General features: G+C 60.2%; 103 protein-coding genes (2 of these 103 running past the window's edge). 53 read left to right on the top strand and 50 right to left on the bottom strand.

The window, feature by feature from the left end; genetic code table 11:
* From tssI to GQX66_RS16665, 6 genes are all read left to right on the top strand, one after another.
* On the top strand, positions 1-800 hold the end of the coding sequence (tssI, locus tag GQX66_RS16690) for a type VI secretion system tip protein TssI/VgrG (RefSeq protein ID WP_346769679.1). Its footprint begins 1279 nt before the window's first position; only the last 800 of its 2079 coding nucleotides appear in the window; its start codon lies off the left edge, out of view; the stop codon is at positions 798-800.
* Complete coding sequence (locus GQX66_RS16685) at positions 785-1618, top strand: DUF4123 domain-containing protein (protein WP_240870082.1); 834 nt, start codon at positions 785-787, stop codon at positions 1616-1618. Before tssI ends, GQX66_RS16685 begins: the two co-directional genes overlap by 16 nt.
* A 1-nt stretch (position 1619) precedes the next feature.
* Positions 1620-4628, top strand: coding sequence for a hypothetical protein (locus GQX66_RS16680; protein WP_240870080.1), 3009 nt, complete (start codon positions 1620-1622; stop codon positions 4626-4628).
* Positions 4621-5592 carry a sel1 repeat family protein gene (locus GQX66_RS16675; protein WP_240870078.1) on the top strand — a complete coding sequence of 324 codons (972 nt, stop codon included), beginning with the start codon at positions 4621-4623 and terminating at the stop codon, positions 5590-5592. The genes GQX66_RS16680 and GQX66_RS16675 overlap by 8 nt, the downstream gene beginning before the upstream one ends.
* Positions 5593-5802: 210 nt before the next feature.
* Positions 5803-6885: a hypothetical protein gene (locus GQX66_RS16670; RefSeq protein WP_240870076.1), complete on the top strand. Its 1083-nt coding sequence runs from the start codon at positions 5803-5805 to the stop codon at positions 6883-6885.
* A 213-nt stretch (positions 6886-7098) separates the two neighbouring features.
* Positions 7099-8151, top strand: coding sequence for a DUF6708 domain-containing protein (locus GQX66_RS16665; protein WP_240870074.1), 1053 nt, complete (start codon positions 7099-7101; stop codon positions 8149-8151).
* Between the two features lie 91 nt (positions 8152-8242).
* Here the strand turns inward: GQX66_RS16665 and GQX66_RS16660 are convergent, their stop codons facing one another.
* Positions 8243-8965, bottom strand: a complete 723-nt coding sequence (locus GQX66_RS16660; RefSeq protein ID WP_240870071.1) for a tellurite resistance TerB family protein — start codon at positions 8963-8965, stop codon at positions 8243-8245.
* Between the two features lie 176 nt (positions 8966-9141).
* Here GQX66_RS16660 and GQX66_RS16655 point away from each other — a divergent pair, with 176 nt between their 5' ends.
* The 8 genes from GQX66_RS16655 (at position 9142) to GQX66_RS16620 (ending at position 19117) form a co-directional block, all read left to right on the top strand.
* Positions 9142-10056 (top strand): LysR family transcriptional regulator, encoded by a 915-nt coding sequence (locus tag GQX66_RS16655; RefSeq protein WP_007954670.1) that lies wholly within the window; start codon positions 9142-9144, stop codon positions 10054-10056.
* A 99-nt stretch (positions 10057-10155) separates the two neighbouring features.
* Entirely contained in the window at positions 10156-11643 is a 1488-nt protein-coding gene (locus GQX66_RS16650; RefSeq protein WP_240870069.1) for a gamma-aminobutyraldehyde dehydrogenase, read from the top strand.
* Positions 11644-11725: 82 nt separating this feature from the next.
* Positions 11726-12877 carry a putative ABC transporter substrate-binding protein YdcS gene (ydcS, locus tag GQX66_RS16645; protein ID WP_129973730.1) on the top strand — a complete coding sequence of 384 codons (1152 nt, stop codon included), beginning with the start codon at positions 11726-11728 and terminating at the stop codon, positions 12875-12877.
* A 275-nt stretch (positions 12878-13152) separates the two neighbouring features.
* Positions 13153-14190 (top strand): ABC transporter ATP-binding protein, encoded by a 1038-nt coding sequence (locus GQX66_RS16640; protein ID WP_240870067.1) that lies wholly within the window; start codon positions 13153-13155, stop codon positions 14188-14190.
* 1 nt (position 14191) lies between these two features.
* Complete coding sequence (locus tag GQX66_RS16635; RefSeq protein WP_134023664.1) at positions 14192-15127, top strand: ABC transporter permease; 936 nt, start codon at positions 14192-14194, stop codon at positions 15125-15127.
* Positions 15117-15944, top strand: a complete 828-nt coding sequence (locus GQX66_RS16630; RefSeq protein WP_240870065.1) for an ABC transporter permease — start codon at positions 15117-15119, stop codon at positions 15942-15944. The genes GQX66_RS16635 and GQX66_RS16630 overlap by 11 nt, the downstream gene beginning before the upstream one ends.
* Before the next feature lie 50 nt (positions 15945-15994).
* Positions 15995-17419: a gamma-aminobutyraldehyde dehydrogenase gene (locus GQX66_RS16625; protein WP_240870063.1), complete on the top strand. Its 1425-nt coding sequence runs from the start codon at positions 15995-15997 to the stop codon at positions 17417-17419.
* 213 nt (positions 17420-17632) lie between these two features.
* Complete coding sequence (locus tag GQX66_RS16620; RefSeq protein ID WP_085747030.1) at positions 17633-19117, top strand: amino acid permease; 1485 nt, start codon at positions 17633-17635, stop codon at positions 19115-19117.
* 446 nt (positions 19118-19563) lie between these two features.
* Here the strand turns inward: GQX66_RS16620 and GQX66_RS16615 are convergent, their stop codons facing one another.
* Positions 19564-19749 (bottom strand): hypothetical protein, encoded by a 186-nt coding sequence (locus tag GQX66_RS16615; RefSeq protein WP_007954656.1) that lies wholly within the window; start codon positions 19747-19749, stop codon positions 19564-19566.
* Between the two features lie 403 nt (positions 19750-20152).
* Here GQX66_RS16615 and GQX66_RS16610 point away from each other — a divergent pair, with 403 nt between their 5' ends.
* A complete protein-coding gene (locus GQX66_RS16610; protein WP_007954654.1) occupies positions 20153-21781 on the top strand; it encodes a glucan biosynthesis protein D in 1629 nt (542 codons plus the stop codon).
* A 121-nt stretch (positions 21782-21902) separates the two neighbouring features.
* Here GQX66_RS16610 and GQX66_RS16605 read toward each other — a convergent pair whose 3' ends face one another.
* The 4 genes from GQX66_RS16605 to GQX66_RS16590 all read right to left on the bottom strand — a co-directional run bounded on the left by GQX66_RS16605 (position 21903) and on the right by GQX66_RS16590 (position 26172).
* Positions 21903-22436 carry a GNAT family N-acetyltransferase gene (locus tag GQX66_RS16605; RefSeq protein WP_134023670.1) on the bottom strand — a complete coding sequence of 178 codons (534 nt, stop codon included), beginning with the start codon at positions 22434-22436 and terminating at the stop codon, positions 21903-21905.
* Positions 22437-22527: 91 nt separating this feature from the next.
* Positions 22528-23634 carry an NADH:flavin oxidoreductase/NADH oxidase gene (locus GQX66_RS16600; protein WP_007954650.1) on the bottom strand — a complete coding sequence of 369 codons (1107 nt, stop codon included), beginning with the start codon at positions 23632-23634 and terminating at the stop codon, positions 22528-22530.
* Between the two features lie 231 nt (positions 23635-23865).
* Positions 23866-25575 carry a single-stranded-DNA-specific exonuclease RecJ gene (gene recJ, locus GQX66_RS16595; protein ID WP_240870061.1) on the bottom strand — a complete coding sequence of 570 codons (1710 nt, stop codon included), beginning with the start codon at positions 25573-25575 and terminating at the stop codon, positions 23866-23868.
* A 54-nt stretch (positions 25576-25629) separates the two neighbouring features.
* A complete protein-coding gene (locus GQX66_RS16590) occupies positions 25630-26172 on the bottom strand; it encodes a YaeQ family protein (protein WP_007954646.1) in 543 nt (180 codons plus the stop codon).
* 146 nt (positions 26173-26318) lie between these two features.
* On the opposite strand from GQX66_RS16590, the gene GQX66_RS16585 reads away from it, so the two are divergent.
* The gene (locus tag GQX66_RS16585) at positions 26319-27518 is read left to right on the top strand and encodes a CaiB/BaiF CoA-transferase family protein (RefSeq protein ID WP_129973723.1); all 1200 of its coding nucleotides are present in this window, start codon (positions 26319-26321) and stop codon (positions 27516-27518) included.
* A 13-nt stretch (positions 27519-27531) separates the two neighbouring features.
* On the top strand, positions 27532-28425 hold the full coding sequence (locus GQX66_RS16580; RefSeq protein ID WP_240870059.1) for a TIGR02285 family protein: 894 nt from the start codon (positions 27532-27534) through the stop codon (positions 28423-28425).
* 174 nt (positions 28426-28599) lie between these two features.
* On the opposite strand, the gene GQX66_RS16575 is transcribed toward GQX66_RS16580, so the two are convergent.
* The 7 genes from GQX66_RS16575 to xerD all read right to left on the bottom strand — a co-directional run bounded on the left by GQX66_RS16575 (position 28600) and on the right by xerD (position 35787).
* Positions 28600-28881 (bottom strand): DUF3509 domain-containing protein, encoded by a 282-nt coding sequence (locus GQX66_RS16575; protein WP_127797022.1) that lies wholly within the window; start codon positions 28879-28881, stop codon positions 28600-28602.
* A 163-nt stretch (positions 28882-29044) separates the two neighbouring features.
* Entirely contained in the window at positions 29045-29452 is a 408-nt protein-coding gene (locus GQX66_RS16570) for a response regulator (RefSeq protein WP_085747025.1), read from the bottom strand.
* 118 nt (positions 29453-29570) lie between these two features.
* Entirely contained in the window at positions 29571-30941 is a 1371-nt protein-coding gene (locus GQX66_RS16565; RefSeq protein ID WP_240870089.1) for a transporter substrate-binding domain-containing protein, read from the bottom strand.
* 119 nt (positions 30942-31060) lie between these two features.
* Entirely contained in the window at positions 31061-32470 is a 1410-nt protein-coding gene (thrC, locus tag GQX66_RS16560) for a threonine synthase (protein ID WP_085747023.1), read from the bottom strand.
* A 109-nt stretch (positions 32471-32579) separates the two neighbouring features.
* Positions 32580-33884 carry a homoserine dehydrogenase gene (locus tag GQX66_RS16555; protein ID WP_018926703.1) on the bottom strand — a complete coding sequence of 435 codons (1305 nt, stop codon included), beginning with the start codon at positions 33882-33884 and terminating at the stop codon, positions 32580-32582.
* 131 nt (positions 33885-34015) lie between these two features.
* On the bottom strand, positions 34016-34747 hold the full coding sequence (gene dsbC, locus GQX66_RS16550; RefSeq protein WP_007954633.1) for a bifunctional protein-disulfide isomerase/oxidoreductase DsbC: 732 nt from the start codon (positions 34745-34747) through the stop codon (positions 34016-34018).
* Positions 34748-34890: 143 nt separating this feature from the next.
* Positions 34891-35787 carry a site-specific tyrosine recombinase XerD gene (xerD, locus tag GQX66_RS16545; RefSeq protein ID WP_102718370.1) on the bottom strand — a complete coding sequence of 299 codons (897 nt, stop codon included), beginning with the start codon at positions 35785-35787 and terminating at the stop codon, positions 34891-34893.
* 107 nt (positions 35788-35894) lie between these two features.
* On the opposite strand from xerD, the gene GQX66_RS16540 reads away from it, so the two are divergent.
* Entirely contained in the window at positions 35895-37703 is a 1809-nt protein-coding gene (locus GQX66_RS16540; protein WP_085747022.1) for a sodium:proton antiporter, read from the top strand.
* Positions 37704-37820: 117 nt separating this feature from the next.
* Here the strand turns inward: GQX66_RS16540 and GQX66_RS16535 are convergent, their stop codons facing one another.
* From GQX66_RS16535 to ffh, 6 genes are all read right to left on the bottom strand, one after another.
* Positions 37821-38234, bottom strand: a complete 414-nt coding sequence (locus GQX66_RS16535; RefSeq protein WP_011332614.1) for an acyl-CoA thioesterase — start codon at positions 38232-38234, stop codon at positions 37821-37823.
* Between the two features lie 90 nt (positions 38235-38324).
* Positions 38325-38675, bottom strand: coding sequence for a 50S ribosomal protein L19 (gene rplS, locus GQX66_RS16530; protein ID WP_003175895.1), 351 nt, complete (start codon positions 38673-38675; stop codon positions 38325-38327).
* Between the two features lie 45 nt (positions 38676-38720).
* A complete protein-coding gene (trmD, locus tag GQX66_RS16525; RefSeq protein WP_085747021.1) occupies positions 38721-39473 on the bottom strand; it encodes a tRNA (guanosine(37)-N1)-methyltransferase TrmD in 753 nt (250 codons plus the stop codon).
* Between the two features lie 3 nt (positions 39474-39476).
* Positions 39477-40013: a ribosome maturation factor RimM gene (gene rimM, locus GQX66_RS16520; RefSeq protein ID WP_007954628.1), complete on the bottom strand. Its 537-nt coding sequence runs from the start codon at positions 40011-40013 to the stop codon at positions 39477-39479.
* A 5-nt stretch (positions 40014-40018) separates the two neighbouring features.
* Positions 40019-40270, bottom strand: a complete 252-nt coding sequence (rpsP, locus tag GQX66_RS16515; RefSeq protein WP_003198088.1) for a 30S ribosomal protein S16 — start codon at positions 40268-40270, stop codon at positions 40019-40021.
* 249 nt (positions 40271-40519) lie between these two features.
* Entirely contained in the window at positions 40520-41896 is a 1377-nt protein-coding gene (gene ffh, locus GQX66_RS16510; RefSeq protein ID WP_007954627.1) for a signal recognition particle protein, read from the bottom strand.
* Between the two features lie 209 nt (positions 41897-42105).
* Here ffh and ccsA point away from each other — a divergent pair, with 209 nt between their 5' ends.
* The 3 genes from ccsA (at position 42106) to GQX66_RS16495 (ending at position 45724) form a co-directional block, all read left to right on the top strand.
* The gene (gene ccsA, locus GQX66_RS16505) at positions 42106-42918 is read left to right on the top strand and encodes a cytochrome c biogenesis protein CcsA (RefSeq protein WP_007954625.1); all 813 of its coding nucleotides are present in this window, start codon (positions 42106-42108) and stop codon (positions 42916-42918) included.
* Positions 42919-42930: 12 nt separating this feature from the next.
* Positions 42931-44172: a transporter associated domain-containing protein gene (locus GQX66_RS16500; RefSeq protein ID WP_085747020.1), complete on the top strand. Its 1242-nt coding sequence runs from the start codon at positions 42931-42933 to the stop codon at positions 44170-44172.
* Positions 44173-44407: 235 nt separating this feature from the next.
* Entirely contained in the window at positions 44408-45724 is a 1317-nt protein-coding gene (locus GQX66_RS16495; protein WP_240870057.1) for an MFS transporter, read from the top strand.
* A 47-nt stretch (positions 45725-45771) separates the two neighbouring features.
* On the opposite strand, the gene purT is transcribed toward GQX66_RS16495, so the two are convergent.
* The 5 genes from purT to GQX66_RS16470 all read right to left on the bottom strand — a co-directional run bounded on the left by purT (position 45772) and on the right by GQX66_RS16470 (position 49126).
* On the bottom strand, positions 45772-46953 hold the full coding sequence (gene purT / locus GQX66_RS16490) for a formate-dependent phosphoribosylglycinamide formyltransferase (RefSeq protein ID WP_039769540.1): 1182 nt from the start codon (positions 46951-46953) through the stop codon (positions 45772-45774).
* A 100-nt stretch (positions 46954-47053) separates the two neighbouring features.
* A complete protein-coding gene (locus GQX66_RS16485; protein WP_007954619.1) occupies positions 47054-47521 on the bottom strand; it encodes a preQ0 transporter in 468 nt (155 codons plus the stop codon).
* A 227-nt stretch (positions 47522-47748) separates the two neighbouring features.
* Positions 47749-47958: a DUF1289 domain-containing protein gene (locus GQX66_RS16480; RefSeq protein WP_085747018.1), complete on the bottom strand. Its 210-nt coding sequence runs from the start codon at positions 47956-47958 to the stop codon at positions 47749-47751.
* Entirely contained in the window at positions 47955-48479 is a 525-nt protein-coding gene (locus GQX66_RS16475; RefSeq protein ID WP_007954617.1) for a gamma carbonic anhydrase family protein, read from the bottom strand. The genes GQX66_RS16480 and GQX66_RS16475 overlap by 4 nt, the downstream gene beginning before the upstream one ends.
* 47 nt (positions 48480-48526) lie before the next feature.
* Positions 48527-49126 carry a CoA pyrophosphatase gene (locus GQX66_RS16470; protein ID WP_064382420.1) on the bottom strand — a complete coding sequence of 200 codons (600 nt, stop codon included), beginning with the start codon at positions 49124-49126 and terminating at the stop codon, positions 48527-48529.
* A gap of 147 nt (positions 49127-49273) precedes the next feature.
* Here GQX66_RS16470 and GQX66_RS16465 point away from each other — a divergent pair, with 147 nt between their 5' ends.
* The 7 genes from GQX66_RS16465 (at position 49274) to nagE (ending at position 57930) form a co-directional block, all read left to right on the top strand.
* Positions 49274-49825, top strand: coding sequence for an NUDIX hydrolase (locus tag GQX66_RS16465; RefSeq protein ID WP_085747017.1), 552 nt, complete (start codon positions 49274-49276; stop codon positions 49823-49825).
* Between the two features lie 102 nt (positions 49826-49927).
* Entirely contained in the window at positions 49928-50443 is a 516-nt protein-coding gene (locus GQX66_RS16460; protein WP_007954614.1) for a L,D-transpeptidase family protein, read from the top strand.
* Between the two features lie 327 nt (positions 50444-50770).
* Complete coding sequence (locus tag GQX66_RS16455) at positions 50771-51502, top strand: GntR family transcriptional regulator (RefSeq protein WP_007954613.1); 732 nt, start codon at positions 50771-50773, stop codon at positions 51500-51502.
* A 30-nt stretch (positions 51503-51532) separates the two neighbouring features.
* Positions 51533-52639: an N-acetylglucosamine-6-phosphate deacetylase gene (gene nagA, locus GQX66_RS16450; protein ID WP_115076654.1), complete on the top strand. Its 1107-nt coding sequence runs from the start codon at positions 51533-51535 to the stop codon at positions 52637-52639.
* Positions 52632-53642 carry an SIS domain-containing protein gene (locus tag GQX66_RS16445; RefSeq protein ID WP_240870086.1) on the top strand — a complete coding sequence of 337 codons (1011 nt, stop codon included), beginning with the start codon at positions 52632-52634 and terminating at the stop codon, positions 53640-53642. The genes nagA and GQX66_RS16445 overlap by 8 nt, the downstream gene beginning before the upstream one ends.
* A 35-nt stretch (positions 53643-53677) precedes the next feature.
* Positions 53678-56191: a phosphoenolpyruvate--protein phosphotransferase gene (gene ptsP, locus GQX66_RS16440; protein ID WP_240870055.1), complete on the top strand. Its 2514-nt coding sequence runs from the start codon at positions 53678-53680 to the stop codon at positions 56189-56191.
* A gap of 23 nt (positions 56192-56214) precedes the next feature.
* Positions 56215-57930, top strand: a complete 1716-nt coding sequence (nagE, locus tag GQX66_RS16435; protein ID WP_240870053.1) for an N-acetylglucosamine-specific PTS transporter subunit IIBC — start codon at positions 56215-56217, stop codon at positions 57928-57930.
* 671 nt (positions 57931-58601) lie between these two features.
* Here nagE and GQX66_RS16430 read toward each other — a convergent pair.
* Entirely contained in the window at positions 58602-58913 is a 312-nt protein-coding gene (locus GQX66_RS16430; RefSeq protein ID WP_240870051.1) for a YqfO family protein, read from the bottom strand.
* 5 nt (positions 58914-58918) lie between these two features.
* A complete protein-coding gene (purL, locus tag GQX66_RS16425) occupies positions 58919-62815 on the bottom strand; it encodes a phosphoribosylformylglycinamidine synthase (protein WP_064382426.1) in 3897 nt (1298 codons plus the stop codon).
* Positions 62816-63100: 285 nt separating this feature from the next.
* Here purL and mltF point away from each other — a divergent pair, with 285 nt between their 5' ends.
* Positions 63101-64561, top strand: coding sequence for a membrane-bound lytic murein transglycosylase MltF (mltF, locus tag GQX66_RS16420; RefSeq protein WP_011332593.1), 1461 nt, complete (start codon positions 63101-63103; stop codon positions 64559-64561).
* A 53-nt stretch (positions 64562-64614) separates the two neighbouring features.
* On the opposite strand, the gene pdxJ is transcribed toward mltF, so the two are convergent.
* The 8 genes from pdxJ to lptF all read right to left on the bottom strand — a co-directional run bounded on the left by pdxJ (position 64615) and on the right by lptF (position 73038).
* Positions 64615-65358 carry a pyridoxine 5'-phosphate synthase gene (pdxJ, locus tag GQX66_RS16415; protein WP_064382428.1) on the bottom strand — a complete coding sequence of 248 codons (744 nt, stop codon included), beginning with the start codon at positions 65356-65358 and terminating at the stop codon, positions 64615-64617.
* Between the two features lie 47 nt (positions 65359-65405).
* Positions 65406-66095, bottom strand: coding sequence for a DNA repair protein RecO (recO, locus tag GQX66_RS16410; protein WP_085747010.1), 690 nt, complete (start codon positions 66093-66095; stop codon positions 65406-65408).
* Positions 66096-66262: 167 nt separating this feature from the next.
* A complete protein-coding gene (gene era / locus GQX66_RS16405; protein WP_240870048.1) occupies positions 66263-67165 on the bottom strand; it encodes a GTPase Era in 903 nt (300 codons plus the stop codon).
* Complete coding sequence (gene rnc, locus GQX66_RS16400; protein ID WP_011332589.1) at positions 67158-67847, bottom strand: ribonuclease III; 690 nt, start codon at positions 67845-67847, stop codon at positions 67158-67160. The genes era and rnc overlap by 8 nt, the downstream gene beginning before the upstream one ends.
* Positions 67848-68029: 182 nt before the next feature.
* Positions 68030-68884, bottom strand: a complete 855-nt coding sequence (lepB, locus tag GQX66_RS16395) for a signal peptidase I (RefSeq protein WP_011332588.1) — start codon at positions 68882-68884, stop codon at positions 68030-68032.
* Between the two features lie 9 nt (positions 68885-68893).
* Positions 68894-70690 (bottom strand): translation elongation factor 4, encoded by a 1797-nt coding sequence (gene lepA, locus GQX66_RS16390; protein ID WP_039769508.1) that lies wholly within the window; start codon positions 70688-70690, stop codon positions 68894-68896.
* A gap of 172 nt (positions 70691-70862) precedes the next feature.
* Positions 70863-71924, bottom strand: a complete 1062-nt coding sequence (lptG, locus tag GQX66_RS16385) for an LPS export ABC transporter permease LptG (RefSeq protein WP_039769506.1) — start codon at positions 71922-71924, stop codon at positions 70863-70865.
* Positions 71917-73038: an LPS export ABC transporter permease LptF gene (lptF, locus tag GQX66_RS16380; RefSeq protein ID WP_240870046.1), complete on the bottom strand. Its 1122-nt coding sequence runs from the start codon at positions 73036-73038 to the stop codon at positions 71917-71919. Before lptF ends, lptG begins: the two co-directional genes overlap by 8 nt.
* A gap of 308 nt (positions 73039-73346) precedes the next feature.
* Between lptF and GQX66_RS16375 the strand changes: the two genes are divergently transcribed.
* The 5 genes from GQX66_RS16375 (at position 73347) to rlmF (ending at position 79928) form a co-directional block, all read left to right on the top strand.
* Positions 73347-74837: a leucyl aminopeptidase gene (locus GQX66_RS16375; RefSeq protein WP_085747009.1), complete on the top strand. Its 1491-nt coding sequence runs from the start codon at positions 73347-73349 to the stop codon at positions 74835-74837.
* Positions 74838-74897: 60 nt separating this feature from the next.
* On the top strand, positions 74898-75326 hold the full coding sequence (locus tag GQX66_RS16370; RefSeq protein ID WP_102718358.1) for a DNA polymerase III subunit chi: 429 nt from the start codon (positions 74898-74900) through the stop codon (positions 75324-75326).
* A gap of 8 nt (positions 75327-75334) precedes the next feature.
* Positions 75335-75727, top strand: coding sequence for a DNA polymerase III subunit chi (locus GQX66_RS16365; RefSeq protein ID WP_102686921.1), 393 nt, complete (start codon positions 75335-75337; stop codon positions 75725-75727).
* A 198-nt stretch (positions 75728-75925) separates the two neighbouring features.
* Positions 75926-78772, top strand: coding sequence for a valine--tRNA ligase (locus GQX66_RS16360; protein ID WP_240870039.1), 2847 nt, complete (start codon positions 75926-75928; stop codon positions 78770-78772).
* A 133-nt stretch (positions 78773-78905) separates the two neighbouring features.
* Positions 78906-79928 carry a 23S rRNA (adenine(1618)-N(6))-methyltransferase RlmF gene (rlmF, locus tag GQX66_RS16355; protein ID WP_240870036.1) on the top strand — a complete coding sequence of 341 codons (1023 nt, stop codon included), beginning with the start codon at positions 78906-78908 and terminating at the stop codon, positions 79926-79928.
* A gap of 123 nt (positions 79929-80051) precedes the next feature.
* Here rlmF and GQX66_RS16350 read toward each other — a convergent pair whose 3' ends face one another.
* Entirely contained in the window at positions 80052-80333 is a 282-nt protein-coding gene (locus GQX66_RS16350; protein ID WP_003221909.1) for an HU family DNA-binding protein, read from the bottom strand.
* Between the two features lie 396 nt (positions 80334-80729).
* Here GQX66_RS16350 and yejK point away from each other — a divergent pair, with 396 nt between their 5' ends.
* Both yejK and GQX66_RS16340 read left to right on the top strand, forming a co-directional pair.
* On the top strand, positions 80730-81734 hold the full coding sequence (gene yejK / locus GQX66_RS16345) for a nucleoid-associated protein YejK (protein ID WP_007957356.1): 1005 nt from the start codon (positions 80730-80732) through the stop codon (positions 81732-81734).
* Positions 81734-82084, top strand: coding sequence for a glutaredoxin family protein (locus tag GQX66_RS16340; protein ID WP_240870034.1), 351 nt, complete (start codon positions 81734-81736; stop codon positions 82082-82084). Before yejK ends, GQX66_RS16340 begins: the two co-directional genes overlap by 1 nt.
* Before the next feature lie 31 nt (positions 82085-82115).
* Here GQX66_RS16340 and GQX66_RS16335 read toward each other — a convergent pair whose 3' ends face one another.
* From GQX66_RS16335 to GQX66_RS16315, 5 genes are all read right to left on the bottom strand, one after another.
* Positions 82116-83051, bottom strand: a complete 936-nt coding sequence (locus GQX66_RS16335; RefSeq protein WP_240870029.1) for a glutathione S-transferase family protein — start codon at positions 83049-83051, stop codon at positions 82116-82118.
* Positions 83052-83135: 84 nt separating this feature from the next.
* On the bottom strand, positions 83136-83438 hold the full coding sequence (locus tag GQX66_RS16330; RefSeq protein ID WP_102686917.1) for a GIY-YIG nuclease family protein: 303 nt from the start codon (positions 83436-83438) through the stop codon (positions 83136-83138).
* A gap of 39 nt (positions 83439-83477) precedes the next feature.
* Positions 83478-83951: a nuclear transport factor 2 family protein gene (locus GQX66_RS16325; protein ID WP_085608154.1), complete on the bottom strand. Its 474-nt coding sequence runs from the start codon at positions 83949-83951 to the stop codon at positions 83478-83480.
* Between the two features lie 100 nt (positions 83952-84051).
* The gene (locus GQX66_RS16320) at positions 84052-85356 is read right to left on the bottom strand and encodes a CynX/NimT family MFS transporter (RefSeq protein ID WP_102686916.1); all 1305 of its coding nucleotides are present in this window, start codon (positions 85354-85356) and stop codon (positions 84052-84054) included.
* Positions 85346-86005 carry a FadR/GntR family transcriptional regulator gene (locus tag GQX66_RS16315; RefSeq protein WP_007957343.1) on the bottom strand — a complete coding sequence of 220 codons (660 nt, stop codon included), beginning with the start codon at positions 86003-86005 and terminating at the stop codon, positions 85346-85348. The genes GQX66_RS16320 and GQX66_RS16315 overlap by 11 nt, the downstream gene beginning before the upstream one ends.
* A gap of 166 nt (positions 86006-86171) precedes the next feature.
* Between GQX66_RS16315 and GQX66_RS16310 the strand changes: the two genes are divergently transcribed.
* Together GQX66_RS16310 and GQX66_RS16305 are read left to right on the top strand one after the other, a co-directional pair.
* Entirely contained in the window at positions 86172-86483 is a 312-nt protein-coding gene (locus GQX66_RS16310; protein ID WP_085746999.1) for a type II toxin-antitoxin system MqsR family toxin, read from the top strand.
* Positions 86480-86971 (top strand): type II toxin-antitoxin system MqsA family antitoxin, encoded by a 492-nt coding sequence (locus GQX66_RS16305; protein ID WP_085746998.1) that lies wholly within the window; start codon positions 86480-86482, stop codon positions 86969-86971. Before GQX66_RS16310 ends, GQX66_RS16305 begins: the two co-directional genes overlap by 4 nt.
* Before the next feature lie 52 nt (positions 86972-87023).
* On the opposite strand, the gene GQX66_RS16300 is transcribed toward GQX66_RS16305, so the two are convergent.
* The 4 genes from GQX66_RS16300 to GQX66_RS16285 form a co-directional block, all read right to left on the bottom strand.
* Positions 87024-87788 carry an amino acid ABC transporter ATP-binding protein gene (locus GQX66_RS16300; protein WP_007957337.1) on the bottom strand — a complete coding sequence of 255 codons (765 nt, stop codon included), beginning with the start codon at positions 87786-87788 and terminating at the stop codon, positions 87024-87026.
* A gap of 11 nt (positions 87789-87799) precedes the next feature.
* Positions 87800-88897, bottom strand: coding sequence for an amino acid ABC transporter permease (locus GQX66_RS16295; RefSeq protein ID WP_102686915.1), 1098 nt, complete (start codon positions 88895-88897; stop codon positions 87800-87802).
* Positions 88898-88907: 10 nt separating this feature from the next.
* A complete protein-coding gene (locus tag GQX66_RS16290) occupies positions 88908-90089 on the bottom strand; it encodes an amino acid ABC transporter permease (protein ID WP_011332572.1) in 1182 nt (393 codons plus the stop codon).
* A gap of 65 nt (positions 90090-90154) precedes the next feature.
* The gene (locus GQX66_RS16285; protein ID WP_007957332.1) at positions 90155-91186 is read right to left on the bottom strand and encodes an amino acid ABC transporter substrate-binding protein; all 1032 of its coding nucleotides are present in this window, start codon (positions 91184-91186) and stop codon (positions 90155-90157) included.
* 467 nt (positions 91187-91653) lie between these two features.
* Here GQX66_RS16285 and GQX66_RS16280 point away from each other — a divergent pair, with 467 nt between their 5' ends.
* The 5 genes from GQX66_RS16280 to GQX66_RS16260 all read left to right on the top strand — a co-directional run bounded on the left by GQX66_RS16280 (position 91654) and on the right by GQX66_RS16260 (position 96831).
* Positions 91654-92310, top strand: a complete 657-nt coding sequence (locus GQX66_RS16280) for an alpha/beta fold hydrolase (RefSeq protein WP_085690612.1) — start codon at positions 91654-91656, stop codon at positions 92308-92310.
* Between the two features lie 96 nt (positions 92311-92406).
* Complete coding sequence (gene rhlB / locus GQX66_RS16275) at positions 92407-93885, top strand: ATP-dependent RNA helicase RhlB (protein WP_240870027.1); 1479 nt, start codon at positions 92407-92409, stop codon at positions 93883-93885.
* A gap of 124 nt (positions 93886-94009) precedes the next feature.
* Positions 94010-94954, top strand: coding sequence for an ornithine cyclodeaminase family protein (locus GQX66_RS16270; protein WP_102686914.1), 945 nt, complete (start codon positions 94010-94012; stop codon positions 94952-94954).
* A gap of 14 nt (positions 94955-94968) precedes the next feature.
* Positions 94969-96096 carry an FAD-binding oxidoreductase gene (locus GQX66_RS16265; protein ID WP_085746994.1) on the top strand — a complete coding sequence of 376 codons (1128 nt, stop codon included), beginning with the start codon at positions 94969-94971 and terminating at the stop codon, positions 96094-96096.
* A 93-nt stretch (positions 96097-96189) separates the two neighbouring features.
* Positions 96190-96831 carry a PAS domain-containing protein gene (locus GQX66_RS16260; protein ID WP_007957327.1) on the top strand — a complete coding sequence of 214 codons (642 nt, stop codon included), beginning with the start codon at positions 96190-96192 and terminating at the stop codon, positions 96829-96831.
* A gap of 37 nt (positions 96832-96868) precedes the next feature.
* Here GQX66_RS16260 and GQX66_RS16255 read toward each other — a convergent pair whose 3' ends face one another.
* The 6 genes from GQX66_RS16255 to GQX66_RS16230 form a co-directional block, all read right to left on the bottom strand.
* The gene (locus tag GQX66_RS16255) at positions 96869-97645 is read right to left on the bottom strand and encodes an ABC transporter substrate-binding protein (protein ID WP_011332566.1); all 777 of its coding nucleotides are present in this window, start codon (positions 97643-97645) and stop codon (positions 96869-96871) included.
* A gap of 181 nt (positions 97646-97826) precedes the next feature.
* Positions 97827-98279: a molybdopterin synthase catalytic subunit MoaE gene (gene moaE, locus GQX66_RS16250; RefSeq protein WP_085746993.1), complete on the bottom strand. Its 453-nt coding sequence runs from the start codon at positions 98277-98279 to the stop codon at positions 97827-97829.
* Positions 98280-98282: 3 nt separating this feature from the next.
* On the bottom strand, positions 98283-98525 hold the full coding sequence (locus GQX66_RS16245; protein ID WP_085608143.1) for a MoaD/ThiS family protein: 243 nt from the start codon (positions 98523-98525) through the stop codon (positions 98283-98285).
* The gene (moaC, locus tag GQX66_RS16240; protein WP_064382454.1) at positions 98522-98995 is read right to left on the bottom strand and encodes a cyclic pyranopterin monophosphate synthase MoaC; all 474 of its coding nucleotides are present in this window, start codon (positions 98993-98995) and stop codon (positions 98522-98524) included. Before moaC ends, GQX66_RS16245 begins: the two co-directional genes overlap by 4 nt.
* Before the next feature lie 101 nt (positions 98996-99096).
* On the bottom strand, positions 99097-100491 hold the full coding sequence (locus tag GQX66_RS16235) for a PhoH family protein (RefSeq protein WP_007957320.1): 1395 nt from the start codon (positions 100489-100491) through the stop codon (positions 99097-99099).
* Positions 100492-100840: 349 nt separating this feature from the next.
* Complete coding sequence (locus tag GQX66_RS16230; protein WP_085746992.1) at positions 100841-101965, bottom strand: polysaccharide deacetylase family protein; 1125 nt, start codon at positions 101963-101965, stop codon at positions 100841-100843.
* 138 nt (positions 101966-102103) lie between these two features.
* Between GQX66_RS16230 and yaaA the strand changes: the two genes are divergently transcribed.
* From yaaA to GQX66_RS16180, 10 genes are all read left to right on the top strand, one after another.
* On the top strand, positions 102104-102883 hold the full coding sequence (gene yaaA / locus GQX66_RS16225; protein WP_085746991.1) for a peroxide stress protein YaaA: 780 nt from the start codon (positions 102104-102106) through the stop codon (positions 102881-102883).
* An 811-nt stretch (positions 102884-103694) separates the two neighbouring features.
* Entirely contained in the window at positions 103695-105011 is a 1317-nt protein-coding gene (locus tag GQX66_RS16220) for a nucleotide sugar dehydrogenase (RefSeq protein ID WP_011332560.1), read from the top strand.
* Positions 105012-105094: 83 nt separating this feature from the next.
* Positions 105095-106576 (top strand): mannuronan synthase, encoded by a 1482-nt coding sequence (alg8, locus tag GQX66_RS16215; RefSeq protein ID WP_163974069.1) that lies wholly within the window; start codon positions 105095-105097, stop codon positions 106574-106576.
* Between the two features lie 35 nt (positions 106577-106611).
* Positions 106612-107781 (top strand): alginate biosynthesis protein Alg44, encoded by a 1170-nt coding sequence (locus GQX66_RS16210; RefSeq protein ID WP_039769455.1) that lies wholly within the window; start codon positions 106612-106614, stop codon positions 107779-107781.
* Positions 107782-107790: 9 nt separating this feature from the next.
* Complete coding sequence (gene algK, locus GQX66_RS16205; protein ID WP_085746990.1) at positions 107791-109197, top strand: alginate biosynthesis TPR repeat lipoprotein AlgK; 1407 nt, start codon at positions 107791-107793, stop codon at positions 109195-109197.
* A complete protein-coding gene (locus GQX66_RS16200; RefSeq protein ID WP_085608137.1) occupies positions 109194-110681 on the top strand; it encodes an alginate export family protein in 1488 nt (495 codons plus the stop codon). Before algK ends, GQX66_RS16200 begins: the two co-directional genes overlap by 4 nt.
* A gap of 26 nt (positions 110682-110707) precedes the next feature.
* Positions 110708-112279 (top strand): mannuronan 5-epimerase AlgG, encoded by a 1572-nt coding sequence (gene algG / locus GQX66_RS16195; RefSeq protein WP_011332555.1) that lies wholly within the window; start codon positions 110708-110710, stop codon positions 112277-112279.
* 10 nt (positions 112280-112289) lie between these two features.
* Complete coding sequence (locus tag GQX66_RS16190; protein WP_240870025.1) at positions 112290-113741, top strand: alginate O-acetyltransferase; 1452 nt, start codon at positions 112290-112292, stop codon at positions 113739-113741.
* Between the two features lie 8 nt (positions 113742-113749).
* Positions 113750-114874: a mannuronate-specific alginate lyase gene (locus GQX66_RS16185; protein ID WP_240870023.1), complete on the top strand. Its 1125-nt coding sequence runs from the start codon at positions 113750-113752 to the stop codon at positions 114872-114874.
* Between the two features lie 363 nt (positions 114875-115237).
* Positions 115238-115343 carry the 5' end (the start) of an MBOAT family protein gene (locus GQX66_RS16180; RefSeq protein WP_129972993.1) on the top strand. It continues 1460 nt past the right edge of the window, so the window shows 106 of its 1566 coding nt (coding positions 1-106); it begins with the start codon at positions 115238-115240; its stop codon lies beyond the right edge, outside the window.

Below are 115343 nucleotides of genomic sequence, written 5' to 3'. Positions count from 1 at the left end.
TCGCGATCCCGCGCATCGGCATGGAAGTGCTGGTCACCTTCCTCGAAGGCGACCCCGACCAACCGCTGATCAGCGGCTGCCTGTACCACAAGGAAAATATCGTCCCGTACGCCCTGCCGGCGAACAAGACCCGCACCACCTTCAAGACCCTGAGCTCGATGGGTGGCGGCGGCTTCAACGAACTGCGCATCGAAGACAAGAAAGGCCAGGAACAGATCTTCCTGCACGCCCAGCGCGACTGGGACGAAAACATCGAACACGACCAGAAAATCCGCGTCGGCAACGAACGCCACGACGTCGTGGAAAAGAACAGCTACACGGAATTCAAGGCCGAAGAACACCACACCGTTTACGAAGACCGCAAAGTCGAAGCCCGCGCCAACGATCACCTGACCGTCGGTGTGAATCAGCACATCAAGATTGGCACCGGGCAGTTCATCGACGCTGGCCAGGAAATTCACCTGAGCAGCGGCATGAAGGTGGTGCTGGAGGCTGGGGCCGAACTGACACTGGTCGGCGGTGGCAGCTTCATCAAAATCGACGGCGGCGGCGTGACCATGAGCGGGCCGGCGATCAACATCAACTCCGGTGGTGGACCGGGGAGCGGCACCGGCGCCGCCCCGTTGATGCCGGGGCCGTTGAAGCAGGCGGATACGGACAAGGCCGGGAAGTTGTTGGTGCCGGCCATGCTCAATCCGTTTGTACGAAAAAGCATGCAAGGCCTTCCCCTTGTTCCTGTCTGCGGAAAGCAATCCAACGGCGCTTGCTCACGAGAGGTTTGCCCATGTCTGCATGGCTGAGTCAATTCCTTGAACTACCAGTAGCCGCAGCGCCTTCGAGCAGCGGTGGAAGCCGTTCTCTGTATTGCATTATCGACAGTGTCCGCCAGCCCCACGCCCTCGAGCAGCTCTATCAGCAATCCGACCTGAACGGAGTGGAAAAACTGTTTCAGGACACGCCTTTTGCTGAAATGAATGATGTCAGCCCGCTTTGGCTTCAATTGAAACCGGGAAGCGCCGCAGCAACCAAGGCCATTGAACTGTGCCGGGAGAATCGTTCAGGCATGCTTCTGACCTCCAGCGATACACCGGAAAACTCCTTACTGCATGCCCGTCGTCTGTTGCGAATGAACTCCCAATCCTACGGAGACTCTCTGGCGCGGTTCTACGACCCGGCTTTCTGGAGCGCATTAGCAATGACCGCCCCCGCACAGGCTCTCTACGGCCCATGGGAAAGTGTCCATACGCCGCCGGCTCATGTCGAAGATCAGAAATGGCGAACCTGGGAACGACCACACGACGCCAACGGCGCGAAAGATGAGTTCAGGTATCCCCTGCAATTGCACGACGACACGCTTGCCGCGTTCGATGAAATCCGCTGGTGGTATTGGATCAGGTCCCGGGAGGCTGAATCAGCCAATGGGTTGCCCGATAGTGAACTACCTGTGGTGTCGGAAAATTTGCAGTTACTGGTAGATCACGGCATTGACGAGGGGCGACATCTGGAGCGCTTGCTGCCGCAACTGAGGCAGAACCTCTTACAAGAACGCACCGACGCCATGAACGTGCTGAGCAGCGAGATGCCGGCATTCGAGAAAGTACAACGACTGGAAGTCTGAGATGACAGGTACGTCCGAACAAACAACCCCGCAAGAGCCCACACCAGTCGTTATACCGGCGGATCCGCCAAAGACGCCCGCTGATGCCGAGACGTTCTGCAAGGACAAGAAGCCCGGTTGCAGCAGTAGCTATGACGACATCATCTACGTCACCGGCCAACGTCGGTTCTGGCTACTGCCCAAACGCACGTCGGAAAAGCTGAAGGAAAGCGTCAGCCTGCTCAAGCAGAAGACCGTCGGCGCAGACAAGGCCACTCGCATGAGCAACATCGCCGATGCCGGATTGATGGAGTACTTCCTCACACCGGGGCCCGAAGCCTTTCTCGAAGGCGAGCAACGTAGCAGTTATTTGGCATCGAAGTCGGCAATCCCCGAAGACACTACCAAAAAAGCCCAGTGCCGTAAGGATTGGGAGGCGGCAAAAGCCAAGGGTGACAGCGACGCTACGATGCATGCCGAGCGCGAGATGTTCCACGCCGGACTACGCATCGAGAAAAACCAGAAAAACATGGAAACCCTCGAAAAAGTATCCGACGCAAAAGCAAAAACGTTGGGGTACAAACGAGAAAATGGGATTTTCTATACCCCGCGTGCGCTAAAGGCTCGTGAGGCCATCGACAAGTACATTGAAGAGCGTGACAAGGCCAAAGCCCATGGCTACAAAATGTTCGACCCAGGCACCAAGAAAATCGCTTCCGCCTGGGAGCACTTGAAAGACTACAAGGCGCTACACAAAAAACTGATTGAAACCGGTGAAGTCGATAAGAAGGCGTTGAGAGGTGTACAGCTCAACATCCTTGCGTTGAAAGATTTGATGTCCAAGTACATCAACTCCATCGTGGAACTCGCTGAATGCGGGATCGCGGTTCCCGAGTTCGCCCTCAGCCCCGACGATCAGTATGCGGGTACAGAAGACTTCCAGGCCTTCGTAGAGCTGACCACCAAGCGAGATGAACTCGAAAAGAAAATTGAAGACCGCTATTCCCAGTGGGTCTCGGCCACTGGAGGCAAATCCGCGCCACCCGGGGTGCTCTTCGTCAAATTGAGAGATCAGTGGTACGAGCTGAATACCGAAGCAGAGCGGATTCAGACGACCGCCGAAGCCCGCGTGCGAGAAATCCGGCCCCCTCGTATGTTTCTCTGGGACCCCGAAACCTATAAGCCAAAACCGATTGAGCGCCTTGCCAAGACCAACATTCCTTTGCGCGAACTCAGCAGCGCGTCGTCGACAACGATCCTGAACCACATCAGCCTCAAGCACTTGGCTCAGGTCAGCGGCAATGCATTCAAGGGGCAACTGAAAGAGCTTGCCACCAGCCTGCCCAAGTCAATCGCCAAAGAGGCCGACGACGATCGCGTTTTCAGTGACTGGCTCAATCAGGAGGGCGCACTTCAATTCGATGAAAAAGGTCCGTGGTTCGACGAGCATGGCTTGTTCGTGCCCGACAAATTCTTCGCTGCGCTGGAGGCAAAAGGCTACAGAGTTGAAAGCATCAAGGCTGAAGACAAGCGCAAACGTTGGGGTGAAAACCTCAAAGCGATGGTGTTCGAAGACAAGCAGCTTCGTAATCTCATGCTTTTTGACAACAGCCCGCAGGCCCAACTGGTCAGATGCTTGTTACCAGAAGGCGCCAACCTGCTGACAGAAGTCAAAATGGAAGGCCCCACCTGGAAAAATGGCGCCCCTCAAATTGCCAACGTTGAAGTCGCTCTGGATGTAACCGCATGGCGCGGAGAAGTGACCCTGCTGAAGGTCGAGTTGCCAAAACGGGTCAAGGCTGAACCCTGGACCGCCAAATACAAGGCTCACGATGGCAGTATCCGCAGCGTCAATTTCGGCAAATTGTCCCTGGATCTGGAAGCCAAGGCTTGGGGCTTCGCCGGCGCCAGCCTCATGCTGTCCCGCGATCTGTCTCTGGATCAAAAAACCGGTTACACCAGCCTTGTTGGCGTAGACGTTGCCGAAAAAACCGGAGAAGTTGGCAAATACGAAGTGTTTGCTGGCGCCCAGGCTGGATGCAAAGTGACTGGCAAACTGTTCTGGTGCCCGCCTCCCGGCGTCCTCCCGCCTGCGCCAGTGCCGAACCGTCTGGCAGCTAACCAGTGGCGCCCGCTGGCAAAGCTGGAAGTCGAAATGGCGGTGGCGGTCGGTGCCGGCATTTCGGGAGACCTGAACCTGCGAGTGCACGACGGACGTCTTTTGCTGTCGATCAAAGGCGCGCTCGTTTGGGGCGCTGGGGTCAAAGGCTATTTGACCTTTGAGGTCGGATACGAAAGCATCGTAGCCCTGACGGAACTGGTGCGACAGGAAATGGCCGCGAACCAATACAAGGATCTGGAGTGGGTGGAAACCGAAGCCCTGGCCTACGTGAAAAAACTGAGCTTCCTCGGCGCCACGGGAATTGATGTGGCGTTTGCTTACGTGCGTGGATATGCAATTGTTAAAGAGATTTTCGATGCTCTTACTCAGGGGGATCGTGGGGGGCAGATTGCTCACACACTGGTTTTTGATAAGAACCAGCAAGAGATTCAGGAATGGGTTTACAACCTGCAACCTCAAGCGCTTGGTCCATTACTAATGGCACTCAGCTCACCTCCTGCGTCGTTTTCAGTAGAAGAAGAGCAGGAGAATAGAACCTTCACCGAGGACGACGCTCATCAGCTACAACAAAGAGCTATCGAACAATGTTTAAGATGGATATCCACAAAACCCAATGCAGCCAAGCAATTTGAAGACTCGATTATATGTATGAATCGTGACGGAGTACGCCCGGCTCAAGCAGGATCCATCTACTGCAAAAACAAGCTAAAACTTGACACCTTCATGGCCGAACGAGTTAAAGCACTTGATAGTATCAGTAATAGAACACGAGAGCGTTATAGGGAACATGTCGCGAAACTCGGCGCTCGTCTGAACCCTCACTGCGAATACAGTACAATTTACAAAGGCCCTGCCTTTGCGCCAATTCAAGATACCAGAGCCGCATACAAAGGACCGAACATTGATTAACAAGTTTATTACCAGCCTACTATTTTCAATGCTTCTACCTTGCGCTGCGTTCGCGCAGTTAACACCAGAACAACAAGCAGCAAAAACAAAAGGGTTAACACTGTATCAACAAAGTGATTGGTATAACTCTCAACCATTACTAGAAAAAGCTGCTATTGCTGGAGACCGAGGCGCACAATACTACTTGGCCGAAGCTATTCGTTTAAGCAAAAAATATACTAGCGACGAAGCAAGAAAATGGTATGAGGCCGCTGCTGAACAGGGTGATCTTTACTCGATGCTCCGTTTGAGCAGTAAAAGTGACCTCTGCAACGAATTGAAAAATTGTACCGGCAAAAGCGCTGATGAATGGCGCGAGCACGTGATAAAAATAGCCAATGAGCGCGCTGAAAAAGGCGACACGGAAGCGATGACGGTTCTATTCATCACCAAGCAGGGCCTTAATTGGCTGGAAATGGCTGCGGAGGCTGGCGATCCATTGGCGCAAAACACGCTTGCCGGAGTTTATAAGGATGGTGACGGGTGGTTTCTAACACCTGGCAGTCGAGAAAAAGCTATTGAAAAATGGTACGGAGCATCAGCTAAGGGTGGATATCCACGAGCAATGTATCTCTATGCTAACTATTTGTATGAACATGGCGGCAAAAAAGAAGATGCTGCTTACTGGCTAAAAAAATCTGCCGAAAACGGGTACATTGATGCTGTAGGTAACTACGCACTTAGCGTCGCTCACATGCCTGACAATCTTGGATACCCAAAGAATCTTGTGGAAGCGTATGGACTGATATATCTAATGTCCAAGCTTGAGGGTGGAGGACCAGGTTCCGACGATGGGAAGATGCTCCTTCCTGAAATCGCGGAGAAGATGACCGCGGGAGAAATCAAAGAAGGGGAAGTATTCGCAAAAGATTGGGAAAAAACACGACCACCACTTTCTTATTTCGTCCCAGTATACGGATATTAGCTTAAGACATCACCTCCACACCCAAAAGAAATAAGAAATAAGAAATAAGAAATAAGAAATAAGAAATAAGAAATAAGAAAAGGTGACATACTTATAGAAAATAAATATGTCACCTTTGGCTAGCCCTCAACAAACCGCTTAAGAGCGAGCCCTGAGTCAAACCTAGTAAAATCCAGTTAAAATTGGTTGATATTAAAGTGGAAACATTAAGTGCCTAACAAAAAATACCAACGTCTACCTCATGCGGGCGACTTTGAAAAAGAAAATGGCATGGAAATAGTGTATCTATCTCCAAAACCGATACCAACTGGCCTACCGGCGATTAGCTCTCGACAACTACATCGCAACGCCAATGCTACCTTCATGGACTATTCGACAGGACAAGGAAATTTTGAGTTCATGGCACGAATCGGTATTGGTTCGATAATGTTAATAGTTACTACCCTATTATTATTTTCAGCTTTTGCATCTTGGATCAGAAGGCACTCAGAACCTTTTCTTAGTGCCTGGGCAAGCTTTTTTTTCAACCCTATCATATGGCTCATCACTCTTTCGGTAGCCGCACTTTATCTTTATTACTTCACAAAGCTAGCTAATGAAATCTCTTCAATTCCACCTCTCCGCTTTAACCGAGAGCGGCGCGAAGTTGTTTACGTTGCCAAGAAGGGAAAAAAACCCAGTTATATCCCGTGGGAAAGTGTCATAGCTTGCGTATCCACGGGAAAATTAATAACTCAATACGCCGTCACTCCGGAGCACAAACTCATGATAGGTTTGCGCGACTCATCTAACGGAGAAATCCTATGGAATGTCATACCATGTGGCAGCTCAAGTTCGGCAATATCAGAGTGGGAGACAATTAGAGCATACATGGAGCACGGCATAACCGGCCTTCCAATCAATCATGACAACGAACTTGAAGAAGGGACCGTTGAGTTCTTCCACTTATGTCGCGAGAATTATCGCGAAGAACATTCACTAATCGGTTACATCTGGGGTTTCCTCACAATCCAATTCTTTAGTGGCTGGACCTTACCATGCTACATATCCGGATGGATCAACAACCGACCTAAAGCAATTTTCCAGAGAGATGTTTTAGAGTGGTCAAAACCCATTCCCGCAGCTAATCACATAAAACCAAGCACCGAACTAATCGCCGAAAGCGAAGAGATTCACGAATACTTCGCAAGAGGACGAACCATTTTTGACTATTTTGAGGCAAAGTCCTCTGTGACCACATCTTGGCCAATTCGGAACTATGGACCAAAAAACAATGGAAGTGCTTTGTGCTAAGAAAGGTGAAGCGCTCGGGCGACCGTTTTCGTTTTATCTGGGTGATAGCCTGGACCGATTGAACCGTATTGAGTACCTATGATAGAGAATAGGTATAGAAAAATAAAAGGTGACAGATCTTAAGAAAAGCTCACAGATATATTTTTAAAAAATATATCCGTCACTTTTTTCTGTCACCTTTTTCTTCCTATTTAAGATTTTTTGGAGACTCTTTTGCCGGAAACAAAATACTCTCGACTACCTCGTGCCGGCGACACTGAACATAGATTCGGATCCGAATTTATTTATCTGTCGCCATTGCCTGTTCCTACAGGCATACCAGCCTTCAGTGCTAGAAATTTACATCGGGAAGTGAACGAAACCTATCTTGATTTTTCCGTTGGCCGCGGAAACTTTGAATTCATGGCCCGCGCTGGCATAGGCTCTATAGCCTTCATCACGCTGTTCTTTCTGTTTGTATCTGGATTCGGCTCTTGGCTTAGAAAGGATGTACAACCGTTTCTTGCTAGCTGGTTTGATTTTTTTACAAATGCCTTCACCCAGGGTTTTATCTGGACTCTTTCTGCAGTCTACCTTTGCATATTCATTTACACAGCCCGTAAAGTCAGCACCTTTCCTCCTATCCGCTTCAATCGAAAACGCCGCGAGGTCGCATTCCTTGCGAAACGAGGTGACCGACCGCGATATATACAATGGGAGGAAATCATTATATGTGTATCATCGGGCCAACTAATCACTCAATATACTGTAATGCCTGATCATAAATTAATGATTGGTTTACGAGACACTCTAACTGGCGACGTCCTTTGGACAGTCATATCAACCGGAAGCCTCAACCTAGCGATTTCCGAATGGGAAGCCATACGCGCATATATGGAAGAAGGCCCTTCTGCTTTACCCCCACAACAAACGGATGAACTCGAAGAAGGTAGCGTTGCATTCTTTCACTTATGTCGCCGAACTTACCGAAAAGAACACTCTTATCTACGCTACCTCTGGGGCTTTGTAACAATCCAGTTTTTCAGTGGATGGACGTTGCCCTGCTACATTTCTGGTTGGGTCAATAAGCGACCAAAAGCAGGATTTCCTGAAGAGGTATTGGCTTGGTCGAGACCACTTCCTTCTGACCAGCATGCCAAGCCGAGCGAAGAGCTTTTACATGAAAGCGCGGAGGTTCTTAAGGCTTTTTCCAATGGGCAATCTTTGCTCGATTACTTCAAGATCAAACATTCGAATTCTGGTCACTGCGAGGAAAAAAATTCGTAGGAAGACAGGCATCTTCCAAGACACGTCTTCCCACGACGACCGTGATCAAAAAAATCGCAGCCCAAAGCTGCGATTTTTTCTTTCCTACCCTTTAAACAAGCGCCACCCTCACCTGCCTCTCCAACTCCACCTTCAACCCCGGCTCCAGCTTCAGTTGCCGCGCCAGTTCATCCAGATAGCTCTTCTCCATGAAGTTCTCCTCATCCACCAGCATCACGCTCGCTACGTACATCTCGGCGGCCATCTCCGGCGTGCTCGCCGCGCGGGCGACGTCGGTGGGGTCGAGGGGTTTGTTGAGTTCGGCGTGGAGCCAGTGCTTGAGTTCCTGATCGTTGTCGAGTTTGGTGAATTCGCCTTCGATCAGTTGGCGTTCGCGATCGTCGATGTGGCCGTCGGCCTTGGCGGCGGCGACCAGGGCTTTGAGGATGGCCTGGCTGTGTTGTTCGACTTGCGCCGGTGGCAGGCGATCGAGGGTTTGCGGTTCGCTTTGCGGGGCGGTGCCTTTTTGGGCGTTCCAGTTGCCGTAGGCTTTGTAGGCAATCACGCCCAGCGCGGCGAGGCCGCCGTAGATGGCGACTTTACCGCCAACCTTTCGGGCCTTTTTACTGCCCAGCAGCAGGCCCATGGCGCCGGCCGCCAGGGCACCGCCGCCTGCGCCTGACAGCAAACCGCCAAGTGCGCCATTACTGGAAGATCCGCCCAGCAAGCCGCCCAAACCACCGGCCGCCGGTTTGTTCTGCGCCCCGCCTGCCTTGTTCTGTAGCAGATCCTGGCCGGACTTGAGGAGTTGATCGAGCAATCCACGGGTGTTCATGTTCCGTCTCCAAACTGGGGTTATCCGGATCAATAAGGCCCTCAGCCTAGTTCGAAAGTGCCCGTGACTTGGGTGCGAGTGTGCTTCCAGATGTTGCCTGGCCCGCAGCAGCCCTTCGCGAAAATAGATATACACTCGAGGCAATCTATAAAAACCGCCCACCGGGTAAACCTTCCATGATGACCTTGCGTCAGATCCGCCATTTCATCGCCGTGGCCGAGACCGGCTCGATTTCCGCCGCTGCGCAAACCGCGTTCATTTCCCAATCGACCCTGACCCTGGCCATCCAGCAACTGGAGGAAGAAATCGGCGTCAGCCTGTTCAATCGCCACGCCAAGGGCATGACGCTGACCCATCAGGGGCATCAATTCCTACGCCAGGCGCACCTGATTCTGGCCACCGTGGACAACGCCAAACGCAGCCTGCAACAAAGCACCGATCAGGTTGCTGGGCAGTTGATTGTCGGGGTGACCAGTCTGGTGGCCGGTTATTACCTGGCGGATTTGCTGACCCGCTTCCAGCGCGCCTATCCCAATGTCGAGATCCGGGTGATGGAGGATGAACGGCCGTACATCGAGCATCTGCTGGTCAGCGGCGAGATCGATGTCGGTGTGCTGATCCTCTCCAACCTCGAAGACCGCCACGCGTTGCAGACCGAAGTGCTGACCCACTCGCCGCACCGTTTGTGGCTGCCGGCCCAGCATCCGCTGCTGGAACACGACAGCATCAACCTCGCCGATGTCGCCCGGGAGCCGTTGATTCAGCTGAACGTCGACGAGATGGATCGCAACGCCCAACGTCTATGGCGCGGCGCCGGACTGCAACCGAAGATCACCCTCAGAACCGCGTCCACCGAAGCAGTACGAAGTCTGGTGGCGGCGGGCCTCGGCGTTTCGATCCAGCCAGACATGACGTATCGCCCATGGTCACTGGAAGGCGACATCATCGAAGCCCGGCCAATTGCCGACCTCAACCAGACTCTCGACGTCGGTCTGGCCTGGCGTCGCGGCACCGCCCGCCCCGCGCTGGTCGATCCTTTCCTGACCGTGGCCCGCGAGCAGCCTCACGGCGGACGCAAGCCATCTATTTAATCGAATGCCACCTTCAGTATTTAGAATTTGTCGACCCCGGAGCCGCGCACTAGTCTTGCTGCATCTATAAGACGGTCGGCTCCCGGAACAGGGAGCAACATGGCCATACAAGAAAAGAGATCACGGAAAATGGCTGGCGCGCAGACCCACATGCACACCGCGTTGCTGATCGACGGCGAACTGGTCGCAGGACAGGGTTTTGTCGAACCGATCCTCAACCCGGCCACCGGCGAAGTCCTGACCCAGATCGCCGAAGCCAGCACCGAGCAAGTCGAAACCGCCATCCTTGCCGCCCACCGCGCCTTTGCCGAGTGGTCGCGCACCACCCCGCAACAACGCTCGAATTTCCTGCTGGAAATTGCCAACGCCGTCGAGAAGCACGCTGACCACCTCGCCCGCCTCGAAGCCCTGAACTGCGGCAAGCCGCTGCACCTGGCGCGGCAGGACGATTTGACCGCCACGGTCGATGTATTTCGCTTCTTCGCCGGCGCCGTGCGCTGCCAGACCGGTCAGCTCAGCGGCGAATACGTGCCCGGCTACACGAGCATGGTGCGCCGCGACCCGATTGGCGTCGTCGCGTCCATTGCGCCGTGGAACTACCCGATCATGATGGCCGCGTGGAAGATCGCCCCGGCCCTCGCTGCCGGCAATACGCTGGTGTTCAAGCCGTCCGAGCACACGCCGTTGTCGATTCTGGCGCTGGCCCCGGCGCTGGCCGAGATCCTGCCGCGCGGGGTGATCAACATCGTCTGCGGTGGCGGCGAAGGCGTTGGTAGTCACTTGGTCGGGCATCCGAAAGTACGGATGGTGTCGCTGACCGGCGATATCGTCACCGGCCAGAAAATCCTTCAGGCCGCCGCCAAAACCCTCAAACGCACGCACCTCGAACTCGGTGGCAAGGCTCCGGTGATCGTCTGCAACGATGCGGATCTTAAAGCCGTGGTCGAAGGCGTGCGCACTTATGGCTATTACAACGCCGGGCAGGATTGCACGGCGGCTTGCCGGATCTACGCCCAGGCCGGGATTCACGACAAATTGGTCGCTGAGCTTGGCGCGGCAGTCAGCAGCCTGCGCTTCGCCGGCAAACGCGACGCCGACAACGAAATCGGGCCGCTGATCAGTACCCGCCAGCGCGACCGCGTGGCCAGTTTCGTCGAGCGCGCCCTCGGTCAGCCGCACATCGAACGGGTGACCGGCGCAGCGGTGCATTCCGGCGCAGGGTTCTTCTATCAGCCGACGCTGCTGGCCGGTTGCAAACAGAGCGATGAAATCGTCCAGCGCGAAGTGTTCGGCCCAGTGGTGACCGTGACCCGCTTCGATGAACTGGCGCAAGCGGTGGACTGGGCCAACGACTCGGAATACGGCCTCGCCTCGTCGGTGTGGACGCAGAACCTGGACAAGGCGATGCAGGTCGCCGCGCGCCTGCAATACGGCTGCACCTGGATCAACAGCCATTTCATGCTGGTCAGCGAAATGCCCCACGGCGGGCTGAAACGCTCCGGTTACGGCAAAGACTTATCCAGCGATTCGCTACAGGACTACAGCGTGGTGCGGCACATCATGGCCCGCCACGGCCAGCATCTCTGACTACGCTAATAACAAGCCGACCACGGCATGCTTCACCGCGTTCACAACTGCCCCGACCATAATTTAAAGAAGAGGGTTCACCATGTTCGTGCACAAGACCGCACTGCTCAGTGCAATCACCACGGCCCTGCTGGCCAGCGCCAGCCTGCAGGCCGCCGAGCCGCTGAAAGCCGTCGGCGCCGGCGAAGGCCAGCTGGATATCATCGCTTGGCCGGGCTACATCGAACGCGGTGAAAGCGACAAGGCCTACGACTGGGTGACCGGTTTCGAGAAGGAAACCGGCTGCAAGGTCAATGTGAAAACCGCCGCCACCTCTGACGAAATGGTCAGCCTGATGGCCAAGGGCGGTTACGACCTGGTGACGGCGTCGGGCGATGCGTCGTTGCGGTTGATCGTCGGCAAGCGTGTGCAGCCGATCAACACCGCGTTGATCCCGAACTGGAAGTCCCTCGACCCTCGCCTGAAAGACGCGCCGTGGTACGTGGTCAACAGCCAGACCTACGGCACCCCGTACCAGTGGGGCCCGAACGTGCTGATGTACAACACCAACGTGTTCAAGACCGCGCCGACCAGCTGGAACGTGGTGTTCGACGCGCAGAATCTGCCCGACGGCAAGCCGAACAAGGGTCGCGTGCAGGCCTACGACGGCCCGATCTACATCGCCGATGCGGCGCTCTACCTGAAATCCACCAAGCCTGAGCTGGGGATCAAGGATCCTTACCAGCTCACCGAAGATCAGTACAAGGCTGTGCTGGAATTGTTGCGTGCCCAGCAGAAGCTGATCCACCGCTACTGGCACGACACCACGGTGCAGATGAGCGACTTCAAGAACGAAGGCGTGGTCGCGTCCAGCGCCTGGCCGTATCAGGTCAACGGCCTGATCAACGAGAAACAGCCGATCGCGTCGACCGTGCCGAAAGAAGGCGCCACCGGCTGGGCCGACACCACGATGCTGCACGCCGAGGCCAAGCACCCGAACTGCGCCTACAAGTGGATGGATTGGTCACTGCAGCCGAAAGTCCAGGGTGATGTGGCGGCATGGTTCGGTTCGTTGCCGGCGGTTCCGGCGGCGTGTCAGGGCAGTGAGTTGCTCGGTGCCGAGGGTTGCAAGACCAACGGGTTCGATCAGTTCGACAAGATCGCGTTCTGGAAAACACCGCAGGCTGAGGGTGGGAAGTTTGTGCCTTATAGCCGGTGGACGCAGGACTACATTGCGATTATGGGCGGCCGCTGATCTCGAGTTCACCTCGGTCGAGCTCCCTTTCCCCCTCTCCCCTTTGGGGAGAGGGCTGGGGTGAGGGGTGGTTTTTGACGTTGTCTTGATTCAGCGAAACCGCTGCCCTCACCCCCCGCCCTCTCCCGGAGGGAGAGGGAGCCAAAAGCAGATCGCGGCGTATCGGCCATATGAGTTAGCCAAAAACAATCGCATACACCGCCTAACGATCCAGTTTTTTCAGAAGTCCAGGCAGGGCCGCTGCGACGGCCCTCGCCTTTTCGGAGCACCGCATCATGACGCTTGCAGTCCAGTTCACCAACGTTTCCCGGCAGTTCGGCGAGGTGAAGGCCGTTGACCGGGTTTCCATCGACATCCAGGACGGCGAGTTCTTTTCCATGCTCGGCCCCTCCGGTTCGGGCAAGACCACGTGCCTGCGCCTGATCGCCGGGTTCGAACAACCGAGCGCCGGCTCGATCCGCATTCACGGCGCCGAAGCCGCCGGACTGCCGCCCTATCAACGCGACGTCAACACGGTGTTTCAGGATTACGCGCTGTTCCCGCACATGAACGTGCTGGACAACGTCGCCTACGGTTTGAAAGTCAAAGGCGTGAACAAGAACGAGCGCCACAAACGCGCCGAAGAAGCGTTGGACATGGTCGCCCTCGGCGGCTACGGCGCCCGCAAACCGGTGCAGTTGTCCGGCGGTCAGCGCCAGCGTGTCGCCCTCGCCCGCGCGCTGGTCAATCGCCCGCGAGTGCTGTTGCTCGACGAGCCGTTGGGCGCTCTCGACCTGAAGCTGCGCGAACAGATGCAGAGCGAACTGAAGAAGCTGCAACGCCAGCTCGGCATCACCTTCATCTTCGTCACTCACGACCAGACCGAAGCGCTGTCGATGTCCGACCGCGTGGCCGTGTTCAACAAGGGTCGCATCGAGCAGGTCGACACCCCGCGCAATCTATACATGAAACCCACCACCACCTTCGTCGCCGAATTCGTTGGCACTTCGAACGTGATTCGCGGCGATCTGGCGCGCCAGCTCAGCGGCCATCCGCAGCCGTTTTCGATCCGCCCGGAACACGTGCGCTTCGCAGAGGGCCCCTTGGCCAGCCACGAGATTGAGGTCAGCGGCCTGCTGCATGACATCCAGTATCAGGGCAGCGCCACGCGCTATGAACTGACCCTGGAAAACGGCCAGACCCTGAGCATCAGCCAGGCCAACAATCAGTGGATCGACAGCAGCGCGCAGCACCAGACCGGTCAGCGCATCAGCGCACGCTGGGCGCGGGAAGCGATGATTGCGCTGCACGACACCGTTGCGAGCGGGGTGTGACATGACCGCCCTCGCCCTCCCTCAATCGGCGCCGTTGCGCAGGTTTTCCAACCTGCTCTATCGCAAGCCGAACCTGTATCTGTCGATGTTGCTGATACCGCCGCTGCTGTGGTTCGGCGCGATCTACCTGGGCTCGCTGCTGGTGCTGTTGTGGCAAGGTTTCTACACCTTCGACGACTTCACCATGGCGGTCACGCCCGACCTGACCCTGGCCAATTTCGCCGCACTGTTTCAGCCGTCGAACTTCGACATCATCCTGCGCACACTGAGCATGGCCGTCGTGGTGTCGATCGCCAGCGCCATCGTCGCGTTCCCGATTGCCTACTACATGGCGCGCTACACCACCGGCAAGACCAAGGCGTTTTTCTACATCGCGGTGATGATGCCGATGTGGGCCAGTTACATCGTCAAGGCCTACGCCTGGACGCTGCTGCTGGCCAAGGGCGGCGTGGCGCAGTGGTTCGTTCAGCACCTGGGGCTGGAGCCGGTTCTGCAGTTCATTCTGGGGATTCCCGGGGTCGGCGGCAGCACCTTGTCGACCTCGCATCTGGGCCGGTTCATGGTGTTCGTCTATATCTGGCTGCCGTTCATGATCCTGCCGATCCAGGCCTCGCTGGAGCGCCTGCCGCCATCCTTGCTGCAAGCCTCCGCCGACCTCGGGGCCAAGCCGCGCCAGACCTTTATGCAGGTGATTCTGCCGCTGTCGGTGCCGGGCATCGCGGCCGGTTCGATCTTCACATTCTCGCTGACATTGGGCGACTTCATCGTGCCGCAACTGGTGGGCCCGCCGGGCTACTTCGTCGGCAGCATGGTTTACGCGCAACAGGGTGCGATCGGCAACATGCCCATGGCTGCGGCGTTCACGCTGGTGCCGATCGTGCTGATCGCCATCTACCTGTCCATCGTCAAACGTCTGGGGGCCTTCGATGCACTCTAATTCAGAAAAACAGGGGGAAAAGCCCTCAATTGGCTTAAAAATCGCAGCCTGGGGCGGGCTGGTGTTTCTGCACTTCCCGATCCTGATCATCTTCCTCTACGCCTTCAACACCGAAGACGCGGCGTTCAGCTTTCCACCGAAAGGCTTCACGCTGCACTGGTTCAGCGTGACGTTTTCGCGGCCGGATGTGCTGGAAGCGATCAAGCTGTCTTTACAGATCGCGGCCATCGCCACGCTGATCGCGATGGTGCTCGGCACCCTCGCTTCGGCGGCGTTGTACCGCCGGGACTTCTTCGGCAAACAGGGCATTTCGCTGATGCTGATCCTGCCCATCGCACTGCCGGGGATCATCACCGGGATCGCGCTGCTGGCGACCTTCAAGACGTTGGGCATCGAGCCTGGGATGTTCACCATCATCGTCGGCCACGCGACCTTCTGCGTGGTGATCGTCTACAACAACGTCATCGCCCGTTTGCGCCGCACCTCGCACAGTTTGATCGAAGCGTCGATGGACCTCGGCGCCGACGGCTGGCAGACCTTCCGCTACATCATCCTGCCGAACCTCGGTTCGGCACTGCTCGCCGGCGGCATGCTCGCGTTTGCGCTGTCGTTCGACGAAATCATCGTCACCACCTTCACCGCCGGCCATGAGCGCACCTTGCCGCTGTGGTTGCTCAACCAGTTGAGCCGCCCACGGGACGTGCCGGTGACCAACGTCGTGGCGATGCTGGTGATGCTGGTGACCATGCTGCCGATCCTCGGCGCCTACTACCTGACCCGGGGTGGCGAGAGCGTGGCCGGCAGCGGCGGCAAATGATTTCCCTGACCGTTCCCACCCTGAATTTGCAGTAGAAAGAGGACAACAACATGCAAACCAAACTCTTGATCAACGGCCAACTGGTCAACGGCGAAGGCCCGGCGCAGCCGGTGCTCAACCCGGCGCGCGGTGACGTGCTGGTGGAAATCAACGAGGCCACCGAGGCCCAGGTCGATGCCGCCGTGCGCGCCGCCGACAGTGCCTTTGCCGACTGGTCGCAGACCACGCCGAAGGACCGTTCGCTGTTGCTGCTCAAACTCGCCGACGCCATCGAAGCCCACGGCGAAGAGCTGGCGAAACTGGAATCGGACAACTGCGGCAAACCCTACAGCGCCGCGCTGAACGACGAGATCCCGGCGATTGCCGACGTGTTCCGTTTCTTCGCCGGCGCCAGCCGCTGCATGAGCGGTTCGGCCGGCGGCGAATACCTGCCCGGCCACACTTCGATGATCCGCCGCGACCCTGTGGGTGTGATCGCCTCCATCGCGCCGTGGAACTACCCGCTGATGATGGTCGCCTGGAAAATCGCCCCGGCTCTCGCCGCCGGTAATACCGTGGTGCTCAAGCCGTCGGAACAAACCCCGCTGACTGCGTTGCGTCTGGCCGAACTGGCGTCGGATATTTTCCCGGCCGGTGTACTCAATCTGGTGTTCGGGCGTGGGCCGAGCGTAGGCAGCCCGCTGGTGACCCATCCGAAAGTGCGCATGGTCTCGCTGACCGGCTCCATCGCCACTGGTTCGAACATCATTTCCAGCACCGCCGACAGCGTCAAACGCATGCACATGGAGCTGGGCGGCAAAGCTCCGGTGATCATCTTCGACGACGCCGACATCGACGCGGCGGTCGAAGGCATTCGCACTTTCGGCTTCTACAACGCCGGCCAGGATTGCACCGCCGCGTGCCGGATCTATGCCCAGCAAGGCATCTACGACAAGTTCGTCGAGAAGCTCGGCGCAGCGGTCAGCAGCATCAAGTACGGCTTGCAGGATGATCCGTCCACCGAACTCGGGCCGTTGATCACCGCCCAGCATCGCGACCGCGTGGCCGGGTTTGTCGAACGCGCCGTGGCGCAACCGCACATTCGTTTGATCACTGGCGGCAAGGCTGTCGAAGGCAACGGCTTCTTCTTCGAACCGACGGTGCTGGCCGATGCGCAGCAGGACGACGAAATCGTCCGCCGTGAAGTGTTCGGGCCGGTGGTGTCGGTGACCAAATTCACCGATGAAGCCCAGGCACTGGAATGGGCCAACGATTCGGACTACGGCCTGGCGTCCTCGGTGTGGACCGCGGATGTAGGACGCGCCCATCGCCTGTCCGCGCGGTTGCAATACGGCTGCACCTGGGTGAATACGCACTTCATGCTCGTCAGCGAAATGCCGCACGGCGGTCAGAAACTGTCCGGCTACGGCAAGGACATGTCCATGTACGGGCTGGAGGACTACACCACGGTTCGGCATGTGATGTTCAAGCACTAAAAGCATCGCTGGCAAGCCAGCTCCCACAGGGTTCAGTGCAGCTCTTGTGGGAGCTGGCTTGCCAGCGATGGCGTCACTCCGGTTTCAGGAAGAAAACCGGCATTACGCATCACCAGGCATTCAAAACAATAACTACCGATCCGGGCGGCGCTTACCAAGCCCCGCCACGGTTTCGGCCATCCGAAATCTGCCGATTTCACGGAGCAAACACACATGAGTGCATCACCCGATCTCTCAGCCGCCGTTGCCGACAGCGATGCCGAACAACTGCGCCAGCTGGGCTACACCTCCAACTTCAACCGCAGCATGAGCCTGTGGGAAAACTTCGCGCTGGGCTTCACTTATCTGTCACCGGTCGTAGGGGTTTATACCTTGTTCGGCCTGTGCCTGGCCGCTGGCGGGCCGCCGATGTTCTGGGCCTATTTGCTGGTCGGTTGCGGTCAATTGCTGGTGTGCCTGGTCTTCGGCGAAGTGGTGTCGCAGTTCCCGATTTCCGGCGGTGTCTATCCTTGGGCGCGTCGCCTGGTCGGCAAGAAATGGGCGTGGATGGTCGGCTGGATCTACTCCATCGCCCTGTGCGTGACCATCGCCGCCGTTGCGGTCGGCGCCGGCCCGTACCTCGCGGCCATGCTGGGTTTTGAGCCGAGCAACAACACCAACATCGTCATCGCCCTGGTGCTGACGCTGTTCGCCACACTGGTGAACCTCAGCGGCACCAAAATGCTGGCGCGGATCGCCATGTTCGGCTTCCTCTGCGAACTGGTCGGCGCGGTGATCGTCGGCGTGTACCTGCTGATTTTCGAGCGTCACCAGCCGATCAGCGTGCTGTTCAACACTTTCGATATCAGCGTCGACGGCTCCTATCTGCCGGCCTTCCTCACCGCGTCGCTGGCGGGGATGTTCCTCTACTACGGCTTCGAAGCCTGCGGCGATGTGGCCGAAGAAACCCCGAACCCGAGCAAGAAAATCCCGGTGGCCATGCGCATGACCATCTACATCGGCGGCATCGCGGCGATGTTCGCCTGCCTGGCGCTGATCCTCGCCGTACCGGACATGCAAGCGGTGATCAACGGCACCGACAAGGACCCGGTCACCACCATCCTCAACAACGCCTTCGGCCCGATCGGTTCAAAAGTGGTGATGGGCGTGGTGATGATTTCCTTCATCTCCTGCGTCATCAGCCTGCAAGCGGCGGCGAGTCGTCTGCTGTACTCCTACGCTCGCGATGAAATGGTCATCGGCAGCCGACTGCTGAAAAAGATTTCTCCTACGACCCAGGTTCCGGTTGCCGCCCTGTTCGTGTCCGGCGTCCTGCCCGGCCTGATCATCGCCCTCGGCTTCTTCCTGCAAGACGCCGTAGCGACCATCGTCAGCTTCGCCGCCATCGGCATCTACCTCGCATTCCAGATGATCGTCCTCGCCGCCCTGTACGCCCGCAGCAAAGGCTGGAAACCGAGCGGCAAATTCACCCTCGGCGCCTGGGGCTGGCCGGTGAACATCGGCGCGCTGGTGTACGGCGTCGGCGCAATCATCAACATGGCCTGGCCACGCACCCCGGATGCGGCGTGGTACATCAACTATGCGATGGTGCTGAGCACGGTGATCGTGATTGGGCTGGGGTTGATTTACATGTGGATTGGCAAGCCGTATGACCATGGGAAGGCGCCGGCTGGGGATGCGTGGAAAGTTAGTCGCTAAGAAAAACAGCCCCGGATTTATCACAATTTCGGGGCTGATTTCTTTCAGCGTCAGTTACTCGCTTCCTACAGACCGAACCCTCAGCATTCAGTCCCCTTTCCTACAAATGGCGTCAGCAGAGTAGACTTGGCGCCGCTAGCGCCTGACCGATAGGCTTTGTCCCGTTGCAGCCCAATTATTAGCTGAGGTCGAAGCCGGAAATCTGTCAACACGGTGTTTGCCCTTCATTGAACTGTGGTTATTCCGAACCTCAGTTCTGCGTTATGGCGGGCCGCGTGGCGCGGGCCTTCCGGGCTTGCCGTGTTGACGGGAAGTAACCCGACTTCGAACGCCACTCGGTTCGCCACCCAACTTGTCGAAGGGGTGGATGCAACCGCAGTATCCCCGGTAAGTCTCAAGAATGAAAAAGGGGCGAACTTCACAGTCCACCCCTTTGGTTCTTCACTTCAAAACCGCGAAACACTCCTCATCGCATCCACCAGATACCGCATCGCAATCCGGTCGCTTTCCGACAACTCCCGGTAACGCTCCACCAGTTTCAGTTCGTCAGGACTGAGCCGGCGTCTTCGCCGGACGTTGGTGAGGCAGGGAAAGATGCCCAACATTTCGGTGATGCCTTGTCCTTTTGTCATGGACGATGTCCTTTTCCAGTACGTCAGAAATTTTCGAAAACCGCATCGCCCTGCTCCTTTAAGCAGCGATTTGAGCCCTGCCGGTCGGATGAGTCGTGACCGGCGATGCCCATAGAATAGAAATTAAATCGGCGCTGAAAAGCTGTTTTTAGAGTAATTAGTCGAAAAAAGCAGATATGCCCTATAAATCAGAAAAGTCTGTGAGATAAATAACCGTAACGTCTTGTTTCATTGAGACGCTGTCGCCGTGCTATCAATGAATTTTGCAAAATCGGCGAACCGATTAAGCTAGCGGGCATCTGTTACTAGTCCGTAGCGTTTGGCCGAAGGCTTGTCCGAACCGTAATTTCTGATCCAGTACGTGCCAGGAACGGCGCGGGATTGTCCACGACAGGTTGTATTTATGCACCGCAGGAATTTGCTCAAAGCGTCCATGGCCATTGCGGCTTACACCGGCCTTTCCGCCTCCGGCCTGCTCGCCGCACGCGCCTGGGCCGCCTCTGGCGGTGCCGCCGACGGTGAAGCCCAGGCCTTCGACTTCGAGACGCTGAAGCGCCAGGCCAAGCAACTGGCCGGCAGCGCGTATCAGGACACCAAACAGGTGCTGCCGCCGACCCTGGCGACCATGACCCCGCAAAACTTCAACGCGATCCGCTACGACGGCGAGCATTCGCTGTGGAAGGAGAACAAGGGTCAGCTCGATGTGCAGTTCTTCCACGTCGGCATGGGTTTTCGCCAGCCGGTGCGCATGTATAGCGTCGATCCGAAGACTCGCACGGCCCGCGAGGTGCATTTCCGCCCTCAGCTGTTCAACTATGAGAACACCTCGGTCGACACCCAGCAGCTCAAGGGCGATCTGGGGTTTGCCGGTTTCAAGCTGTTCAAGGCGCCGGAACTGGATCGGCATGACGTGGTGTCGTTCCTCGGCGCCAGCTACTTCCGCGCGGTGGATGCCACTGGCCAATATGGCCTCTCCGCCCGTGGCCTGGCCGTCGACACCTACGCCAAGAAACGCGAAGAATTCCCTGACTTCACCAAGTTCTGGTTCGAGACCCCGGATCAAAACGCGACCCGCTTCGTGGTCTACGCACTGCTCGACTCGCCGAGCGCGACCGGCGCCTATCGCTTCGACATCGATTGCCAGGCCGAGCGCGTGGTGATGGAAGTCGACGCCCACATCAATGCCCGCACCGCCATCGAACAACTGGGCATTGCGCCGATGACCAGCATGTTCAGTTGCGGCACCCACGAGCGCCGGATGTGCGACACCATTCACCCGCAGATCCATGACTCGGATCGTCTGGCCATGTGGCGCGGCAACGGCGAGTGGATCTGCCGCCCGCTGAACAATCCGGCGACCCTGCAATTCAACGCCTTCGCCGACACCGATCCGAAAGGTTTCGGTCTGGTGCAGACCGATCACGAATTCGCCAACTACCAGGACACTGTCGATTGGTACAGCAAGCGTCCGAGCCTGTGGGTAGAACCTACAACCGCGTGGGGCGAAGGCTCCATCGATCTGCTGGAAATTCCTACAACCGGTGAAACCCTCGACAACATCGTTGCGTTCTGGACGCCGAAGAAACCGGTAGCGGCCGGCGACTCGCTGAACTACGGCTACAAGCTCTACTGGAGCGCCCTGCCGCCGGTCGGCACGCCGCTGGCGCGGGTACATGCGACCCGTTCGGGCATGGGTGGATTCGTCGAGGGCTGGGCTCCGGGCGAGCACTACCCGCCCGTCTGGGCCCGTCGTTTCGCCGTGGACTTCACCGGTGGCGGTCTGGATCGCCTGCCGCAGGGTACCGGGATCGAACCGGTGGTGACTTGCTCCAACGGCAAGGTGCAGGACTTCAGCGTGCTGGTGCTGGATGACATCAAGGGCTACCGGATCCTGTTCGACTGGTACCCGACCAATGACAGCGTGGAGCCGGTGGAACTGCGCCTGTTCATCCGCACCAACGACCGCACGCTGAGCGAGACCTGGTTGTACCAGTACTTCCCGCCGGCGCCGGACAAGCGCAAGTACCCTTGATGATTCTCTGACGTCAGATCGGGCCTCATCGCTGGCAAGCCAGCTCCCACATGGATATCGATTGATCACAGAGTTTGTGTACAACGGAAAACCTGTGGGAGCGAGCTTGCTCGCGATGGCGTCAGTCCAGGCGACAGTAAAAGTGGATATCGTGGGGTTCAAGATCAAACAACTCGGGATCCGGTTGTGCCAGCAACCGGCAACCGTGGCGCTGATAGAACTCCACGGTATTGCGTGATTCGGTTGCCGAGACGTACAACGCTTCGGCACCGACCTCTCGGCCATGCTCGCAGGCCAAGGCAAACAATCGCCCGCCCAGTCCCTGCCCACGCCAGACACGGCTGATGTGCAAAAACTTCAACTGCCGCATCTTCAGGCCCTGATTGTGAATAACCCGGTTATCCACAACTACGGCCGCCACCAATGTCTCGCCATCGAAAAGCCCGTGTAGCCATCCGCCGCTGCGCCAGCATTTTTCCAGTACCCGCGTATTCTCCTCCGCCTCCCCTTCGGGCCAGCCGCGCATGTCGAAACGCGCCGGATACAGAATCAGCTCACCGTTCTCTACGCGATAGCACTCCTCGACCAACTCACTGCGGTCGATCAGCGCCAACAGCGGCAAGTCCGATTCAGTCAGCTCTCGTTCGATCAACATTGCGGTCCATTCCTTTGCGATTCCAAACGACAGGCAAGAAAAAACCCGCCGGTTCAATGGCGGGTTTTATAGGCTTTGCGAACGATCGGAATCAATCCCGCAGATCAGACTCGTGAATCGGCTGATCCCGATGAGTCGCACGTTGATACTGCGCCGGCCACACCGCTTTGCGTCCGCCCAGGTCATCGTCGGCATGCAGCGGCCAGTAAGGATCACGCAGCAACTCACGGGCGAGGAAGATGATGTCGGCCTGACAGGTTCGCAGGATGTGCTCGGCTTGGGCCGGCTCGGTAATCATTCCCACGGTGCCGGTGGCGATGCCTGACTCCTTGCGTACCCGTTCGGCGAAGCGTGTCTGATAACCCGGCCCCACAGGAATTTCGGCGTTGACCGCCGTGCCGCCCGATGACACGTCGATCAGATCAGCCCCCAAGGCTTTCAGGCGTCGCGCCAGCTCCACGGTTTCATCAGGGTTCCAGCCATCCTCGACCCAGTCGGTGGCCGACAGGCGCACAAACACCGGCAGTTCTTCCGGCCACACCGCGCGTACCGCCTCGGTCACTTGCAGCACCAGACGAATGCGGTTTTCGAACGAACCGCCGTACTGGTCGCGGCGCTGGTTGCTGAGCGGCGAGAGAAACTGGTGCAGCAGATAACCGTGCGCCGCATGCACCTCGACCACACTGAAACCGGCGGTCAGAGCACGTTTGGCCGCTGCCACGAAGTCCTGAATGACCTGGGCGATCTGCCCCTCATCAAGTTGTTTCGGTTGGGTGTGTTGCGGGTCGAAGGCAATCGGCGAAGGACCGACAGGCGTCCAGCCACCGTCATCCGGTTTGACACTGCCATGCTTGCCGATCCACGGCCGGTGAGTACTGGCCTTGCGCCCGGCGTGAGCCAATTGAATGCCGGCCACTGCGCCCTGCGCGTTGATGAAACGGGTGATGCGTTGCAGCGGTGCGATCTGTTCGTCGTTCCACAAGCCAAGGTCTTCGGCGGTGATCCGCCCGTCGGCCGTGATCGCCGTGGCTTCGGTAAACACCAGGCCAGCGCCCCCCACGGCACGGCTGCCGAGGTGCACCAGATGCCAGTCGTTGGCCAGGCCATCGACGCTGGAATACTGGCACATGGGCGACACGGCGATGCGGTTGGACAGGGTCAGTTGGCGAAGGGTAAAGGGTTCAAGCAGCAGACTCATGGGGCACCTCTCAAATCAGTGGGCAGGCTCCAGGGTTCTGTTTGAAAAGTCGACGAGTGACAGGAAAAAGGTGCAGCACCCGCCCCCGCGGGCAAAAAATTCGACAAGACGTCACAAGGCCAATCAAGCAGTGCTTAGAGCCTAGTCGACATCCGGGGATGAGGGAGGGTTCCGAAATGAAACAGCACAATTGAAGATGCCTGCGCCCTTCAGTAAAGGGCGCAATGATCTTTAGCGCGGTTCGATGTGGGCAATCATCAACTGCACGGTCTCATTGCCGCGAAACTCGTTCAGATCGAGCTTGTAGGCCAGTTCGACCCATTTGATCGTGGGGTTCGGCCAGATATCGCGATCGATGCCGAAGGCGATGCCATCCAGCTTCACCGAGCCGCACTCAGTCTTCAGCACCACTTTCAGGTGCCGCTCGCCGACCACTCGCTGCTCGACCAACTGGAATACGCCGTGGAACAGAGGCTCCGGGAAATGCTGGCCCCACGGCCCGGCGTGACGAAGGGCCCGAGCCAGTTCCAGATGAAACTCCTCGACCGCCAGCGTGCCGTCCGACAGCAGGCGCCCGGTCAGATCTTCTTCGCGCAGCTGCCTACGCACCTCAGCGTCAAATGCCTTGGCGAACAACGGAAAATTCTCCTGCGGCAAGGTCAGACCGGCCGCCATCGCGTGGCCACCGTACTTGCTGATCAGATCCGGATGTTGTGCCGCGACCACGCTCAGCGCGTCACGAATATGGAAACCCTGCACCGAACGGCCCGAGCCCTTGAGCAGACCGTCACCGGCATCGGCGAAGGCGATGGTAGGGCGGAAATACCGCTCCTTCATCCGCGAAGCCAGGATACCGATGACCCCCTGGTGCCATTCCGGATCGAACAGGCAAAGACCGAACGGCATCGACTCAACCGGCAAGTCCTTGAGCTGGGCCAGCGCTTCACGCTGCATGCCTTGCTCGATGGATTTGCGGTCCTGGTTCATGCCGTCCAGTTGCGCGGCCATTTCCCGGGCCAGCGCAGCATCGTGGGTCAGCAGGCATTCGATGCCCAGGCTCATGTCATCCAGACGCCCCGCCGCGTTCAGGCGCGGGCCGACGATAAAACCGAGGTCGGTAGAAGTAATGCGCGAAGCTTCACGTTTGGCCACTTCCAGGATCGCCTTGATCCCCGGCCGCGCACGTCCGGCGCGAATGCGTTCCAGGCCCTGGTGCACCAGAATCCGGTTGTTGGCGTCCAGCGGCACCACGTCGGCAACGCTGCCCAGCGCCACCAGATCCAGCAGTTCGCCGATGTTCGGCTGTGGTTTGCTCTCGTACCAACCAAGGCTGCGCAGTCGTGCGCGCAAGGCCATCAACACATAGAAAATCACCCCGACACCGGCCAGCGCCTTGCTCGGGAACTCGCAGCCGGGCTGGTTCGGATTGACCAGCGCATCGGCCTGCGGCAGTTCATCGCCGGGCAAGTGGTGATCGGTGATCAACACCTTCAGGCCGTGACGTTTCGCTGCTGCCACACCTTCGACGCTGGAAATACCGTTGTCGACGGTGATCAACAGTTGCGGCTCGCGGGTCATCGCGACTTCGACGATTTCAGGGGTCAGGCCGTAGCCATATTCAAAGCGGTTCGGCACCAGATAATCGACATGCGCCGCGCCCAGCAGGCGCAAACCGAGCACGCCCACGGTGCTGGCCGTCGCGCCGTCGGCATCGAAATCGCCGACGATCAGGATCCGCTGACGCTGCTCCAGCGCCGTCACCAGCAGATCCACCGCCGCATCGATCCCTTTGAGCTGCTGGAACGGAATCAGCCGCGCCAGGCTCTTGTCCAGCTCCGCCTCGGACTGCACGCCCCGCGCCGCGTACAGGCGGGTCAGCAAAGGTGGCAGTTCACCGAGAAACGGCAGAGTGGCGGGCAACGGGCGAGGATCGATACGCATGGGGTGACAGAAGCTTCTCTTGAATACGTGGGATTTTTCGGGAGTAACGCGGACTTAACCGCGCTCGCCTTGCAGCCAGGTGAGCTGGACTTCGTGCTGGCCACGGTCGTCAGTGACGAAGATCGTGCCTTCGCTGATCATCACGTCCCACTTGATGACGCGGGGCATGTCCTGGGCCAGGGTTTCCAGCACTTCCTGCGGCACGGCGGCAATGTTGACGTTCTTCAGATTTTTGATCGCCGGGATCACCTTGCCTTCCCAGACACGCAGGCTGCCGTAGGCCAACAGGCTGGTGCGCTCGGTGCGACGGGAGCACCAGGTCAGGCGATCAGCGTCAGGCTGGCCGACTTCGATCCAGTGCAGGACGCGGTCATCCAGGCTCTTTTCCCACAACGCAGGTTCGTCCACGTCCGACAGACCACGACCGAACGACAGTTGCTCGTTGTACCAGAGCGCGTAGGCCAACAGGCGTACGGTCATGCGTTCTTCGGTTTCCGAAGGGTGACGGGCGATGGTCTGCTTCACGTTCTCGTAGACGCTGCGGTCGAGATCGGTGAGGTTCAGTTCGAATTTGTAGGTAGTGGACGGCTGGGCCATGAACGGGCTTCTTGATACGAGGAAAGTCGGCAAGTCTAACCGATGCTGTAGGCAATCCACGAATTGATGGCGATCAACCTTGCGCGACTGACAGCCGGCTATGTTAAAACGCTGTATCTGCTCAGCCTTGTCCTACAGGATCTCGCATGCCGTTCGCCAACAAACCGCTCAGCGGTCTGAAAGTCATTGAATTGGGTACTTTGATTGCCGGGCCGTTTGCCTCGCGCATCTGCGGCGAATTCGGCGCCGAAGTGATCAAGATCGAGTCGCCGGACGGCGGTGATCCGTTGCGCAAATGGCGCAAGTTGTACGAAGGCACCTCGCTGTGGTGGTTCGTCCAGGCACGCAACAAAAAGTCCCTGACGCTGAATCTGAAACACCCCGATGGCCTCGCGATCCTGAAAAAACTGCTGGGTGAAGCCGACATCCTGATCGAGAACTTCCGCCCCGGCGTGCTGGAAAAACTCGGCCTGAGCTGGGAGACCCTGCACGCGCTGAACCCGAAACTGGTGATGGTGCGCCTGTCCGGCTTCGGCCAGACCGGGCCGATGAAAGATCAGCCTGGGTTCGGCGCGGTCGGCGAATCCATGGGCGGCCTGCGCTACATCACCGGTTTCGAAGACCGCCCGCCGGTGCGCACCGGGATTTCCATTGGCGATTCGATTGCTGCTTTGTGGGGCGTGATCGGTGCGTTGATGGCCCTGCGTCATCGCGAGGTCAACGGCGGTCTCGGCCAAGTGGTCGATGTGGCGTTGTACGAAGCGATCTTCGCCATGATGGAAAGCATGGTGCCGGAGTTCGATGTGTTCGGCTTCATTCGCGAGCGCACCGGCAACATCATGCCGGGCATCACACCATCATCGATCCACACCAGCGCCGACGGCAAACACGTGCAGATCGGCGCCAACGGCGATGCAATCTTCAAGCGCTTCATGCTGATCATCGGCCGTGAAGATCTGGCCAATGACCCGGCGCTGGCCAGCAACGACGGGCGCGACACCCGCCGCGATGAGTTGTACGGCGTGATAGACCGCTGGGTGAATTCGCTGCCGCTGCAAACCGTGCTGGACCTGCTGAACCAAGCCGAAGTGCCGGCCAGCCGGATCTTCAGCGCCGAAGACATGTTCAACGATCCGCAGTACCTGGCCCGGGAAATGTTCCTGCACGCCAAACTGCCGGATGGCAAACCCTTCAAGATGCCGGGCATCGTGCCGAAACTCTCTGAGACACCCGGCACGTCCGAATGGGTCGGACCGCAGCTCGGTGAACACAATGCGCAGGTACTCCACGATCTTGGCTACGACGAGAAGCAGATCGCCCGCCTGCGCGAAAACGGAGCCATCTGACCTGAAGCGCCTGATGCCCTCGGCTTCGAACCGCGCCCACCATTGGTGGACCTGGCGGTTGTTTGGCCTGTTATTCCTGCTGGTGCTACCGGCGTGGGTGCAGGCCAAGCCAACGCTGATCTGGCTATTGCGCGACCTGCCGCCGCTGACGATCTTCGAGGGTCCGAAAAAGGGCCAGGGCGTTATCGATCAATTGATGCCGATGCTGATTGCCGGCATGCCGCAATACGAACACACCTTGATGCGGGTCAATCGCGCCCGTGGCATTCAAATGCTGCATGAACATCCCTTCGCCTGCGATCCGTCGCTGATCTGGAACAAGGAACGGGCACAGTGGATCGCGTTCTCCATTCCCGCGTTTCGCGCGGTCAGCAATGGTCTGGTGGTGCGTCAGAGAGACCGCGAAGTGCTGGAGCCGTTTCTGGTCGAGGGCGAAGTCGATCTGTCGGCGTTTCTGGCCAACGGTGAGCGAAAAGTCGGCGTGGTCGCAGAACGCAGTTATGGCGAGTACATCGATACATTGCTGCATCAGGCACCGAGCGGCGCGTTGACGCCGCATTACGGCAACGATGCGCTCAGCAGCCTGCTGTCGATGCAGCGCCTGGGACGTTTGCAAGTGGTGCTGGGTTACTGGCCGGAGATCCGTTATCAGGCGCGGCAGGCCGAGATCGCCGAGGACGAACTGCTGTTCTTCCCGATTCGCGGCACGGGCAAGTACCTGTCGGGCCATGTCGGCTGCACCGACACCACGGCGGGTCGACAGGCGATCACGGAAATCAATCAGCTGTTACGCACCCTGCCCCACGAGCATCTCAACCAGCTCTACGCCGACTGGCTCGACCCCGAGAGGCGCCAGGATTATCTGGAACAGGCGCGGATTTTCTTCGAGCAACAGGCCGCGCAGTGAAATCCGGGCAAAAAGAAACCCCGAGAAGTGGGGAGACGACTCGGGGTTAAACGTGGTCTGTATCAAAGACCCGTAGCAGCAAGCGACAAGCACCGGAGCACAATGCTTGATCCTGCTGTTACGGGGTCTGACTGACTTGGGTGCAGGAAGGTTCCCACAATTGAAAAATCAGTTTCAGAGGGGCGGGTGCTTGTCGAGGGCTGCGTTTCGCAACGCCGCGATCACACAGGGTTCCAGCCGGCCTTCGGCAATCAGGATGTCACGGTGCAGGCCGTCGACCACATCCGTCAGCTGGCGCTTGTCGCTCAATTGCGCCTGATTGAATTCGCGCTCCACCACGATCGCGCCGCTGCCGTTCTTCAAGGTCACCAGGCATTCGCCATGGCGACCGCGAGGGGTCAACGTCACTTGATACGGGCTCAGAGCCTCACCGAGCAATAGACTGATACTTTCCATCTCGATCTCCACTCAATAGTCCGAAACACAGTGTCTGGGGCGTGTTCACAGTAAATGACCACCGGCCCGAGAAGAAAGTTCTGCTTGTCACCGGCCTCTCCCGGAGCGTCACCGGCCTATCGGAGCATGCATGGTGAAGATGACAGAAAAATAACCGTGGGGGTCAAGCGTCGACGGAATGCCTGGGGATGGTCATGTAGGTGTCCAGCAGTGCCCTCATCAATACCGCCGAAACGGGAGTGTGCAGGCGGCCCAGCAATATGATCCGGTGCTCGCCCAGCAAGGTTTCCAGATCGTCCAGCAGGGTGGGTGCCACAGCCCCCAGCAGAATCAGTGCACGTGCTTCCTGCCGGTCGGCCATATGCCGGATCAGCGCCAGCCCGTCACCGTTCTGCAATTGTGGATTGCACAGGGTGATGTCGACGGCTCCGCGACGTTCCAGTGAGCGCTTTGCCGAGCCCAGCGACGGTGCGGTCAGAACATCGTAGATACCAATGGCGTTGAGCATCTGGTGCAACGCCATCAGCTGGAACGGATTGGGTTCTAGAATCAGGATCTTGAGCGAGCGCATGGGACGACCTCTGGAGCGACAATCGCGGATTCACGCCGCAGTGGCCTGTCACTCTAGGGCAGTGGTCCTAAGCCTCCCATCAGAAAAGGAATCGCTGCTTATAGGACTTTTCCCATCTTTAATGCAGACATCGACACCCGCTCTCCTTCCGCCGCTCGGTGATGTCCGTCCAGCCCCCGAGCAGGCCTCGCAGTTTTCCATCGACACTGTAAAACGGCACCGTCCATTGATAGATCTGACGGGGGCCGCTCTTGAACATCAGTTGCCGCTTGCTGAAGCGTGTTTTACGCGTACCCAGCTGCGCCATGAATTCGTCGTGCAGCATCAATGCCGTGGCCTGTGGAAGTGCATCGAACTCGAACAGCATCCGGCCCTGCACCTGCTCCTGCCGGACCGACAGCGCATCTTCGTAACTGCGGTTGCACATGATCAACCGACCCTGCAGATCGCGCACGAACACGGGGTCGGGCATCGCATCGATCAATGCATGTTGAAAGGCCAGTTGATCACCCAGATTCTTTTCGGCTGCCCGTCGCTGCTTCACTTCTGCCGCCAGTCGACGGTTCCACATCAAAGGCAATAGCCCGAACACGCCAAGCCCGCCCATCGCCCAGCAACCCCACTTGATCAGGAGCGAGCCGATCGAGGGTGTCGGCGCAGGAGAGACGCCATCCAGCCACTTCAGGCGCATGGAACGAAGCTCCGCCGCGGAGAAGGCGCCCAATGCCTTGTTGAGGATGCTCACCAGCTCGGGCAACCCTTTGCGTACTGCCAGATGGTCGGCCTCCCACTTGCCCTCCACGAGACCACCGACCTTGAGCAGGCCGGAGGGAAACAGCTGAGCGCCGATCTCGTTTTCGATGGTGGCATAGGCCTCGCCACTTTCCACCAGCGCCCGAGCCTCGGCATAGGTCTTGACCGAACGAATCGGGATTGATGGGTAGTCGCGTCGAATGCTGTCCTCCAGCGCATGCCGGGCCGGCAGCACCAGGACTCGCTTGGACAGCATATCGAGCGACCGTATTGCCGGTTCGCCTGAATGACCGACGAACACCCACCCTGCACCGCCGAACGCGTGACTGAAGTCCAGAAATGCCTTGCGCTCCTCGTTCATTGCCAACGTCGTGCTGATGTCGGCCACGCCACTCTGGAGCCGTTCCAGCATGTGGTCGGTGGAAAACGATTCCTGATGAACGAACTGCAATCCGGTCATGGCGCTGATGTGCTTGAGCACATCGTTGTTCAGGCCGCTCCATTGGCCATGTTCGTCCTGAAACAGATACAACGGGTATTGCACAGAGGCGACGGTCACACGAGGGTTATCTCGAATCCACTGACGCTCATGCTCATCCAGCTCGATGGGCTGAATAGCCTCCACCGTGTCGGGGTGTCTCGCCAGATGGGCGGCTTCGACCCACTGTGACAACCCGAAGCTCCCCGATAAAAACAACCAGCACAGGGCTGGTTTCAATCCTGAAAAAAACCGCATTGCCACATCCTTCGTCATCGACTCGCCCGTCCTTCGTGGGCGAAACGCGCGCAGTGTGGCATGCAAAAACAAGAAAGCCCGTCAGGAGACGGGCTTCAAAATGTGACAGCTTTGCGGTCTTAAAGAGGCTTGCCGCGGTTGCCATGCTGGCTGACAAAGGCTTGTACGGCTTTGAGCTCGTTCGCCAGCACAGTGCAGCGCTCTTCTCTCTCAAACAAATCAGAAAGATGTGCAGGCAGTTCGAGAGCTTTTCCTACACCGGCTTTCTCCACCGCGTCCGGGAACTTGACCGGATGCGCCGTGCCCAGAATCACCATCGGGATATCCAGGCTGCGACGACATTCACGAGCGGCCTTCACGCCGATGGCGGTGTGCGGATCCAGCACTTCCCCGGTCTGTTCGTAGACTTCGGCGATGGTTTCGCAGGTTTGCGCATCGTCCACAGCCAGCGAGTCGAACAGTTTGCGTGCCTCGGTCCAGCGTTCCTGTTCGACGCTGAAGCCGCCGCCCTGCCTGAACGAATCCATCAGCCCGGCAATCGCCGCGCCGTTGCGACCGTGCAGGTCGAACAGCAGGCGTTCGAAGTTCGACGAGACCATGATGTCCATCGACGGCGACAGCGTGGCGTGCAGGGTTTCCTTGACGTACTGGTTGCCGCTCATGAAGCGGTGCAGGATATCGTTGCGGTTGGTGGCGACGATCAACTGGTTGATCGGCAGGCCCATGTTGCGCGCCAGGTAACCGGCGAAGATGTCGCCGAAGTTGCCGGTCGGCACCGAGAACGACACCGAACGCGCCGGGCCGCCCAATTGCAGCGCTGCGTGGAAGTAGTAAACGATCTGGGCCATGATCCGCGCCCAGTTGATCGAGTTGACTGCCACCAGACGGGTGCCCTTGAGGAAGCTCTGGTCGGCGAAGCTGGCCTTGACCATTTCCTGGCAGTCATCGAAGTTGCCTTCGATGGCGATGTTGTGGATGTTCTCACCGAGAATGGTGGTCATCTGCCGACGCTGCACTTCGGACACACGGTTGTGCGGGTGCAGGATGAAGATGTCGACGTTTTCGCAGTGCTTGCAGCCTTCGATGGCGGCCGAACCGGTGTCACCGGAGGTGGCGCCGACGATGACCACGCGCTCGCCGCGCTTTTCCAGCACGTAGTCGAGCAAACGACCGAGCAGTTGCAGGGCGAAGTCCTTGAACGCCAGGGTCGGGCCGTGGAACAGCTCCAGCACCCATTCGTTGCCGTTCAGCTGACGCAGCGGCGCAACGGCGTTGTGGGCGAACACACCGTAGGTTTCTTCAAGAATCTTTTTGAAATCGGCGTCCGGAATGCTGCCGGTGACGAACGGGCGCATGACGCGGAAAGCCAGCTCGTGATACGGCAGGCCGGCCCAGGAAGCGATTTCTTCCTGGGTGAAACGTGGCAGGTTTTCCGGGACGTACAGACCGCCGTCGGTTGCAAGACCGGCCAGCAGGACGTCTTCGAAATTCAGGGCCGGTGCCTGGCCGCGGGTACTGATGTAACGCATAGGGGCAAACCTTTGGTTTGAGCCTCAAGCTACGAGTTACAAGCTTCAAGTAAAAGCCGGACTGCTTTTCTCTTGCTGCTTGCAGCTCGAAGCTTGCAGCTGTTTCTGTTTAGTTCAAGTGCTCGACGCGGATCCGCACAACCGGACCGACCACGCCCGCCAGCGCTTCGAGGGCGGCGATCGCATCGTTGATGTGCTGCTCCAGCACGCGGTGGGTCAGCAGGATCATCGGCACCAGGCCGTCGTGTTCCTCGACTTCCTTCTGCATGATCGACTCGATGTTGATGCCGCGCTCAGAGAGGATGCTCGCCACCTGAGCGAGTACACCCGGATGGTCCTTGGCCTGGATGCGCAGGTAGTAGGCGCTTTCGCAGGCTTCGATCGGCAGGATCGGATGGGCCGACAGCGAGTCCGGCTGGAAGGCCAGGTGCGGCACGCGGTTTTCCGGATCGGAGGTCATGGCGCGAACCACGTCCACCAGATCCGCGATCACCGACGAAGCAGTCGGCTCCATGCCGGCGCCGGCGCCGTAGAACAGGGTCGAACCGGCAGCGTCACCGTTGACCATCACCGCGTTCATCACGCCGTTGACGTTGGCGATCAGACGATCGGCCGGGATCAGCGTCGGGTGTACGCGCAGCTCGATGCCGGCGGCGGTGCTGCGTGCCACGCCCAGGTGCTTGATGCGGTAGCCCAGCGCTTCGGCGTAATTCACGTCGGCGGTGGTCAGCTTGGTGATGCCTTCGGTGTAAGCCTTGTCGAACTGCAGCGGAATACCGAACGCGATCGATGCCAGGATCGTCAGCTTGTGCGCGGCGTCGATGCCCTCGACGTCGAAGGTCGGGTCGGCTTCGGCGTAGCCCAGCGCTTGCGCCTCGGCCAGCACGTCTTCGAAGGTGCGACCCTTCTCGCGCATTTCGGTGAGGATGAAGTTACCGGTGCCGTTGATGATCCCGGCGACCCAGTTGATACGGTTGGCGGACAGGCCTTCACGGATCGCCTTGATCACCGGAATGCCGCCGGCGACCGCCGCTTCGAATGCCACGATCACGCCTTTCTCGCGTGCCTTGGCGAAAATTTCATTACCGTGAACGGCAATCAGAGCCTTGTTCGCGGTGACCACATGCTTGCCATTCTCGATGGCCTTGAGTACCAGCTCGCGGGCAACGGTGTAGCCGCCCATCAGCTCTATGACGATGTCGATCTCAGGGTTCGTGGCCACTTCGAAGACATCGTTGGTAATCGCAATACCGGTCGTCTGGAACTGAGGCTTTGGCGTGCGCATGGCAATTTGTGCCACTTCGATTCCACGCCCGGCACGACGAGCAATTTCCTCGGCGTTGCGCTGAAGTACGTTGAAGGTTCCGCCACCGACGGTCCCTAACCCACAGATGCCTACTTTGACCGGTTTCACTGTGAACTCCCCATAAAACGGCCGACGCGAGGCCGGCCGTGAAAACAACCGCAGGTTCGCGGCTCTCTGTTGATGGCCCGGCAATCCTGCCGCCGGACCACGCTCGTCACACCAGGGCGTGACGATGCGAATTACTTCGCGCCCAGCGCCAGTTTGGCGACTTGTGGCGCAGGCTGGTAGCCCGGAATGACTTGTCCGTCAGCCAAAACGATGGCCGGCGTACCGTTCACACCGATCGACTGGCCTAGGGCGAACTGTTTGGAAACCGGGTTCTCGCACTTGGCGGCCTTGATTTCCTTGCCATCGACCATTTTGTCCATGGCGGCTTTCTTGTCTTTCGAGCACCACACGGCTTGCAGTTGCTCGTCACCCGGCGAGCCTAGGCCCTGGCGCGGGAACGCCACGTAACGCACTTCGATGCCGCGCTTGTTCAGCTCAGGCACTTCGGCGTGCAGCTTGTGGCAATACGGGCACGTGGTGTCGGTGAAAACGGTGATGTGCGACTTGGTTTCGCCCACGGCCGGGTAAACCACGGTCTCGGCCACCGGAATCGCATTGATCAGTTTGGAAATGCCCAGGCGCTCGGTCTTCTCGGTCAGGTTGACCGGTTTGCCGTCCTTGAGCTGGAACATGTAGCCCTGAACGATGTACTGGCCGTCGGCGCTGGCGTAAAGCACGCGGCTGCCCTTGAGCTTGACTTCGTACAAGCCCGGCAGCGGGCTGGCGGTGATGGTGTCCACCGGCACGTCGAGCTGGAGGTTTTCCAGGCTTTGGCGAATCGCTTTGTCGGCCGCGTCATCGGCGACGGCAAAGGTGCTGACCAACGCAATGGCTGCGGCGGCGAAAATCTGGGTCAGACGCATGAGAACTCCTGAAGGCGGACAAATGGAACGATCAGAACGCCCGTGCCGGAACACCGGGTCATAACCGCCCATCGTGCAAACCGGCAAAGCCTACCACATAAGGCTCCCGTGGCCGAATGCGCCTGTCGCAAGACAAATGGCGCTCAGCCGCGCGGGTGATGTTTGGCATGCAGATCCTGCAAACGTGCCCGGGCGACGTGAGTGTAGATCTGCGTGGTCGACAGGTCGCTGTGGCCCAACAGCATCTGCACCACCCGCAAATCGGCGCCATGGTTGAGCAGGTGTGTGGCAAACGCGTGACGCAAGGTGTGCGGCGACAGCGATTTACCAATGCCGGCGACCTTGGCCTGATGCTTGATGCGGTGCCAGAAGGTCTGGCGGGTCATCTGCTCGCCGCGCTGGCTGGGGAACAGCACATCACTGGGGCGCCCGCCCAGCAGCTCGCTGCGGCCATCGCGCAAGTAGCGCTCGACCCAGACAATCGCTTCCTCGCCCATTGGCACCAACCGCTCCTTGCTGCCCTTGCCCATCACCCGCAACACGCCCTGACGCAGGTTGACCTGTTCCAGAGTCAGACTGATCAGCTCGGTCACCCGCAGCCCGCAGGCATACAAGACTTCGAGCATGGCGCGGTCGCGCTGGCCGATGGCTTCGCTCAGGTCTGGTGCCTTCAGCAAAGCTTCAACGTCGGCTTCCGACAAGGATTTGGGCAATGGCCGACCGAGTTGCGGCATATCCACGCGCAAGGTCGGATCGACCGAAATCAGTTTTTCCCGCAGCAGGTAGCGATAAAAGCCACGCACACCGGAGAGAAATCGCGCGGTGGAGCGAGGTTTGTAGTTCTGTTCCAGACGCCAGGCCAGGTGGTCGAGGATCAGTTCGCGACCGGCATTGATCAGCTCGAGACCTTTGTCCTGCAACCAGCCGTTGAACAGCGCGAGATCGCTGCGGTAGGCGTCGCGAGTGTTGTCGGAGAGACCTTTTTCCAGCCAGAGGGCGTCGAGAAACTGGTCGATCAGTGGGTGGTCGATGGCAGGCATGGGCGCTCAAGACACGCAGGCTTGGCACTGCGCGCAAATAAAGAGTGAACGGTTGAAATGGCCGCTAGTCTTTCATAGCCCGCTATTTCAAGGAACAGGGAGCTTCAATGAACGAGCAGCAAATTCTGTTGGCTTTCGGTGGTATCGGTGCCGCCGCGCTGGGCTGCCAATGGCTTGCCTGGCGCCTGAAACTGCCGGCGATTCTGTTTCTGCTGCTGACCGGCATTCTGGCGGGCCCCGTGCTGGGCTGGCTCGACCCGCAGGAAATGTTCGGCCCGCTGCTGATGCCGCTGGTGTCGCTGGCGGTGGCGCTGATTCTGTTTGAAGGCAGCCTGACCCTGCACCTGTCGGAATGGCGCGAGATCGGCAGCGTCGTGCATCGCCTGGTCACCATCGGAGCGCTCTCGACCTGGATAGTGATTGCGGTCGCGACCCACTGGCTGCTGGGCTTCGACTGGCTGCTCGCCATCCTGTTCGGCAGCCTGACCCTGGTTACTGGCCCGACCGTGATCGTGCCAATGCTGCGCGTGGTGCGGCCGAAGGCTTCGATCGCCAACATCCTGCGCTGGGAAGGGATTGTGATCGACCCGATCGGCGCGCTGCTGGCGGTGGTGGTCTACAGCTTCATCATTGCTCGGTCCGAAGGAAATGGCCTGGAACAGAGCCTGCTGACATTCGGCGGGGTGATTGCCTGCGGCAGTGCGTTCGGCGTCGCCGGTGGCTGGCTGCTCGGCACGATCATCCGGCGCCAATGGCTGCCGGAGTATTTGCACAATCTGGCATCGCTCGCCGCGGTGCTGGGGATATTCATCGCCGCCAACCAGGTGATGCACGAATCCGGGCTGCTGGCGGTGACGCTGATGGGCATGTGGCTGGCGAACATGAAGGGCGTGGACGTGCGGCATATCCTGCACTTCAAGGAAAACCTCAGCGTGCTGCTGATTTCCGGGCTGTTCATTCTATTGGCGGCGCGACTGGATCTGAACGCTTTGATCAGTCTCGGGCCGCTGGTGCTGATTCTGTTGCTGGTGATCCAGTTGATCGCCCGACCGCTGAACGTGGTGCTAAGTACCGCCGGTTCGGGTCTGAGCTGGCGTGAGCGTGCATTGTTGTGCTGGATTGCCCCGCGCGGGATCGTCGCGGCGGCAGTCTCGGCGATCTTTGCGATTCGCCTGGATGAAGCGGGCCATGAAGGTGCATTGTTGCTGGTGCCGCTGACCTTCGCGGTGATCATCGGCACCGTCGTACTGCAAAGCGCGACTGCCCGGCCACTGGCCCGACTGTTGAAAGTTGCGGAACCAGCGCCCAGCGGCTTCCTGATCGTCGGGGCGAACGGGCCTGCGCGCCTGCTCGGCAAGTCGCTGCAACAGCTGGGCAGCCGGGTGCTGCTGACGGATTCAAGCTGGGAGAACATCCGCGCGGCGCGCATGGATGGCTTGCCGACCTACTTTGGCAATCCGGCTTCGCAGCATGCCGATGCGCATCTGGACCTGGTCGGACTGGGGCATCTGCTGGCGCTGTCACCGTCGGGCGAACTCAATACGCTGGCGGCCATGCGCTTTCGCCATGACTTTGGTCATCAACGATTGTTCGGACTGGCCAGTGGTCAGGAGAGCCGACGCAGCGACAAGCACCGCGCCAGCCTCGAACATCGCGGCAATCAACTGGGGAGCGAGGCGCTGACTTACGCCAGACTCGCCAGCCAATTGGGCCAGGGCGCCGACCTGTACAGCACGACATTGACGGACGGGTTCGGCTGGGACGATTACCGGGCGCTGCATGGCAACCGCGCGACGCTGCTGTTCATGCGCGATGACAGCGGCTGGGTGCATGTCGTGACACCGGAAACCGTGTTGAAGCCGGGACCGGGGTGGACGTTGCTGGCGCTGATTCAGCCGGAGAGTGGCAGCGCCTGATAGAACAAATCGCGGGCAAGCCCGCTCCCACAGTGTCCGTGTCGAACACAACATCAGCGGACAACACAAAATCTGTGGGAGCGGGCTTGCCCGCGAATGCCGCGGCTCGGTGCTGGATCAGGCCGCGAAACCCGGCAGCACCGGCACCGGACGCTTGTCATCATCGATGGCAACAAAGCTGAACTGCCCGTGAATGGCCTTCTCACGCCCGTCACAGCTCATGCTTTCGACGAACACTTCCACCTCGACCTTGAGACTGGTGTTGCCAACCTTGATCACTCGCCCGACCAGTTCGACGATAGAGCCCGCCGGTATCGCGTGATTGAAGTCGATACGATCGGTGGACACGGTCACCAGCGGCAAACGGCAAAACCGCGTGGCGGTGATGAACGACACTTCGTCCATCCAGGCCAGTGCGGTGCCGCCGAACAGGGTGTTGTGGTGATTGGTGGTCGGCGGGAAAACCGCCTTGGTCACGCGGGTCACCGAGAGTTCGGTGCGGCGTTCGATTTCTTGCTCGCGAGGGGTCATGGGTCAGGCCTGGAACGGAATGCTGTGGATAAATTGCGGGCAACAAAAAAGCAGCCCGTAGGCTGCTTTTTTCTGCATCGGAAGCTGGACTTAAGCCAGTTTTTCCTTGATGCGAGCTGCTTTACCCGACAGGTCGCGCAGGTAGTACAGCTTGGCTTTACGTACGTCACCGCGACGTTTAACAGCCATGCTGTCGATCTGCGGGGAGTAGGTCTGGAAAGTACGTTCTACGCCAACACCGTTGGAGATTTTACGAACGGTGAACGCACTGTTCACGCCGCGGTTACGCTTGGCGATTACAACGCCTTCGAACGCTTGCAGACGGGAACGATCGCCTTCCTTCACTTTCACCTGAACGACGATGGTGTCGCCCGGGGCAAAGGTAGGGATTTCTTTGGTCATCTGCTCTGCTTCGAGTGCAAGGATGATTTTGTTGGTCATGCTGTGCTCCTAAGGTAAATCGTCTGATCTACCATCGATACGTTGTTAACTATCGTCCCGCTCGCGGATGTATTCCTCGAGCAGCTTCTTCTCTTCTCCAGAAAGCGAGCGGCTTTCCAGAAGATCGGCGCGTCGTTCATAGGTCCTACCAAGGGACTGCTGTAAACGCCAACGCCGGATATGCGCGTGATTGCCACTCAGCAACACGTCGGGAACACGCTGATCCGCATACACCTCAGGTCGGGTGTAGTGCGGGCAATCCAGCAGACCATCCGTAAAGGAATCTTCCTCAGCGGAATCCGCATGCCCTAAAGCTCCGGGCAGCAGTCGTGTAACCGCATCGATCATGACCATGGCCGGCAGCTCGCCGCCAGACAACACATAGTCACCAATCGACCACTCTTCATTGACATGAGCATCAATAAAACGCTCGTCAATGCCTTCATAGCGACCGGCAATCAGGATCAACGCATCCGATTTAGCCAGTTCGCGTACCGCCGACTGAGTCAGTTGACGGCCTTGGGGGGACAGGTAAATCACCTTCGCCGCCTCCCCGGCTGCTGCCTTGGCCTGAACCAGAGCATCTTCCAGGGGCTTGATCTTCATCACCATGCCCGGACCACCGCCAAACGGGCGATCGTCCACAGTGTGATGCCGATCCGTCGTGTAATCCCGCGGATTCCAACAGGTCAGCTGCAAGAGCCCCTGTTTGACCGCACGACTGGTAATGCCGTACTCACTGATGGCCGAGAACATCTCGGGAAACAGCGTAATGACGTCTACGCGCAGGCTGGCCATTGCTTAGAAGTCCGCGTCCCATTCCACCCTCATCACGCCTGCTTCCAGGTCGATTGCCAGCACGCATTGCTCCGTATAGGGCAACAACCGCTCGCGATCATCCAGGCTGCCGACGCAGGGCTTGACCACCAATACATCGTTCGCGCCGGTCTCCAACAGGTGATCAACCTTGCCGAAGAATTCTTCGTTCTGGTTGATGACACTCAGACCCTGCAACTGGTACCAGTAGTACTCGTCGCCAGTCAGGTTGGGCAAAAGGCTTCGCGAGATGCAAATCTCGTAACCACTCAGAAGACGGGCTTCATCGCGATCGTCGAGGCCTTTGAGCTTGGCAACCAGATCCTTTTGAGTGGATCGGCCGCTGACCAGCTCGACCTGCTTTACCACGCCTTCGCGCCGAAGCGTCCAGTTGCGGTAGTTCAACAGGTTTTCAATCGGATCGGTAAAGGAAAAGACCTTCACCTCGCCGCGAACGCCGTGAACCGAAAAAATCTTGCCGACAACGATCAGGTCATCAGCTTTTTCTGGCGTCGCGCTCATACTGCTCAGGCTGCAGCCTTGGCAGATTCCTTCAGCAACTGAGCAACACGCTCAGAAGGCTGTGCACCAACGCTCAGCCAGTAGGCAACGCGCTCTTGGTTCACGGACAGACGAACTTCCTGACCACGGGCAACAGGGTTGAAGAAACCAACCTGTTCTTTGTGGGAACCGTCACGCGGGTTGCGGGAGTCGGTTACGGTCAGGTGGTAAAACGGGCGCTTTTTGGAGCCGCCAAGGGCAAGACGGATTGTTAGCATGTGAACATCGTTCCTGTAGTCGGTGCTGCAAATCTAAATGCACAGCGGGCATGGGTGCCCGAAAGGCCGCATATTCTAAGGAATATCCGGACTTTTGCAAATGACTTTTTCCGGCGCCTGTGGCATGCCGTGCAGATTTGCATATGGGGCCGTCGTTCAAAACGGCCGGTCAGCTCCCGCCGAGTGCGGGTTTGCTGTTGATCCTGCGTCCTTGCAGGGTCTGCGCCGGTGCGACGACCGGCGAAGTCTTTACATCTTTGGCATGCCGCCGCCGGGCAACATACCGCCCATGCCGCGCATCATTTTCGCCATTCCGCCCTTGGCGGAGAATTTCTTCATCATCTTCTGCATCTGCTTGTGCTGCTTGATCAAGCGACCGATGTCCTGCACCTGGGTGCCGGAACCCATGGCGATCCGGCGCTTGCGCGAACCACTGATCAGCTCAGGGTCGCGGCGCTCGGCCGGGGTCATGGAGTTGATGATGGCTTCCATCTGCTTGAACTGCTTCTCTGCGGCGTTCTGGGCGTTGCCCATTTGCGAGAGATTGACGCCGCCGATGTTCGGCAGTTTGTCCATGAGCCCACCTAGGCCGCCCATGTTCTTCATCTGTTGCAGCTGATCGCGGAAGTCTTCGAGGTCGAAGCCCTTGCCCTTCTTCAGCTTTTTAGCAAGCTTGTCGGCCTTGTCCTTGTCGAGCGTCGCTTCAGCCTGCTCGATCAGGCTGAGCACGTCGCCCATGCCGAGGATCCGCGAAGCGATACGCTCGGGGTGAAACGGATCGAGCGCTTCGCTCTTCTCGCCCATACCGATGAACTTGATCGGCTTGCCGGTGATTGCGCGAACGGACAGCGCGGCACCGCCACGGGCATCACCGTCGACCTTGGTCAGGATCACACCGGTCAGCGGCAGTGCATCACCGAAGGCCTTGGCCGTGTTGGCCGCGTCCTGACCGGTCATGGCGTCGACCACGAACAGGGTTTCAACCGGATTGATCGCGGCGTGCAGCGCCTTGATCTCGCCCATCATCTCTTCGTCGATGTGCAGACGACCGGCGGTGTCGACGATGACCACGTCGATGAATTTCAGTTTTGCTTCTTTAATAGCCGCGTTGGCGATGTCGACCGGTTTCTGGCTCAGGTCGGACGGGAAGAACGTCACACCGATGTCGTTGGCCAGGGTTTCCAGCTGTTTAATAGCAGCAGGACGGTAGATGTCCGCCGACACGACCATGACCGACTTCTTCTTGCGCTCTTTAAGGAAGCGCGCCAGCTTGCCGGCGGTGGTGGTTTTACCCGCCCCCTGCAGACCGGCCATCAGAATGACGGCAGGCGGCACGGCGCTCAGGTTCAAGTCTTCGTTGGCCGCGCCCATCAGGCTTTCGAGTTCGGCCTGGACGATCTTCACGAACGCCTGGCCCGGCGTCAGGCTGCGCGACACCTCGGTGCCGACAGCGCGTTCCTTGACCGAATTGACGAAGTCCTTGACCACCGGCAGGGCGACGTCGGCTTCGAGCAACGCCATGCGCACTTCGCGCAGGGTGTCTTTGATGTTGTCCTCGGTCAGTTTCGCCTTGCCGGTGACATGGCGCAGCGTCTGCGAAAGACGGTCGGTTAAGTTTTCAAACATTGCGCGATCCTTTCAGGCCCTGTGTAGACCGGGATAATGGCGGCCCAGACCGGAATCAACATGTGCTCGGCGAGCCTGCGGCGTGGGCAGGTCGCGGATTATAGCGAAGACTGCGTCCGGCGGACACCTCGCTGTCAGCTTGCCGGTCTTTCGTGCAACGGCGGTTCTATGCCAAACTCAGCGCCTTTCGGGCTTGCCTAACAGGATTTATGCTCCCCTTGTCACCGAGTTTGCTGACCACCCTCGCCGCCGCCCTTCTCTATGCCGCTGCGACTCTCTATCAGGGCACCCGCCTGGCCACTGGCGCCAAGGCCAACAAGCGCCTGCTGGTCTCGCTCGGCGTCCTCGCCGTGCTGGCCCACAGCGCCAGCCTGCTCACCCATTTATTGACGCCGATCGGTCTGGGCCTGGATTTCTTCAGCGCTTCCAGCCTGATTGCGGCGGCCGTCATTGCCCTGACCCTGCTGGCCTGCTCGCGGATCCCGGTGGAAAACCTGCTGGTGCTGCTGTTCCCGCTGGGTGCAATCACGGTGCTGCTGGCGCAATTCGCGCCGACCGGCACGGTGCAGGTCATCGATGAAGAACCGGGCATTCTCGCGCACATTCTGCTGTCGATCCTCGCCTATGGCATGTTCACCATTGCGGTGTTTCAGGCCTTGTTGCTGCTGGTGCAGGATCACCAGCTCAAGCACAAGCACCCGTCCGGGCTGATCAAGAATTTCCCGCCGCTGCAGACCATGGAAAGCCTGTTGTTCGGCTTCCTCTGGGCCGGCTGGACGCTGCTGTCGCTGTCGCTGATTTCCGGCTGGCTGTTCGTCGAGAACCTGTTTGCCCAGCACCTGGTGCATAAAACCCTGCTGGCCTGCCTGGCCTGGATCGTGTTCAGCGTCCTGCTGTGGGGCCGTAACCGGCTCGGCTGGCGCGGGCACAAGGCAATCCGCTGGACCCTCGCCGGTTTCTGCCTGCTGATGCTCGCGTATTTCGGCAGCAAACTGGTTCGTGAATACATCCTGCACATCTGACGGGCGGCATAAATGGACGGTTTGCCCATAGGGCCGATGCTCGCGGTATTTGTTCTGCTGATTCTCTGGTCGGGGCTGTTTACCGCCGTCGAAGCGGCGCAACAGCACCTGCTCGCGCAACGCACCGCCTCCCGCGCCAGCGACAAGCCGCTGGCAAAGCTCAGTTTCCCGCTCGAAAGCCTGATCCTCTGCAATACCCTGTGCCGCGCCCTCGCCGTCATTCTGGCCACGCTGCTGGCAATCTTTCTCTGCGAAGAAAACGGCCCCTGGGCGGCTTGCCTCGGTGCCGGCGCCCTGCTGCTTGTCTTTGCCGACTATTTCCCCCGCGCCCTCGCCCAGCGTTATCCGGATGCGGTGTTGGCGTTCGGCAATACGCTGCTGGCGGTCCCGCTGAAGGTGGTTTACCCGCTTGCCTGGTTGCTCAGCCGCATCAGTGCTTTGCTGATGCGCCCGTTCATTCGCAAGGCCCAGGTGGTGCAACAGAGCGAAGATGATGTGCCGACGGAGCGTCATGACGACCCGGATCATCCGGTGCGCCCACACCCGGTTTCAGGCATCCATGCGCTGGACAACATCACGGTCAACGACATTCTGGTGCCGCGCAGCGATGTCGACGGCATCAACCTCGACGATCCGATCGAAGAAATCATCGAGCAATTGCGCAAGAACCGGCGCACTCGCCTGCCGGTCTTCCACAGCGATATCAATCAGGTCGAAGCGGTGCTCAACACCCGGCAGATCCGTCACCTGCTGGACAATGGCAGCCTGACCCGCGAAGCGTTGCTGGCGGCCAGTTACGAGCCGTATTTCGTCCCTGAAAGCACCCCGCTGCAACTGCAACTGCTGAACTTCCACAAGCAGCAGCGGCGTCTGGGCATGGTGGTGGACGAGTACGGCGAAGTCCTCGGCATCGTCACCCTGGAAGACATTCTCGAAGAGATCGTCGGCGAATTCGAAAGCGAGCACAGCCTCGACAATCCGCACATCCACCCACAGGCCGATGGTCGCATGGTGATCGATGGCGCGGCGTCGATTCGCGAACTGAACAAATGCCTGGGCTGGCACCTGCCCAGCGACGGCCCCCGGACGCTCAATGGCCTGGTAACCGAAGCGCTGGAAACCATCCCGGAAAGCGCGGTCTGCCTGAAGATCGGCCGCTACCGGCTGGAGATTCTCGAAACCGAGGAGAACCGGGTGAGCAAAGTCCTGATCTGGCACACCACTTCGGCCCCGGCGCTGGCCACGGCGCGCTAGACAGCCCCTTGTTCAATCGTTAGCCACCTTCCTATAATCGCGGTGCTTACCCAAGCCCCGCCGAACCGCGTGCTTACCCCGCACCCGACAAATTCCGGCCGGTTCATTGGCAATATCCGCATCACACCGACGACTGTTCCTACCTGAAGCAGCGATCGCGCCTCATCCCACATCCCTGGGTGTTCGACCATAATAATTCGCTCCAACGGAGCTCATGACTGTCAGGGATCACCGCATGACGACCAGTACCGCTTACAGCGACACCACGCCTGCCCAACCGACCAACTCCGCCACCCGCGTGGCCACGGCGAGCTTCATCGGCACGGCCATCGAGTTCTACGATTTCTACGTCTACGCCACCGCCGCTGCGCTGGTGATCGGGCCGGTGTTTTTCCCGCAGACTTCCGGCACGGCGCAGATGCTCTCGGCATTTCTGACCTTCGGCATCGCCTTCCTCGCCCGACCTTTGGGTTCGGCGCTGTTCGGCCACTTCGGTGACCGGATCGGGCGCAAATCGACCTTGGTGGCTTCGCTGCTGCTGATGGGTGTCTGCACCACGCTGATCGGCGTGCTGCCGGGTTACGACAGCATCGGGGCCTGGGCGCCGATCCTGCTTTGCGTGCTGCGCTTCGGCCAGGGCCTGGGATTGGGTGGCGAATGGGGCGGCGCGGCGCTGCTGGCCACCGAAAACGCCCCGAAAGGTAAACGGGCGTGGTTCGGCATGTTCCCGCAGCTCGGCCCTTCGATTGGCTTTCTGGCCGCCAATGGTCTGTTCCTGTCCTTGGCCATGACGCTCAATGACGAACAGTTCCGCAGCTGGGGCTGGCGGATTCCGTTCCTGCTCAGCGCCGTGCTGGTGATAGTCGGGCTGTACGTGCGCCTCAAACTCCACGAAACCCCGGTGTTCGCCAATGCCATCGCCCGTCAGGAGCGAGTGAAAGTTCCGCTGGTCGAGCTGTTCAGCCAATACTGGGCACCGACGCTGCTGGGCGCCGCCGCCATGGTGGTCTGCTACGCACTGTTCTACATCTCGACGGTGTTTTCCCTGAGCTACGGCGTATCCACATTGGGTTACAGCCGCGAGACATTCCTCGGGCTGCTGTGCTTTGCGGTGCTGTTCATGGCGGCTGCCACGCCTTTGTCGGCGTGGGCAAGTGACCGTTACGGGCGCAAGCCGGTGCTGATCGTCGGCGGTGTGTTGGCAATTCTCTCCGGGTTTCTGATGGAGCCGCTGCTGACTCAGGGATCGACCTGGGGCGTGGCGCTGTTCCTGTGCATCGAGCTGTTTCTGATGGGGGTGACATTCGCCCCGATGGGTGCGCTGCTGCCGGAACTGTTTCCGACGCATGTCCGGTATACCGGTGCATCGGCAGCCTACAACCTCGGCGGCATTGTCGGAGCCTCAGCGGCGCCGTTCTTCGCGCAGAAACTGGTGGCGATGGGTGGTTTGAGTTACGTCGGCGGGTATGTGTCGGCGGCCGCGGTGCTCAGCTTGATCGCTGTGCTGTGCCTGAAGGAAACGCGTAATAACGATTTGAATCAGGTGTCGTAAATGCCCTGATCGCTCCCGCCCGATGCGGGAGCGATCAGGTTGCGAGATTACAGCTCTACAACGACCGCCTGGGAAGCACGGGTCGCCTTGGCGCGAGCGGCTTCAATCGACTCGTCACGGGCCAGTGCAACACCCATGCGGCGCTGACCGTTGACTTCAGGCTTGCCGAACAGACGCAGCGCGGTATCCGGCTCGCTCAGCGCAGCCCCGAGGTTGGCGAATGCGGTCTGGGTCGACTGACCTTCCACCAGGATCACCGCCGAGGCCGATGGGCCGAACTGACGGATCAGTGGCACCGGCAGGCCGAGGATCGCCCGGGCGTGCAGGGCGAACTGCGACAGGTCCTGGGAAATCAGGGTTACCAGACCGGTGTCATGCGGACGCGGCGACACTTCGCTGAACCACACCTGATCGCCTTTGATGAACAGCTCGACGCCGAACAGGCCACGCCCCCCCAACGCTTCGGTCACGGCTTTGGCAACGCGCTCGGATTCAGCCAGCGCCACCGGGCTCATGGCCTGTGGCTGCCAGGATTCCTGATAGTCGCCCTTCTCCTGACGGTGGCCGACCGGCGCACAGAAAGTTGTGCCGCCGACATGACGCACGGTCAGCAGAGTGATTTCGTAGTCGAAATCGATGAAGCCTTCGATGATCACGCGACCTTTGCCGGCGCGACCGCCCTCTTGGGCGTAATCCCAGGCTTTCTGCACGTCATCGGCGCTGCGCAGCAGGCTCTGGCCCTTGCCCGACGAACTCATCACCGGTTTTACGACGCATGGGAAACCCAGGTCCTGAACGGCCTTGCTGTAATCCTCGAAGGTGTCGGCGAAGTGGTACGGCGAAGTCGGCAGGTCCAGCTCTTCGGCGGCCAGGCGACGGATACCTTCGCGGTTCATGGTCAGTTGCGCGGCGCGAGCGGTCGGGATCACGGTGAAGCCTTCGGCTTCCAGTTCGACCAGAGTCGCGGTGGCGATGGCTTCGATTTCCGGCACGATGAAGTGCGGCTTCTCGGCTTCGATCACTGCACGCAGGGCGGCGCCGTCGAGCATGTTGATCACGTGGCTGCGATGGGCAACCTGCATGGCCGGCGCATTGGCGTAACGGTCAACGGCGATCACTTCAACGCCCAGGCGTTGCAGCTCGATCACCACTTCTTTGCCCAACTCACCACAGCCACACAGCAATACGCGGGTCGCGGTCGGCGACAATGGAGTTCCGATACGGGTCATCTCAGGTCCTCAAAGAAGCGGATCATCGAGGAAAGCAACGCCAGACGCGCTTTCCATGGGGAGAAAGCGCGGCATTTTACATGAACCTGAGGGTTTGGCTTCAGCCGGCGACAGCCTGTTTGCGTTCGCGCCAGGCCATGATCAGCCAGACCGCAGTCACACCGGCGAACTTCGAGGCCAGCGCGGTGATGAGCACCGGCGGCGTCAGCAGGTCGATCATGCCGAAGAAGATGAAGGTATCGAGGGGAATGCTCAGCGCCGAGCTGATCCACAGGCGGTCGCGCAACGGGCGCTTGGTGATGGTGAACACCAGCCAGTCGATGCATTCGGAGACCGCGAATGCCGTGGCGCTGGCCAGTGCAATCGACGGATCGGACGTGACATAGGACAGCACCAGCGCCGCCAGCATCGCCACAATCGCGCCGTGGCCGAAGCGGATCTGCACCATGTCGCGCAGCACGAACACCAGCCCACCCCAGGCCGACCAGATGATGTCCAGGTGCGGCGCGGTAGAGAAAGCGAAGTTGATCAGCACGACGCTGCTGATGTAGGCGATGAGGAAAATCATGGGCGTGACCTGTCAATTTGGCGCACAGGTTACTGGACCCGAAGATCAAGAGCCACCCCTCACCCCAACCCTCTCCCCCAAGGGGGCGAGGGGGAAAGGGAGCAGATCGGGGGCTTTTCAAATCTTGAGTTCGACTCGATGGCTCAGGTCGGCGTATAGCGAAAGACACCTCGGTCAGTCCCCTCTCCCTCTGGGAGAGGGTTAGGGTGAGGGCACTCTCAGAATGATCACGATTTTGGCGGCAACATCCAGACCAGCCCACTGGCCTTCGCCCGCTCATGACAGAGCCCGAGGACAACCCGGCGTTCATCATTCGTCATCCGGCTCCAGCGAGTAATTTCCTCGACCGTGCGCTGGCAACCGGTACAAATATCATCCTCATCCAGCGCGCAAATGCTCACGCACGGCGAGGCGACGGGTCTTTCCGGGGTTGTCATTCTTCCTGCTCGACCAGATCGCGCGCATAGCGCTGGGAGTTATGCACATAGTGCGCGGCACTGGCTTCGAGCATCTTCTTCTGCGGCTCGGTGAGTTCGCGCACGACCTTGCCCGGCGAGCCCATCACCAGCGAACCGTCAGGAATTTCCTTGCCTTCGCCGATCAGCGAATTGGCGCCGATGATGCAGTTCTTGCCGATTTTCGCGCCGTTGAGGATGACGGCGTTGATGCCGATCAGGCTGTAGTCGCCGACCGTGCAGCCGTGGAGCATGGCGTTGTGGCCGATGGTCACGCCGGTGCCGATGGTCAACGGATAGCCCATGTCGGTGTGCATCACCGTGCCGTCCTGCACGTTGCTGTTCTTGCCGATCAGGATCAGTTCGTTGTCGCCGCGCAACACGGCGTTGAACCAGACGTTGGCGCCCTCTTCCAGTTTGACCTTGCCCACCAGCACGGCATTGGGGGCGACCCAGCTCTGCGGATGGGTTTCGACACGGGCGTCGCCCAGGCGGTATTTCATCTTGTTTTCCTCAGGGCTCACGATGGCTGGCCATTCGAGCGATGGCTTCAGGTATTGATGAAGCTTTTAGGCGGCTGATGCAGGCTGATTTTGGCGTCATAGAGCAGGTTGATCAACTCGACGATCATGATCGCCGTCAGCCCCCAGATCTTGTATTCGCCGTAACGGTAGCTCGGCACGTACCAACTGCGACCCTGATAGTCGATGCGATGGGTGTGTTCGCGCGGATCCTTGCGGAAGAACTCCAGCGGCACACTGAACACCGCAGCAATCTCGGCATCATTGGCCTGGTATTCGACAAAATCGGGAATCACACCGACATACGGCGTGACCTTGATGCCATGCAGGGAGATCAGCGGGCTGAGCGGACCGATCACTTCGACCAGTCCTGGCGGCAGGCCGATTTCCTCTTCGGCTTCACGCAGCGCGGTAAACACCAGGTCCGGGTCTTCGGGATCGCGTCGTCCTCCGGGGAAGGCGACTTCGCCGCCGTGGGTCGAGAGCCCGCTGGCGCGCAGGGTGAGGACAAGTTCGGGTTCGTCACTGCGAGTAATCGGCACCAGGACAGCGGCCTCGGGGAAACGCGTGTCGGTCTCCAGCGTGCGCGGCGTGTGATTGCTTACCCGGTGCAGTAGCTCGTCCAGCATAAGTGTTCTCGATCGGTGCCTTACCCTGCATCATGCACCAATCATTGCGACCGCCCAAGCCCCGAACGGCGGTCATGTCGCGAAACGACAACTTGCCGACTGACACCGCTGCACGCCAAGATAGGCGCAGCATTCAGGAACCCCAGCATGAAATTTTGCAGCCAGTGCGGCAACCCGGTGACCCAGCGCATTCCCGAAGGCGACTCGCGGCTGCGATTCGTCTGCGACAGCTGTCAGACGATTCACTACCAGAACCCCAATATCGTGGCCGGTTGCGTGCCGACCTGGGGCACCAAAGTCCTGCTGTGCCGCCGCGCCATCGAGCCACGCCTCGGTTACTGGACGCTGCCCGCCGGGTTCATGGAGAACGGCGAGACCATCGAACAGGCCGCCATTCGCGAAACCGCCGAGGAAGCCTGCGCCCGGGTGCGCAACCTGAGCATCTACACCCTGATCGACGTGCCACATATCAGTCAGGTGCATGTGTTTTTCCGCGCCGAGCTGGCGGATCTGGACTTCGCCGCCGGCCCCGAAAGCCTGGAAGTGCAACTGTTCGACGAGGAAGACATTCCGTGGGACGAGCTGGCTTTCCGTACGGTGGGCCGTACTTTGGAATGTTTCTTCGCTGACCGGCGCGTCGAGGTCTATCCGGTTCGCTCCGAATCGATCCCGCCGCTCACTCAACCGGCCATTACTTGATTTCGACGGCGGCCGGCCGATAACCGGCTAACGCAGCCCGCGACAGCGCCTGCACACTATCTATAAATAAAGTATCTGCTTCATTTCTGGGGAATCGTTTCAATGCGCTGGTTGCTTGCCCTGTTCTGCCTGTCGTTCGTCACCGTCTCCCAAGCGTCATTCGTGACCACCGTGACGCCTTCGAACACCCCGCTCATCGAAAAAGTACTGGTGCTCAAATCGGCCCATCAGCTGCAGTTGATTGCCGACGGCAAGCCACTCAAGAGCTATCGCATTTCCTTGGGCAAGGGCGCGAAAAAAGGCCCGAAGCTGATTGAGGGCGACAAGCGCACACCGGAAGGTTTCTATTGGATCGACTGGCGCAAGACCAGCGACAAATTCAACCTGTCGATGCACATCTCTTACCCGAACATCAGCGACTCCGCCCGCGCCCGCCGCGAAGGCGTCGAGCCTGGCGGCATGATCATGATCCACGGCACGCCGGACTCCGAAGACAACCCGGAACAACTGTTCCATACCCTGGACTGGACCGATGGCTGCATCGCCATGCGCAACGTCGACATGCGCGAAGTCTGGAACCTGGTGCCGGACGGCACGATGATCGAAATCCGCCCCTGATTCCGTAACCAGGCAGTTGTTGCAATGGGCCGCAAAACGGCCCTTCTCCCGACCATTGGTCGCCCGCAAAAAATAAATCAAAAAGATCGCAGCCTGCGGCAACGTCTGAACGGTGATACCACTTTCACCCGCCAGAACTGCCGCAGACGGCGATCTTTTGCTCTCCATAGCCCACCGCTAATACCACTTGAAGCCACCCGCCCTGAAACACCCGATTCCAAAGGACTACAGGCCCTTCCGCCGCGTTGACATGGTATGCAAGTGGTATTAGTTTTCGCCGAAACAGCGAGCGACAACAAACCAATATCAGCTCCGGAAGTGCCTTGCATGAACGACCTCCACGCCCTGCGCCCTGACGACTCCCAGCCGACGCCGCTGTACCTGCAACTGGCGCGCAACCTGGAAGCGGCGATCCATGCCGGCCAGTGGAAAGCCGAACAGGCGATGCCGTCGGAGCGCAATCTCAGCGAAATGCTGGGGATTTCCCGGGTCACCGCCCGCAAGGCGCTGGAAGTCCTGCTCGATCAAGGTCTGATCCGCCGCCTGCAAGGTTCCGGCACCTTCATCACTCCACGCCTCGAACAACCGCTGTCGCGTCTGTCGGGTTTCAGCGAAATGCTGCGCCTCAAGGGCTTCGTGCCCAGCTCGCAATGGCTCGAGCGGGAAATCACCCTGCCCACCCACGAAGAACTGATCCGCCTCGGCCTGTCGCCGAACGACAAGGTCGCGCGCATGAAACGCCTGCGCAAAGCCGACGACACCGTGATGGCCATCGAGATGAGCACCCTGCCCGCCTCGATCATGCCCAAGCCACAGGTGGTGGGCGATTCCCTCTACGAACACCTCGACAGCATCGGCAAACCGATCGTGCGCGCCTTGCAGCACATCCAGGCGATCAACGCCTCGGACGAGTTCGCCGCACTCGTCGGCATCGCCCCCGGCACCGCGATGCTGCTGATGACCCGGGTCGGCTACCTGGAAGACAACACGCCGATCGAAGTCACCGACACCTATTGCCGCAACGACTACTACGACTTTGTTGCAGAGCTTCGCCGCTGATCAGCAGCCAGGCCAAACGAGAGAAGCGAAATGTCTGAAGACAACATCCTCACCGCTGACGGCTGGATTCGCGGCCGGCTGATCCACGAACACGGCAGAGTCGTGTCGATCGAAGGCGTGCCTTGCGATCCGGCGACCAATGACCTGCCTTATCTGCTGCCGGGTTTCATCGACCTGCACGTCCACGGCGGTGGCGGCAAGGACATCATGGAAGGCGCCAGCGCTTTCGAAACCATCACCAAGACCCACGTGCGCTTCGGCACCACCTCGCTGCTGGCCACCACCATGACCGCGCCGAGTGCCGAGATTGCCAGCGTGCTCAAGGAGGTCGGCGAGTTCTGCGAACAGCGTCCGAAAGGCGCCGCCCGAGTGCTCGGCGTGCACCTCGAAGGCCCGTACATCAATCCCGGCAAGCTCGGCGCCCAGCCGAACTTCGCCCACACCGCGTTGATGGCCGAAGTCGAAGACTATCTGGCACTGGCGCCGATCCGGGTAATCACCATCGCGCCGGAAATCGCCGGCCATGACGGTTTGATCCGTGAGTTGAGCAGCCGTGGCATCCGCATGCAGATCGGCCACACACTCGGCAGTTACGAGGAAGGCGTCGCCGCCCTCGAAGCCGGCGCCACCAGTTTCACCCACTTGTACAACGCCATGAGCCCGCTGCATCACCGCGAGCCGGGCATCGTCGGTGCAGCACTGGCCCACGCCAAATTCGCCGAACTGATTCCGGACTTGCTGCACGTGCACCCCGGCGCGATCCGCGTGGCCCTGCGCTCGATTCCGTGCCTGTACTGCGTCACCGATTCCACCGCCGCCGCCGGCATGCCCGATGGCGAGTACAAGCTCGGCAGCCACACCGTCACCAAATGCCTGGGCGGCGTGCGCCTGCCCGACGGCACCCTGGCCGGCAGCACCCTGACCATGGATCAGGCCCTGCGCAATCTGGTGAAGATCGGCCTGCCGATCGCCGAGGCCTCGCAACGTCTTTCGCAATTTCCCGCCGACTACCTCGGCATCACCGAACGCGGGCGCCTTGCACCTGGCGCCTGGGCCGACTGCGTGCGGCTGGATCGCTCACTCACACTGACCGCCGTCATGGTCGAAGGAGAAGACATTGACTTCAAAAATGCTTGAGGAGGCGCGGTCCTCGTTCGAGGCCGTGCAAGCCCAACTGCAACAGCTCGACCCGCAAATGATCGAGATCGCCGGACGCCTGCGCCGTCAGCCGCCGCAAGTGGCGATGACCGTTGCCCGTGGCAGCTCCGACCATGCCGCGAGCTACTTCGCCTACCTGACCATGCAGCAACTCGGCGTACCGGTGGCGTCGCTGCCGATGTCGGTGGTGACCATGCAACAGGCGCCGTTGAAGGTCAGCGGTCAGGTTGCGTTCGCGTTTTCCCAGTCGGGCCAGAGCCCGGATCTGGTCAACAGTCTGCGCCTGCTGCGCAAGCGCGGCGCCTTGAGCGTGTCGATGGTCAACGCCGCCGATTCGCCGCTGGAGGCTGCGTGCGAATTCAGCCTGCCATTGCTGGCCGGCACCGAAAGCAGCGTCGCCGCGACCAAGAGTTTCATCGCCACCCTCAGCGCCAGCGCCCGTCTGATCGCTCATTGGAAAGAAGACAGCGAATTGCTGGAAGCGCACAACGCCCTGCCCGAAGGCCTGCGCGAAGCTGCGCAACAGGACTGGAGCCTGGCCATCGACGCCCTGCGCGATTGCGAGCGGTTGATGGTGATCGGCCGTGGCGCGGGTTTTGCCATCGCCCAGGAAGCCGCGCTGAAATTCAAGGAAACCTCGGCGATCCAGGCCGAAGCCTTCAGCAGCGCCGAAGTCCGTCACGGCCCGATGGCCCTGATCGACGAACATTACCCGCTACTGGTATTCGCCCCGCGCGGCGCCGAACAGGCCGGTCTGCTGAGCCTGGCAGCCGAGATGCGTCAGCGCGGCGCCCGCGTGTTGCTGGCCGCACCGGATGACGTCAGCGAGCGCGACCTGACCCTGAGCCGTGCCGAGCACCCGGCCCTCGATCCGATCCTGGCGATCCAGAGTTTCTACGTGATGGCAGCCGGTCTGGCCGTGGCCCGTGGCATGGACCCGGATCAGCCGCGACACCTGAGCAAAGTCACCCGTACGCACTGAGTCCGAACCGAACGTTTTCCTGATGAGACCGAGCCATGCACAACAACAATAAAGAGCTGACTTTAAGCGCCCCGCTCAGCGGCCCGGTGCTCACGCTCGCCAAAGTCCCGGACGCGGTGTTCGCCAGCGGCGCGATGGGCGACGGCATTGCCATTGATCCGCTGAACGACACCCTGTATTCGCCCTGCGCCGGGGTGGTGATCCACGTCGCCCGCACCGGCCATGCACTGACCGTGCGCGCCGACAACGGCGCCGAGCTGTTGCTGCACCTTGGTCTGGACACGGTGGAGTTGCAGGGCGAAGGCTTCTCGATGCTGGTCAAGGAAGGCGCGCGGGTCAGCAATGGCCAGCCGCTGCTGCGCTATGACCTGGACAAGGTCGGCCGCCAGTGCAAAAGCCTGGTCAGCCTGCTGATCCTGACCAACAGCCAGGATTTCCAGGCGCGCCCCATCACCCTGAAAACGGTGAAAGTGGGTGAACCGCTGCTGCACATCGTCGCTCGTCACAGCGCAGCGGCGAACACAGAAGAACTCGGCGGCCCGGAAGTTCACGGTCACGTGCAGGTCGCCCATCGCGGCGGTCTGCATGCACGCCCGGCGGCGTTGATCCGCCAGACCGCGCAAGGTTTCAAAAGCCATTCGCAGCTGCATTTCGCCGGCAAGTCGGCGCCGTGCAACAGCCTCATCGGTTTGATGGGCCTGGCGATTGGCGAGCAGGACGAAGTGCAGGTCAGTTGCCAGGGCCCGGACGCACAGGCTGCGTTGCAAGCCTTGCTCACCGCACTGGCCACCGCCCTGTCGGAGGATCATCACGCCGCCGCACCGGTTGCCGCCACCCCACGCAATCGCCCCGCCGAAGCTGGTGTGTTGCACGGTGTTTGCGCCGCACCGGGACTGGTGGGCGGGCCGCTGTTTCGTTTGAACGCGATCAGCCTGCCGGCCGACACCGGCAATCATCAGCCCGAGCACCAATTGCAGATTCTCGACACCGCGCTGAATCAGGTCCGCAGCGAAATCGACGGCACCCTCGCCCAGGCGAAAAAACACCGCAATGCCGACGAAGAAGCCATCTTCGCCGCGCATCTGGCCTTGCTGGAAGACCCGGCCCTGCTCGACGCCGCCCAACAATCGATTGAAACCGGCACCGCAGCGACCCACGCCTGGAGCCAGTCCATCGATGCGCAATGCGAGGTTTTGCAAAACACCGGCAGCCCGCTGCTGGCCGAACGCGCCAACGATCTGCGCGACCTCAAGCAACGGGTGCTGCGCGCGCTGCTCGGCGAAGCCTGGCATTACGACGTGCCGGCCGGCGCCATCGTCGCCGCCCACGAACTGACGCCGTCGGACCTGCTGCAACTGAGCGCGCAAGGCGTCGCCGGCTTGTGCATGGCAGAAGGTGGCGCAACTTCCCACGTGGCAATTCTGGCCCGGGGCAAAGGCCTGCCGTGCATGGTCGCACTGGGCTCGGCGCTGCTCGATCAGACGCAAGGCCAATCGGTGGTCCTCGACGCCGACGGCGGTCGCCTCGAACTGACGCCGAATGCCGAACGTCTGGCCGAAGTCCGCCAGGCGCAAATCGACCGCCAACAACGGCGCGACGCCCAGCAAGCCCAGGCCCATCTGCCGGCCGAAACCCGCAACGGCGTATCCATCGAAGTGGTCGCCAACGTCGCCTCCAGCCACGAAGCGGCGGATGCGTTTGCCAACGGCGCCGACGGCGTCGGCCTGTTGCGCACCGAGTTCCTGTTCGTCGATCGCCACACCGCGCCGGACGTCGAAGAACAGCGCACCGCCTATCAAGCGGTGATCGATGCCATGGGCGACAAGTCGGTGATCATCCGCACCATCGACGTCGGCGGCGACAAGCAACTCGACTACCTGCCGCTGCCGGCCGAAGCCAACCCGGTGCTCGGCCTGCGCGGCATTCGCCTGGCCCAGGCCCGCCCGGAAATCCTCGACCAGCAACTGCGCGCACTGCTGCAGGTCAGCCCGCTGCAGCGCTGCCGGATCCTGCTGCCGATGGTCACCGAGGTCGACGAACTGCTGCACATCCGCCAGCGGGTCGATGCGCTGTGTCTGGAACTGGGCATCAATCAACGTCCGGAAATCGGCGTGATGATCGAAGTCCCGGCCGCCGCATTGCAGGCCGAGCAACTGGCCGAACACGCCGACTTTCTGTCCATCGGCACCAACGACCTGTCGCAATACACCCTGGCCATGGACCGCGACCACGCCGGCCTCGCCGCACGGGTCGATGCCTTGCACCCGGCGCTGCTGCGCCTGATCGCCATGACCTGCGAAGGCGCGGCGGTGCATAAACGCTGGGTCGGCGTGTGCGGCGCCTTGGCTTCCGATCCGCTGGCGACGCCGGTGTTGATCGGCCTGGGCGTGAGCGAACTGTCGGTGAGCCCGGTACAGATCGGCGAAATCAAGGACCGCGTGCGCCAGCTGCACGAAGCCGAATGCCAACGCCTCGCCCGGGACTTGCTCAAGCTGAGCAGCGCCGCCGCGGTGCGTCATGCCTGTCATCAACATTGGCCTCTGCGCTAACAAAAACAACAAGGACAAACGCCATGTACCAACTCTTCATCGAAGGCCTGCAACGCCTCGGCCGCGCGCTGATGCTGCCGATCGCGATCCTGCCGATCGCCGGCCTGCTGCTGCGCCTGGGCGACACTGACCTGCTGAACATCGCGATCATCCACGACGCCGGCCAGGTGATCTTCGCCAACCTGGCAATGATCTTCGCCATCGGCATCGCGGTCGGCTTCGCCCGGGACAACAACGGCACCGCCGGCCTCGCCGGGGTGATCGGTTACCTGGTGATGATTTCCACCCTCAAGGTGCTCGATGCGAGCATCAACATGGGCATGCTCGCCGGGATCGTCAGCGGCCTGATGGCCGGCGCGCTGTACAACCGCTTCAAGGACATCAAGCTGCCGGAGTACCTGGCATTCTTCGGCGGCCGGCGTTTCGTCCCCATCGTCACCGGCTTCAGCGCGGTCGGCCTGGGCGTGCTGTTCGGCTACATCTGGCCGCCGATCCAGCACGGCATCAACAGCTTCGGCACCCTGCTGATGGAAAGCGGCAGCTTTGGCGCGTTCGTCTTCGGCGTGTTCAACCGCCTGCTGATCGTCACCGGCCTGCACCACATCCTCAACAACATGGCGTGGTTCGTGTTCGGCAACTTCACCGATCCAACCACCGGCGCGCTGGTCACCGGTGACCTGTCCCGCTACTTCGCCGGCGACCCGAAAGGCGGCCAGTTCATGACCGGTATGTTCCCGGTCATGATCTTCGGCCTCCCCGCCGCCTGCCTGGCGATGTACCGCAACGCCCTGCCGAAGCGGCGCAAAGTCATGGGCGGGATCTTCCTGTCGATGGCCCTGACCGCGTTCCTCACCGGCGTCACCGAACCGATCGAATTCGCCTTCATGTTCCTCGCACCGCTGCTGTTTCTGCTGCATGCGCTGCTGACCGGGTTGTCGATGGCAATCACCAACGCATTGAACATCCACTTGGGCTTCACCTTCTCCGGCGGTTTCATCGACATGGTGCTGGGTTGGGGACGCTCGACCAACGGCTGGCTGGTGGTGCCGGTGGGAGTGGTTTATGCGGTCATCTATTACGCGGTGTTCGACTTCTGTATCCGTCGTTTCAACCTGAAAACCCCAGGACGTGAAGACGTGGCCGCTGCCGAGAAATCCGTGCTGACAGAAAACGAGCGCGCCGCTGCGTATATAAAAGCCTTGGGAGGTGCCGAAAATCTGCTCACCGTCGGCGCATGCACCACGCGGCTGCGACTGGAAATGGTCGATCGCAACAAAGCGTCGGATGCTGATTTGAAAGCGCTGGGCGCGATGGCTGTTGTGCGTCCGGGCAAGGGTGGAAGTTTGCAGGTGGTTGTTGGGCCGATGGCCGACAGCATTGCCGATGAGATTCGCCTGGCGATGCCCGCGTTGGGCCGAGCCGTGGTGGCTGCCCCTGTCGCTGTTGTCGAAACCAGCGAACCCGTCGCAGTCTCCACACCCCAGGCCCAGCAATGGCTGACCGCTCTGGGCGGCAGCGACAACGTGCTGCAACTCGACTGCATCGCCATGAGCCGGATCCGCCTGCAACTGGCCGATGGCAAGGCGCTTTCGGAAAGCCGCTTGAAAGAGCTTGGATGTCTGGGTGTGAGCGCGCTGGAAGATGGCGTGTGGCACTTGCTGGTGGGGGATCGGGCGCAGAGTTTGAGTACGGCGCTGGAGGGGTTGGTCAATCGAAGTGAGGTCAGTGCCAAGGTTTAGGGCGACCTCTGAATCGATGAGTGGGGGGTGATTCGATGCATTTTTGTACGGTCGCAGAATTCCCCTCACCCTAACCCTCTCCCGAAGGGAGAGGGGACTGACCGCGTTGTTTGGGAGAGGTACGCCGACGTGACATACCGAGGTGAACTCGGGTTATAAAATGCATGCAACTCGAATTGTGCTTCCTCTGCTTCCTTTGCCTCCTTTACTTCCTTTGCTTCCTCCCCTTCTTCTGCTCCTTGCTCCTGCTCCTGCTCCTGCTTTCGCTCCCCACCACTCAACACGATGAGCGTTAGCTCGAGAAAGGCTTTTGACGTGCCGGCCCCATCGGAAGGCTGAGTGGAGGGATTTATCCGGGGGTGGGAGCGCAGCGACCGTGCGGCGAAGCCGCATGCATCGAGAGGAGGTGCAGCGAAGCAAACCGNAGGCGATGCCCCCGGATGAATCCCGGAGCGAAGGAACCCCGAGCCCCAGCGAGGGGCCGAACGCCGGGGCCCAGACCTTTGGTTACTTTGGGGCGTTTGCCAAAGTGACCCGCCGTAAGGGCGGAACCATAAGCCGCCGCACCCAAAGAAACGGATATTCACCCAACCCAAACCCCAAAACCCAAACAACAAAAAACCCGCTGAAATCACTCTCAGCGGGTTTTCCATTTCAGCAGCCAAGGAAAATCAAAAATCCTCCAGCCGCCACACTTCATAAGCCGGCGTCTCGTAGGGATGGCTCAACTTAAGAGCCGCCACTACCGAGCGAATCAACTCATCGCCAACAACAAGCTCAACCTTCCACTCCTCGACCCGCTCAACCCGCCCCGCCTCACCAATGAACGGCTGACTCCCGTCCAAAGGCCGAAACTGACCAGATCCAAGCACCTGCCAAGCACAGTGGTCATAATCACCGATCCGCCCACCACCGGCAGCGAACACAGCATCCTTGACCACCTCGACATGACTGTCAGGAACAAAAAAAGCGAGCTTGTACACAGCGCTTAGTTCACCCACACACGAGCATTACGGAACATACGCATCCAAGGAGCGTCTTCGTTCCAGTCTTCCGAACGCCACGAGTTCTGCACGGCACGGAACACACGCTCCGGGTGCGGCATCATGATCGTCACACGGCCATCACGGCTGGTGAGGCCGGTGATCCCGCGCGGCGAGCCGTTCGGGTTGGCCGGGTAGGCTTCGGTGACCTTGCCGTGGTTGTCGACGAAACGCATCGCCACGCAACCCGACAGATCGGCTTCGAGCAGTGCCTCTTCGCTTTCGAATTCGGCATGGCCTTCACCGTGAGCGATGGCGATCGGCATGCGCGAACCGGCCATGCCCTGCAGGAAGATCGAGTTCGACTCCTGAACCTGAACCATCGCCACGCGCGCTTCGAACTGCTCGGAGCGGTTGCGCACAAAGTGCGGCCAGAATTCGCTGCCCGGGATCAGCTCGTGCAGGTTGGACATCATCTGGCAACCGTTGCACACGCCAAGGGTGAAGCTGTCGTTACGCTCGAAGAAGCCCTGGAACGCATCGCGGGCACGGCTGTTGAACAGCGCGGATTTGGCCCAGCCTTCACCGGCGCCGAGAACGTCGCCGTAGGAGAAACCACCGCAGGCCACCAGACCTTTGAACTCGTTCAGGTCGACACGGCCGGCCAGAATGTCGCTCATGTGCACGTCGATCGCATTGAAACCGGCGCGGTCGAACGCAGCCGCCATTTCCACCTGACCGTTGACGCCCTGCTCACGCAGTACGGCAACCTGTGGGCGGATGCCTTTCTTGATGTAAGGCGCGGCGATGTCCTGGTTGACGTCGTAGCTCAGCTTGACGCTCAGGCCCGGGTTATCTTCTTCCAGCAGCGCATCGAACTCTTGCTCGGCGCAGTCGGCGTTGTCGCGCAGACGCTGGATCTGGTAGCTGGTCTCGGCCCACTGACGTTGCAGCAGACGACGCTGGCCTTCGAACACGGTGTCACCGTTGAAGGTGATGTTGATCTGGCCGTTATTGATCGGCTGACCGATCACCGAAACGCAGTCGCCCAGACCGGCAGCGCTGAATTGGGCGAGGATGTCCGGGGTGGCGTCCTGGCGAACCTGGATCACGGCACCCAGTTCTTCGTTGAACAGGATGGCGGCGATTTCAGCGGAGCTTTCGGCAACGCTGTCCAGGTTCAGGCTCAGACCGCAGTGGCCGGCGAAAGCCATTTCCACCACGGAGGTCAGCAGACCGCCGTCGGAACGGTCGTGGTAGGCCAGCAGGTGGCCGTCGGCGTTGAGGCCCTGGATCACTGCGAAGAAGGCTTTCAGGTCTTCGGCGTCGTCGACGTCCGGCGCCTGCTTGCCGAGCTTGCCGTGAACCTGCGCCAGGATCGAGGCACCCATACGGTTCTGGCCGCGACCGAGGTCGATCAGGATCAGGTCGGTGGTGCCCTTGTCCATGCGCAGTTCCGGAGTCAGGGTCTGACGGATGTCAGCCACTGGCGCGAAACCGGTCACGATCAGGGACATCGGCGAGGTGACGGTCTTGTCTTCGCCGTTGTCGTTCCAGCGGGTGGCCATGGACATCGAGTCCTTGCCGACCGGAATGGTGATGCCCAGCTCAGGGCACAGTTCCATGCCGACCGCTTTCACGGTGTCGTACAGACGCGCGTCTTCGCCCGGGTGGCCGGCAGCGGACATCCAGTTCGCCGACAGTTTGATGTCGGAGAGCTTGTTGATGCGCGAAGCGGCAATGTTGGTGATGGTTTCGCCGATGGCCATGCGGCCCGACGCCGGAGCGTCCAGCAGCGCCAGCGGAGTGCGCTCGCCCATCGCCATCGCTTCACCGGTGTAGACGTCGAAGCTGGTGGCGGTGACGGCAACGTCGGCCACCGGAACCTGCCATGGGCCGACCATCTGGTCACGGGCCACAAGGCCGGTGATGGTGCGGTCGCCGATGGTGATCAGGAAGCTTTTGCTCGCTACGGCCGGGTGGTGCAGGACGCGCTCGATGCTTTCGCCGATGTCGAGGTTCGACGGATCGAAGTCATCGCCCAGCTCGGCTTCGCGAACCACCGAACGGTGCATGCGCGGCGCCTTGCCCAGCAACACTTCCAGTGGCATGTCCACCGGGTTGTTGCCGAAGTGGCTGTCGGTCACGGTCAGTTGCGGCTCGGCGGTGGCTTCGCCGACAACGGCAAACGGGCAACGCTCACGTTCGCAGATCGCCTTGAAGCGCTCGAAGTCGGCCGGACCGACCGCCAGAACGTAACGTTCCTGGGATTCGTTGGACCAGATTTCGTGCGGGGCCATGCCCGGCTCGTCGTTTGGAATGTTGCGCAGTTCGAAACGGCCACCGCGGTCGCCGTCGTTGACCAGTTCCGGGAAGGCATTGGACAGACCGCCCGCACCCACGTCGTGGATGAAGCTGATCGGGTTCTTGTCGCCAAGCTGCCAGCAACGGTCGATGACTTCCTGGCAGCGACGTTCCATTTCAGGGTTTTCACGCTGAACGGAAGCGAAGTCCAGATCCGCCGAGCTGGTGCCGGTGGCCATGGAGGAGGCAGCGCCGCCGCCCAGACCGATCAGCATCGCCGGGCCGCCGAGGACGATCAGCTTGGAGCCGACGACGATCTCGCCTTTCTTGACGTGCTCTTCACGGATATTGCCCATGCCGCCAGCCAGCATGATCGGCTTGTGGTAACCGCGAACTTCATCACCGTGCGGGGTGGTGATCGACTGTTCGAAGGTACGGAAGTAGCCGGTCAGGGCCGGACGACCGAATTCGTTGTTGAACGCGGCGCCGCCCAGCGGGCCTTCGATCATGATGTCCAGCGCGTTGACGATGCGCTCGGGCTTGCCGTACGGCACTTCCCACGGCTGTTCGAAGCCCGGGATCTGCAGGTTCGACACGGTGAAACCGGTCAGGCCGGCCTTCGGCTTGGCGCCACGACCGGTTGCACCTTCGTCGCGGATCTCGCCACCGGAACCGGTGGACGCGCCCGGGAACGGAGCGATCGCGGTCGGGTGGTTGTGGGTTTCGACCTTCATCAGGATGTGCACCGGCTCCTGCACCGCGCCGTACTGGCGGGTTTCCGGATCCGGGAAGAAGCGGCCGGCGACGTTGCCGACGATCACCGAAGCGTTGTCCTTGTAAGCGGACAGCACGCCTTCGCTGTGCATCTGATAGGTGTTCTTGATCATGCCGAACAGGCTTTTTTCCTGGCTCTCGCCGTCAATATCCCAACTGGCGTTGAAGATCTTGTGGCGGCAGTGCTCGGAGTTGGCCTGGGCGAACATCATCAGTTCGATGTCATGGGGGTTGCGCTTGAGACCGTTGAAGGCGTTGACCAGATAATCGATCTCGTCTTCGGCCAGAGCCAGGCCCAGTTCGACGTTGGCTTTTTCCAGTGCGGCGCGACCGCCGCCGAGGATGTCGATGGCGGTCAGCGGCTTCGGTTCGGCGTGGCTGAACAGACCGGCAGCCTGCTCGAGGTTGGCCAGAACGATCTGAGTCATGCGGTCATGCAGTACGTCTGCAATCTGCTGCGCTTCGGTTTCGCTGAACTGACCGGCCACGTAGAACGCGATGCCGCGCTCCAGGCGCTGGATCTTGCTCAGGCCGCAGTTGCGGGCGATGTCGCTGGCCTTGCTCGACCATGGCGAGATGGTGCCGAAACGCGGCAATACCAGGAACAGACGACCGGTCGGCTCTTGAACCGGAACGCTTGGACCGTACTTCAGAAGGCGCGCAAGCACCTGCTGTTCGTCGCCGGTCAGGACGCCGGTGACTTCGGCGAAGTGAGCGAATTCAGCATACAAGCCACTGACAGCCGGAACCTTCTGGCTCAGTTGCTCAAGGAGTTTGCTGTGGCGAAAGGCAGAAAGGGCAGGAGCGCCGCGCAGGATCAACATCTTCGGGACAGCCTCGGGAAGGGGTGTGCTTTGAGGCCGTGCATTCTAGCCTAAACCGCCCTCAACATCACCCGAAACGCTACGCACGGTTGCACCCGGATGTCGAGTGGTGTTCCTGCCTTGAGGGTCAAATTTATGGGGTGTTGGAACGCGGGTTATTTTTTCTGTCACAAAATGCCTTTCGGGCCCATTCCTGCGGGGTTTCGAGCGGTTTTGTGATCCCTAGCAGACAACCCCGCAACTGTCGAGATATGGCGCCCGTTGTCCTTTGCGTATACTGCGCACATGTTTTCCCCAACGGCTTTGCGTCCGCGGTACGCCAAATGGCTGATCGCTACCGGACTCTTCCTGATGCTCAGTGGCTGTGTTGATAAACCCAACACACTCGAGCGCGTAAAGGAGGATGGCGTGCTGCGGGTGGTCACCCGAAACAGCCCCGCCACCTACTTTCAGGATCGCAGCGGTGAAACCGGCTTCGAATACGAGCTGGTGAAGCGCTTCGCCGACGATTTGGGGGTCGAGCTGAAGATTGAAACCGCCGACAACCTCGACGACCTGTTCAACCAGGTCGGCAAGCCGAACGGCCCGGTACTGGCCGCCGCCGGCCTGGTCAGCAGCGAACAGCGCAAGAAACAGGTGCGTTTCTCCCGCTCCTACCTCGAAGTCACCCCGCAGATCATCTATCGCAACGGCCAATCTCGTCCTACCGACGCCGGCGATCTGGTGGGCAAGAAGATCATGGTGCTCAAGGGCAGCACCCATGCCGAACAACTGGCGGAGCTGAAACAGAAATATCCTGGCATCCAGTACGAAGAATCCGACGCCGTTGAAGTGGTCGACCTGCTGCGCATGGTCGATGAAGGTCAGATCGACCTGACCCTGGTCGATTCCAACGAAGTGGCGATGAACCAGGTGTATTTCACCAACATCCGCGTGGCCTTCGACCTCGGCGACGCGCGCAGCCAGAGCTGGGCCGTGGCCGCCGGCGAAGACAACAGCCTGCTCAACGAGATCAACAGTTATCTGGACAAGGTGCAGAAGAACGGCACCCTGCAACGTCTGAAAGACCGCTATTACGGCCACGTCGACGTCCTCGGCTACATGGGTGCCACCACCTTCGCCCAGCATCTGCAGCAGCGGCTGCCCAAATACGAACAGCACTTCAAGGCCTACGCCAAGAAAGAGAAAGTCGACTGGCGCCTGCTGGCGGCGATCGGTTATCAGGAATCACTGTGGCAACCGGCGGTCACCTCGAAGACCGGCGTGCGCGGGCTGATGATGCTGACCCAGAACACCGCTCAGGCCATGGGCGTGTCCAACCGCCTCGATCCGAAGCAGAGCATCATGGGCGGCGCCAAGTACCTGGCCTACATGAAGGATCAGCTCGACGAGTCGATCCAGGAACCGGATCGCACCTGGTTTGCTCTGGCGGCCTACAACGTCGGCAGCGGTCATCTGGATGACGCGCGCAAACTGGCGGCCAAGGAAGGGTTGAACCCGGACAAGTGGCTGGATGTGAAAAAGATCCTGCCGCGCCTGTCGCAGAAGCAGTGGTACAGCAAGACCCGCTACGGCTACGCCCGGGGCGGCGAACCGGTGCATTTCGTGGCGAACATCCGTCGCTACTACGACATCCTGACGTGGGTGACCCAGCCGCAGCTTGAAGGCGATCAAGTGGCCGAGGGCAACCTGCATGTGCCGGGGATCGATAAATCGAAACCGGCTCAAGAGCCCGCCCCGCTTTAACCCATCCCCAATACAAATGTGGGAGCAAGTTTGCTCCCACAGGATGTTGAAACTTAGTGTTTGGCAGCCGCCAGAATCAACGCCTTCATCTCCGACACCGCCGACTTGAAGCCGACGAACAACGCGTGCGCCACCAGTGCGTGACCGATGTTCAGCTCGTTGATGCCCTTGATTGCGGCAACCGCCTCGACGTTGTGATAGTGCAGGCCATGGCCGGCATTGACGATCAGGCCCTGGGCCAGACCGAAGGCCACGCCGTCCGCCACACGCTTGAGCTCTTCAGCCACTTCGGTGGGCGTTTCGGCATCGGCGTAACGCCCGGTGTGCAGCTCGATAGCCGGGGCACCGACGCGCTTCGACGCAGCGATCTGCCGCTCGTCGGCGTCAATGAACAGCGATACCTCGCTGCCGATCTTCGACAGACGCTCGACAGCCGCCCTGATCCGCTCTTCCTGCCCCGCCACATCCAGACCGCCTTCGGTGGTCAATTCCTGACGGGTTTCCGGCACCAGGCAGATGTGCGCCGGGCGAATGCGTTCGGCGAACGCCATCATTTCTTCGGTGACGCCCATTTCGAAGTTCATGCGGGTTTGCAGCACGTCCTTGAGCAGCAGCACGTCGCGCTCCTGAATGTGCCGGCGATCTTCGCGCAGATGCACGGTGATGCCATCGGCGCCCGCCTCTTCCGCGTCCAGCGCAGCCTTGACCGGATCCGGATAGCGCGTGCCACGGGCCTGACGCAGGGTGGCGACGTGGTCGATGTTCACGCCAAGAAGAATGCGATTGCTGGTGGTCACGGATGCGCTCCTGAATGGAAAGATTCGGCGCACAGCATACGGTGAGATCAGGGCTTGCGAAACAGCTCGCGACTGACCAAGGGACGACCGCCCAGATGCACGGCCAGCGCTTGTCGCATCAAGCGCTTGGCGGCGGACAACGCGCCTGGGGCCGACCAGTCGGCTTCGGCCATGGCCAGCAGTTCGGTGCCGTTGAACAGACCGGGTTGCAGCAGGTAGACCCGTTCGAGTCCGGCATCCACCTGCAAGCGATAGAGACCGTCCGCAGCGACAGGCTCGTCGTTGATGTCGGTATTCAGGGAAAAGCCATAACCAAGGTCGTCGAGCAGCCGCCATTCGAAAGAACGCAGCAACGGTTCCAGCGGCCGGCCTTCGGCCAATGCCAGCAAGGTCGCGGCGTAATGATCGAACACCGCCGGGTGCGGATCTTCGGCGGGCAGCAGGCGAATCAACAGTTCATTGAGATACAGGCCGCTGAACAGCGCCTCGCCGACCATCCACGTTGCGTTGCCGACACTCTCCATGCGCCCGACGTTCTTCAACTCACCCTTGCCGCGAAACTCCACTTCCAGCGGCACGAATGGCCGCGCCAATGTCCCGGCCTTGCCCCGCGCACTGCGCAACACCGCCCGCAGCCGACCTTGCGGCGTGAGGAAGTCCACCAATGCGCTGGTTTCGCGGTAGGCGCGGGAGTGGAGGACGTAGGCGGGTTGGGCGGGAGGCGGGCTTTGCGACATTGAGTTCTCGATGACGAAACGCAGTTTTACACACAAACCCAAAACTACTGTGGGAGCGAGCCTGCTCGCGATGAGGGTGTATCAGACAACAAGGATGTCGACTGAAATACCGCTATCGCGAGCAGGCTCGCTCCCACAGTGGGTATCGGTGTTCTCGGGATCAGCGCTTACAGGTCGCCGTAACCCAGCGAACGCAGCGCACGCTCGTCGTCGGACCAGCCGCCCTTCACCTTGACCCACAGATTGAGCATGATCTTGGAGTCGAACAGCAGCTCCATGTCCTTGCGCGCCTCGGTGCCGATGCGCTTGATGCGCTCGCCCTTGTCGCCAATGATGATTTTCTTCTGGCCGTCACGCTCGACGAGGATCAGCGCATGGATGTGCAGCGTCGCACCCTGCTGCTTGAACTCTTCGATTTCCACAGTGATCTGGTACGGCAGCTCGGCGCCGAGCTGGCGCATGATCTTCTCGCGCACCAGTTCGGCGGCGAGGAAGCGGCTGCTGCGGTCAGTGATCTGGTCTTCCGGGAAGAAGTGATCGTTCTCCGGCAGATGATCGGCGATGACCTTTTCCAGCGCATCGAGGTTGTGCCCGTGTTGCGCCGAGATCGGAATGATCTGCGCGTTCGGCAGCTGTTCCTGCAACCACGACAGATGCGGCATCAGCTCGGCCTTGTCTTCGATGCAGTCGGTCTTGTTCAGCGCGACGATCAGCGGGCCGGTCACGTACTGCACGCGCTCCAGCACCATCTGGTCTTCTTCGGTCCACTTGGTGCGGTCGACCACGAAGATCACCACGTCGACGTCTTTCAACGCCGCCGAAGCGGTCTTGTTCATGTAACGGTTCAGGGCTTTTTCGCCACCCTTGTGCATGCCGGGGGTGTCGACGTAGATCGCCTGCACGTCGCCCTCGGTCTTGATCCCGAGCATGTTGTGGCGAGTGGTCTGCGGCTTGCGCGAGGTGATCGCCAGCTTCTGGCCAAGGATGTGGTTCAGCAGCGTGGACTTGCCCACGTTGGGACGGCCGACGATGGCAACATAGCCACAGCGCGTTGCGTTTGTATCAGTCATTGCCATTCTCCACACCCAGGGCAATCAGTGCTGCGGCGGCCGCTACCTGTTCGGCAATACGACGGCTCACACCCTGACCCCGGCTTTTTTCATTCAATAGGACAACTTCGCACTCGACGAAGAAGGTACGGCAGTGCGGCTCGCCCTGGATATCCACCACTTCGTAGCGCGGCAGTTCGCAGCCGCGCGATTGCAGGAATTCCTGCAGGCGGGTCTTCGGATCCTTGTTGGTATCGACCAGCGTCAGACCTTCGAACTCGCCGGCCAGCCAGGCCAGTACACGTTCGCGGGCGACTTCCATGCCGGCGTCGAGGTAGATCGCACCGATCAGCGCTTCAAGGGCGTCGGCCAGAATCGACTCGCGACGGAAACCGCCGCTCTTCAATTCGCCGGACCCCAGACGCAGGTAATCGCCCAGATCGAAACCGCGGGCCAGCACCGCCAGCGTCTCACCTTTTACCAGCCGTGCGCGCAAACGCGACAACTGGCCTTCGCGAGCCAGCGGGAAACGGTCGAACAAGGCTTCGCCGGCAACAAAGTTGAGGATCGCATCGCCGAGGAATTCCAGACGCTCGTTGTTGCGTCCGGCAAAGCTGCGGTGCGTAAGGGCCAGGACCATCAGTTCCTGGTCCTTGAAAGTGTAACCGAGCTGACGCTCGAGGCGGCTTAGAGAAACGCTCACGGTTTACCCACGCTGAGTTCGTGGCTGGATTCCACTGCCATCGCCGAGATACGGCGCAGGCCTGGGACAATTAACGCTGTGTTCAAAAATGACGTCCTGAATATCGTGGCTTCATGCCCCGGAGCCGGTTGTGCCGACACCAGAAATGCATTCGGCGCTGTGGTCAACAGCGCCGTGTTTGTTTACTTGATCAGGCCGACCCGCGAGAAGTTCGGCAGGTGGCTGAGTTTCGGTTCCGGCCAGCTCATCCAGACCGCGAAGGCCTTGCCGACGATGTTCTGGTCGGGAACCATGCCCAGCAGATCCTTGGGAATGTTCGGATCATCCCAGTAGCGACTGTCGTTCGAGTTGTCGCGGTTGTCGCCCATCATGAAGTAATGCCCGGCCGGCACGGTCCAGGTATGGTCCGGTGTGGCGCGGTAGCGGCTCATTTCCTTGCGGATCAGGTGCTCGGCGACGCCGAGTTTTTCCTTGTAGAGTTCCGCGCTGCCCAGCGTGCCCGGCTCGGAGCCGACCAGTTGCTCGGCAATCGACTCGCCATTGACGAACAGTCGCTTGTCGGCGGTGTACCGCACGGTGTCACCCGGCAGGCCGACCACACGCTTGATATAGTTGACGTTCGGGTCGCTCGGGTAGCGGAACACCATCACATCGCCGCGCTGCGGGTCACCGACTTCGATGATCTTCTTGTCGATCACCGGCAAACGGATCCCGTAGGAAAACTTGTTCACCAGAATGAAGTCGCCAACGTCCAGGGTCGGTTTCATCGAGCCGGACGGAATCTGGAACGGCTCCACCAGAAACGAACGCAGCACCAGCACGATGAACAGCACTGGGAAGAACGACTTGCCGTATTCGACCAGCAGCGGTTCCTTGTTCAGCTTCTCGACCACCACCACATCAGGCTGGCTGACGCTGCCCTGATAGGAGGCGATGGCGGCACGCCGACGCGGTGCCAGGATCAACAGATCGAGCAACGCCAACAGACCGCAGACGAACACGGCAATGACCAGCAACAGCGGGAAATTTAGTGACATAGGACCTGACTATTCCAACCTGAGCACGGCGAGGAAGGCTTCTTGTGGAATTTCCACGTTGCCGACCTGTTTCATGCGTTTCTTACCGGCCTTCTGCTTCTCAAGCAGTTTTTTCTTACGGCTGACGTCGCCGCCGTAGCACTTGGCCAATACGTTCTTTCTGAGTGCCTTGACGGTTGTCCGGGCGACGATCTGACCGCCAATGGCAGCCTGGATGGCCACGTCGAACATCTGACGAGGAATCAGTTCTTTCATCTTCTCGGTCAACTGGCGACCTTTGAAGTGCGAATTGTCACGGTGCACGATCAGCGCCAGAGCGTCGACCTTGTCGCCGTTGATCAGCACGTCCAGTTTCACCAGATTAGCCGATTGGTAACGATCGAAATGGTAGTCCAGCGAAGCATAGCCGCGGCTGGTGGATTTCAGACGATCGAAGAAGTCCAGCACCACTTCGTTCATCGGCAGGTCGTAGGTCACTTGCACCTGATTGCCGAGGAACAGCATGTCGACCTGCACACCGCGTTTCTCGATGCACAGAGTGATGACGTTGCCCAGGTGTTCCTGCGGTACCAGGATGTTGGCGCGCACGATCGGCTCGCGCATGTCTTCGATCGACGAGACGTCCGGCAGCTTCGACGGGTTGTCGACGTAAATCGTTTCACCGGTTTTCAGCACCAGTTCGAAGATTACCGTCGGCGCCGTGGTGATCAGGTCCAGGTCGTACTCGCGCTCCAGGCGCTCCTGGATGATTTCCATGTGCAGCATGCCGAGGAAGCCGCAACGGAAGCCGAAGCCCAGCGCGTCGGAGCTTTCCGGGGTGTATTGCAGCGACGAGTCGTTCAGGGTCAGTTTCTGCAGCGCTTCGCGGAAGTCCTCGAAGTCGTCGGAACTGACCGGGAACAGACCGGCGTAAACCTGCGGCTGGATGCGTTTGAAACCTGGCAGCACCGGAACGTCCGGGGTGGAGCTCAAGGTCAGGGTGTCACCGACCGGCGCACCGTGAATGTCCTTGATGCTGGCAATGATGAAGCCCACTTCGCCGGCCTTCAGGTCAGCAGTGGCGGTGTGTTTCGGATTGAACACGCCAACGCTGTCGACCAGATGCACCTTGCCGGTGGACTTGACGAGGATCTTGTCGCCCTTCTTCACGCGGCCGTGACGCACGCGCACCAGGGAAACAACGCCCAAGTAGTTGTCGAACCAGGAGTCGATGATCAACGCTTGCAGCGGATCTTCGATGTTGCCGGTCGGCGCAGGAATGGTGGCGACCAGACGCTCGAGCACTTCGTCGACACCCAGGCCGGTCTTGGCGCTGCAGGTGACGGCGTCGGTGGCGTCGATGCCGATGATCTTCTCGATCTCGTCCTTGACGCGGTCAGGCTCGGCCTGTGGCAGGTCGATCTTGTTCAGGACCGGCATGACCTCGAGGCCCTGCTCGATGGCGGTGTAGCAGTTGGCAACGGATTGGGCTTCAACGCCCTGCCCCGCATCGACCACCAGCAACGCACCTTCACACGCGGCCAGGGAACGGCTGACTTCGTAGGTGAAGTCGACGTGGCCCGGGGTGTCAATGAAGTTCAGCTGGTAGGTGACGCCGTCTTTGGCCTTGTAATAGAGGGTAACGCTGTGGGCCTTGATGGTGATCCCGCGTTCGCGCTCCAGATCCATGGAATCCAGTACCTGGGCTTCCATTTCACGCTCGGCCAGGCCACCGCACATCTGGATGAAACGGTCAGCCAGCGTCGACTTGCCATGGTCAATGTGGGCGATGATGGAGAAATTGCGGATATGACTCAAATCACTCACGGATCAACACTCAAAAAGGCTGCAGGCTTGGCCCGCCGAAAAATAGCCGGGAATTGTACCTGATACACGGCGCAAGCGTCACGTTCGCCTGTCACCCTGATTGCATGCAAAAACGCCCCGATCTGATGACCGAGGCGTTTTCAAGGCTAAAGCGTGGGTGAAACCTTGTTCATCAACCGGCTCGACGCAACAGCCAGACACCCGCCAGCGCACACACGCCAGCCGGCACCAGCACCGCGAACAGCGGCGAGAAGCCGAAGACCAGACTGGATGGACCCAGCAGATCCTGAACGATGCGGAAGGTGAAGCCCACCAGCACACCGGTGAACACCCGCTGACCGAGGGTCACCGAACGCAACGGACCGAAGATGAAGGAAATCGCCATCAGCACCAGCGCGGCGGTCACCAGCGGCTGCAACACCTTGACCCAAAATGCCAGCCAGTAACGACCGTTGCTCAGACCCTGATCAGCCAGATAGTGGATGTAACCCCACAGACCGGTGATCGACAGCGATTCCGGCGCCATCACTACAGTGCTCAGCAATTGCGGGCTCAGCGAGACATCCCAGCGCTCGACCGGCGTATTGACCACTTCAGTGCTGCGCTCGTGGAATTTGGTGGTGGTCACGTCGGTCAGCTGCCAGTGATCGGTGTCGAACTCGGCGCGTTTGGCGAAGCTCGAGCTCAGCAGGTGACGCTCTTTGTCGAAGTGATAACGGGTCACGCCGTACAGGCGACCGTTGGGCTGTACGGAGTTGATGTGAATGAACTCCTCGCCCTGACGGTGCCACATGCCGTGCTTGGCGCTTTGCGCGTCGCCGCTGCCTTGCGCCAGCGAACGGTTGGCCTGGGCCATGCTTTCGGTGGCCGGTGCCACGTACTCGCCGATCAGCACGCCGGCCAGCATCAGCACCAGCATCGGCTTCATCACCGCCCAGACGATGCGCCCGATGGAGACACCGGCGGCACGCATCACGGTCAGTTCACTGCTGCTCGCCAGACTGCCGAGACCGATCAGGCAGCCGATCAGCGCCGCCATCGGCAGCATGTCGTAGAGCCGACGCGGCGCGGTCAGGAGCACGAAGCTCAGAACGTCGACCAAGGTGTAGGTGTCACTGACGTCGCCCATCTCGTCGATGAACGCAAACAAGGTTGCCAGGCCGAGAATGATCGCCAGCACTGCGATGATCGCCATGAACACGCTGCTGCCGATGTAGCGGTCGAGTTTAACCACGGGCCACCTCCAGCGCTGCGCTGCGACGGCTCGCCAGTTTCAGGCGCAGAGGTTCCCAGTACAGCAGGCCGAGGCCGATGACCAAGAAGATCGCGTGGACCCACCACAAGCCGAGCGCCGGTGGAATCTTGCCTTTCTCGAGGGCGCCGCGGGCGGCAATCAGGATGGTCAGGTAAGCCATATAAAGAAGAATCGCCGGCAGCAGCTTGAGGAAACGCCCCTGACGCGGATTGACCCGCGACAGCGGCACCGCCATCAGGGTCACGATGAACACCAGCAACGGCAGCGACAGGCGCCATTGCAGTTCGGTTTTCGAGCGAATGTCGTCGCTGCCCAGCAGGGACGAGGTCGGCATGGCATCACGGTCGGTGACTTCCTCGCTGACATCCGGCTTGGGCAGCAGCACGCCGTAGGTTTCGTAGTGGATGGCGCGGTAGTTGGCCTGACCCGGGCTGCCGTCGTAGCGGTAGCCGTTGTCGAGAATCAGGTAGCGGTTGCCGTCGGAACGCACTTCCTGACGACCCTTTTCCGCCACCAGCACAGAAATCCCGCGATCCTTCTGGTTGGCGCCGAGGTTCTTCTGCGAGATGAACACGCTGCCAAGGTTGACCCGATCGTCGCTCAGGGTTTCGGTGTAGGTCACCCGCGTACCGTCGCGCAGGGCCTGGAAGCGGCCGGGCTCGAGGGTGTCGAACTCGGTCAGGGCGTCCTGCTTGTTCAGCAGCAGCTGGAACTGGTTGGCGCCTTGCGGGGCCAGGCTCAGGCTCAGCCATGCAACCACCAGCGCCACCAGGGTGGCCGGAAACAGGGTCATGCGAAACAGACGCTGCTGGCTCATGCCGGTGGCCGAGAGCACGGTCATCTCGCTTTCCAGGTACAACCGGCCGTACGCCAGCAGGATCCCGAGAAACAGGCCCAGCGGCAGGATCAGTTGCAGGAAGCCCGGCAGACGGAAGCCCATGATCAGGAACAGCGATCCCGGATCGAGCTGGCCTGCGGCGGCCTGGGCAAGGTATTTGATGAAGCGACCGCTCATGATGATGACCAGCAGCACGGCGCTTACCGCACTCAGGGTCAACAGGACTTCGCGGGACAGATAACGGAAGACGATCAAACCAGACACTCCAGGGTTGTCAGGCTAAGGCGGCCAAACAAGCAAACGTATCGACGGGCCCGCAAGGCAGAGCCGTCGAAAAAAGATGCGGCATTATCCTGTGATTGAGGGCGCCTGTCACTGCGCACACTCACGCAAGCGTGCAATCCGTTGAAGATCGTACAACCGAGGGTTGTCAGGCGCGGTGAGCGAGGTTCAAACTGCCGCCTCTGTCGCAGGCACTGGCCTGCGCCTCTTCTCTCTATAAGCAGGCGACGGCGGGCACCGTCGAACGCCTGCGTGTTGACCATTCATTCAGGGATCCGGACATGGAACTGGTTGTAAAAAGCGTTAGCCCAGAAACGTTGAAAACCGCCACCCTGGTGGTTGCCGTCGGCGAAGGCCGCAAACTCGGTGTTGCCGCCAGGCAGGTCGACGAACTGAGCGGTGGCGCCATCAGCGCCGTGCTCAAGCGTGGCGACCTGGCCGGCAAGGTCGGCCAGAGCCTGTTGCTGCACAGCCTGCCGAACCTGAAAGCCGAACGCGTGCTGCTGGTCGGCGTGGGCAAGGATGAAGAACTGGGCGACCGTCCGTTCCGCAAGATCGTCGCCGGCATCCTCAACACCCTTAAAGGCCTGGCCGGCAGCGATGCCGTCCTGGCACTCGATGAAATCATCGTCAAGAACCGCGACAGCTACGGCAAGACCCGCCTGCTGGCCGAAACCCTGGTCGACGGCGAATACACCTTCGACCAGTTCAAGAGCCAGAAAGCCGAACCGCGCGCCCTGAAGAAGATCACCCTGCTGACCATCAAGGCCGCTCAGGCCGAAGTGCAGCGCGCCGTGAACCACGCCACCGCGATCGCCAACGGCATGGCGTTCACCCGTAACCTGGGCAACCTGCCGCCGAACATCTGCCACCCGACTTTCCTCGGCGAGCAAGCCAAGAACCTCGGCAAAGAGTTCAAGGATCTGAAAGTCGAAGTCCTCGACGAGAAGAAGATCAAGTCGCTGGGCATGGGTTCGTTCTACGCCGTCGGCCAGGGCAGCGCCCAGCCGCCGCGCCTGATCGTCATGCAATACAACGGCGGCAAGAAATCCGAGAAGCCGTACGCACTGGTTGGTAAAGGCATCACTTTCGACACCGGCGGCATCAGCCTGAAACCGGGCGCCGGCATGGACGAAATGAAGTACGACATGGGTGGCGCCGCCAGCGTGTTCGGTACTCTGCGCGCCGTGCTGGAACTGAAACTGCCGATCAACCTGGTGTGCATCCTGGCTTGCGCCGAGAACATGCCGAGCGGCAACGCTTCGCGTCCGGGCGACATCGTCACCACCATGAGCGGCCAGACCGTGGAAATCCTCAACACCGACGCCGAAGGCCGTCTGGTGCTGTGCGATGCCCTGACCTACTCCGAGCGCTTCAAGCCGCAAGCGGTAATCGACATCGCCACCCTGACCGGTGCCTGCGTCGTTGCGCTGGGCGCCCACACGTCGGGCCTGCTGGGCAACAACGACGAGCTGATCGAGCAACTGCTGAGCGCCGGCAAGGCTGCCGACGACCGCGCCTGGCAACTGCCGCTGTTCGATGAATACCAGGAGCAGCTGGACAGTCCGTTCGCCGACATCGCCAACATCGGCGGTCCTAAGGCCGGCACCATCACCGCTGCCTGCTTCCTGTCGCGCTTCACCAAAAACCTGAACTGGGCGCACCTGGACATCGCAGGCACCGCCTGGACCAGCGGCGGCAAGGACAAGGGCGCCACTGGCCGTCCGGTTCCGCTGCTGACCCAGTACCTGCTGGACCGCGCCAAAGCCTGAAACCGATGACTGCGAGCGGCGCCTCTCTTGAGGGGCGCTGCTTGCAGCTCAGGAACCGCAATGACCAAAGTCGACTTTTACATCCTGCCCAGCGCCGATCCTTCGGCTCGCCTGGACTTTGCCTGCAAGCTCACCGATAAAGCCTGGCGCATGGGCCATCGCATCTACCTCCATTGCAGCGATGCCGCCCAGCGTGATGATCTCGATGCGCGACTGTGGGCGTTCAAGGGCGAAACCTTCGTGCCTCACGGCCCGGCTGAAAGCGAACCGGAAGGACTGATCGTGCTGGGACTGGGCGATGACTGCGGCCAGCACACAGACTTGCTGGTCAACCTCGACCTGAAAGTCCCGGTTTTCGCCAACCAATTCGCCCGGGTGGCGGAGGTGGTGGTGGAAGATCCGGCGATCCGCACTGCGGCGCGGGAGAGTTTCCGTTTCTACCGCGAACAGGGCTATCCTCTGCAAGACCACCGTTTACAGCGACTCTGAGTACGCCGATGGACACTCCAAAACCGCTGCAAAAACCCACGCACCTGCTGGATGACCTCGAGTCGATCCGCCAGCTGCTCGGGGATGACAACCTGCAACCGCCACTGCTGACCGACACGGTCGATGATGGCGAACAGGAACAGATTCCGATGTTGTTCGATTCGGTCGACAACACACCGCAAGCCGTTGAGGCTGCACCCGCGCCGGCACCTGCCCCGCAGCCTGCCGCTGCGCCTGTGGATAAAGGCCCCGACGCCCTGCTGCACCTGGACAGCGAACTGCGTGCCGCCGCGCAACTGATCATGCAGGACGTGATTGACGATTTCGCGCCGCACATCGAAACCGAAATCAAACGTCGCCTCGAGGCGCGGATGGAACGGCTTCTCAGCCAATACGAATAATCCCCCAATCTCCTGTGGGAGCTGACCTGCCAGCGATCGCATCACTGCGGTTTTCCTGAAAACCGCGGCGCGTGCATCGCTGGCGAGCCAGCTCCAACATTTAAGTCTCCACCCGGCCCGCCCCGCTCGCCCTGCGCCCCATGCCCCGCTATACTTCCCGGCTTTTCCTGAATAAATGCCAATAGGGTCCCGCCGCGCATGGATAAGACCTACCAGCCGCACGCCATTGAAACTTCCTGGTACAACACCTGGGAGTCCGAGAACTACTTCGCCCCGCAAGGCGCGGGCGACTCCTACACCATCATGATCCCGCCGCCGAACGTCACCGGCAGCCTGCACATGGGTCACGGTTTCAACAACGCGATCATGGACGCCCTGATCCGTTTCCGCCGCATGCAGGGTCGCAACACCCTGTGGCAGCCGGGCACCGACCACGCCGGTATCGCCACGCAGATGCTGGTGGAGCGTCAACTCGAAGCCCAGGGCCAGAATCGCCACGATCTGGGCCGGGAAAAATTCCTCGAGAAAGTCTGGGAGTGGAAGGATCAGTCCGGCGGCAACATCAGCCGTCAGATCCGTCGCCTCGGCTCGTCCGTGGACTGGAGCCGCGAGCGCTTCACCATGGATGACGGCCTCTCGGAAGCCGTTAAAGAAGCGTTCGTGCGCCTGCACGAAGACGGTTTGATCTATCGCGGCAAGCGTCTGGTCAACTGGGACACCAAGCTGCACACGGCGATTTCCGACCTCGAAGTGGAAAACCACGACGAGAAAGGTTTCCTGTGGAACCTGAAATACCCGCTGGCCGACGGCGCGAAAACCGCTGAAGGCAACGATTTCCTGATCGTCGCGACCACCCGTCCGGAAACCATGCTCGGCGACTCCGCCGTCGCGGTGAACCCGAACGACGAGCGCTACAAAGCCCTGATCGGCAAATTTGTCGAGCTGCCGCTGGTCGGCCGCCGCATCCCGATCATCGCCGACGATTACTGCGATCCTGAATTCGGCACCGGCTGCGTGAAAATCACCCCGGCCCACGATTTCAACGACTACGAAGTCGGCAAGCGCCACAACCTGCCGCTGCTGAACATCTTCGACAAGAACGCCAACGTGCTGCCGGCAGCGCAAGTGTTCAACCTCGACGGCACGCTGAACGACAGCATCGACGGCAAGATTCCGGCCGAATACGCCGGTCTCGAGCGTTTCGAAGCGCGCAAGCGGATCGTTGCCGCATTCGACGCCGCCGGCCTGCTGGTGAGCGTCGACGACCACAACCTGAAAGTACCGAAAGGCGACCGCTCCGGCACCGTCATCGAGCCGTGGCTGACCGACCAGTGGTACGTGTCCACCAAGCCGCTGGCCGAGCCTGCGATTGCTGCCGTTGAAGACGGCCGTATCCAGTTCGTGCCGAAGCAGTACGAAAACATGTACTTCTCGTGGATGCGCGACATCCAGGACTGGTGCATCAGCCGTCAGCTGTGGTGGGGCCACCGGATTCCAGCTTGGTACGACGAGTCGGGCAAGGTCTACGTCGGTCGCGACGAAGCCGAAGTGCGCGCCAAGCACAACCTCGGTCCGGACGTTGCGCTGCAACAGGACAACGACGTTCTCGACACCTGGTTCAGTTCGGGCCTGTGGACGTTCTCCACCCTGGGCTGGCCGGAAAAGACCGAGTTCCTGAAGAAATTCCACTCCACCGACGTGCTGGTCACCGGTTTCGACATCATTTTCTTCTGGGTTGCCCGGATGATCATGCTGACGATGCACCTGATCAAGAACGAGGACGGCACGCCGCAGGTTCCGTTCAAGACCGTTTATGTGCATGGTCTGGTGCGTGATGGCCAAGGCCAGAAGATGTCCAAGTCCAAGGGCAACGTCCTGGACCCGCTGGACATCATCGACGGTATCGAGCTCGAAACCCTGGTGCAGAAACGCACTTCCGGTCTGATGCAGCCGAAACTGGCGAAGAAGATCGAGAAGCAGACCCGCGACGAGTTCGCCGACGGCATCGCCAGCTACGGCACCGACGCCCTGCGCTTCACCTTCTGCTCGCTGGCGTCCACCGGCCGCGACATCAAGTTCGACATGGGCCGCGTCGAAGGCTATCGCAACTTCTGCAACAAGATCTGGAACGCCGCGCGTTATGTTCTGGACAAGGGCGAAGACTGCGGCCAGAACGGCGAAGCCTACGAGCTGTCGCTGGCGGACCGCTGGATCATCTCGCAACTGCAACGCACCGAAGCCGAAGTGACCCGTCAACTGGATCAGTTCCGTTTCGACCTGGCGGCGCAAGCGCTGTACGAGTTCATCTGGAACCAGTACTGCGACTGGTACCTGGAACTGTCCAAGCCAGTGCTGTGGGACGAAAACGCGCCGGTCGAGCGTCAGCGCGGCACTCGCCGCACGCTGGTTCGCGTACTGGAAGTGGCGCTGCGTCTGGCGCATCCGTTCATGCCGTTCATCACTGAAGAAATCTGGCAGCGCATTGCGCCGCTGGCCGGCATTCAGGGCAAGACGATCATGCTGCAAGCGTGGCCGGTGGCCAACGAAGAGCGCATCGATCCGGCGGCCGAAGACGACATCGAATGGCTCAAGGGCCTGATGCTCGGCACGCGTAACATCCGTGGCGAAATGAACATCGGCCCGGGCAAACCGCTGCCGATCTACCTGAAAAACGTCACCGCTGAAGACCAGCGCCGCCTGACCGAGAACGAAGCGCTGCTGAAGAAGCTGGCGCGTCTGGAATCGATCACCGTACTGGCCGCCGGCGAAGAAGCGCCGCTGTCCGCCACCGCGCTGGTTGGCGAGATGGAAGTGCTGGTGCCGATGGCCGGTCTGATCGACAAGAACGCCGAGCTGGCGCGTCTGGACAAGGAAATCCTGCGTCTGCAGGGCGAAGTCCAGCGGGTTGGCGGCAAGCTGTCCAATGCCGGTTTCGTTGACAAGGCCCCGGCCGAAGTCATCGAGAAGGAACGCGCCAAACTGGCCGAAGCCGAGCAGGCTCTGGCCAAGCTGGCCGAGCAGCACGCGCGGATTGCCAGCCTGTAACGGCAAATCGCACTGAAAAAGGGAGGCCCGCAATGGCCTCCCTTTTTTGTGCCCGGCACTTTTCCGGCCAACAACACGGCTCCCTGTGGGACAATAGCCGCCACTTTCAGCCCTACCCGAATCGACCACGCCCATGAACGCCCCACGTACACCAAAACCTGCGCGCAAGAAGCCTGACTCCGCCACCCCGGCCAAGCCCGTGGCGCCGCGTAAAGAGGCCAGCCTGCACCCGCGCAATCGCCATCAGGGTCGTTACGACTTCCCGGCGCTGATCAAGACCACGCCGGAACTGGCGAAGTTCGTGATCACCAACCCGTACGGCAAGGAAAGCATCGACTTCGCCAGTCCCGATGCAGTGCGTGTGTTCAACCGGGCGTTGCTCAAATCGTTCTACGGCATCCAGCATTGGGACATCCCGGCCGATTATCTGTGCCCGCCGGTGCCGGGCCGCGCCGACTACATCCACTTCCTGGCTGACCTGCTGGCCAGCAACAACGACGGCGTGATTCCGCGCGGTGCCATCGTCAACGTGCTGGATATCGGCATGGGCGCCAATTGCGTGTACCCGCTGATCGGTAACAGCGAATATCGCTGGCACTTTCTCGGCTCGGAGATCGATCCGACCGCCGTGGCTGCTGCCAGGGCCATCGTCCAGTCCAACGACCTGAACAAGGTCATCCAGTTGCGCCAGCAGGAGAACCGCAAGCACATCCTGATCGGCCTGCTGGAGCCCGGCGAGCGCTTTGACCTGACCATGTGCAACCCGCCGTTCCACGCATCGATGGAAGAAGCCACCAAGGGCAGCGAGCGTAAATGGCGAGCCCTGGGCAAGGCCGATCCGAAACGCAAACTGCCGGTGCTGAACTTCGGCGGTCAGTCGGCCGAGCTGTGGTGTGAGGGCGGCGAAGCGCGTTTCGTGACGCAACTGATCGCCGAAAGTGCGAATTTTGCGCACAAGGTGTTGTGGTTCAGCACCCTGGTCTCGAAAGCTTCGAACCTGCCTGCCATCGAAACCGCACTGAAAAAGGCCGGCGCGCTGGAAAGCCAGGTGGTGGAAATGTCCCAGGGGCAGAAACAGAGTCGCTTCGTCGCCTGGACCTTCCAGACCAAGTCCGAACAGCAGATCTGGCGGCGCGAACGCTGGGTTCGCAAGTAAGACGTTTCAACCGGGGCGGCACTTGAGCGCAAAGCAGCCGCCGCCACTGCTGAAACACAATCGGCAGGCACAAAAAAACCGTGCCCGGATCGCTCCGGTGCACGGTTTTTTTATCGCTGCGTCTTACTTGTTCACAGCGTCGGTCAGGCCTTTGGCCACAACCAGCTTGATCACTTTCTTGGCAGGGATTTCGATGGCAGCGCCAGTCGATGGGTTACGGCCAGTGCGGGCAGGACGCTCGGTCACTTTCAGCTTGCCGATACCTGGCAAGGTGATTTCGCCGCCGTTTTCCAGCTGATCGGCAACGATTTGGCCCAGTTGGTCCAGAGCGTTACGCGCGGTGGTTTTCGGCGCGTCGATAGCTTCAGCGATGTCGGCGATCAGTTGGTCTTTAGTAAGAGCCATGTAGTGTTCCTTCCCTATCAAATTCATATGGATTGCAGAGTGCAGTGTCAGCCATCGAGCCCGATCTTCTGGATCTGGCACCCTCGGCGATAACCACGACGAGTCGGGGTTATAGATGCCGAAATCAAGGTTTGGTTCGACCTGACAAAAGCTGAATGCATGCTTGTCGCGGTGACTTCGCACAAGACCGGGCAAAACTAGCACAGAGACAAGGAAATATCCGCCTCTAGCTAGCCAAATGGTCAGGTTTATTGCGCTAAATCGGTAAATAAATGCATAAGGGTCGTCGGGTGACCCGGATTTGCCCTTCACCCCGCGCCAAATCCAGTGGTTGCGGTACACTGAGCGCTTTTTCGGGGGAGCCCGCCCTCCTCCCTTCCACCAGCCGAGAAGCCTATGCCGATCCGTCATTGCATCGTCCATTTGATCGACAAAAAACCCGACGGCACACCCGCAGTCCTGCACGCCCGTGACTCCGAACTGGCTGAGTCCGCAGCCATCGAGAACATGCTCGCCGATCTCAACGAGAGCTATAACGCCAAACAGGGCAAAGCCTGGGGCCTGTTCCATCCGGAGTCCGGTGCGTTCCCGTTCAGCGGCTGGCTGAAGGAGTACATGGAAGGCGGCAAGGACTTCACCGCGTTCAGCAAAGTCGCGGTCGAACACCTGCAAAAGCTGATGGAAGAGTCGAACCTGTCGGTCGGCGGCCATGTGTTGTTCGCCCACTATCAACAAGGCATGACCGATTACCTGGCCATCGCCCTGCTGCACCACAGCGAAGGCGTGGCGGTGACCGATCAACTGGACGTGACCCCGTCGCGCCACCTCGACCTCGGTCAACTGCACCTGGCGGCGCGGATCAACGTTTCAGAGTGGCAGAACAACAAGCAGTCCAAGCAGTACATCTCGTTCATCAAGGGCAAGAACGGCAAGAAGGTTTCGGAGTACTTCCGCGACTTCATCGGCTGCCAGGAAGGCGTCGATGGCCCGGGCGAAACCCGCACCCTGCTCAAGGCCTTCAGCGACTTCGTCGAGAGCGAAGACCTGCCGGAAGATTCCGCCCGCGAGAAGACCAAGACCCTGGTCGACTACGCCAGCAGCCAGGCCAAGCTTGGCGAACCCATGGGCCTGGAAGAACTCTCGGAGCTGATCGACGAAGAGCGCCCGAAAGCCTTCTACGATCACATCCGCAACAAGGATTACGGCCTGTCGCCGGAGATTCCGGCGGATAAACGCACGCTCAACCAGTTCCGCCGCTTCACCGGTCGCGCCGAAGGCCTGTCGATCAGCTTCGAAGCCCACCTGCTGGGCTCGAAGATCGAATACGACGAAGAGGCCGGGACGCTGGTCATCAAAGGCCTGCCGACCTCGCTCACCGATCAGTTGAAGCGTCGCAACTGATGCTCGGCAATGTGCTGAAAAAGGTTCTGCTGGTTCTGCTGGTGGTCGTGGTCTATCAGAACTGGGGCAAGATCGAGCGGGTCTTCAACCCGTCGCAGATGGCGTCCGAGAAAGTCCGCGCCAACGCCCATGTCGTGCTGTACGCCACGGACTGGTGCGGCTACTGCAAGCAGACCAAGCGCTTTCTCGATCAGAAAGGCATTCCGTTCAAGGAATTCGATATCGAGAAGGATGCCGAGGCACGCAAGGTGTACGAAGCGCTGGGCGGGCGCGGGATCCCGCTGATCGACGTCAATGGCACGTTGATTCGCGGATTTGATCCGGACGAGATTCTCGCTGCACTGAAATGAACGAGGGAGCCAATCGGCTCCCTCAGTTGTTTCAGCGTTTCTCGATCCGGAAACCGAAACGCGGGAAGTGCACATGCACCAACCCGCCTCGCTCGTCTTCACGGCGCAGGATTAGCTCCTCGCGACCGGCAAACACCAGCTCACCGGCCACCGGATCTACACCGTAGTCTGTCGCTGCGACCAGCACCTGCTGACCTGCCACGAACCCGTTCGGATCAGTGAACTCTTCGCCCGGCAACGCCGCCGGCGTCGAGCTGCGCGCGATCTCCAGTGCCTCCTCCGAGCTCATCTCGCTGGCCGCGCCATGGCCGAAGCCGAGCACACGCCCCAGCCACGCCGACACTGCCGGGTAAGCATCCACCAACGGTGCCGTCACGTGCGTGGCCTTGAGGAACCACAGCGGATGGGCCATGGCGAAGTCGGCAATCGACGGCTCGCCGAACAGGAAGTCACCGTCTTCGCGCTGCAACTGTTGCTCCAGACGCGCCATGAGTGTCGGCCAATTGTGCTTGGCCTGCTCCGCTGAAAGCCTGGTTGCGCTGCCACCACTGAACAGTCCGGCCCGATCGGCAAGGAACGCCTTGATCGCTTCCGGCGGCAATTTGCCGAAACGCACTGCCACCGATTCCGGCTGGAACACCAGGCTCACCGCGTGCTGGAACACCACCGAATCGGCCCAGGCGGCAAAACTGGCGGCAATCATTTCCTGACCTTCCGGGAAGAACGAAGGCTGAGCCTTCTCCTGCTCGAGGCGGCGGGCGATCAGCGCGGTGTCGCAATAGATGTCGGCGCCGATCTGCAGCACCGGAGTCTTGCGGTAGCCACCTGTCAGGGCGGTCAGGTCCGGTTTCGGCATCACCGGCGAGATGTGCACCGAGCGCCAGGACAGGCCCTTGAAACCCAACAGCAGCCGGGCCTTTTCGGCGAATGGAGAGGTCGGGTAATGATGCAGAATCAACTCGGACATGCTCGGCTCCGCCGCACAGAAAGTGAGCCAGCAGCTTAGCGCGCAATTCGTTCGCAGCCTACGGATCCGGCTGATGGGAACTGATCAGTCAGGTTGATAAGACGCCACCAGACATTCCTTCGCACTCTTCCTGAGCTTCTTGATCAACCGCTCCTGGCGCAACGCGTCACCCTTGTCGCGGCAACGCTCGGTGTAGACCAGCGCCATCGCCGGGCTTGAGAGAAAGAACCGTGCGCCCTTGCCGCTCTGGTGCTTGGCGAAACGGCGTACGGGATCATCGCTGATCCCGCAGTACAGCGAACCGTTGGCGGCGCGTACGAGGTAGACGAACCAGGACTTGCTCACTGGAACGTCAGCATCGAGAGGATTTTCGCTGAGGCTGGTCACGGGAAAATTCAGGCGTAAGGAAAACAGGCCGCGATCTTATCAGCGACTCGCCTGAAATGCCTTCAGCCCTTTCAGCGCCTGGGCGCGGACGGCGTTGCGCACCAGCGGCGTCCAGCCCAGTAGCAGACCTTTGAAGCCCAGCGCCTGGCGGGACCAGCGCCACAGATCGAAGTGGTCGTGGTGTTCGCAGATCTTGCCGTCACGGAAGACGAAACGTGCCTGGATGTCGTTGATGACGATGTTGCCGGTCTGGCTGAACAGGTACGTCGCTACCCAGTGGGCGCCGCCGCTGCGCTCGTCGGCGCGGACGTTGTCGAAGGTCAGGGAGAAGTCCTTGGCGCGGGTAGTGAGCATGCGCCACATGTCGCCGGCATCGCGGCCGCGCAACTCGCCGAAGGCCGGATCGCTGAACACTACGTCGTCGGTGTAGCAGGCGGCCATGGCCTCGGCGTCGAGGCGCTGGAAAGCCTGGTAGAAACGGGTGATCAGGGCGCTGTGGGCTTCTTCACTCATGGGCAATCTCCAGGAAAGGTACAGATTGCCAGCACGATAATCCGCAAACGCCCGAAACACTATCGGCATTCGCATTCCGAATACCGACAGTGTGTGCGTATCAGACCTTTTCGCTGACCACCTGCACGTACAACGCACGTCCGGCACCGAGGCCGGCGAGGATTGCCCCGGCACCGATAATGCCGAAGATCCAGCCCACGGCGTTCCAGCCTCCGGTCCAGTCATGCACCACGCCGACCGCGAACGGCCCCATGGATGCGAGGGTGTAGCCGAAGCCCTGGGACATGCTCGACAGGTTCGCCGCGACATGGGAATCCCGTGAGCGAAGCACGATCAGGGTCAGCGCCAGGCTGAACGTACCGCCCTGCCCCAGGCCCAGCAGGATCGCCCAGCCCCACAACCCTTCGATCGGCGCATAGAGGCAACCGAACAGACCGCCGAGGGTCAGCGCCATCACCACCACGATCGCCAGCCGCTGATCCTTGCCGCGCGTGGCCAGCCACGGTGCCGCCAGGGAGCTGGCGAGCTGGATGATCACCGAACCGGACAGCACCAGGCCGGCCTGGGTCGGCGTCAGCCCGCGACCGATAAGGATCGACGGCAACCAGCCGAACACGATGTAGGCCAGCGACGATTGCAGGCCCATGTACAAGGTCACCTGCCAGGCCAGCGGATCACGCAACAGACCACGCACTCGATACGCGACATTGTGCGCGCCGTGCTTCTGGCCGATTTGCGGCAGCCAGAACACTGCCGCCACCAGCGCCGGAATCACCCAGAAACCCAGGCCCATGGCCCAGCTGTGGTCGAAGTGCTCGCTCAGCGGCACGCTGGAGCCCGCCGCCATCGCCGCGCCCAGACACAGAGCCATGGTGTAGACACCGGTCATGGTGCCGGCATGCTTGGCGAAGTCACGCTTGACGATGCCCGGCAGCAACACGCCGATGATGCCGATGCTCGCGCCGCCCAGCACGCTGCCGGCGAACAGACCGATTTCACCGAAATTGCTGCGCAGGATGATGCCGCCGGCCAGTGTCAGAAGAATTCCCAAGACCACCCGCTCGGCACCGAAACGCCGCGCAAGTATCGGGGCCAGCGGAGCGAACAGACCGAGGCAAAGCACCGGCAACGTCGTCAATAAACCCGCTTGAGCGGCGGACAAACCGAGGCTTTTCGACACCTCACTGAGCAACGGCGCCATGCTCGACAGCGCCGGACGAAGGTTCAACGCCACCAGAATCAGCCCCAGCAGCAACAGCCACGGACGCCGTACCAGCGGATGGCTTTGCTGCACCTGCTCGTCATCGGCTTCGGCGTCGATCAACAACTCTTCGAGCTCGGCCTTGCGAACGGGTGCTGGGGAAACCTCTGGGCGGGACATGGTTTTCTCGGTTTCAAGGTTCATTGATCAACTGCCTCGACAGGGCTTTGGCCCGCTCCGGATCGCGCTGCTCGACAGCCTCAAGCAAGGCGACGTGCAAATCGAAGACTTCCTGTCGACGGGGGACGATGTTCAGGGTCTGGCGCAATTGCGCGCCGACGATGCTGGAAAAATAGCGATACAACTCGCTGAGGGTCGGGTTGTGCGCGGCATCCACCAAACGACGGTGAAACACCAGGTCGCAGCGGATGTAACTGTCGAGGTCGCCGTGATAGTGACTGCCGGCGACACCCAGCGCCTCACGCAGTGCGACGAGGTCTTCATCGGTCCGGCGCAAGGCCGCCAGGCCGATGGCCTCGACTTCAAGGATGTGCCGGGTTTCCCGGGCCTGGTCCAGCGAGCATTTGGACAGCGCCTTGAGCGTGTCCATCGGATCGACCACCGCCCGCAGGTAACTGCCGTCGCCCTGACGGATTTCGATCAAACCGGAAAACGCCAACACCCGCATCGCCTCGCGCACGGTGTTGCGGCTGATGCCGAGCTCGGCACACAACTCGGGCTCGGTCGGCAAACGCTGACCGACCTGCCACGTGCCATCGGTGATGCGCTGGCGCAATTGATCCAGGGCCTGATCGACCAGGGATCGCTTAATAAGTGGAGAAATGTCTGACATTGGATTCGCCCTTTCATCCAATCATGGGATGAATTTTCTGACATGTTAGTCAGCTCCTTGTAGGACAGCAACCACCTAGGGTCAGAGAGGGGCAAATGGAGCGGGATTTTCGATTGGTCAAAATTACCCTTTAAGGGTAATTTCAGGGACAGGGTTTTGGTTTCTTATGGAAAAGTACACACCCCATTACGACTTGGTGGTGATCAAGGCTGAGGTCAGGCGACGGGGAAGACAGGCATTCACCAAGAGCGCAGAAAAAACCGGACTGGATCTCGGCTTCAGCATCATAGAGATGCAAGAAATCGTTTTCGAACTGCAGAACAGGATGTTGTACAAGTCGATGACCACCTATGACGATCATCGAGTCTGGCAAGACGTTTATCACACGCACTCACACGATCTGGAGATTTACATCAAGGTGACATACCGCCCCGAAGGTGGCCCACCGGTAATCTCCTTCAAGGAGAAAAACCAATGAAAACCCGGCAATGTTTCAGCTGCGGTGCACGTGAGGGAATGACACATTTCGAAGGCCGCGGCGAAACCATCAGTGTCAAAGGCATGGAACGTCGTATCGATGACCTTGCTGGCTGGGAATGTCGCAAATGCGGTGAGGTCGAGTGGGACGCCGATACCGATAGTGCAGAACGCTACACGCAAGCCGGTGATGATCTGGTGATTGCTGCCCGACAAATGATCGGTAACGAGATGAAGCGCATCCGGCGCAAATTGCACCTGACGCAAAAAGAAACGGTGCAACTGCTGTCTGGTGGCGGACACAACGCATTTTCCCGCTATGAGCGCGGCGAAGTGCTTCCGCCGAAGGCATTGGTGCTGCTGATGCGCCTGCTCGATCGCTATCCGCACTTGCTCGCCGATGCGAAAGCCCTGGGTGAAGGGGCGGATCTGAGGAACGCCTTCAAGTATACCGAGCACAAAGAACACGAAACCCTCACCGCCTCCTGACCCACAAAAAACAAACCCGGCACAAGGCCGGGTTTATTTTATTCATCAGATCTCAATGCAGAATCTGACTCAGGAACAGCTTCGTCCGATCATTCTGCGGATTGTCGAAGAAGTCGTTCGGCGCCGCCTGTTCAACGATTTCGCCCTTGTCCATGAAGATCACGCGGTTGGCCACGGTGCGAGCGAAGCCCATTTCGTGGGTTACGCAGAGCATGGTCATGCCGTCTTCGGCCAGGCCGATCATGGTGTCGAGCACCTCTTTCACCATCTCCGGGTCGAGTGCCGAGGTCGGTTCGTCGAACAGCATGATTTTCGGTTTCATGCACAGCGCGCGGGCGATCGCCACACGCTGTTGCTGACCGCCGGACAGTTGCCCCGGGTACTTGTGCGCCTGTTCCGGAATGCGTACGCGTTCCAGGTAATGCATGGCGATTTCCTCGGCCTTGCGCTTGGGCATCTTGCGCACCCACATCGGCGCCAGGGTGCAGTTCTGCAGGATGGTCAGGTGCGGAAACAGGTTGAAGTGCTGAAATACCATGCCGACTTCACGGCGAATCGCTTCGATCTGCTTGAGGTCGTTGGTCAGTTCCACGCCATCGACCACGATGCGGCCCTGCTGGTGCTCTTCCAGACGGTTGAGGCAGCGGATGGTGGTGGACTTGCCGGAACCCGACGGGCCGCACAGCACGATACGCTCGCCCTGACGCACGTTGAGGTTGATGTCTTTCAGCACGTGGAACTGGCCGTACCACTTGTTCACGCCCTGCATCTGAATGATGCCTTCAGGGCCCACTGGCTTTTTGATTGCTTCGCTCATCGAAAAAACTCCTAACGCTTGTGGCCAGTGTCGAGCTTGCGTTCCAGGTGCATGGAATAGCGCGACATGCCAAAACAGAAAATCCAGAACACCAGGGCGGCGAACACGTAGCCTTCGGTGGCCATGCCCAGCCATTTCGGATCGGCAGCGGCTTGCTTGACGCTGTTGAGCAGGTCAAAGAGGCCGATGATGATCACCAGGCTGGTGTCCTTGAACAGCGCGATGAAGGTGTTGACGATGCCGGGAATCACCAGCTTCAGGGCTTGCGGCAGAATCACCAGGCCCATGGCGCGCCAGTAACCGAGGCCCATCGCGGCCGCGGCTTCGTACTGACCTTTGGGGATCGCTTGCAGACCGCCGCGCACCACCTCGGCGACGTACGCCGACTGGAACAGGATCACGCCGATCAGCGCCCGCAGCAGCTTGTCGAAGTTCATGCCTTCGGGCAGGAACAGCGGCAGCATCACCGAGGACATGAACAGCACCGTGATCAACGGCACGCCGCGCCAGAACTCGATGAAGGTCACGCAGACCACTCGGATCGCCGGCATGTTCGAGCGCCGGCCCAGCGCCAGGACAATCCCCAGCGGCAACGCACCGGCGATGCCGACAGTGGCGATCACCAGGGTCAGCATCAGACCGCCCCACTGGCTGGTCGCCACGGTGTCGAGGCCGAAGACGCCGCCATGCAGCAGGCACCAGGCAACGATCGGGTAGACCACCAAAAAGCTCAGGCCGTATACCGCCTTGTGCGCCACGCGCTTGATGAACAGCGGCGCCACGCCGATGACCGCCAGCCACACGGTCAGGTCCACGCGCCAGCGCAGTTCAGGCGGGTAGTAGCCGTACATGAACTGGCCGAAACGCTGCTGGATGAAGACCCAGCAGGCGCCGTCCTTGGTGCAGTCGGCGCGGGTGGTGCCGACCCAGTTGGCATCGAGGATCGCCCAGCTGAGGATCGGCGGAATCACCAGGTAGATCAGGTAGAACGCGAACAGGGTCAGCAGGGTGTTGAGCCAGCTGGAGAACATGTTCGCGCGGATCCACGCCATCGGGCCGAAGACCTTGGCCGGCGGTGGCATGTCGGGTTTGAAAGTATGAGTACTCATGCGCTATTCCTTACCGCTCGATCAGCGCGATGCGCTTGTTGTACCAGTTCATCAGCAGGGAAATGCTGATACTGATCGCCAGGTACACGCTCATGGTGATGGCAATGACTTCGATCGCCTGACCGGTCTGGTTCAGCACGGTGCCGGCGAACAGCGAAACCATTTCCGGATAACCGATACCGGCCGCCAGCGAGGAGTTCTTCGCCAGGTTCAGGTATTGGCTGGTCAGCGGCGGGATGATGACCCGCAGCGCTTGCGGAATGATCACCTTGCGCAGGGTCGGGCCGTTGCGCAATCCGAGCGAATGCGCCGCCTCGGTCTGGCCGTGGCTGACCGACTTGATGCCCGAACGCACGATCTCGGCGATGAACGCCGCGGTGTACACCGTCAGCGCCAGGGTCAAGGCCAGCAATTCCGGAATCAGCACCCAGCCACCGACGAAGTTGAAGCCTTGCAGCTTCGGCATTTCCCAGTGCACAGGTGCACCGAAGATCAGCGCGCACAGCGCTGGGATCACCAGGAACAACGCCAGGCCTGCCCAGAACTTGTGGAACGGCTCGCCGGTGGCTTCAAAGCGCTTGTTGGCCCAGCGGCTCATCAGCACGATGGCGACGATGGCCACCACGATGCTGACCACGAACGCCCAGAAGCCGTCGGCCATTTGCGCGGCCGGCATGTTCAGGCCACGGCTGCTGACGAAGAAGGTATCGCCGAAGTTGTGGCTATTGCGCGGCCCCGGCATGGTCAGGAACACCGCGAAGTACCAGAACAGGATCTGCAGCAGTGGCGGGATGTTACGGAAAACCTCCACGTACACCGTTGCCAGTTTGGAAATGATCCAGTTCTTCGACAGGCGCGCGACGCCGACGATGAAGCCGAGGATCGTGGCCAGGATCACACCGATGAACGTCACCAGCAGCGTGTTGAGCAGGCCGATGACAAACACCCGGGCATAACTGTCCGCTTCGGTGTAGGAGATCAGGTGTTGAGCGATGCCGAACCCGGCACTGCGCTCCAGAAAGTCGAACCCCGAAGTGATACCCCGGTGTTGCAGGTTGGTCTGGGTGTTATCGAACAGATACCAGCCCAGGGAGACCACCGCCACGATGGTGATGATCTGAAATACCCACGCACGCACTCGTGGATCGCTGAGGCTGAGCCTCTGCTTTGGTGCGCCGATTGAATTTTGCATGAAGTGCCCCGGAAATAATGGAACAGAACGTCACCCGGCAGTTGGCCTGCCGGGTGACAGAACCATCAGCGCACTGGTGGTGCGTATTGAATGCCGCCGTTGTTCCACAGCGCGTTCAGGCCGCGGTCGATTTCCAGCGGAGTGCTCTTGCCGAGGTTTTTCTCGAAGATTTCGCCGTAGTTGCCGACTTGCTTGACGATCTGTACGACCCAGTCCTTCGGCAGTTTCAGGTCTTTGCCGTATTCGCCGTCTGCGCCGAGCATACGAGCGACATCCGGGTTCTTGGTGGCTTTGGCTTCCGCTTCGACGTTCTTCGAAGAGATGCCCGCTTCTTCGGTGTTCAGCAGCGCGTAGCCAACCCAACGCACGATGGCCAGCCACTCGTCGTCGCCGTTACGCACGACCGGGCCCAGGGGTTCCTTGGAAATGGTTTCCGGCAGAACCACGTAGTCCTTCGGCGAAGCCAGCTTGCTGCGCTGGGCGAACAGCTGGGACTTGTCGGAGGTCAGCACGTCGCAACGACCGGATTCCAGCGACTTGGCGCTTTCATCGGAGGTGTCGAAAGTGATCGGGGTGTATTTCAGACCGTTGCCGCGGAAGTAGTCGGAAACGTTCAGCTCGGTGGTAGTACCGGCCTGGATGCAGATGGTTGCACCGTCCAGCTCTTTGGCACTCTTCACGCCCAGCTTGTTGTTTACCAGGAAGCCGATGCCGTCGTAGTAGGTAATGAAGCCCGGGAATTTCAGGCCCATGCCCGCGTCACGGGAGCTGGTCATGGTGGTGTTGCGCGACAGGATGTCGATCTCGCCCGACTGCAGCGCGGTGAAACGCTCCTTGGCGTTCAACTGACTGAACTTGACCTTGGTCGCGTCGCCGAACACGGCAGCCGCCACAGCGCGGCAGACGTCAGCATCGATACCCACGATCTTGCCGGTGGAATCCGGAACCGAGAAGCCTGGCAAGCCATCACTGACGCCGCACTGCACGAATCCTTTCTTCTTCACTGCATCCAGGGTTGCACCCGCCTGAGCGAACCCGCTGACACCCAGTACTGCAGCAGCAGTCACGATCGCCAGAGTGGATTTCAACATCTTCATTCAAACCTCCAGTTTTGCTCTTGTTGTGTCGGAGCTTGAGTCCAGTCGCACCCTTTTGAGGCGTTGTTGACCCGTGTTGGCTTTTTTTGGGGTCAACCGACGCAGGACCTTCGCTATGAGTCTAGTAGGAGAAAATCCACATCATGGACAACTCACTTCTCACCAGTCGGCCGAACGGGCGGTAGCCCTTTCACGTTCGCTAAGCCCGTTGCGGCCATTGGCGAACATCCATCACCGGATTCTTTGCTATCCCGTCGCCAGGCGTTCACTGATAGTGTTACCGCCAGGCGCGAGATCGATTGCACGACTACCTCATAGCAAAGCCCGTACCACACCGGCAGCTGAAGCGGTTGAGTGACAGGTCAATAGCAAAACTTGCAGCCTTGCGACATCTTCTTAACGGATCAACCGGGCGCGCACGCAAATCACGCACTCAATGAGAGCGCCCGCACACAATTGGAGCAGCCATGACCGAGCCCTTGATTCTTCAGCCTGTTAAGCCCGCAGACGCCTGCGTGATCTGGCTGCACGGCCTCGGCGCCGACCGCTACGACTTTCTGCCGGTGGCCGAAGCGCTTCAGGAAAGCCTGCTGAGCACGCGTTTCGTCCTGCCCCAGGCGCCGACCCGTCCGGTGACAATAAATGGCGGATATGCCATGCCGAGCTGGTACGACATCAAAGCCATGAGCCCGGCCCGGGCAATCGACCGCGATGAGCTGGAAGCGTCCGCCGACCGCATCATCGAATTGATCGAAGAACAGCGAAGCAGCGGAATAGACGCCTCGCGGATTTTCCTCGCCGGGTTCTCCCAGGGTGGCGCTGTGGTCTATCACACCGCGTTTCTGAAATGGCAGGGGCCGTTGGGCGGGGTGCTGGCATTATCGACATACGCGCCGACGTTCAGCGATGAACTGGAGTTGTCCGCCAGCCAGCAGCGGATTCCGGTGCTGTCGCTGCACGGCCAGTTCGACAACGTGGTGCAGAACTCGATGGGACGCACGGCTTATGAGTATCTCAAGGCCCATGGTGTCACCGTGACATGGCAGGAATACCCAATGGAGCACGAAGTGTTACCCGAAGAAATTCGCGACATCGGCACATGGTTGAGCGAACGCCTGCGCTGACAATTGCGACAGGGGTCGCCCTTTGATCATCCCACTACGCCGCGCCCGTTTCTTGCATTACACTGGCCGGCGTACATTCCTTAACCAATTGATGAGATGACCGTGCTCAAAGCACTCAAGAAAATGTTCGGTAAATGCGAGGCTGAGCAGCTCGCGCCAGTCCCCACTGCGCCGTCGCACGCCCCCGGTCATCGCAGCGATGCCAGCCAGGCCGACCGCCAGACGCCCGCCACGACGCCCAAACGCGAACCGAAACCCGCTCCAGCTGCCGTGCCCGCCACCGAGCCAGCCCGCAGCGAAGCACCAAAACCGGCCAGACCACGTCGCGAACCCAAGCCCAAGGCGCCGGTAATTCCCTGGAAACTCGAAGACTTCGTCGTCGAGCCCCAGGAAGGCAAGACCCGCTTCCACGATTTCAAGCTCGCCCCGGAACTGATGCACGCCATCCACGACCTGGGTTTCCCGTATTGCACGCCGATCCAGGCTCAGGTGCTGGGTTACACCCTCGCCGGCAAAGACGCCATCGGCCGCGCCCAGACCGGCACCGGCAAGACCGCCGCGTTCCTGATCTCGATCATCACCCAGCTGTTGCAGACCCCGCCGCCGAAAGAGCGCTACATGGGCGAGCCACGGGCGCTGATCATCGCGCCGACCCGCGAGCTGGTGGTGCAGATCGCCAAGGACGCCGCCGACCTGACCAAGTACACCGGCCTCAACGTCATGACGTTCGTCGGCGGCATGGACTTCGACAAGCAGCTCAAGCACCTCGAAGCGCGCCATTGCGACATCCTCGTCGCGACCCCGGGCCGCCTGCTCGACTTCAACCAGCGCGGTGACGTACATCTGGACATGGTCGAAGTGATGGTGCTCGACGAAGCCGACCGCATGCTCGACATGGGCTTCATCCCGCAGGTTCGTCAGATCATTCGCCAGACCCCGCCGAAAAGCGAACGTCAGACCCTGCTGTTCTCCGCGACCTTCACCGATGACGTGATGAACCTCGCCAAGCAGTGGACCACCGATCCTGCGATTGTCGAAATCGAGGTCACCAACGTGGCCAACGAAAACGTCGAACAGCACATCTACGCGGTGGCCGGTGCCGACAAATACAAACTGCTCTTCAACCTGGTCAACGACAACGGTTGGGAGCGGGTGATCGTGTTCGCCAACCGCAAGGACGAAGTGCGCCGTATCGAGGAACGCCTGGTGCGTGACGGCATCAACGCCGCGCAGCTGTCCGGCGACGTGCCGCAGCACAAGCGGATCAAGACGCTCGAAGGCTTCCGCGAAGGCAAGATCCGGGTACTGGTCGCCACCGACGTGGCCGGTCGCGGTATCCACATCGACGGCATCAGCCACGTGATCAACTTCACCCTACCGGAAGTCCCGGACGACTACGTGCACCGCATCGGTCGTACCGGTCGTGCTGGCGCCGACGGTGTGTCGATCAGCTTTGCCGGTGAAGACGACTCCTATCAGTTGCCGTCCATCGAAGAAAAACTCGGTCGCAAGATCAGCTGTGAAACGCCGCCGACCCATCTGTTGCGGGCGGTTGAGCGCAAGCGTCCACAGTAAGCGACGCCATAAAGAGAAGCGCAGCCGGCAACGGACTGCGCTTTTTTTTCACCCGGATATTGTTCAACAAAACTAAAAGTCCATAATGGACAAATTAGTTTAGAAACAGTCTCCGGAGTCTGACATGTCCAGTACGCCTTACGTGATCGACCAAACCCAGGCCCGCGAGCTGTTGGCCCGGATCGATGTGCCGCAGATCCTGCGCAAGCTGTTCCGCGATCTGGCGGCCGGGCATGCGGTGCAACCGGCGCAGCAACTGGTGGAATTCCCTCAGGGTGCCGGGGACTTCATCAACTATCTGGGCGTGCTGGCGGAAGACGGCGTGTACGGGGTCAAGACTTCGCCTTACATCGTTCGCGAACAAGGCCCGCTGGTGACCGCGTGGACACTGCTAATGTCGATGCAGACCGGTCAACCGCTGCTGCTCTGCGATGCCGGCGAACTGACGACTGCCCGCACAGCTGCGACCACCGCCGTGGCGGTCGATGCCCTCGCCCCGTTAAAGGCCGCGCGCTTGGCAATCATTGGTAGTGGCAAGGTCGCCCAGGCGCACCTGCATTACGTCAAAGCGTTGCGCAACTGGCAGAGCATCAGTGTGTACTCGCCGACCTTGAGCGAAGACCCGGCCACCGCCCGCCAACTGCAAGCCCTCGATCCACGGGTGAACATCGCCGACAGCCGCGAAACCGCCATCGCCGAAGCCGACGTGATCATGCTCTGCACCTCGTCCGCAGGCCCCGTGATCGACCCGGCAACCTTGAGCAAACCGGCGCTGATCACCTCGATCAGCACCAACGCACCGCGCGCCCACGAAGTGCCGCCGCAAAGCCTCAACGACATGCAGGTGTTCTGCGACTATCGTCTGACCACCCCGGGCTCGGCCGGCGAGATGCTGATCGCCCGCGAACAACATGGCTGGGACAACAACGCGATCCTCGGTGACCTGGCGGATCTGCTCAGCGAAAAAGTGCAGCGTCCCGATTACAACCGTCACGTGTTTTTCCGCTCCATCGGTCTGGGCCTCGAAGACATCGCCCTGGCCAACGCCGTCTATCAATTGCAGCGCTGACACCGGAGATTTTCATGAGTCATGCAGATTTCATCATCATCGGCGGCGGGATTGCCGGCGCGTCCACCGGTTTCTGGCTGTCGCAGCACGGCAAGGTCGTGGTGCTGGAGCGCGAGTCGCACCCGGCCTATCACTCCACCGGGCGTTCGGCTGCGCTGTTCACCGCTGCTTACGGCACTGCGCAGGTCCGGGCGCTGACCCTGGCCAGCCGCGAATTCTTCGACCATCCGCCCAGCGGCTTCTGCGAGCACCCGCTGCTGACCCCGCGCGGGGAAATGACCGTGGACTTCACCGGCGACGTCGCCGAGCTGAACAATCAATACCTCAGCGCCAAAGCCACGGTGCCGGAGATGCAGTTGCTCAGCGCGGATGAAGCCTGCGCGCGGCTGCCGATCCTGCGCCGGGAAAAAGTCCATGGCGCGATCTACGACCCGACCGCCAGCGACATCGACACCGACGCCCTGCATCAGGGTTATCTGCGCGGCATCCGTCGCAACAACGGCCAGGTGCAGACCGATTGCGAAGTGCTCGGACTGAGCCGGGACGCCGACGGCATCTGGCACGTGCAGACCAACGGCCAGACCTTCAGCGCGCCCATCGTGATCAACGCAGCAGGCGCCTGGGCCGACAAGATCGGTGCCCTCGCCGGCGCCAAGCCGCTGGGCCTGCAACCGAAACGCCGCGCGGCGTTCATCTTCGCCGGCCCGGAAGGCGTGGACATTCATCACTGGCCGATGCTGGTCAGCCTCGACGAATCCTTCTACATGAAGCCCGACGCCGGGATGTTCCTCGGCTCACCGGCCAATGCCGACCCGGTCGAACCCCACGACGTGCAGCCGGAAGAACTGGACATCGCCATGGGCATTTACCAGATCGAGGAAGCGACGACCCTGACCATCCGCCGCCCGACCCGCACCTGGGCCGGCCTGCGCAGTTTCGTCACCGATGGCGATTTGCTGTCCGGCTTCGATCCTCAGGTGCCGGGGCTGTTCTGGGTCGCGGCCCAGGGTGGCTACGGCATCCAGACTTCGCCGGCGATGGGCATGGCCAGCGCGGCACTGGTACGTGGCGAATCGTTGCCCGACCATCTCAAGCAATTCGGCCTGACCGCCGCCATGCTCGCCCCTGCCCGCCTGGCCTGACCGTCCGCCCGGATGACGCGCCCGACGGATTGCGGCACACTCGCAACGCCCCCGGATCACGGGGGCGTTGACGTTGCCTGGAGCTCCACAGTTATGACCGCCCCCGAACACACGCCCGAGCTGCATGACGCCGCGCTGGACAACTACCACGCCATCGCCGACGCCATTGCCACGCTGTTCTTTCCCCACGCCGAAGTGGTGCTGCACGACCTGCGCACGCAGAAGGTCGACTACATCGCCAACAACCTGTCGAAACGGGTGATCGGCGATGAATCGTCGCTGGAAGACATGCTCAGCGACGACGTCAGCGAACGGAACATCGGTCCGTACGAAAAGCTCAACTGGGACGGCCAGAAGATTCGCAGCCTGAGCACCGTGCTGCGCGACAGCGAAGGTCATCCGCTGGCGGTGCTGTGCATCAATCTGAATATTTCGCTGTTCGAAAATGCCAAGGCTGCGCTGGACCTGTTCCTCTCGCCGAGCAAACTGATCCCGCAACCGGACTCGCTGTTTCGCGATGACTGGCAGGAGCGCATCAACACTTTCCTGCACGCCTGGCTACGCGAGCGGCAACTGAGCCTGAATTTGCTGACCCGCGATCACAAACGCGAACTGGTGCTGGCGCTGCACGCCGAGGGAGCGTTCAAGGGCAAGAGCGCCTCGAACTATGTAGCCAATGTACTGAACATGGGGCGGGCGACGGTGTACAAGCACTTGAAGGAATTGAAGGGCTGAAACCGTGCAGCCTGCGAAGGCTGCACGGTCTTCAGACTCAGTCGCCGTAGATGTCCGACTTGAAGTACTTCTCGGAAATTTTCTGATACTCGCCACTCGCGCGAATGCCGTCGATGGCAGTGTTCAACTGGCTGACCAGTTCGGTGTTGCCCTTGCGCACCGCAATCCCCGCGCCCTCGCCCACGTATTTCGGATCCTTCAGCTCAGGCCCGACGAAGGCGTAACCCTTGCCGCGCGGCATCGACAGGAAGTCGGTCAGCGGGATGGTGTCGGCGAAAATCGCATCGAGACGCCCGGCCGCCAGGTCCATGTAGATTTCTTCGTTGTTGCCGTAGCGCTTGACGTTGATGCCCTTGGGCTCGAACACCTCGGTGGCGTAACGGTCGGTGGTAGTCGCACGCTGCACGCCGACGGTCTTGCCCTTGAGGCTGGCGTACTGGTCATCGACGCTCGCGCCTTCCTTCATCACCAGCCGCGACGAGGTGAAATAGTACTTGTGGGTGAAGTCCACCGACTTCTTGCGGTCTTCATTGATGGTCATGGACGACAGCGCCATGTCGATTTTCTTCACTTTCAGGGAAGGAATGAGACCGTCGAACTCGCCCTCGACCCACACGCACTTGACCTGCATCTGCGCGCACAGGGCATTGCCGATGTCGTAGTCGAAACCGACGATTTCACCCTTGTCGGTCTTCGAGGCGAAGGGCGGATACGCCGCTTCGATACCGATGCGCAGGGTTTTCTCGGCGGCGAACGCGCTGCTGCACGCCAACAGGCTCAGCGCCAGACCGGTGATGAGGGGGAATTTCTTCATGTTCGTTCTCTCGCGGGTTGTTGTTGGTTTGGCAAGACAGAAGAAAAAGCTGGAAACGGGGAAAGACTTTTTTGTACTTGTAAATCCATACTGGACTTTTACGTACAAACCGTCAATTGGACAAACGCCATCGGCGTCAGCCGATGGTCGGGAGTCGAGGGGAGATTGATTGGGAAAGGAATTACTGCTTCCAGCGATCCGCCGCCGCATGATCGCTGTCGCGACCTTCGACCCAGCGCGGGCCGTCGCTGGTGTTTTCTTTCTTCCAGAACGGTGCGCGGGTTTTCAGGTAATCCATGACGAAGGCGCAGGCGTCGAACGCCGCCTGGCGATGGGCACTGGCGGCGGCGACGAACACGATCGGCTCGCCCGGTTCCAGCGCGCCGATGCGGTGCAGCACTTCCAGTTTCAACAGCGGCCAGCGCTCCTCGGCTTCAACGGCGATCTTGCCGAGGGCTTTTTCGGTCATTCCCGGATAGTGTTCGAGGAACATCCCGGCGACATCGAGGCCATCGTTGAAGTCGCGCACGTAACCGACAAAACTCACCACCGCGCCGACCCCGACATTGGCCGCGTGCATCGCGTTGACTTCAGCGCCGGGATCGAACGGCTCGGACTGCACCCGAATGCCCATGTCTCAGCCTCCGGTCACGGTAGGGAAAAACGCTACTTCGTCGCCATCGACCACCGGTTCGTCGAGCTGGCAGAGGTCTTCGTTGCGCGCGCACATCAGGTTCTGTTCGCTCAGCACCTCGGCGCCCTCACGCTGCGCCAGCAACGCACGAACGTCATCGACGGTGGCGAAATCACCTTCGACCTTCACCGAATCCACGCCCAGCGCCTCACGGTAACGGGCAAAAAACTTCACGGTCAGGTTCATGGCTGCTCCGCCTGGAAATGCCCGCTCTTGCCGCCAACCTTTTCCAGCAGACGTACGCTTTCGATGGTCATGCCACGGTCCACGGCCTTGCACATGTCGTAGATGGTCAGGGCGGCGACGCTGGCGGCGGTCAGTGCTTCCATCTCGACGCCGGTCTGCCCGGACAGTTTGCAACGGGCCACGATGCGTACCGTGTCATCGCCTTCGGCACTGAGTTCGACCTTGACGCCGGTCAGCATCAACGGATGGCACAGGGGAATCAGGTCACTGGTTTTCTTCGCCGCCTGAATGCCGGCAATGCGCGCCACGGCGAACACGTCGCCCTTGGGATGGCCACCGCTGACGATCATCTGCAGGGTGTCGGGCAGCATGCGCACCAGCGCTTGGGCCGTCGCTTCACGGAACGTCACGGCTTTTTCGGTGACGTCGACCATGTTGGCGCGACCTTGGGAATCGAGATGAGTCAGCACGGGATTACTCCTGATCAGGAGCACCGATTGTAAACCTGGGGGTCAGAATTGCGCACATAAAAAACCGGGCGACTTTGCAGTCGCCCGGTTCGGTTTGACGGTTACAGATGCGATTCGGCGTATTCGGCCAGGATCGAGCGAGGCACCCCTTGCAGGGTGATGTGCACACCGTTGGGGAAATCCTTGAAGCGTTCGGTCAGGTAGGTCAGCCCGGAGCTGGTCGCGGACAGGTAAGGGGTATCGATCTGTGCCAGGTTGCCCAGGCACACCACTTTGGAACCGGCGCCGGCCCGGGTGATGATGGTTTTCATCTGGTGCGGCGTGAGGTTCTGGCATTCGTCGATCAGGATCAGGCTCTGCTGGAAGCTGCGACCGCGAATGTAGTTGAGCGATTTGAACTGCAACGGCACTTTGCTGAGGATGTAGTCGACGCTGCCATGGGTGTTTTCGTCATCCATGTGCAAGGCTTCGAGGTTGTCGGTGATGGCGCCCAGCCACGGCTCCATTTTTTCCGCCTCGGTGCCGGGCAGGAAGCCGATTTCCTGGTCCAGGCCCTGCACGCTGCGGGTGGCGATGATGCGGCGATAGCGCTTGCTGACCATGGTCTGCTCGATCGCCGCGGCCAGCGCCAGAATGGTTTTACCCGAGCCGGCGGCGCCGGACAGGTTGACCAGGTGAATATCCGGATCCAGCAGCGCGTACAGCGCCAGGCTCTGGTAGATGTCCCGTGGCTTGAGGCCCCAGGCTTCCTGATGCAACAGCGGTTCCTGGTGCAGGTCGAGGATCAGCAGCTTGTCTTCTTCGATCTCCTTGATCCAGCCGACGAAGCCCTGCTCATCGATGATGAACTCGTTGATGTGCACGGCAGGCAGGTTGTCGATCAGCTGTACCTGATGCCAGGTGCGGCCGTGGTCCTGACGGGTTTCGACCTTGCTCACGCGGTCCCAGAAGGAGCCGGTCATGTTGTGATAGCCGTTGGGCAGCAGGGACACGTCGTCAACCAACTGGTCGGTGCTGTAGTCCTCGGCGTCGATCCCGCAGGCGCGCGCCTTGAGGCGCATGTTGATGTCTTTGGTAACGAGCACCACCGGTTTTTTCGGGTCGCGGGTATGCAGGTCGATCAGCTGGTTGATGATTTTGTTGTCGTTCAGATGCTCGGGCAGAATCAGGTTCGATTCGGCCTGCTTGCTCATCAGAATCGACAGCAAGCCCTTCGGGCCGCCCTTGCCGCGCTGGATCGGCACGCCCTGTTCGACATCATCGGGTGAAGCATCGCCCAGGGTCTTGTCGATCAGCCGGATAGCCTGACGGCATTCGGCGGCCACGCTGTGATGCCCGCTCTTGAGCTTGTCCAGCTCTTCAAGCACGGTCATCGGGATCGCGACGTGGTGTTCTTCGAAATTCAGCAGGGCGTTTGGATCGTGAATCAGTACGTTGGTATCGAGTACATAAAGGATTGGCTGGTTGGAGGAAGGGCTACGTCCGTGATCATCCATACTCGGTCACCTTTGTGGGAGCCATTCGACGCAATACCTCGGCGGTGCTGCGCCTCGAAGTGACTGCCGAATCCACCTGCACAGCTTTTGTCGGGATAGCAGGTGAACCGCACACAAAATGGGTCTTGGAAGACGCCACCTGTGTTGCAGGTTTCGGCGGTCTGACTTCGTAATACTCCAAAACCCGTGACAGAAAAAAGCACTTTGACGCTTTTTTGAAGTTTATTTTGCAAAGTGACGAAAAGCCCTTGGCGGACCGCCCTGCCCCCGTTAGAGTCGGAAGTCCGCCTGCATCGAATTCTGCAAAAAATTCACCCCAAGCCCAATGTTTCCGGGCTCTTGCCGTTTTTCAGCGAAACGCGTCCTGACAGTCTTCCCAGCCGATGCCGCTTTGCGCGGTTTGCGTGATCAGCCACGGCAACGCAGTCTTCACCGCATCCTGCTTCATGTTGAAATTGATCACCCCGTGCCGCCACAGCAGCATCAGGGTCAGCACCCGCTGCGCGCTCGGAGCGCCCTTGAGCTTGCCGGCGCCGTCCTGGGCATCGATGTCCCACAGCGCCACTTGCAGGCCCTGGCTGTTGAAAAAGCTCCGGGCATCGCTACGACGTTGCCCTTCCGGTGGACGGAACAGCGGCACGTAGTTCTCCGGCAACTTGTTCTTGACCAGATCGGCACTGCGCCGCACCGAATCCTGCCAGTCCTGCCAGTGGCTGTGGGAGCGGAACTCCCAGCCCTGCACGCCGACGCACTGCTGCGAAAACGCCGCTTGCAGGCTGCTGACGGAACGGTCGGCCAGCCGCGCCTGAACATCCTTGCCCAGCATGAAAAAGGTGCCGCTCAGGTTCGACTTGCGCAGGTACTCGGCGAGCCAGTCGGTGTTGTCCGGTTGCAGGTTGGCGGCGCTGTCGAAACTCAGCAGAAACAAGCGATCGTGCATGTCGTCGCCGTTGCGCTCGTAGTCTCCGAAATGATCGAGTTCGCTGCTGGTCTGCGGCGACAGCGCAGCCTTGCGCATCAGCTCATCGAGGTATTGCAGGTGGAAGATCCGGCTCGGCTCGGCCCACTTGGTGTAATAGCTTTCGTCGCTGACCACGAATTTGGCGGCCTGCTCGCGCAGGGTCGGCAGGTCTTCGACGAGGAAGCAGAACGAGGCGTCCTGATCGCAGCTTTGCTGGGCAAAGTTGTAGTTGGCCAGCAGCCGCTGCCACAGGCGCTCGCGCAGGCTGTTGATTGCATCCAGATTGACCGTGCGCAGCCCCAGACGCTGGGCGAGCGCCGCTTCGTCCAGCGCTTCGGTGCCGAGCAGGCCTCGGGCGAACATCAGGATTTCCGCCCGCGAGGCGACATCGAACAGGGTCGGATTGTCGAGTTTTTCCGGCCAGGTGCTGCGATCCAGCGTCGCGATATCGCCCGGCGCCGCAACGGCACCGACGCTCAACAGCCACGCGGTGAAAAAAAGAACAATGCGCAAAGGGTGTCTCCATAACAAAACCCGCGCCGCACTATAGCCGATCCGGCTCGTAAACCGCCGATCACCTATGGACGCGATAGCTGGAGTCATCCGCCCCAACCCCCTAGAATCGCCCCCACGATTAAAGGAGACGACTTCATGCTGATGGTGATTTCCCCCGCCAAGACCCTCGATTACGAAACACCGCCGGCGACCCAGCGCTTCACCCAGCCGAAATACCTCGACCATTCCCAGGAACTGATCCAGCAACTGCGCGAACTGAGCCCGGCGCAGATCAGCGAACTGATGCACGTGTCCGACAAGATCGGCGGCCTTAACGCCGCGCGTTTCGGCAGCTGGACACCGGCGTTCACCCCGGAAAACGCCAAACAGGCACTGCTGGCCTTCAAGGGCGACGTCTACACCGGGCTTGATGCCCAGTCGTTCAGCGAAGCCGACTTCGATTACGCGCAACAGCACCTGCGCATGCTCTCCGGCCTTTACGGCCTGCTGCGGCCGCTCGACCTGATGCAGCCGTATCGCCTGGAAATGGGCACCAAACTGGCCAACGCCCGTGGCAAGGACTTGTACGCCTTCTGGAGCACGCGCATCAGCGAATGGCTGAATGAAGCGCTGGCCGACCAGGGCGACGACGTGCTGCTGAACCTGGCGTCCAACGAATACTTCTCGGCGGTCAAACGCACAGCCTTGAATGCGCGAATCATCAACACCGAATTCAAGGACCTGAAAAACGGCCAGTACAAAATCATCAGCTTCTACGCCAAGAAAGCCCGGGGCCTGATGAGCCGCTTCGTGATCCAGGAAAAAATCAACGATCCGGCCCTGCTCAAGCAGTTCGATGTGCAGGGTTATCGCTACAGCGCCGAGCAATCGAAACCGGATAATCTGGTGTTTCTACGCGATCACGCCCCCGAATAAAGCATGCCTAATGCACGACTCTTTATATGAAGAGTCGTGCAGCTCGCACGATGTCAAAAAACCCCCGCCACATTTCGCCATTTTACTGGCGCCAGAAAAACATCCCTGTCTTTTCTAAGATTAGTTTCACTCGACACTGATCATTTTTTTCAGTAGTGGCACCTAAATTTTTTCACCGTAGTGGCACAAAACTATCTAACGTGATTTTTCGCCTGTTATTAAAGGTCGAAAACGAAACTGCTATCAAATTGATACTGGTGCCATCTCTGACAATATTTCAAGAAATTTCAGATTTCGCGATGAGCGGACAGGAACTTCGTCCGAATGCATAGCTCATACCACCGGTAACGATTCTCGCCGAGTTTGTACGAGATAACTTACGCGGAGCAGATAGCCATGTAACCAAGTTGTCACAGCAACTTGCCTAGATGACTAACTAGTCTCAAAGCAGACGATGGACAGGAGATACGCACCATTAATATCCCCTACAAAGGCCATGGCCGCGCCCTTATAAACGTGCTCACCTGAGCACCCAACCGCTTGATTTACGGGACTTTCATCCTGACATCGAGCGCGCAAGACGATTGCACAAGAGTCTTCTCCAAAGAAGATCGGCTGCATAACAGGGCACGTCATAACAACAAGGCCTGGTTGCGCACATCTTGAGTGCACTTATTTAGACACTCGGAACTTAAGTATGCCTGCACACGGCATTGTGGCGCCTGTATGCCGCACTTTCGAGTGCACTAATGAACGCTGAACACCATTAACTCCGGCCCTCTAAGGCCTGATATATACAGAGGTAATTGCGATGCGCATCAGCATATTTGGTTTGGGTTACGTTGGCGCAGTATGTGCCGGTTGCCTGTCTGCTCGGGGCCACGACGTAGTGGGCGTCGATGTTGCCAAAGACAAGATCGACATGATCAACGCTGGCAAATCTCCCATTGTCGAACCGGGCCTGGGCGAGTTGCTGGCACAAGGTATTCAGACCGGTCGTCTGCGCGGCACGACCAACTTCGCCGAAGCGATTCGCGACACCGACCTGTCGATGATCTGCGTCGGTACGCCGAGCAAAAAGAACGGCGACCTGGAACTGAACTACATCGAAGCGGTATGCCGCGAGATCGGTTTTGTCCTGCGTGAAAAGTCCACCCGCCACACCATCGTGGTGCGCAGCACCGTATTGCCGGGCACCGTGGCAAACGTTGTCATCCCGATCCTCGAAGACTGCTCCGGCAAGAAAGCCGGCGTTGATTTCGGTGTCGCCGTGAACCCTGAGTTCCTGCGTGAATCCACCGCGATCGCCGACTACGACCTGCCACCGATGACCGTCATCGGCGAGTTCGACAAGGCGTCGGGTGACGTTCTGCAATCGCTGTACGAAGAACTCGACGCACCGATCATCCGCAAGGACATCGCCGTTGCCGAGATGATCAAGTACACCTGCAACGTCTGGCACGCCACCAAAGTGACCTTCGCCAACGAGATCGGCAACATCGCCAAAGCCGTGGGCGTCGATGGCCGCGAAGTGATGGACGTGGTCTGCCAGGACAAGACCCTCAACCTGTCCCAGTACTACATGCGCCCGGGCTTCGCCTTCGGCGGTTCGTGCCTGCCGAAAGATGTGCGCGCCCTGACCTACCGCGCCGGTTCCCTGGACGTCGAAGCGCCGCTGCTCAACTCGCTGATGCGCAGCAACGAATCGCAAGTGCAGAACGCCTTCGACATCGTTGAAAGCCACGACAAACGCAAAGTCGCCCTGCTCGGCCTGAGCTTCAAGGCCGGCACCGACGACCTGCGCGAAAGTCCGCTGGTGGAACTGGCCGAGATGCTGATCGGCAAGGGCTACGACCTGAGCATCTACGACAGCAACGTCCAGTACGCCCGTGTCCACGGCGCAAACAAGGACTACATCGAGTCGAAGATCCCGCACGTATCGTCCCTGCTCAATTCGGACTTCGATTCGGTGATCGACAACTCCGACGTGATCATCCTCGGCAACCGCGACGAGAAGTTCCGCGCCCTCGCCGAAGAAGCGCCGCAGGGCAAGCAGGTGATCGACCTGGTGGGCTTCATGTCCAAGGCCACCAGCGCCGGTAGCCGTACCGAAGGGATCTGCTGGTAACGCAGCAGCAAGCCTCGAGCTTCAGGCCGCACGCCGTGAATCGGCGGGCGGCTTGAAGCCCCCATCACCTTCGGATGACGGTCATGTCCAAGCTCAAACATTTTTTTCTGCAATCCGCCGGCTGGCTTTTGTTTCTGAGCCTGCTGATGGGCCTGGCCCTGATGCTGCCCACGTCCACATTCGACTCCGAGTCGAAGGACTTCATTTTCCTGATTGGCGCCGTAGGTATCTGGCGCTACTCGATGGGTGCCACGCACTTTGTGCGCGGCATGATTTTTCTCTACATCGTCTACCCGCACCTGCGCCGCAAGGTTCGCAAGCTGGGTAAGGCGGCGGACCCGTCCCATGTGTTTCTGATGGTCACCAGTTTTCGCATCGACGCGTTGACCACCGCGCAGGTTTACAGCTCGGTGATCCGCGAAGCCATCGACTGCGAACTGCCAACCACCGTGGTCTGCTCCATCGTCGAAATGTCCGATGAGCTGCTGGTCAAGGCACTGTGGGCGCGGATGAATCCGCCAGACCGCGTGAAACTCGACTTCGTACGCATTCCCGGCACCGGCAAACGCGATGGCCTGGCCTATGGTTTCCGCGCGATCTCCCGTCACCTGCCGGACGACCGCGCCGTGGTGGCCGTGATCGATGGCGACACCGTGCTCGGCGAAGGCGTAGTGCGCAAAACCGTGCCGTGGTTCCAGATGTTCGGCAACGTCGGCGGCCTGACCACCAACGAGTTCTGCGAAGTGCGCGGCGGCTACATCATGAGCGAATGGCACAAGCTGCGTTTCGCCCAGCGCCACATCAACATGTGCTCGATGGCCCTGTCCAAGCGTGTGCTGACCATGACCGGCCGCATGTCGGTGTTCCGCGCCACCGTGGTCACCAATCCGGAATTCATCGCCGACGTCGAAAGCGACTCGCTGCAACACTGGCGCCTGGGCCGATTCAAGTTCTTGACCGGCGACGACAAGTCGAGCTGGTTCAGCCTGATGCGCCTGGGCTACGACACCTTCTACGTGCCGGATGCCGCGATCAATACCGTTGAACACCCGCCGGAAAAGAGCTTCATCAAGGCCAGCCGCAAACTGATGTTCCGCTGGTACGGCAACAACCTGCGGCAGAACTCCCGGGCGCTGGGCCTGGGTGTGAAACGCCTCGGCGCCTTCACCTCGGTGGTGCTGTTCGACCAGCGCGTATCGATGTGGACATCCTTGCTCGGCCTGACCGTGGCAATCATCGCCAGCTTCAAGTACGGCACCGCGTTCATCCTGGTTTACCTGCTGTGGATCGGCATCACCCGTCTGATTCTGACGCTGCTGCTGTCCTGCTCCGGCCACCGGATCGGCCCGGCTTACCCGGCAATTCTCTATTACAACCAGATCGTCGGTGCGCTGGTGAAGATCTACGTGTTCTTCCGCCTCGACCAACAATCCTGGACTCGCCAACCCACTTCCCTGACCCGTGATCTCGCCAGCTTTCAACGTTGGTTCAACACCTGGTCGTCTCGGACCATGACCTTCTCCGCCGGCAGCATTTTCGTCGCCGTGCTGCTGATGATGGTCTGACCTGCCCCTATTGAATTAACAAGGAAATCGCCCCCATGAATACCGCCGTCAACGCCAACGTAGTGCATGAATCCGAAGCCCAGCGTCAGCACGCCCGAGTCAAAATCCCGGCCAAGCTGCGTTTCTTCGGCCCCGACCGGACTCCGGTTGAAGCGCGGGTCCTCGACCTGTCCGCCGGTGGTCTGGCGTTCAACGCCGGACAACTGCCGCTGACCGTCGGCGAGGTGTACAAGGCGCGTTTGCAGTTCGTCATCGACAACCTCGGCCTGGCCATGGACGTTGAACTGCAAGTGCGCTCCTACGACCGCCAGACGGGTCGTGCTGGTTGCCAGTTCCAGAACCTTGAACCGCAGGACATTTCGACCCTGCGTCACCTGATCACTTCGCACCTGGCCGGCGACATCGTCAGCATCGGTGAAGTGCTGGCGACCCTGCAGCGCGACAACTTTACCAAGGCCCGCAAGGTCAAGGACGGCGACTCCGGCATGACCCCGTTCGGTCGTCTGAAAGCGGTGACGTTCAGCGCCGGTATCTTCGCGGTCGGGCTGGTGGCGGCGGGTTTCATTTTCAAATCGGTGTACAGCATGTACTTCGTCAGCCATGCGCAGGCCGGTCTGGTCAGCGTGCCGGGGATGAACATCACCATGCCGCGCGACGGCACCGTGCAAAGCCTGGTGAAGTCCGACGGCGTCGCCGCAAAAGGCGCACCGCTGGCGACGTTCAGCACCAGCATGCTCGACGTACTCAAGGGCCATCTGGAAGAAGATCAACTGTCGCCAGCCAAGGTTGAAGAACTGTTCGGCAAGCAGATGACCGGCACCCTGACCTCCCCTTGCGATTGCACCGTAGCCCAGCAACTGGTGGCCGACGGTCAGTACGCGAGCAAGGGCGACGTGATCTTCCAGCTGGTGCCGCGCAACACCCAGGCCACCGTCGATGCACGCTTCTCCTATCGCCAGTTCGGCGACGTGCGTCCGGGCACCCCGGTGAGCTTCCAGATCGCCGGCGAAGACAAGACCCGCACCGGCAAGATTGTCAGCAGCACCAGCCTGAAAAGCGCTGACCTGTCCTCCGACATCCGTGTGCAGATCCAGCCTGACGAGCCGCTGGACAGCCGCTTCGCCGGCCGCCCGGTGGAAGTCAACAGCGACCGTGGTCCGAACCTGAACTGGCTGATCGACAAAGCCATGGCTGCCGGTCTTTAAGTCGAGGACATGCCCGTGACGAGCCCTATCAGAATCCTGCCGGTCCCGCTGACCCTGGCCATGGCAATCGCCCTGGCCGGTTGCGCCGGCCTGCCCGACCAGCGTCTGGCCAACGAAGCGCTCAAGCGCGGTGACACCGCGACCGCCGCGCAGAACTACCGTGCGCTGGCCGACCTGGGTTACAGCGAAGCCCAGGTGGGCCTCGCCGATATTCAGGTCGACAGCCGCGACCCGGAACAGATGAAACAGGCCGAAGCCACCTACCGCGCCGCCGCCAGTGTTTCGCCGCGTGCCCAGGCCCGACTCGGCCGCTTGCTGGTGGCCAAGCCTGGCTCCACCGAAGCCGAACATCAGGAAGCCGAAAGCCTGCTGAAGAAAGCCGCCGCCAGTGGCGAAGGCAACACGCTGATCCCGCTCGCGATGCTGTACCTGCAATTCCCGCACAGCTTCCCGAACATCAACGCCCAGCAGAAGATCGATCAATGGCGCAAATCCGGTTACCCGGAAGCCGGTCTCGCCCAGGTGCTGCTGTATCGCACCCAGGGCACTTACGACCAGCATCTGGATGACGTGGAAAAAATCTGCAAGGCCGCGCTCAACACCACCGACATCTGCTACGTCGAGCTGGCCACGGTCTATCAGAAACGTGGCGCGCCGGAGCAACAGGCCGAACTGATCAAACAGCTGCAGGCCGGTTACAGCCGCGGCACCGTCAGTGCTCAGCGGGTGGATTCGGTGGCCCGTGTGCTGGCCGATTCGACCCTGGGCAAGACCGACGAAAAAACCGCGCAGTCGCTGCTCGAACCGATCGCTCCAGGCTACCCGGCGTCGTGGGTCACCCTCGCGCAACTGCTCTACGACTTCCCGGAACTGGGCGACGTCGACCAGATGATGAAGTACCTGGATAACGGCCGCGCCGCCGACCAGCCGCGCGCCGAGCTGTTGCTGGGCAAGCTCTACTACGAAGGCAAACTGGTCCCGGCCGACGCGAAAGTCGCCGAGGAACATTTCCAGAAAGCCGTCGGCCGCGAAGTCGCCGCCGACTACTACCTCGGCCAGATCTACCGCCGTGGCTACCTGGGCAAGGTCTATCCACAGAAGGCTCTCGACCATCTGCTGACCGCTGCGCGCAACGGCCAGAACAGCGCCGACTTCGCCATCGCCCAGCTGTTTTCCCAAGGCAAGGGCACCAAGCCCGACCCAGTCAACGCTTACGTGTTCAGCCAGTTGGCAAAAGCCCAAAACACTCCGCAAGCCGATGAGCTGGCGACCACCCTCGCCGCGCAACTGCCGCCCGAGCGTCTGGCCGAAGCCCAGCGCCTGCTGCAACAGGAACAGGCGACCCGTGGCGCCCTGAGCCAGAACACGCTGCAACTGCACGCCCTGCAAGAAGAAGACGGCGAGGAAAAATTATGAAATTGAATCCCTTTGTGAAGGCCGGCATTGGCCTCACGTTCGCGCTGATCTGGTCTTGCCCGACCCTGGCCGCGATGACTGAATCGAAGAACTTCGGCCTCGAAGTGAAAATCACCGGCCAGTCCGAAGACGACCGCGACCTCGGCACCGCCAGCGGCGGCGACGTCAACGGTGTCGGCCTCGACCTGCGTCCGTGGGTCTACGGCGAAAGCGGCGCGTGGAGCGCCTACGCCATGGGCCAGGCCGTGACCTCGACCGACATCATCGAGACCGACACCCTGCAGCAGTCCGACAGCGAAGGCACCCAGACCACCGACAACGGCGACCGCAAGACCAAGAAAAACTACCTGGCGATGCGCGAGTTCTGGGTCGGCTACAGCGGCCTAACGCCCTACCCCGGCGAGATCCTCAAGTTCGGTCGTCAGCGTCTGCGCAACGACGACGGCCAGTGGCGCGACACCAACATCGAAGCGCTGAACTGGACCTTCGACACTACTCTGCTGCGCGCCAACGCCGGTGTCGCCGAACGCTTCAGCGAATACCGCACCGACCTCAAGGAGCTGGCGCCGAAAGACAAGGATCGCCTGCACGCCTACGCCGATGCCGCTTACCAGTGGACACCGGGCAACTGGGTCGGCATTCGCGGCCACCACACCCATGACGACGGCAAGCTCGACTATCCGGAGCCAGGCGTGGCCGGCGATTCGCTGGACAAGAAAGAAAACGGCGACATCAGCTGGCTCGGCCTGACCGCCGACAGCGACGCCTACAACTGGCGCAACACCAACACCGTCAACTACTGGGGCAGCATCACCGGCATGAGCGGCGACCGCGACACGGTCAACGCCCTCAACGCCGATGGCACGCGCCCGGCGCAAGCCAAGCGCAGCGACAACGTCGACGGCTGGGCCACCGACATCGGTGTGCGTCTGCGCCTCGATCCGCAATGGCAGGTCGGTGCAGCGTATGCCCGTGCCAGCGCCGATTACGAACAGAACGGCCTGGAAAGCAACCGCTCGAACTACACCGGTACTCGCTCCCGGGTTCACCGTTTCGGCGAAGCCTTCCGTGGCGAAATGAACAACATGCAGACCGCCACCCTGTTCGGTTCGTGGATGCTCAACGACCAGTACGACGCCAGCCTGATCTACCACAAGTTCTGGCGTGTGGACGGCAACAAGCCGGTGGGCAGCAACGGCATCAACGCCGTGGAAAACAACACCGACGACGTCACCGGCGCAATCCTCTCCAGCACCTCGCTGCCACTGCAGGACGGCAACAAGGATCTGGGCCAGGAAATGGATCTGGTGGTCACCAAGTACTTCAAGCAAGGCTTGCTGCCGGCAGCGCTGAGCCAGTCGATCGACGAGCCGTCGGCGCTGGTACGTTTCCGTGGCGGTGTGTTCAAGCCGGGTGATGCCTATGGCAGCCAGGTTGATTCGTACATGCACCGCGCGTTCATCGACGTGATCTGGCGCTTCTGATGCTGACCGCCAAGGGAGTGCCCGACATGAACAGTGCCCGCAAAGGCTCACTCAGCCTGCTGGCCGGCGCGATGCTGCTGGCCTCGGCCGGCGCCTTCGCCAGTGTGGAACCGGCCAAACCCGCGACCACCGCCAAGGAGCTGCAACAGGCCAAGACCTACACCGTCAGCAGCGCGCCGACCGAAGCGCTGGAACTGGCCAAGCCGAAATTGCCCGACCTCTCCGGCTACACCGCCGAAGCCGCCGCCGCGAAAATCGTGCGCAGCAAACCGGGCAAGATCAGCGTGCGCCGGATGATGCAGGAAGACGCCCTGAAGGACTTCATCGGCGGCGACAACAAGATGGCCGAATGGGTGGTGCGTCAGCACGGCATCCCGCAGGCGATCTTCGTCGACGACGGCTACATGAACCTGAAAGAGCTGGCGCAGAAGCTGCCGAAGCAGTACTTCAGCGAAACCTCGCCGGGCGTGTATCTGGCGAAGTTGCCGATCGTGGTCGGCCGCAAAGGCATCCTCGAAATCGACGGTCAGACCCAGGAATTGCGCCTGTCCCAGGAGGCCGGTTCGTTCCTGGTCAACGACGGCCAGCTGTTCGTGCGTGACACCAAGGTCACCGGCTGGCGCGAGAAGGAAAACGGCCCGGCGACCTTCCGTTCGCCGAAGGAATTCCGCCCGTTCCTGCTGGCCTGGGGCGGCACCGAGACCTACATCGTCAACAGCAAGATGGCCAGCTTCGGCTACGCCAACAGTAAGTCCTACGGCGTGAGTATTTCCCAGTACACGCCGAACATGGCCAAGGTACTCAAGCGTCCCGAGCCGACCGGCTGGATCGTCGGCTCCGAGTTCTCGGACATGTGGTACGGCTTCTACTGCTACGAGACCCGCGACTTCGTGGTCAAGGGCAACACCTACAAGGACAACATCGTCTACGGCATCGACCCGCACGACCGTTCCCACGGTCTGATCATTGCCGAGAACACGGTGTACGGCACGAAGAAGAAGCACGGGATCATCATTTCCCGTGAGGTCAACGACAGCTTCATCTTCAACAACAAAAGCTACGACAACCACCTCTCGGGCCTGGTGATCGACCGAAACAGCGTCAACAACATCATTGCCTACAACGAGATCTACAAGAACCACACTGACGGCATCACTCTCTACGAGTCCGCCGACAACCTGCTGTGGGGCAACAAGGTCATCAGCAACAAGCGCCACGGCATCCGCATTCGTAACAGCGTGAACATCCGCCTCTACGAAAACGTCGCCATGGCCAACGGCCTGACCGGCGTCTACGGGCACATCAAGGACCTGACCGACACCGACCGTGACATCAAGCTCGACCCGTTCGACGCCCAGGTCTCGCTGATCGTGGTCGGCGGTGAACTGGCGGCCAATGGCAGCGGCCCACTGTCGATCGATTCGCCGTTGAGTGTCGAGCTGTATCGCGTGTCGATGCTGGCGCCGACCAAATCCAGCGGCATCAGCTTCAACGGCATCCTCGGCGAGCGCCAGGATGAAATTCTCGACCTGCTGGTGCGCCAGCAGAAAGCCGTGCTGATCGACCCTGTCGAACGCCAGACCGAATTGCAGGACTGAGGATAATTTTATGCACCCACACCTGATCAAATTACTCAGCCTGTCGGCCCTGACCGTGGGCATTCTGGCGGCCAGCAACGGCGCCCGCGCCGATGAAGTCCAGCCGCCGAAATTCACGGCCGAACCTTGCTGCAGCCTGTGCCCGGCCGCCCACGACGCGAAGAATTACACCACTCGCTACCAGCAGAACTTCACCACTCTGGTGCAGGCGCAGGGCGACTGGCTGTTCCGGACCCAGGAAGATTTGCGCACCGAGTTCAACACCACCCCGGCCGGCTACAAACGCCTGCAACAGCTGCACGATGCGTTCAAGGCCAAAGGCGTCGAACTGGTGATCGTCTACCAGCCAACTCGTGGTCTGGTGAACCGCAACAAGCTCAACCCGGCGGAAAAAGCCGCGTTCGATTACGAGAAAGCACTGGGCAACTACAAGACCATGCTCGGCCGTTTCGCCAAGATGGGCTACGTGGTGCCAGACCTGTCGCCGCTGACCAACGAATCGCTGCCGGACACCCTGCCCGCCCACGATTTCTACTTCCGCGGTGACCAGCACTGGACGCCATACGGTGCCCAGCGCACGGCGAAAATCGTCGCCGAAAAGGTCAAGCAGATTCCGGCATTCGCCGACATTCCCAAGCGTGAGTTCGAAACCAAACGCTCCGGGCGCATGGGCAAGACCGGCACCCTGCACAACATGGCCGGGCAACTGTGCGGCACCAGTTACGCGATCCAGTACATGGACCAGTTCACCACCGAGCCGAAAGGCGAGGCCGGTGACGGCGACCTGTTCGGTGATTCCGGCAATCCGCAGATCACCCTCGTGGGTACGTCGCACAGCGGCAAGAACTACAACTTCGCCGGTTTCCTTGAAGAAGCCATCGGCGCCGACATCCTCAACGTCGCCTTCCCCGGCGGCGGTCTGGAAGGTTCGATGTTGCAGTACCTGGGCAGCGACGAATTCCAGAAGACGCCACCGAAAATCCTTATCTGGGAATTCTCGCCGCTGTACCGCCTCGACCAGGAAACCATCTATCGCCAGATGATGTCCCTGCTCGACAACGGCTGCGAAGGCAAAGAGGCGCAAATGTCCGCCAGCACCACGCTCAAGCCGGGCGGCAAACAAGAACTGCTGGTCAACAGCAAGAACCTGAACCTGCAGAACAGCAGCCATCAGGTCGACATCCGCTTCGCCGACACCTCGGTGAAAACCCTGCAAGCCACCCTCTGGTACATGAACGGTCGCCACGAGGACATCAAGATCGAGAAACCGGAAACCTCCGACACCGACGGTCGTTTCGCCTTTGAGTTGCGCACGGACGAAGACTGGGCCTCGCAAAACCTGCTGGCGGTCGAAGTCCAGGGCCCGGAAGCGGGCACCGCGCCACAGAAAGTCGAAGCGAAAATCTGCAAACGCAACGTATTCCCGGGCGCTGGGCCACAAACCGCTCAGGTCGGGCAATGAGGTCTGCTATGCGAAATCCGAAACTGAAAACTCTTCTGGCGCCGACGCTGCTCGGGCTGGCGATCTTCGCCGGCACTGCGCAGGCCGCCGCACCACTGCGTCCGCCACAGGGCTATTTTGCGCCTGTGGATAAATTCAAGACCGGCGACAAGAGCGAAGGCTGCGATGCAATGCCGGCGCCCTACACCGGGCCACTGCAATTTCGCAGCAAATACGAAGGCTCGGACAAGGCTCGCGCGACGCTGAACGTGCAGTCTGAAAAAGCCTTTCGCGACACCACCAAAGACATCACCACACTTGAGCGCGGCACTGCCAAACGGGTGATGCAGTTCATGCGCGACGGTCGCCCGGAGCAGCTCGATTGCACGCTCAACTGGCTCACCGCCTGGGCCAAGGCCGATGCGTTGATGTCGAAGGATTTCAACCACACCGGCAAGTCGATGCGCAAATGGGCGCTGGGCAGCATGGCCTCTTCGTACATTCGCCTGAAGTTCTCCGACTCCCATCCGCTGGCCCAGCACCAGCAGGAAGCCCAGGTGATCGAAGCCTGGTTCAGCAAAATGGCCGATCAGGTGGTCAGCGACTGGGACAACCTGCCGCTGGAAAAAACCAACAACCACTCGTACTGGGCAGCCTGGTCGGTGATGGCGACGTCGGTCGCGACCAACCGCCGCGACCTGTTCGATTGGGCAGTCAAGGAATACAAGGTCGGCGTCAATCAAGTCGATGCCGACGGTTTCCTGCCGAACGAACTCAAGCGCCAGCAACGCGCCCTCGCCTATCACAACTACGCCCTGCCGCCGCTGGCGATGATCGCCAGTTTCGCCCAGGTCAACGGTGTGGATCTGCGTCAGGAAAACAACGGCGCGCTGAAACGCTTGGGTGACCGGGTGTTGGCCGGGGTGAAAGACCCGGATCAGTTCGAGAAGAAGAACGGCAAAGAGCAGGACATGACCGACCTGAAACAGGACATGAAATTCGCCTGGCTCGAACCGTTCTGCACCCTCTACACCTGTTCGCCGGATGTGATCGAGAAGAAGCACGGGATGCAGCCGTTCAAGACCTTCCGCCTGGGTGGCGACCTGACCAAGGTCTACGACCCGTCCCATGAAAAGGACAACAAGGGATCGTGAAAAGCGAAAGGCAAAAGCCCCTCACCCTAGCCCTCCCGAAACGTCGGACCGCCCGGAGGGAGAGGGGACTGACCGAGGTGCTTTTGAGAGATCCGCCGACCTGAGCTACCGAGTGGTTCTCAGGTTTTGAAAGCGATCGAAACAAGGGGCCATTGGCTGCAATAGGAAAGACCGAGCCGATCTCAATTTTGGCAACAACCGAGATCAGGCTCCCTCTCCCTCCGGGAGAGGGCGGGGGGTGAGGGCTGAGGTCGCAAGGCCACCCACAACCGTCGAAGAAACACCGTTTCACCCCTCCAACACCACGGGGGGTTTGGGGGGGCTTTGGCCCTTGACTGTTGGTTCAAACATGGAGAGATCGGGATGGTATTTTCATCCAACGTGTTCCTGTTTCTGTTCTTGCCGATCTTTCTCGGCTTGTACTACCTGAGCGGGCAACGCTATCGCAACCTGCTGCTGCTGATCGCCA

This window comes from Pseudomonas sp. B707 (genome assembly GCF_022496685.1).
GTDB lineage: Bacteria > Pseudomonadota > Gammaproteobacteria > Pseudomonadales > Pseudomonadaceae > Aquipseudomonas > Aquipseudomonas paraglycinae.
The sequence above is the reverse complement of the archived record's forward strand: the minus strand, read 5'-3'. Positions and strand labels throughout refer to the sequence as shown.

Coding starts and splice junctions, on each gene's coding strand:
- GQX66_RS16685 (WP_240870082.1), top strand. CDS start 785: ATGTCTGCATGGCTGAGTCAATTCCTTGAACTACCAGTAGCCGCAGCG.
- GQX66_RS16680 (WP_240870080.1), top strand. CDS start 1,620: ATGACAGGTACGTCCGAACAAACAACCCCGCAAGAGCCCACACCAGTC.
- GQX66_RS16660 (WP_240870071.1), bottom strand. CDS start 8,965: ATGAACACCCGTGGATTGCTCGATCAACTCCTCAAGTCCGGCCAGGAT.
- GQX66_RS16655 (WP_007954670.1), top strand. CDS start 9,142: ATGATGACCTTGCGTCAGATCCGCCATTTCATCGCCGTGGCCGAGACC.
- GQX66_RS16650 (WP_240870069.1), top strand. CDS start 10,156: ATGGCCATACAAGAAAAGAGATCACGGAAAATGGCTGGCGCGCAGACC.
- ydcS (WP_129973730.1), top strand. CDS start 11,726: ATGTTCGTGCACAAGACCGCACTGCTCAGTGCAATCACCACGGCCCTG.
- GQX66_RS16640 (WP_240870067.1), top strand. CDS start 13,153: ATGACGCTTGCAGTCCAGTTCACCAACGTTTCCCGGCAGTTCGGCGAG.
- GQX66_RS16635 (WP_134023664.1), top strand. CDS start 14,192: ATGACCGCCCTCGCCCTCCCTCAATCGGCGCCGTTGCGCAGGTTTTCC.
- GQX66_RS16630 (WP_240870065.1), top strand. CDS start 15,117: ATGCACTCTAATTCAGAAAAACAGGGGGAAAAGCCCTCAATTGGCTTA.
- GQX66_RS16625 (WP_240870063.1), top strand. CDS start 15,995: ATGCAAACCAAACTCTTGATCAACGGCCAACTGGTCAACGGCGAAGGC.
- GQX66_RS16620 (WP_085747030.1), top strand. CDS start 17,633: ATGAGTGCATCACCCGATCTCTCAGCCGCCGTTGCCGACAGCGATGCC.
- GQX66_RS16615 (WP_007954656.1), bottom strand. CDS start 19,749: ATGACAAAAGGACAAGGCATCACCGAAATGTTGGGCATCTTTCCCTGC.
- GQX66_RS16610 (WP_007954654.1), top strand. CDS start 20,153: ATGCACCGCAGGAATTTGCTCAAAGCGTCCATGGCCATTGCGGCTTAC.
- GQX66_RS16605 (WP_134023670.1), bottom strand. CDS start 22,436: ATGTTGATCGAACGAGAGCTGACTGAATCGGACTTGCCGCTGTTGGCG.
- GQX66_RS16600 (WP_007954650.1), bottom strand. CDS start 23,634: ATGAGTCTGCTGCTTGAACCCTTTACCCTTCGCCAACTGACCCTGTCC.
- recJ (WP_240870061.1), bottom strand. CDS start 25,575: ATGCGTATCGATCCTCGCCCGTTGCCCGCCACTCTGCCGTTTCTCGGT.
- GQX66_RS16590 (WP_007954646.1), bottom strand. CDS start 26,172: ATGGCCCAGCCGTCCACTACCTACAAATTCGAACTGAACCTCACCGAT.
- GQX66_RS16585 (WP_129973723.1), top strand. CDS start 26,319: ATGCCGTTCGCCAACAAACCGCTCAGCGGTCTGAAAGTCATTGAATTG.
- GQX66_RS16580 (WP_240870059.1), top strand. CDS start 27,532: ATGCCCTCGGCTTCGAACCGCGCCCACCATTGGTGGACCTGGCGGTTG.
- GQX66_RS16575 (WP_127797022.1), bottom strand. CDS start 28,881: ATGGAAAGTATCAGTCTATTGCTCGGTGAGGCTCTGAGCCCGTATCAA.
- GQX66_RS16570 (WP_085747025.1), bottom strand. CDS start 29,452: ATGCGCTCGCTCAAGATCCTGATTCTAGAACCCAATCCGTTCCAGCTG.
- GQX66_RS16565 (WP_240870089.1), bottom strand. CDS start 30,941: ATGCGGTTTTTTTCAGGATTGAAACCAGCCCTGTGCTGGTTGTTTTTA.
- thrC (WP_085747023.1), bottom strand. CDS start 32,470: ATGCGTTACATCAGTACCCGCGGCCAGGCACCGGCCCTGAATTTCGAA.
- dsbC (WP_007954633.1), bottom strand. CDS start 34,747: ATGCGTCTGACCCAGATTTTCGCCGCCGCAGCCATTGCGTTGGTCAGC.
- xerD (WP_102718370.1), bottom strand. CDS start 35,787: ATGCCTGCCATCGACCACCCACTGATCGACCAGTTTCTCGACGCCCTC.
- GQX66_RS16540 (WP_085747022.1), top strand. CDS start 35,895: ATGAACGAGCAGCAAATTCTGTTGGCTTTCGGTGGTATCGGTGCCGCC.
- GQX66_RS16535 (WP_011332614.1), bottom strand. CDS start 38,234: ATGACCCCTCGCGAGCAAGAAATCGAACGCCGCACCGAACTCTCGGTG.
- rplS (WP_003175895.1), bottom strand. CDS start 38,675: ATGACCAACAAAATCATCCTTGCACTCGAAGCAGAGCAGATGACCAAA.
- trmD (WP_085747021.1), bottom strand. CDS start 39,473: ATGGCCAGCCTGCGCGTAGACGTCATTACGCTGTTTCCCGAGATGTTC.
- rimM (WP_007954628.1), bottom strand. CDS start 40,013: ATGAGCGCGACGCCAGAAAAAGCTGATGACCTGATCGTTGTCGGCAAG.
- rpsP (WP_003198088.1), bottom strand. CDS start 40,270: ATGCTAACAATCCGTCTTGCCCTTGGCGGCTCCAAAAAGCGCCCGTTT.
- ffh (WP_007954627.1), bottom strand. CDS start 41,896: ATGTTTGAAAACTTAACCGACCGTCTTTCGCAGACGCTGCGCCATGTC.
- ccsA (WP_007954625.1), top strand. CDS start 42,106: ATGCTCCCCTTGTCACCGAGTTTGCTGACCACCCTCGCCGCCGCCCTT.
- GQX66_RS16500 (WP_085747020.1), top strand. CDS start 42,931: ATGGACGGTTTGCCCATAGGGCCGATGCTCGCGGTATTTGTTCTGCTG.
- GQX66_RS16495 (WP_240870057.1), top strand. CDS start 44,408: ATGACGACCAGTACCGCTTACAGCGACACCACGCCTGCCCAACCGACC.
- purT (WP_039769540.1), bottom strand. CDS start 46,953: ATGACCCGTATCGGAACTCCATTGTCGCCGACCGCGACCCGCGTATTG.
- GQX66_RS16485 (WP_007954619.1), bottom strand. CDS start 47,521: ATGATTTTCCTCATCGCCTACATCAGCAGCGTCGTGCTGATCAACTTC.
- GQX66_RS16480 (WP_085747018.1), bottom strand. CDS start 47,958: ATGACAACCCCGGAAAGACCCGTCGCCTCGCCGTGCGTGAGCATTTGC.
- GQX66_RS16475 (WP_007954617.1), bottom strand. CDS start 48,479: ATGAAATACCGCCTGGGCGACGCCCGTGTCGAAACCCATCCGCAGAGC.
- GQX66_RS16470 (WP_064382420.1), bottom strand. CDS start 49,126: ATGCTGGACGAGCTACTGCACCGGGTAAGCAATCACACGCCGCGCACG.
- GQX66_RS16465 (WP_085747017.1), top strand. CDS start 49,274: ATGAAATTTTGCAGCCAGTGCGGCAACCCGGTGACCCAGCGCATTCCC.
- GQX66_RS16460 (WP_007954614.1), top strand. CDS start 49,928: ATGCGCTGGTTGCTTGCCCTGTTCTGCCTGTCGTTCGTCACCGTCTCC.
- GQX66_RS16455 (WP_007954613.1), top strand. CDS start 50,771: ATGAACGACCTCCACGCCCTGCGCCCTGACGACTCCCAGCCGACGCCG.
- nagA (WP_115076654.1), top strand. CDS start 51,533: ATGTCTGAAGACAACATCCTCACCGCTGACGGCTGGATTCGCGGCCGG.
- GQX66_RS16445 (WP_240870086.1), top strand. CDS start 52,632: ATGCTTGAGGAGGCGCGGTCCTCGTTCGAGGCCGTGCAAGCCCAACTG.
- ptsP (WP_240870055.1), top strand. CDS start 53,678: ATGCACAACAACAATAAAGAGCTGACTTTAAGCGCCCCGCTCAGCGGC.
- nagE (WP_240870053.1), top strand. CDS start 56,215: ATGTACCAACTCTTCATCGAAGGCCTGCAACGCCTCGGCCGCGCGCTG.
- purL (WP_064382426.1), bottom strand. CDS start 62,815: ATGTTGATCCTGCGCGGCGCTCCTGCCCTTTCTGCCTTTCGCCACAGC.
- mltF (WP_011332593.1), top strand. CDS start 63,101: ATGTTTTCCCCAACGGCTTTGCGTCCGCGGTACGCCAAATGGCTGATC.
- recO (WP_085747010.1), bottom strand. CDS start 66,095: ATGTCGCAAAGCCCGCCTCCCGCCCAACCCGCCTACGTCCTCCACTCC.
- era (WP_240870048.1), bottom strand. CDS start 67,165: ATGACTGATACAAACGCAACGCGCTGTGGCTATGTTGCCATCGTCGGC.
- lepB (WP_011332588.1), bottom strand. CDS start 68,884: ATGTCACTAAATTTCCCGCTGTTGCTGGTCATTGCCGTGTTCGTCTGC.
- GQX66_RS16375 (WP_085747009.1), top strand. CDS start 73,347: ATGGAACTGGTTGTAAAAAGCGTTAGCCCAGAAACGTTGAAAACCGCC.
- GQX66_RS16370 (WP_102718358.1), top strand. CDS start 74,898: ATGACCAAAGTCGACTTTTACATCCTGCCCAGCGCCGATCCTTCGGCT.
- GQX66_RS16365 (WP_102686921.1), top strand. CDS start 75,335: ATGGACACTCCAAAACCGCTGCAAAAACCCACGCACCTGCTGGATGAC.
- GQX66_RS16360 (WP_240870039.1), top strand. CDS start 75,926: ATGGATAAGACCTACCAGCCGCACGCCATTGAAACTTCCTGGTACAAC.
- rlmF (WP_240870036.1), top strand. CDS start 78,906: ATGAACGCCCCACGTACACCAAAACCTGCGCGCAAGAAGCCTGACTCC.
- GQX66_RS16350 (WP_003221909.1), bottom strand. CDS start 80,333: ATGGCTCTTACTAAAGACCAACTGATCGCCGACATCGCTGAAGCTATC.
- yejK (WP_007957356.1), top strand. CDS start 80,730: ATGCCGATCCGTCATTGCATCGTCCATTTGATCGACAAAAAACCCGAC.
- GQX66_RS16340 (WP_240870034.1), top strand. CDS start 81,734: ATGCTCGGCAATGTGCTGAAAAAGGTTCTGCTGGTTCTGCTGGTGGTC.
- GQX66_RS16335 (WP_240870029.1), bottom strand. CDS start 83,051: ATGTCCGAGTTGATTCTGCATCATTACCCGACCTCTCCATTCGCCGAA.
- GQX66_RS16325 (WP_085608154.1), bottom strand. CDS start 83,951: ATGAGTGAAGAAGCCCACAGCGCCCTGATCACCCGTTTCTACCAGGCT.
- GQX66_RS16320 (WP_102686916.1), bottom strand. CDS start 85,356: ATGAACCTTGAAACCGAGAAAACCATGTCCCGCCCAGAGGTTTCCCCA.
- GQX66_RS16315 (WP_007957343.1), bottom strand. CDS start 86,005: ATGTCAGACATTTCTCCACTTATTAAGCGATCCCTGGTCGATCAGGCC.
- GQX66_RS16310 (WP_085746999.1), top strand. CDS start 86,172: ATGGAAAAGTACACACCCCATTACGACTTGGTGGTGATCAAGGCTGAG.
- GQX66_RS16305 (WP_085746998.1), top strand. CDS start 86,480: ATGAAAACCCGGCAATGTTTCAGCTGCGGTGCACGTGAGGGAATGACA.
- GQX66_RS16300 (WP_007957337.1), bottom strand. CDS start 87,788: ATGAGCGAAGCAATCAAAAAGCCAGTGGGCCCTGAAGGCATCATTCAG.
- GQX66_RS16295 (WP_102686915.1), bottom strand. CDS start 88,897: ATGAGTACTCATACTTTCAAACCCGACATGCCACCGCCGGCCAAGGTC.
- GQX66_RS16290 (WP_011332572.1), bottom strand. CDS start 90,089: ATGCAAAATTCAATCGGCGCACCAAAGCAGAGGCTCAGCCTCAGCGAT.
- GQX66_RS16285 (WP_007957332.1), bottom strand. CDS start 91,186: ATGAAGATGTTGAAATCCACTCTGGCGATCGTGACTGCTGCTGCAGTA.
- GQX66_RS16280 (WP_085690612.1), top strand. CDS start 91,654: ATGACCGAGCCCTTGATTCTTCAGCCTGTTAAGCCCGCAGACGCCTGC.
- rhlB (WP_240870027.1), top strand. CDS start 92,407: ATGACCGTGCTCAAAGCACTCAAGAAAATGTTCGGTAAATGCGAGGCT.
- GQX66_RS16270 (WP_102686914.1), top strand. CDS start 94,010: ATGTCCAGTACGCCTTACGTGATCGACCAAACCCAGGCCCGCGAGCTG.
- GQX66_RS16265 (WP_085746994.1), top strand. CDS start 94,969: ATGAGTCATGCAGATTTCATCATCATCGGCGGCGGGATTGCCGGCGCG.
- GQX66_RS16260 (WP_007957327.1), top strand. CDS start 96,190: ATGACCGCCCCCGAACACACGCCCGAGCTGCATGACGCCGCGCTGGAC.
- GQX66_RS16255 (WP_011332566.1), bottom strand. CDS start 97,645: ATGAAGAAATTCCCCCTCATCACCGGTCTGGCGCTGAGCCTGTTGGCG.
- moaE (WP_085746993.1), bottom strand. CDS start 98,279: ATGGGCATTCGGGTGCAGTCCGAGCCGTTCGATCCCGGCGCTGAAGTC.
- GQX66_RS16245 (WP_085608143.1), bottom strand. CDS start 98,525: ATGAACCTGACCGTGAAGTTTTTTGCCCGTTACCGTGAGGCGCTGGGC.
- GQX66_RS16235 (WP_007957320.1), bottom strand. CDS start 100,491: ATGGATGATCACGGACGTAGCCCTTCCTCCAACCAGCCAATCCTTTAT.
- yaaA (WP_085746991.1), top strand. CDS start 102,104: ATGCTGATGGTGATTTCCCCCGCCAAGACCCTCGATTACGAAACACCG.
- GQX66_RS16220 (WP_011332560.1), top strand. CDS start 103,695: ATGCGCATCAGCATATTTGGTTTGGGTTACGTTGGCGCAGTATGTGCC.
- alg8 (WP_163974069.1), top strand. CDS start 105,095: ATGTCCAAGCTCAAACATTTTTTTCTGCAATCCGCCGGCTGGCTTTTG.
- GQX66_RS16210 (WP_039769455.1), top strand. CDS start 106,612: ATGAATACCGCCGTCAACGCCAACGTAGTGCATGAATCCGAAGCCCAG.
- algK (WP_085746990.1), top strand. CDS start 107,791: ATGCCCGTGACGAGCCCTATCAGAATCCTGCCGGTCCCGCTGACCCTG.
- GQX66_RS16200 (WP_085608137.1), top strand. CDS start 109,194: ATGAAATTGAATCCCTTTGTGAAGGCCGGCATTGGCCTCACGTTCGCG.
- algG (WP_011332555.1), top strand. CDS start 110,708: ATGAACAGTGCCCGCAAAGGCTCACTCAGCCTGCTGGCCGGCGCGATG.
- GQX66_RS16190 (WP_240870025.1), top strand. CDS start 112,290: ATGCACCCACACCTGATCAAATTACTCAGCCTGTCGGCCCTGACCGTG.
- GQX66_RS16185 (WP_240870023.1), top strand. CDS start 113,750: ATGCGAAATCCGAAACTGAAAACTCTTCTGGCGCCGACGCTGCTCGGG.